Origin of the sequence: Kribbella sp. NPDC003557, from assembly GCF_040610805.1 — a bacterium.
Lineage (GTDB): Bacteria > Actinomycetota > Actinomycetes > Propionibacteriales > Kribbellaceae > Kribbella.
In genome coordinates, this window is record NZ_JBEXMY010000001.1 from 893453 (window position 1) to 1005951 (window position 112499).

General features: G+C 69.7%; 113 protein-coding genes and 1 riboswitch (2 of these 114 running past the window's edge). Of the genes, 63 read left to right on the forward strand and 50 right to left on the reverse strand.

Features of this window, described 5'->3' with window-relative positions:
- The 3 genes from ABZW60_RS04275 to ABZW60_RS04285 form a co-directional block, all read left to right on the forward strand.
- Nucleotides 1–669, forward strand: partial view of a bifunctional methylenetetrahydrofolate dehydrogenase/methenyltetrahydrofolate cyclohydrolase gene (locus tag ABZW60_RS04275; RefSeq protein ID WP_355473878.1) — the 3' portion only. It extends 189 nt beyond the left edge of the window; 669 of the gene's 858 nt are visible here — the last part of the coding sequence; the start codon falls outside the window, past its left edge; the stop codon is at nt 667–669.
- 43 nt (nt 670–712) lie between these two features.
- The gene (locus ABZW60_RS04280) at nt 713–982 is read left to right on the forward strand and encodes a DUF3017 domain-containing protein (protein ID WP_355473880.1); all 270 of its coding nucleotides are present in this window, start codon (nt 713–715) and stop codon (nt 980–982) included.
- A 191-nt stretch (nt 983–1173) separates the two neighbouring features.
- Nucleotides 1174–1668 carry a GNAT family N-acetyltransferase gene (locus ABZW60_RS04285; RefSeq protein WP_355473882.1) on the forward strand — a complete coding sequence of 165 codons (495 nt, stop codon included), beginning with the start codon at nt 1174–1176 and terminating at the stop codon, nt 1666–1668.
- On the opposite strand, the gene ABZW60_RS04290 is transcribed toward ABZW60_RS04285, so the two are convergent.
- The 4 genes from ABZW60_RS04290 to ABZW60_RS04305 form a co-directional block, all read right to left on the reverse strand.
- Nucleotides 1634–2314, reverse strand: a complete 681-nt coding sequence (locus tag ABZW60_RS04290) for a hypothetical protein (protein WP_355473883.1) — start codon at nt 2312–2314, stop codon at nt 1634–1636. The genes ABZW60_RS04285 and ABZW60_RS04290 overlap by 35 nt on opposite strands.
- Before the next feature lie 1069 nt (nt 2315–3383).
- Nucleotides 3384–4943, reverse strand: a complete 1560-nt coding sequence (purH, locus tag ABZW60_RS04295) for a bifunctional phosphoribosylaminoimidazolecarboxamide formyltransferase/IMP cyclohydrolase (RefSeq protein WP_355473884.1) — start codon at nt 4941–4943, stop codon at nt 3384–3386.
- Nucleotides 4940–5581, reverse strand: a complete 642-nt coding sequence (gene purN / locus ABZW60_RS04300) for a phosphoribosylglycinamide formyltransferase (protein WP_355473886.1) — start codon at nt 5579–5581, stop codon at nt 4940–4942. The genes purH and purN overlap by 4 nt, the downstream gene beginning before the upstream one ends.
- Nucleotides 5582–5591: 10 nt before the next feature.
- Complete coding sequence (locus ABZW60_RS04305) at nt 5592–6854, reverse strand: DUF6350 family protein (RefSeq protein ID WP_355473888.1); 1263 nt, start codon at nt 6852–6854, stop codon at nt 5592–5594.
- 175 nt (nt 6855–7029) lie between these two features.
- Between ABZW60_RS04305 and ABZW60_RS04310 the strand changes: the two genes are divergently transcribed.
- Nucleotides 7030–8361, forward strand: a complete 1332-nt coding sequence (locus ABZW60_RS04310; protein ID WP_355473890.1) for a hypothetical protein — start codon at nt 7030–7032, stop codon at nt 8359–8361.
- A gap of 48 nt (nt 8362–8409) precedes the next feature.
- Here ABZW60_RS04310 and sucD read toward each other — a convergent pair whose 3' ends face one another.
- Nucleotides 8410–9300, reverse strand: a complete 891-nt coding sequence (sucD, locus tag ABZW60_RS04315) for a succinate--CoA ligase subunit alpha (protein ID WP_355473892.1) — start codon at nt 9298–9300, stop codon at nt 8410–8412.
- A 14-nt stretch (nt 9301–9314) separates the two neighbouring features.
- Nucleotides 9315–10487 (reverse strand): ADP-forming succinate--CoA ligase subunit beta, encoded by a 1173-nt coding sequence (gene sucC / locus ABZW60_RS04320; protein ID WP_355473894.1) that lies wholly within the window; start codon nt 10485–10487, stop codon nt 9315–9317.
- Nucleotides 10488–10614: 127 nt separating this feature from the next.
- On the opposite strand from sucC, the gene ABZW60_RS04325 reads away from it, so the two are divergent.
- Nucleotides 10615–12258: a glycoside hydrolase family 13 protein gene (locus ABZW60_RS04325; protein ID WP_355473896.1), complete on the forward strand. Its 1644-nt coding sequence runs from the start codon at nt 10615–10617 to the stop codon at nt 12256–12258.
- Between the two features lie 7 nt (nt 12259–12265).
- On the opposite strand, the gene ABZW60_RS04330 is transcribed toward ABZW60_RS04325, so the two are convergent.
- The 6 genes from ABZW60_RS04330 to ABZW60_RS04355 all read right to left on the reverse strand — a co-directional run bounded on the left by ABZW60_RS04330 (nt 12266) and on the right by ABZW60_RS04355 (nt 17790).
- On the reverse strand, nt 12266–13312 hold the full coding sequence (locus ABZW60_RS04330) for a porin PorA family protein (protein WP_355473897.1): 1047 nt from the start codon (nt 13310–13312) through the stop codon (nt 12266–12268).
- A 214-nt stretch (nt 13313–13526) separates the two neighbouring features.
- The gene (locus ABZW60_RS04335; protein ID WP_355473899.1) at nt 13527–13673 is read right to left on the reverse strand and encodes a hypothetical protein; all 147 of its coding nucleotides are present in this window, start codon (nt 13671–13673) and stop codon (nt 13527–13529) included.
- Entirely contained in the window at nt 13670–14551 is an 882-nt protein-coding gene (locus ABZW60_RS04340) for a carbohydrate ABC transporter permease (RefSeq protein WP_355473901.1), read from the reverse strand. Before ABZW60_RS04340 ends, ABZW60_RS04335 begins: the two co-directional genes overlap by 4 nt.
- Complete coding sequence (locus ABZW60_RS04345) at nt 14551–15609, reverse strand: sugar ABC transporter permease (RefSeq protein WP_355473903.1); 1059 nt, start codon at nt 15607–15609, stop codon at nt 14551–14553. The genes ABZW60_RS04340 and ABZW60_RS04345 overlap by 1 nt, the downstream gene beginning before the upstream one ends.
- Nucleotides 15610–15706: 97 nt before the next feature.
- Nucleotides 15707–17032: an ABC transporter substrate-binding protein gene (locus tag ABZW60_RS04350; RefSeq protein ID WP_355473905.1), complete on the reverse strand. Its 1326-nt coding sequence runs from the start codon at nt 17030–17032 to the stop codon at nt 15707–15709.
- 338 nt (nt 17033–17370) lie between these two features.
- On the reverse strand, nt 17371–17790 hold the full coding sequence (locus tag ABZW60_RS04355; RefSeq protein ID WP_355473907.1) for a cobalamin B12-binding domain-containing protein: 420 nt from the start codon (nt 17788–17790) through the stop codon (nt 17371–17373).
- Nucleotides 17791–17922: 132 nt separating this feature from the next.
- On the opposite strand from ABZW60_RS04355, the gene ABZW60_RS04360 reads away from it, so the two are divergent.
- The 4 genes from ABZW60_RS04360 (at nt 17923) to ABZW60_RS04375 (ending at nt 21697) form a co-directional block, all read left to right on the forward strand.
- Nucleotides 17923–18774, forward strand: coding sequence for an alpha/beta fold hydrolase (locus ABZW60_RS04360; protein WP_355473909.1), 852 nt, complete (start codon nt 17923–17925; stop codon nt 18772–18774).
- 337 nt (nt 18775–19111) lie between these two features.
- Nucleotides 19112–19873 carry a M23 family metallopeptidase gene (locus ABZW60_RS04365; protein WP_355473911.1) on the forward strand — a complete coding sequence of 254 codons (762 nt, stop codon included), beginning with the start codon at nt 19112–19114 and terminating at the stop codon, nt 19871–19873.
- A gap of 25 nt (nt 19874–19898) precedes the next feature.
- Nucleotides 19899–20417: a DUF6886 family protein gene (locus ABZW60_RS04370; protein ID WP_355473912.1), complete on the forward strand. Its 519-nt coding sequence runs from the start codon at nt 19899–19901 to the stop codon at nt 20415–20417.
- Nucleotides 20414–21697, forward strand: a complete 1284-nt coding sequence (locus ABZW60_RS04375) for a lanthionine synthetase LanC family protein (protein WP_355473914.1) — start codon at nt 20414–20416, stop codon at nt 21695–21697. The genes ABZW60_RS04370 and ABZW60_RS04375 overlap by 4 nt, the downstream gene beginning before the upstream one ends.
- Here ABZW60_RS04375 and ABZW60_RS04380 read toward each other — a convergent pair.
- The 4 genes from ABZW60_RS04380 to pcrA form a co-directional block, all read right to left on the reverse strand.
- Nucleotides 21687–22667, reverse strand: a complete 981-nt coding sequence (locus ABZW60_RS04380; protein WP_355473916.1) for an NAD(P)-dependent alcohol dehydrogenase — start codon at nt 22665–22667, stop codon at nt 21687–21689. The genes ABZW60_RS04375 and ABZW60_RS04380 overlap by 11 nt on opposite strands.
- Nucleotides 22668–22782: 115 nt before the next feature.
- Entirely contained in the window at nt 22783–23457 is a 675-nt protein-coding gene (locus ABZW60_RS04385) for a TetR/AcrR family transcriptional regulator C-terminal domain-containing protein (RefSeq protein ID WP_355473918.1), read from the reverse strand.
- A 45-nt stretch (nt 23458–23502) separates the two neighbouring features.
- A complete protein-coding gene (locus ABZW60_RS04390; RefSeq protein ID WP_355473920.1) occupies nt 23503–24063 on the reverse strand; it encodes a hypothetical protein in 561 nt (186 codons plus the stop codon).
- Nucleotides 24064–24148: 85 nt separating this feature from the next.
- On the reverse strand, nt 24149–26467 hold the full coding sequence (pcrA, locus tag ABZW60_RS04395; protein ID WP_355473922.1) for a DNA helicase PcrA: 2319 nt from the start codon (nt 26465–26467) through the stop codon (nt 24149–24151).
- Between the two features lie 82 nt (nt 26468–26549).
- Here pcrA and ABZW60_RS04400 point away from each other — a divergent pair, with 82 nt between their 5' ends.
- A complete protein-coding gene (locus ABZW60_RS04400; protein WP_355473924.1) occupies nt 26550–27515 on the forward strand; it encodes a phospholipase in 966 nt (321 codons plus the stop codon).
- Here the strand turns inward: ABZW60_RS04400 and ABZW60_RS04405 are convergent.
- Entirely contained in the window at nt 27512–27868 is a 357-nt protein-coding gene (locus ABZW60_RS04405; RefSeq protein ID WP_355473926.1) for a hypothetical protein, read from the reverse strand. The two genes, ABZW60_RS04400 and ABZW60_RS04405, sit on opposite strands and share 4 nt — an antisense overlap.
- A gap of 97 nt (nt 27869–27965) precedes the next feature.
- Here ABZW60_RS04405 and ABZW60_RS04410 point away from each other — a divergent pair, with 97 nt between their 5' ends.
- Nucleotides 27966–28562, forward strand: a complete 597-nt coding sequence (locus tag ABZW60_RS04410) for an ATP-dependent Clp protease proteolytic subunit (RefSeq protein WP_355473928.1) — start codon at nt 27966–27968, stop codon at nt 28560–28562.
- Nucleotides 28559–29167 (forward strand): ATP-dependent Clp protease proteolytic subunit, encoded by a 609-nt coding sequence (locus ABZW60_RS04415; protein WP_355473930.1) that lies wholly within the window; start codon nt 28559–28561, stop codon nt 29165–29167. The genes ABZW60_RS04410 and ABZW60_RS04415 overlap by 4 nt, the downstream gene beginning before the upstream one ends.
- On the opposite strand, the gene ABZW60_RS04420 is transcribed toward ABZW60_RS04415, so the two are convergent.
- Nucleotides 29164–30237 (reverse strand): serine hydrolase domain-containing protein, encoded by a 1074-nt coding sequence (locus ABZW60_RS04420; protein ID WP_355473932.1) that lies wholly within the window; start codon nt 30235–30237, stop codon nt 29164–29166. The two genes, ABZW60_RS04415 and ABZW60_RS04420, sit on opposite strands and share 4 nt — an antisense overlap.
- 43 nt (nt 30238–30280) lie before the next feature.
- Here ABZW60_RS04420 and ABZW60_RS04425 point away from each other — a divergent pair, with 43 nt between their 5' ends.
- Both ABZW60_RS04425 and ABZW60_RS04430 read left to right on the forward strand, forming a co-directional pair.
- Nucleotides 30281–31006, forward strand: coding sequence for a PIG-L deacetylase family protein (locus ABZW60_RS04425; RefSeq protein ID WP_355473934.1), 726 nt, complete (start codon nt 30281–30283; stop codon nt 31004–31006).
- A gap of 41 nt (nt 31007–31047) precedes the next feature.
- Complete coding sequence (locus ABZW60_RS04430) at nt 31048–31776, forward strand: alpha/beta hydrolase (protein WP_355473936.1); 729 nt, start codon at nt 31048–31050, stop codon at nt 31774–31776.
- A 114-nt stretch (nt 31777–31890) separates the two neighbouring features.
- Here the strand turns inward: ABZW60_RS04430 and ABZW60_RS04435 are convergent, their stop codons facing one another.
- Nucleotides 31891–33213: a C1 family peptidase gene (locus tag ABZW60_RS04435; RefSeq protein WP_355473938.1), complete on the reverse strand. Its 1323-nt coding sequence runs from the start codon at nt 33211–33213 to the stop codon at nt 31891–31893.
- A gap of 135 nt (nt 33214–33348) precedes the next feature.
- On the opposite strand from ABZW60_RS04435, the gene rpsR reads away from it, so the two are divergent.
- Nucleotides 33349–33591 carry a 30S ribosomal protein S18 gene (gene rpsR / locus ABZW60_RS04440; protein WP_355473940.1) on the forward strand — a complete coding sequence of 81 codons (243 nt, stop codon included), beginning with the start codon at nt 33349–33351 and terminating at the stop codon, nt 33589–33591.
- Between the two features lie 435 nt (nt 33592–34026).
- On the opposite strand, the gene ABZW60_RS04445 is transcribed toward rpsR, so the two are convergent.
- From ABZW60_RS04445 to ABZW60_RS04455, 3 genes are all read right to left on the reverse strand, one after another.
- Nucleotides 34027–34467: a PH domain-containing protein gene (locus ABZW60_RS04445; RefSeq protein ID WP_355473942.1), complete on the reverse strand. Its 441-nt coding sequence runs from the start codon at nt 34465–34467 to the stop codon at nt 34027–34029.
- A gap of 288 nt (nt 34468–34755) precedes the next feature.
- A complete protein-coding gene (locus tag ABZW60_RS04450) occupies nt 34756–35397 on the reverse strand; it encodes a response regulator transcription factor (protein ID WP_355473944.1) in 642 nt (213 codons plus the stop codon).
- Nucleotides 35394–36902, reverse strand: coding sequence for a PspC domain-containing protein (locus ABZW60_RS04455; RefSeq protein ID WP_355473945.1), 1509 nt, complete (start codon nt 36900–36902; stop codon nt 35394–35396). Before ABZW60_RS04455 ends, ABZW60_RS04450 begins: the two co-directional genes overlap by 4 nt.
- 181 nt (nt 36903–37083) lie before the next feature.
- On the opposite strand from ABZW60_RS04455, the gene ABZW60_RS04460 reads away from it, so the two are divergent.
- From ABZW60_RS04460 to ABZW60_RS04505, 10 genes are all read left to right on the forward strand, one after another.
- Nucleotides 37084–38403, forward strand: a complete 1320-nt coding sequence (locus ABZW60_RS04460) for a PspC domain-containing protein (RefSeq protein WP_355473947.1) — start codon at nt 37084–37086, stop codon at nt 38401–38403.
- A complete protein-coding gene (locus tag ABZW60_RS04465; RefSeq protein WP_355473949.1) occupies nt 38400–38591 on the forward strand; it encodes a hypothetical protein in 192 nt (63 codons plus the stop codon). Before ABZW60_RS04460 ends, ABZW60_RS04465 begins: the two co-directional genes overlap by 4 nt.
- Before the next feature lie 159 nt (nt 38592–38750).
- Nucleotides 38751–39899, forward strand: coding sequence for a Cmx/CmrA family chloramphenicol efflux MFS transporter (locus ABZW60_RS04470; RefSeq protein ID WP_355473951.1), 1149 nt, complete (start codon nt 38751–38753; stop codon nt 39897–39899).
- A gap of 27 nt (nt 39900–39926) precedes the next feature.
- A complete protein-coding gene (locus ABZW60_RS04475) occupies nt 39927–40127 on the forward strand; it encodes a cold shock domain-containing protein (protein WP_350278708.1) in 201 nt (66 codons plus the stop codon).
- 57 nt (nt 40128–40184) lie between these two features.
- Nucleotides 40185–41333 (forward strand): L-histidine N(alpha)-methyltransferase, encoded by a 1149-nt coding sequence (locus ABZW60_RS04480; RefSeq protein ID WP_355473953.1) that lies wholly within the window; start codon nt 40185–40187, stop codon nt 41331–41333.
- Entirely contained in the window at nt 41330–41890 is a 561-nt protein-coding gene (locus ABZW60_RS04485) for a hypothetical protein (RefSeq protein ID WP_355473955.1), read from the forward strand. The genes ABZW60_RS04480 and ABZW60_RS04485 overlap by 4 nt, the downstream gene beginning before the upstream one ends.
- Nucleotides 41891–42016: 126 nt before the next feature.
- On the forward strand, nt 42017–44050 hold the full coding sequence (locus ABZW60_RS04490; RefSeq protein WP_355473957.1) for a hypothetical protein: 2034 nt from the start codon (nt 42017–42019) through the stop codon (nt 44048–44050).
- A gap of 111 nt (nt 44051–44161) precedes the next feature.
- The gene (locus ABZW60_RS04495; RefSeq protein ID WP_355473958.1) at nt 44162–45406 is read left to right on the forward strand and encodes an extracellular solute-binding protein; all 1245 of its coding nucleotides are present in this window, start codon (nt 44162–44164) and stop codon (nt 45404–45406) included.
- A gap of 104 nt (nt 45407–45510) precedes the next feature.
- Complete coding sequence (locus tag ABZW60_RS04500) at nt 45511–46326, forward strand: sugar ABC transporter permease (protein WP_355473960.1); 816 nt, start codon at nt 45511–45513, stop codon at nt 46324–46326.
- On the forward strand, nt 46326–47201 hold the full coding sequence (locus ABZW60_RS04505) for a carbohydrate ABC transporter permease (protein ID WP_355473962.1): 876 nt from the start codon (nt 46326–46328) through the stop codon (nt 47199–47201). The genes ABZW60_RS04500 and ABZW60_RS04505 overlap by 1 nt, the downstream gene beginning before the upstream one ends.
- A gap of 148 nt (nt 47202–47349) precedes the next feature.
- On the opposite strand, the gene ABZW60_RS04510 is transcribed toward ABZW60_RS04505, so the two are convergent.
- The 3 genes from ABZW60_RS04510 to ABZW60_RS04520 form a co-directional block, all read right to left on the reverse strand.
- The gene (locus tag ABZW60_RS04510) at nt 47350–47814 is read right to left on the reverse strand and encodes a hypothetical protein (protein ID WP_355473964.1); all 465 of its coding nucleotides are present in this window, start codon (nt 47812–47814) and stop codon (nt 47350–47352) included.
- 15 nt (nt 47815–47829) lie between these two features.
- Nucleotides 47830–48912: a hypothetical protein gene (locus tag ABZW60_RS04515; RefSeq protein WP_355473966.1), complete on the reverse strand. Its 1083-nt coding sequence runs from the start codon at nt 48910–48912 to the stop codon at nt 47830–47832.
- Between the two features lie 97 nt (nt 48913–49009).
- Nucleotides 49010–49984 (reverse strand): LLM class flavin-dependent oxidoreductase, encoded by a 975-nt coding sequence (locus ABZW60_RS04520; protein WP_355473968.1) that lies wholly within the window; start codon nt 49982–49984, stop codon nt 49010–49012.
- Between the two features lie 95 nt (nt 49985–50079).
- On the opposite strand from ABZW60_RS04520, the gene ABZW60_RS04525 reads away from it, so the two are divergent.
- From ABZW60_RS04525 to ABZW60_RS04535, 3 genes are all read left to right on the forward strand, one after another.
- Entirely contained in the window at nt 50080–51192 is a 1113-nt protein-coding gene (locus ABZW60_RS04525) for an enolase C-terminal domain-like protein (protein WP_355473970.1), read from the forward strand.
- Between the two features lie 10 nt (nt 51193–51202).
- A complete protein-coding gene (locus ABZW60_RS04530) occupies nt 51203–52150 on the forward strand; it encodes a dihydrodipicolinate synthase family protein (RefSeq protein WP_355473972.1) in 948 nt (315 codons plus the stop codon).
- A gap of 226 nt (nt 52151–52376) precedes the next feature.
- On the forward strand, nt 52377–53600 hold the full coding sequence (locus ABZW60_RS04535; protein WP_355473974.1) for a hypothetical protein: 1224 nt from the start codon (nt 52377–52379) through the stop codon (nt 53598–53600).
- 301 nt (nt 53601–53901) lie between these two features.
- On the opposite strand, the gene ABZW60_RS04540 is transcribed toward ABZW60_RS04535, so the two are convergent.
- The 6 genes from ABZW60_RS04540 to ABZW60_RS04565 form a co-directional block, all read right to left on the reverse strand.
- A complete protein-coding gene (locus ABZW60_RS04540; RefSeq protein ID WP_355473976.1) occupies nt 53902–54699 on the reverse strand; it encodes a prolyl oligopeptidase family serine peptidase in 798 nt (265 codons plus the stop codon).
- Nucleotides 54700–54737: 38 nt separating this feature from the next.
- Nucleotides 54738–55889, reverse strand: coding sequence for a zinc-dependent alcohol dehydrogenase family protein (locus ABZW60_RS04545; RefSeq protein ID WP_355473978.1), 1152 nt, complete (start codon nt 55887–55889; stop codon nt 54738–54740).
- A gap of 13 nt (nt 55890–55902) precedes the next feature.
- Complete coding sequence (locus ABZW60_RS04550) at nt 55903–56178, reverse strand: ubiquitin-like small modifier protein 1 (RefSeq protein ID WP_355473980.1); 276 nt, start codon at nt 56176–56178, stop codon at nt 55903–55905.
- Entirely contained in the window at nt 56175–57437 is a 1263-nt protein-coding gene (gene thrC, locus ABZW60_RS04555) for a threonine synthase (protein WP_355473982.1), read from the reverse strand. Before thrC ends, ABZW60_RS04550 begins: the two co-directional genes overlap by 4 nt.
- A 13-nt stretch (nt 57438–57450) precedes the next feature.
- Nucleotides 57451–57593, reverse strand: a riboswitch (SAM riboswitch).
- 65 nt (nt 57594–57658) lie between these two features.
- Complete coding sequence (locus ABZW60_RS04560) at nt 57659–58885, reverse strand: cation:proton antiporter (RefSeq protein WP_355473984.1); 1227 nt, start codon at nt 58883–58885, stop codon at nt 57659–57661.
- A gap of 22 nt (nt 58886–58907) precedes the next feature.
- Nucleotides 58908–59855, reverse strand: a complete 948-nt coding sequence (locus tag ABZW60_RS04565; protein WP_355473986.1) for a DNA-3-methyladenine glycosylase 2 family protein — start codon at nt 59853–59855, stop codon at nt 58908–58910.
- A 46-nt stretch (nt 59856–59901) separates the two neighbouring features.
- Between ABZW60_RS04565 and ABZW60_RS04570 the strand changes: the two genes are divergently transcribed.
- The gene (locus tag ABZW60_RS04570) at nt 59902–60369 is read left to right on the forward strand and encodes a hypothetical protein (RefSeq protein ID WP_355473988.1); all 468 of its coding nucleotides are present in this window, start codon (nt 59902–59904) and stop codon (nt 60367–60369) included.
- On the opposite strand, the gene otsB is transcribed toward ABZW60_RS04570, so the two are convergent.
- The 3 genes from otsB to ABZW60_RS04585 are packed head-to-tail and all read right to left on the reverse strand — an operon-like array spanning nt 60335 to nt 62159.
- Nucleotides 60335–61168, reverse strand: a complete 834-nt coding sequence (gene otsB, locus ABZW60_RS04575; protein ID WP_355473990.1) for a trehalose-phosphatase — start codon at nt 61166–61168, stop codon at nt 60335–60337. The genes ABZW60_RS04570 and otsB overlap by 35 nt on opposite strands.
- Nucleotides 61165–61848, reverse strand: a complete 684-nt coding sequence (locus ABZW60_RS04580) for a LytR C-terminal domain-containing protein (protein WP_355473992.1) — start codon at nt 61846–61848, stop codon at nt 61165–61167. The genes otsB and ABZW60_RS04580 overlap by 4 nt, the downstream gene beginning before the upstream one ends.
- A gap of 2 nt (nt 61849–61850) precedes the next feature.
- Nucleotides 61851–62159, reverse strand: a complete 309-nt coding sequence (locus ABZW60_RS04585; RefSeq protein ID WP_355473994.1) for a DUF3263 domain-containing protein — start codon at nt 62157–62159, stop codon at nt 61851–61853.
- A gap of 68 nt (nt 62160–62227) precedes the next feature.
- Between ABZW60_RS04585 and ABZW60_RS04590 the strand changes: the two genes are divergently transcribed.
- The 10 genes from ABZW60_RS04590 (at nt 62228) to ABZW60_RS04635 (ending at nt 74258) form a co-directional block, all read left to right on the forward strand.
- Nucleotides 62228–63712 (forward strand): amidase, encoded by a 1485-nt coding sequence (locus ABZW60_RS04590; protein WP_355473996.1) that lies wholly within the window; start codon nt 62228–62230, stop codon nt 63710–63712.
- Nucleotides 63703–64704, forward strand: coding sequence for a Gfo/Idh/MocA family oxidoreductase (locus tag ABZW60_RS04595; protein ID WP_355473997.1), 1002 nt, complete (start codon nt 63703–63705; stop codon nt 64702–64704). Before ABZW60_RS04590 ends, ABZW60_RS04595 begins: the two co-directional genes overlap by 10 nt.
- Before the next feature lie 8 nt (nt 64705–64712).
- On the forward strand, nt 64713–66110 hold the full coding sequence (locus ABZW60_RS04600; RefSeq protein ID WP_355474485.1) for a trehalose-6-phosphate synthase: 1398 nt from the start codon (nt 64713–64715) through the stop codon (nt 66108–66110).
- Nucleotides 66097–67518, forward strand: coding sequence for an FGGY family carbohydrate kinase (locus ABZW60_RS04605; protein WP_355473999.1), 1422 nt, complete (start codon nt 66097–66099; stop codon nt 67516–67518). Before ABZW60_RS04600 ends, ABZW60_RS04605 begins: the two co-directional genes overlap by 14 nt.
- Nucleotides 67519–67698: 180 nt before the next feature.
- Nucleotides 67699–68976, forward strand: coding sequence for a sensor histidine kinase (locus tag ABZW60_RS04610; protein ID WP_355474001.1), 1278 nt, complete (start codon nt 67699–67701; stop codon nt 68974–68976).
- On the forward strand, nt 68879–69559 hold the full coding sequence (locus ABZW60_RS04615) for a response regulator transcription factor (RefSeq protein ID WP_355474003.1): 681 nt from the start codon (nt 68879–68881) through the stop codon (nt 69557–69559). The genes ABZW60_RS04610 and ABZW60_RS04615 overlap by 98 nt, the downstream gene beginning before the upstream one ends.
- Nucleotides 69560–69640: 81 nt before the next feature.
- A complete protein-coding gene (locus ABZW60_RS04620) occupies nt 69641–71824 on the forward strand; it encodes an MMPL family transporter (RefSeq protein ID WP_355474004.1) in 2184 nt (727 codons plus the stop codon).
- A gap of 58 nt (nt 71825–71882) precedes the next feature.
- On the forward strand, nt 71883–72299 hold the full coding sequence (gene panD, locus ABZW60_RS04625) for an aspartate 1-decarboxylase (protein ID WP_355474006.1): 417 nt from the start codon (nt 71883–71885) through the stop codon (nt 72297–72299).
- A gap of 58 nt (nt 72300–72357) precedes the next feature.
- Complete coding sequence (locus ABZW60_RS04630; RefSeq protein WP_355474008.1) at nt 72358–73812, forward strand: aminopeptidase P family protein; 1455 nt, start codon at nt 72358–72360, stop codon at nt 73810–73812.
- 23 nt (nt 73813–73835) lie between these two features.
- The gene (locus ABZW60_RS04635; protein ID WP_355474010.1) at nt 73836–74258 is read left to right on the forward strand and encodes a GNAT family N-acetyltransferase; all 423 of its coding nucleotides are present in this window, start codon (nt 73836–73838) and stop codon (nt 74256–74258) included.
- A 69-nt stretch (nt 74259–74327) separates the two neighbouring features.
- Here the strand turns inward: ABZW60_RS04635 and ABZW60_RS04640 are convergent, their stop codons facing one another.
- Complete coding sequence (locus tag ABZW60_RS04640) at nt 74328–76262, reverse strand: M13-type metalloendopeptidase (protein ID WP_355474011.1); 1935 nt, start codon at nt 76260–76262, stop codon at nt 74328–74330.
- A gap of 132 nt (nt 76263–76394) precedes the next feature.
- On the opposite strand from ABZW60_RS04640, the gene ABZW60_RS04645 reads away from it, so the two are divergent.
- Nucleotides 76395–77303 carry a superoxide dismutase gene (locus ABZW60_RS04645; RefSeq protein ID WP_355474013.1) on the forward strand — a complete coding sequence of 303 codons (909 nt, stop codon included), beginning with the start codon at nt 76395–76397 and terminating at the stop codon, nt 77301–77303.
- A gap of 52 nt (nt 77304–77355) precedes the next feature.
- The gene (locus tag ABZW60_RS04650) at nt 77356–78384 is read left to right on the forward strand and encodes a superoxide dismutase (protein WP_355474014.1); all 1029 of its coding nucleotides are present in this window, start codon (nt 77356–77358) and stop codon (nt 78382–78384) included.
- A gap of 3 nt (nt 78385–78387) precedes the next feature.
- Here ABZW60_RS04650 and ABZW60_RS04655 read toward each other — a convergent pair whose 3' ends face one another.
- Nucleotides 78388–78681: an HU family DNA-binding protein gene (locus tag ABZW60_RS04655; RefSeq protein WP_355474016.1), complete on the reverse strand. Its 294-nt coding sequence runs from the start codon at nt 78679–78681 to the stop codon at nt 78388–78390.
- A gap of 72 nt (nt 78682–78753) precedes the next feature.
- The gene (locus tag ABZW60_RS04660) at nt 78754–79500 is read right to left on the reverse strand and encodes a phytanoyl-CoA dioxygenase family protein (protein WP_355474018.1); all 747 of its coding nucleotides are present in this window, start codon (nt 79498–79500) and stop codon (nt 78754–78756) included.
- 111 nt (nt 79501–79611) lie between these two features.
- Here ABZW60_RS04660 and ABZW60_RS04665 point away from each other — a divergent pair, with 111 nt between their 5' ends.
- The 8 genes from ABZW60_RS04665 (at nt 79612) to ABZW60_RS04700 (ending at nt 86471) form a co-directional block, all read left to right on the forward strand.
- Nucleotides 79612–80415, forward strand: a complete 804-nt coding sequence (locus ABZW60_RS04665; RefSeq protein WP_355474020.1) for an AraC family transcriptional regulator — start codon at nt 79612–79614, stop codon at nt 80413–80415.
- Between the two features lie 84 nt (nt 80416–80499).
- Entirely contained in the window at nt 80500–81516 is a 1017-nt protein-coding gene (locus tag ABZW60_RS04670; protein ID WP_355474022.1) for an LCP family protein, read from the forward strand.
- Complete coding sequence (locus ABZW60_RS04675) at nt 81513–82292, forward strand: YndJ family protein (RefSeq protein ID WP_355474024.1); 780 nt, start codon at nt 81513–81515, stop codon at nt 82290–82292. The genes ABZW60_RS04670 and ABZW60_RS04675 overlap by 4 nt, the downstream gene beginning before the upstream one ends.
- The gene (locus ABZW60_RS04680) at nt 82289–82840 is read left to right on the forward strand and encodes a DUF1990 domain-containing protein (RefSeq protein WP_355474026.1); all 552 of its coding nucleotides are present in this window, start codon (nt 82289–82291) and stop codon (nt 82838–82840) included. Before ABZW60_RS04675 ends, ABZW60_RS04680 begins: the two co-directional genes overlap by 4 nt.
- A gap of 152 nt (nt 82841–82992) precedes the next feature.
- Nucleotides 82993–83670, forward strand: a complete 678-nt coding sequence (locus tag ABZW60_RS04685; RefSeq protein ID WP_355474027.1) for a uracil-DNA glycosylase — start codon at nt 82993–82995, stop codon at nt 83668–83670.
- Nucleotides 83671–83823: 153 nt separating this feature from the next.
- Nucleotides 83824–84528, forward strand: a complete 705-nt coding sequence (locus tag ABZW60_RS04690; RefSeq protein WP_355474029.1) for a DUF969 domain-containing protein — start codon at nt 83824–83826, stop codon at nt 84526–84528.
- Complete coding sequence (locus ABZW60_RS04695) at nt 84525–85496, forward strand: DUF979 domain-containing protein (protein WP_355474030.1); 972 nt, start codon at nt 84525–84527, stop codon at nt 85494–85496. Before ABZW60_RS04690 ends, ABZW60_RS04695 begins: the two co-directional genes overlap by 4 nt.
- Nucleotides 85497–85505: 9 nt before the next feature.
- Nucleotides 85506–86471, forward strand: a complete 966-nt coding sequence (locus ABZW60_RS04700; protein WP_355474032.1) for a DUF2891 family protein — start codon at nt 85506–85508, stop codon at nt 86469–86471.
- Here ABZW60_RS04700 and ABZW60_RS04705 read toward each other — a convergent pair.
- Both ABZW60_RS04705 and ABZW60_RS04710 read right to left on the reverse strand, forming a co-directional pair.
- Entirely contained in the window at nt 86419–88197 is a 1779-nt protein-coding gene (locus ABZW60_RS04705; RefSeq protein ID WP_355474034.1) for an ABC transporter ATP-binding protein, read from the reverse strand. The genes ABZW60_RS04700 and ABZW60_RS04705 overlap by 53 nt on opposite strands.
- Nucleotides 88194–89846, reverse strand: coding sequence for an ABC transporter ATP-binding protein (locus tag ABZW60_RS04710; RefSeq protein ID WP_355474035.1), 1653 nt, complete (start codon nt 89844–89846; stop codon nt 88194–88196). The genes ABZW60_RS04705 and ABZW60_RS04710 overlap by 4 nt, the downstream gene beginning before the upstream one ends.
- A 146-nt stretch (nt 89847–89992) precedes the next feature.
- Between ABZW60_RS04710 and ABZW60_RS04715 the strand changes: the two genes are divergently transcribed.
- From ABZW60_RS04715 to ABZW60_RS04750, 8 genes are all read left to right on the forward strand, one after another.
- Nucleotides 89993–91180 (forward strand): ROK family transcriptional regulator, encoded by a 1188-nt coding sequence (locus ABZW60_RS04715; protein WP_355474037.1) that lies wholly within the window; start codon nt 89993–89995, stop codon nt 91178–91180.
- Between the two features lie 11 nt (nt 91181–91191).
- Nucleotides 91192–92520, forward strand: coding sequence for an ABC transporter substrate-binding protein (locus tag ABZW60_RS04720; protein ID WP_355474039.1), 1329 nt, complete (start codon nt 91192–91194; stop codon nt 92518–92520).
- A complete protein-coding gene (locus ABZW60_RS04725; RefSeq protein ID WP_355474041.1) occupies nt 92517–93446 on the forward strand; it encodes a sugar ABC transporter permease in 930 nt (309 codons plus the stop codon). Before ABZW60_RS04720 ends, ABZW60_RS04725 begins: the two co-directional genes overlap by 4 nt.
- A complete protein-coding gene (locus ABZW60_RS04730; RefSeq protein WP_355474043.1) occupies nt 93443–94327 on the forward strand; it encodes a carbohydrate ABC transporter permease in 885 nt (294 codons plus the stop codon). The genes ABZW60_RS04725 and ABZW60_RS04730 overlap by 4 nt, the downstream gene beginning before the upstream one ends.
- Nucleotides 94324–95580 (forward strand): 6-phospho-beta-glucosidase, encoded by a 1257-nt coding sequence (locus tag ABZW60_RS04735; protein WP_355474044.1) that lies wholly within the window; start codon nt 94324–94326, stop codon nt 95578–95580. Before ABZW60_RS04730 ends, ABZW60_RS04735 begins: the two co-directional genes overlap by 4 nt.
- Entirely contained in the window at nt 95568–96572 is a 1005-nt protein-coding gene (locus ABZW60_RS04740; protein WP_355474046.1) for a BadF/BadG/BcrA/BcrD ATPase family protein, read from the forward strand. The genes ABZW60_RS04735 and ABZW60_RS04740 overlap by 13 nt, the downstream gene beginning before the upstream one ends.
- A gap of 90 nt (nt 96573–96662) precedes the next feature.
- Nucleotides 96663–97379: a hypothetical protein gene (locus ABZW60_RS04745; protein ID WP_355474048.1), complete on the forward strand. Its 717-nt coding sequence runs from the start codon at nt 96663–96665 to the stop codon at nt 97377–97379.
- Between the two features lie 39 nt (nt 97380–97418).
- A complete protein-coding gene (locus ABZW60_RS04750; protein WP_355474050.1) occupies nt 97419–97943 on the forward strand; it encodes a hypothetical protein in 525 nt (174 codons plus the stop codon).
- Between the two features lie 88 nt (nt 97944–98031).
- Here ABZW60_RS04750 and ABZW60_RS04755 read toward each other — a convergent pair whose 3' ends face one another.
- Entirely contained in the window at nt 98032–98931 is a 900-nt protein-coding gene (locus tag ABZW60_RS04755) for a hypothetical protein (protein WP_355474052.1), read from the reverse strand.
- A 234-nt stretch (nt 98932–99165) separates the two neighbouring features.
- Between ABZW60_RS04755 and ABZW60_RS04760 the strand changes: the two genes are divergently transcribed.
- Nucleotides 99166–99621 (forward strand): GNAT family N-acetyltransferase, encoded by a 456-nt coding sequence (locus ABZW60_RS04760; RefSeq protein ID WP_355474054.1) that lies wholly within the window; start codon nt 99166–99168, stop codon nt 99619–99621.
- A gap of 17 nt (nt 99622–99638) precedes the next feature.
- On the opposite strand, the gene ABZW60_RS04765 is transcribed toward ABZW60_RS04760, so the two are convergent.
- The 3 genes from ABZW60_RS04765 to ABZW60_RS04775 all read right to left on the reverse strand — a co-directional run bounded on the left by ABZW60_RS04765 (nt 99639) and on the right by ABZW60_RS04775 (nt 103085).
- Entirely contained in the window at nt 99639–100910 is a 1272-nt protein-coding gene (locus ABZW60_RS04765) for a neutral zinc metallopeptidase (protein ID WP_355474056.1), read from the reverse strand.
- 16 nt (nt 100911–100926) lie between these two features.
- Nucleotides 100927–102123, reverse strand: a complete 1197-nt coding sequence (locus ABZW60_RS04770) for a neutral zinc metallopeptidase (protein WP_355474058.1) — start codon at nt 102121–102123, stop codon at nt 100927–100929.
- A gap of 170 nt (nt 102124–102293) precedes the next feature.
- The gene (locus tag ABZW60_RS04775) at nt 102294–103085 is read right to left on the reverse strand and encodes a class I SAM-dependent methyltransferase (RefSeq protein ID WP_355474060.1); all 792 of its coding nucleotides are present in this window, start codon (nt 103083–103085) and stop codon (nt 102294–102296) included.
- 64 nt (nt 103086–103149) lie between these two features.
- Between ABZW60_RS04775 and ABZW60_RS04780 the strand changes: the two genes are divergently transcribed.
- From ABZW60_RS04780 to ABZW60_RS04795, 4 genes are all read left to right on the forward strand, one after another.
- Complete coding sequence (locus ABZW60_RS04780; protein ID WP_355474062.1) at nt 103150–103878, forward strand: methyltransferase domain-containing protein; 729 nt, start codon at nt 103150–103152, stop codon at nt 103876–103878.
- 21 nt (nt 103879–103899) lie between these two features.
- On the forward strand, nt 103900–104322 hold the full coding sequence (locus ABZW60_RS04785; protein WP_355474064.1) for a hypothetical protein: 423 nt from the start codon (nt 103900–103902) through the stop codon (nt 104320–104322).
- Between the two features lie 80 nt (nt 104323–104402).
- On the forward strand, nt 104403–104948 hold the full coding sequence (locus ABZW60_RS04790) for a TetR family transcriptional regulator (RefSeq protein WP_355474066.1): 546 nt from the start codon (nt 104403–104405) through the stop codon (nt 104946–104948).
- Between the two features lie 2 nt (nt 104949–104950).
- Nucleotides 104951–106123 (forward strand): FAD-dependent monooxygenase, encoded by a 1173-nt coding sequence (locus ABZW60_RS04795; protein WP_355474487.1) that lies wholly within the window; start codon nt 104951–104953, stop codon nt 106121–106123.
- A 1-nt stretch (nt 106124) separates the two neighbouring features.
- Here ABZW60_RS04795 and ABZW60_RS04800 read toward each other — a convergent pair whose 3' ends face one another.
- Nucleotides 106125–106595, reverse strand: a complete 471-nt coding sequence (locus ABZW60_RS04800; RefSeq protein WP_355474068.1) for a class E sortase — start codon at nt 106593–106595, stop codon at nt 106125–106127.
- Here ABZW60_RS04800 and ABZW60_RS04805 point away from each other — a divergent pair.
- Nucleotides 106588–106902 carry a hypothetical protein gene (locus ABZW60_RS04805; protein WP_355474070.1) on the forward strand — a complete coding sequence of 105 codons (315 nt, stop codon included), beginning with the start codon at nt 106588–106590 and terminating at the stop codon, nt 106900–106902. The genes ABZW60_RS04800 and ABZW60_RS04805 overlap by 8 nt on opposite strands.
- Nucleotides 106903–107064: 162 nt before the next feature.
- Here ABZW60_RS04805 and ABZW60_RS04810 read toward each other — a convergent pair whose 3' ends face one another.
- The 6 genes in view from ABZW60_RS04810 to ABZW60_RS04835 are tightly spaced (at most 17 nt apart) and all read right to left on the reverse strand, a layout consistent with a single transcriptional unit that may run on beyond the window.
- Nucleotides 107065–107601: an MOSC domain-containing protein gene (locus tag ABZW60_RS04810; protein WP_355474072.1), complete on the reverse strand. Its 537-nt coding sequence runs from the start codon at nt 107599–107601 to the stop codon at nt 107065–107067.
- A gap of 2 nt (nt 107602–107603) precedes the next feature.
- Complete coding sequence (locus ABZW60_RS04815) at nt 107604–108359, reverse strand: aminoglycoside 3'-phosphotransferase (protein ID WP_355474074.1); 756 nt, start codon at nt 108357–108359, stop codon at nt 107604–107606.
- On the reverse strand, nt 108340–109812 hold the full coding sequence (locus tag ABZW60_RS04820; protein ID WP_355474076.1) for an arylsulfatase: 1473 nt from the start codon (nt 109810–109812) through the stop codon (nt 108340–108342). Before ABZW60_RS04820 ends, ABZW60_RS04815 begins: the two co-directional genes overlap by 20 nt.
- Complete coding sequence (locus ABZW60_RS04825) at nt 109809–110801, reverse strand: LacI family DNA-binding transcriptional regulator (RefSeq protein WP_355474078.1); 993 nt, start codon at nt 110799–110801, stop codon at nt 109809–109811. The genes ABZW60_RS04820 and ABZW60_RS04825 overlap by 4 nt, the downstream gene beginning before the upstream one ends.
- Nucleotides 110802–110818: 17 nt before the next feature.
- On the reverse strand, nt 110819–111694 hold the full coding sequence (locus tag ABZW60_RS04830; RefSeq protein WP_355474079.1) for a carbohydrate ABC transporter permease: 876 nt from the start codon (nt 111692–111694) through the stop codon (nt 110819–110821).
- A protein-coding gene (locus tag ABZW60_RS04835; protein WP_355474081.1) for an ABC transporter permease subunit crosses the window boundary here: on the reverse strand, nt 111691–112499 show its 3' portion. Its footprint extends 151 nt past the window's final position; the window shows 809 of its 960 coding nt (coding positions 152–960); the start codon falls outside the window, past its right edge — the gene reads right to left on this strand; its stop codon occupies nt 111691–111693. The genes ABZW60_RS04830 and ABZW60_RS04835 overlap by 4 nt, the downstream gene beginning before the upstream one ends.

Sequence of the window (112499 nt, forward strand, 5' to 3'; positions counted from 1 at the left end):
TCGATCCAGGTCGAGCTGCCGGCGACCGCGACCCAGGACGAGATCGCCGCCAAGGTCCAGGAGCTCAACGAGAACCCGGACTGCACCGGCTTCATCGTCCAGCTCCCGCTCCCCAAGCACGTCGACACGAACACGATCCTCGGCCTGATCGACCCCGCCAAGGACGCCGACGGCCTGCACCCGGTCAGCCTCGGCAAGCTCGTCCTCGGCCAGGACGGCCCGCTGCCGTGCACCCCGAAGGGCTGCGTGGAGATCCTTCGCCGGTACGACGTACCGATCGCCGGCGCGCACGTGGTGGTCGTCGGCCGCGGCGTGACCGCGGGCCGGCCGATGGGGCTGCTGTTCACCCGGCGCAGCGAGAACGCGACCGTGACCCAGTGCCACACCGGCACGAAGGACCTCGCCGCCGTCGTACGCACCGGCGACATCGTGATCGCCGCCGCCGGTTCGGCCGGCCTGATCACCGCTGACATGGTGAAGCCGGGCGCGGTCCTCCTCGACGTCGGCACCAGCCGCAACGCCGAGGGCAAGATCGTCGGCGACATCGAGGACGCCGCCCGCGAGCAGGCCGCCTGGATCGCGCCGATGCCCGGCGGTATCGGCCCGATGACGCGCGCGATGCTGCTCACCAACGTCGTCGAGGCCGCCGAAGCGAGCCTCGCGCAGTGACCGCCGGCGCACGGCGGAGCGCCGAGACAGGTACGGCGTGCTGATGGCGGGCGAGGCCCAACGCCGCAGCCAGTGGCCGCTGGCGTTGACGCTCCTGGTCGCCCTCACCGGCCTGGTCGTGCTCTGGTTCTACGACTGGCGCAACGGCGTCCTCGTCTTCGCCGGCGCCGTAGCCCTGGCCGCCGTCCTCCGAGCCACCCTCACCGACACCACGGCCGGCCTCCTGCACGTCCGCAGCCGCATGTTCGACACCACCTTCCTGACCCTCACCGCCACCGCCATCGCCGTCCTCGGCCTGATCATCCCTAACTGATCAAGCCAGTGTGGTCGAGGCGCCGCTGCTTCGGTTGGGCGGAAGGCTGACCATCCCGGCGGCCCCTCGGCTGCACCAGCCACCTGTCTACGCAGCCGTCGTCCAGCCAACCTCCTTCCCCGCGACAGGCCTCCAACTCCTCACCACCGAATGAAGCCCGGCGCCGGCCACTTTGCGGCATACTCAGGCAGATGCTGACCATCCGCCCCGCCGTCCGCGACGACGGTCCCGAGGTCGCCCGGATGTACGTCGACGCGTGGAACGCGGGGTTCGGCGACCTGATGCCGACGGCGGTGCTGGACGACGGGCGGGTCGCGCGCTGGTCGGAGACTCTTGCCGGCGGCAACTGGTGGGTCGCCGAGCTCGACGGCACCATCGCCGGCTTCGTCGGCATCGGCCCGAGCCGCGACCCGATCGACCCCGAGCTCGGCGAACTCGACACGATCACGGTCGACGTCCCGTACTGGCGCCAGGGCGTCGGCACCGCCCTCATCCACAAAGCCACCGAGGAGCTCTCCGCCCAATACGACGAAGCGATCCTCTGGACCCTGGCCAACTACCCCCAGGCCCAGAACTTCTACACCAAGAACGGCTGGACCCTCACCACCACAACTCGCGACCACGGCCACCAGGTGTCTTACCGGCGGACTTTCAGATCTTCCACGCCCAGGGCGCATACACGCTGACCCGCACAGCGTCCAGCAGAGGCGAGGTGTACTTGACCGAGCACGCCTTGGCGTACGCGTTGCGCGCGGCAACGACCTTCGCGCGGGTGAGGTTGATGCGCTTGACCTCGTACGCCGTGACAAGCTCCCGCTGCGGCCACGAGTCCTCCGTGTAGGACCTCGCCATCCAGTCGTCGGACAACGGATCCGCCGGCGAACCGAGCGCGCGTCCAACCTCGCTGGCTGCGACCGCGTTCAGCTGATCTCCACGCTCGTCGCCGGCCAGATGGCGCCCCGGCGGGTTGTTGTTCGTCTGCACGTCGTACTCGTACTGCCCGCTCCACTCCTCGTACGAGCACGCGAAGATCACCTGCGCATAGCCCGGCCGAGGCGCGCGCAGCGCAACGTCAGGTGCCTGCAGCCGCGCCACACTGATCCGCTGGTACGCCGCCTTGGGCAACTCCGGCCGCTGCGGCAGAGGCGTCGTCGGGTAGGGCATGGGTCGTGTAGCTCCAGGCGTCGGCGCCGAGCCCGGCGGTGTCCTGGACGACTCAATCGCCCGCAGCCCGAGCGAGACAGACGGCGTACGCCCGCTTTCCGGCGCCGCCTCGCTCCCACAACCCCCGAGCAGCAGCACCCCGACCACCAAAGCCCCCAGCTTCCGCATGTTCACAAAGTAGCCCGCAACAAGGGCATGCACCTCAAGCGTCTGCGGCGCTGAGCCGAGGTGGGAGCGGTTAGCGACGAAGGAACCGCAGTGCAGCACGCCGCGGCTCACACCACACTCCAGCCCGCCGCCGCAGCACAGCCGACAATCACCCATGGGGCAGCCCGTAGCACAGCCGGGAGCAACTCGCGGGCGGCGGCCCGCTCACCATGGCACCAGTCGCAACGCACCGGCGGCAGCCGCAGCTGACGGGCAGCAGCCGGAAAGGATGCTCCGGCGCTCAGCCGGGGGTGGGTGGGGAGCGCGCGTAGCGACCGTGGAGCAGAGCGACGAGGGACGGCCCCGTAGCACGCCAGCGGTACGGCGTGGCCGGGGCCTCACACCACGACACGATCCCGGCCGTCGCATCCGGCCCATCTCAAGACAGGCCGCAGTCACCCGCGGGCGGCAGCCCGCAACTCCGCGGCGCCCGCCGCAGGGCGCCGGCGACAGCCCGCAACTCGGCGGCGCCCGCCGCAGAACGCCGGCGGCAGCCGGCAACTCCCCGGCGCCAGCCGGAAGCTGATGCTCCGGCGCCAAGCCGGGGGTGGGTGGGTAGCGCGCGTAGCGGCCGTGGTGAGGAGCGGAGCGACGAGTAACGGCCGCGTAGCACGCGGGGGCTTCACACCACCACACGGTCCCAGCCGGCACATCCGGCCCACCCCACGACAGCCCGCAGTCACCCGCGGGCGGCAGCCCGCAACACGGCGGCGGGAGCCGGCAACTAGAAGTACGGCGCTAAGCCGGGGGTGGGCGGGTAGCGCGCGTAGCGGCCGTGGGGACGAGCGGAGCGACGGATAACGGCCGCGTAGCACGCGGGGGCGTCACACCACCACACGGTCCCAGCCGTCGCATCCGGCCCATCTCAAGACAGCCCGCAGTCACCCGCGGGCGGCAGCCCGCAGCACGGCGGCGGGAGCCGGCAACTAGAAGTGCGGCGCTAAGTCGGGGGTGGGTGGGTAGCGCGCGTAGCGGCCGTGGGGAGGAGCGGAGTGACGGATAACGGCCGCGTAGCGCGCGGGGCTGGTTGTTAGTGGAAGAAGTGGCGGGTTCCGGTGAAGTACATGGTGATGCCGGCCTTGGTGGCGGCTTCGATGGCGGCTTCGTCTCGGATGGAGCCGCCGGGCTGGACTACTGCCTTGACGCCGCCTTCGATGAGGACCTCGAGGCCGTCGGGGAAGGGGAAGAAGGCGTCGGAGGCGGCGACGGAGCCGGTGGCGCGGTCGCCGGCGCGGGAGACGGCCAGGCGGCAGGAGTCGACGCGGTTGACCTGGCCCATGCCGACGCCGACCGAGGCGCCGTCGGCGGCGAGGAGGATGGCGTTGGACTTGACGGCGCGGCAGGCCTTCCATGCGAAGGCCAGGTCGGCCAGGACATCGGGCGAGGCCGGCGAACCGGCGGCCAGCGTCCAGGACGACGGGTCGTCGCCGGGGGCCTGGAAGCGGTCGCGGTGCTGCAGCAGCAGGCCGCCGCTGATCGCGCGCAGCTCGACGGTCTCGTCCGCGGAGACCTCCGGCGCGACGAGCAGCCGGATGTTCTTCTTGGCCTGCAGGATCTCGACGGCACCGTCCTCGAAGGCGGGCGCGACCAGTACCTCGGTGAAGATCTCCGCGACCTGCTTGGCGAGGTCGACCGAGACCGGGCGGTTCGTCGCGATCACACCGCCGTACGCCGACACCGGGTCGCATTCGTGGGCGCGCCGGTGCGCCTCCGCGATGTCCTTGCCGACGGCGATCCCGCACGGGTTCGCGTGCTTGATGATCGCGACGGCCGGCTCACTGAAGTCGTAGGCGGTACGGCGGGCCGCGTCGGCGTCGACGTAGTTGTTGTACGACATCTCCTTGCCGTGCAGCTGCTCCGCCGCGGCCAGCCCGCCCCGCCCGTTCAGGTACAGCGCGGCCGGCTGGTGCGGGTTCTCGCCGTACCGCAGGACGGCGGACTTGTCCCAGGAGGCGCCGACCCACGCCGGGAAGCCGGAGCCCTCGCTGGAGTCGGTGAGCACGTTGCCCATCCAGGACGCGACCGCGATGTCGTACTCGGCGGTGTGCACGAACGCCGCCGCCGCGAGCCGCTGCCGTTCCTCGAGCGAGAAACCGCCCTCACCCAAGGCGGCGAGCAACGACGGGTACTGCGAAGCGGACGTCACCACAGCCACGTTCGCGTGGTTCTTCGCCGCACCGCGGACCATCGACGGGCCGCCGATGTCGATCTGCTCGATGCACTCGTCGACCGAGGCGCCGGACGCGACCGTCTCGCTGAACGGGTACAGGTTGCTGACCAGCAGGTCGAACGGCTCGACGCGCATCTCCCGCAGCTGCTCGACGTGGTCGGGCTTGCGCAGGTCGGCGAGCAGCCCGGCGTGCACGAGCGGGTGCAGCGTCTTGACCCGGCCGTCCAGGCACTCCGGGAACCCGGTCAGCTCCTCGACCTTGGTCACCGGTACGCCGGCGGCCGCGATCCGGGCCGCGGTGGACCCGGTCGACACCAGCTGCACACCGGCGGCGTGCAGCGCCCCAGCGAGCTCCTCCAGGCCGGTTTTGTCATAGACGCTGATCAGCGCCCGGCGGATCGGCCTGCGGTCGGTGCTCACTTCAGTCGAACCTTTCGTCCGGTGATGGTCCAGCCGTCGCGGACCAGCCGGCCGACCCACTCCACCAGCTGGCGGCGTTCGACCTCCTTGATCCGCTCGGTCAGGGTTTCTTCGGTGTCGTCGTCCGCGACCGGGACGACGACCTGCGCGATGATCGGCCCGGTGTCGACGCCGCCGTCCACGAAGAACAGCGTCGCCCCGGCGACCTTCACGCCGTACTCCAGCGCGTCCCGGGGCCCGTGGATCCCGGGGAACGCCGGCAGCAACGCGTTGTGGGTGTTGATGTACCGGTCGCCGAACGCCTCGAGGAAGTCGTCCCCGACCAGCTTCAGGAAACCGGCCGAGACCACCAGGTCAGGCTTGTACGACGCGACCGAGGCGGTCAGCGCGCGGTCCCAGTCGACCCGCGACGGGTACTCCTTCACCTTGTGCACGAACGTCGGCACCCCGGCGGCCGCGGCGCGGTCCAGGCCGGCGATCCCGTCCCGGTCGGCGCCGACGGCGACGACCTGGGCGCCGTACGCCGGGTCGGCGGCGGCGTCCAGCAGGGCCTGCAGGTTCGACCCCGACCCCGACAGGAGCACGACGAGGCGCGCTTGCCCAGGATCAGACACACCGGGGTCCGCAGCAGAAGTCACGGCCGGAAGCCTATCGCCCGGCGTCGGTCTCCCCGTCATCCGGTCTGTCAGCCGGTCGGCGGGACGCGACCACGGCGGCCGTGATCGCGGCGCCGATCGCCATCCCCGCTGCCAGCACACCCGCTGCCGGGAGTGCGCCCGGCACCCCGACCGCGGACATCCGCCCGGGACCGGCCGACCCGCCCGACAGCGCGAGCAGCGCGAACAGGACGACCCCGGCGAGCAGCGCCGCCATGGCGCCGCGCAACGCGAACGCGTCCCAGCCCAGCGCGTACGCCTCCCGCTCCACGAGCCCACGCCGTACGACGACCAGCCCGGCCATCACGCCAGCCACCAGCGGCACCACGGCCGTCAGCACCAGCAGGTACGACGGGGTCGCGCCGTCGGCCGGCACCGCGGCCAGCAACGGGAGCGCCGGCAGGTTCCCCACGTCCACGCCGGTCGGCGCGATCGTCGTACCGGTTCCCAGCTGGAATCCGGGCCCGGCGAGGAACGCGACGGCGTACAGCACCATGTTCGGCACCAGCATCAGGCAGATCGCGAACAGCACGACCGACCCGATCACACCGGCGTCCAGCAGCTCGAGCATCCCGGTGACCCGGGAGAAGTGGATCGCGAGCAGTACGCCGTACAGCAGAGATGCCAGCGCGATCACGGTCAGCACGGCGGCCGTCGCGGCGGGTACGACGTCCCGCAGGCCGGCCGGGGTGGCGTCCGCGATGTCCTCGCCGGCTCCGGACTCGACCACGATCCCGGCCAGCCCGGCCACCAGCGCCAGCGAGAACGCGCCGAGGAAAGCCGACAAGGGCGACACCTTCAGTGAGCCCTCCGCTGTGAGCAAGGCGACAACGAGCCCGCCCAAGCCGTAGACGAGCGCGAACGCCCCGGCCAGCGAGATCAGGTCTCTGGTGCGGTCGGCGGCGCTGGAACGGGCCGCCGACTTGCCTCCGCGGTACAGACACCAGGCGAAGAACAGGGTGAGGCCGAGCGGGGCGATGCTGATGCGGCCGGCACCGATCGTGACCCCGGCCTTGTGCGCGACCAGCCAGGCCGCCGCACCGGCCCGGACCGCGCCGGACGCGCCGCCGAACGTCGCGCCCAGCCAGCCGATCACGGCGACCGCGGCGCAGGTGAGCAGACCGGTCAGGAGGCAGGCCCCGGCGGAGATCACGGCCGACACGACCAAGGGTTTGGTCCGGGCGGCGATCTCCGACGTCTGTGCAGCGCTCGTTTCGCCGTCCCGCGCGCCCGGGCGGCTCAGCATGTCGGTCATCTGACTCCCATGGTCTCCCCGCGCACGGACGGCACTCGTCCTGACACGCCGGATGTGGGAGACTTCAGCGCGCTTGCTCACGCTCGGTCCACCGGCGTTCGCCTGGTGGTAGCTGAGTGGGGCCTGCCGGGGTTCACCGGGTACTGTCGGGTGGAATCAGTCAGGAGGTCGAGCTTTGGCCGGTTCCCACCGTGCACCACGCGGCGGCGGTCGCGCCGCTGCCCGGGAAGCGCGTCGCCAGAAGGCGCGCAAGCGGAACCAGACGATCGCCGCAGGGGTCGCGGTCGTGGTGCTGGTCGGCGGCGGCGGTGTCGCCGCGCTCAACGCGTTCGGCGGCGACGACAAGGCCGGCCCGAAGGCCGGCAGCGGCCCGTCGGACGACAAGCCGTCCAATTCCGACGTCCTGACCGACGACAAGGCGCTGCTGGACGCCGCGGGCGCGAAGACGCTCGGCGCGACCGGCGCCTGGGCGGTCACCAAGACCGCGGACGGCGACTCCGCGCCGGACAACGCGTTCGCCTGCCAGTTGCAGCGCTTCGCGGATCCGTCCGGCCTGCGCACCTGGGTCCGCACCCTGCAGAACTCGGCCACCAAGGACACCGCGGTCCAGTACGTCGACGTCTCGAACGACAAGGCCACCGCGGCGAAGACCTACACGACGATCGTCCACTGGCTGAGCCAGTGCACGACACCGCAGACCCGGCTGTCGGCGGGCTACGTGACATCGGGCGTCGGTGAGCAGGGTGTGATCGCGGTCTTCGGGCAGCTGCCCGGATCGAAGACGAAGTTCCGGACCGTTGCGGTCACGCTGGCCGGCCAGGCGACGATGGTCGTCGAGCACGACACGACGGCCGCCACCCCGCCGCGGCCCGACGCGGTGCTGGCCACCGCGAGCGTGGCGGCGAAGAAGATCTGCGCGCAGACCGGCGGCTGCGGCACCGGCGCACCGCTGGCGAAGCCTGCCCTGTTGCCGAACGTCGACACCCCCGGGTTCATGGCGTCGGTCGACCTGCCGCTGCTGGACGAGATCGACAAGCCGTGGGTGAGCGCCACCGCGAGCACCGGCACCGGCACCGGCTGCGAGAAGATCGACTTCAAGAAGACCAAGCCGGTGAAGTACGGCACGGTCACGTACGTGACGCCGGAGGCTCAGGTGCCGACCGAGTTCGGCATGGACGACACGGTCGCCAAGTTCGCCACTGCGACCGCCGCGTCGAACTTCGTCAGCCAGATCAAGAAGAACGTCGACGCCTGCGAGAAGAACGTGTCGAACGCCAAGGTCGACTCGACCGGCACGGTGAAGACCAGCACGGTCACCGGCAAGAGCTGGAAGGCGACCTACGACACCGGCGACGGGAAGAAGTTCGTCTACCGGATCGGGATCGCCGGCTCCGGGAACCGGGCGGTCTACCTGCTGTTCCCGGTGCTGAAGGGTCTGGACCTCACCGACGCGGCCTTCAACGAGACGCTGGTCCGCGCGGTCGACCGCTCCGCCGCCTACAAGTAGAACGGGACCCGCCCACCTGGGCAGGTCCCGCTCCGGCAGCCTGGGAACTTACTTGCTCAGGCCCTGCATGATCTCGCGCATCAGGTTGGCGGTCTCGGTCGGCGTCTTGCCCACCTTCACGCCGACGGCCTCGAGGGCCTCCTTCTTCGCGGCGGCGGTGCCGGACGAGCCGGACACGATCGCGCCCGCGTGGCCCATCGTCTTGCCCTCCGGCGCGGTGAAGCCCGCGACGTACCCGACGACCGGCTTGGTCACGTTCTCCTTGATGAACGCGGCCGCCCGCTCCTCGGCGTCGCCGCCGATCTCACCGATCATCACGATCGCGTCGGTGTCCGGGTCGTCCTGGAACGCCTGCAACGCGTCGATGTGCGTGGTCCCGATGATCGGGTCACCGCCGATCCCGATCGCGGTCGAGAACCCGAAGTCGCGCAGCTCGTACATCATCTGGTAGGTCAGCGTGCCGGACTTCGACACCAGACCGATCCGGCCCTGGCCGGCGATGTCGGCGGGAATGATGCCCGCGTTCGACGAACCCGGGGTGATGATGCCGGGGCAGTTCGGGCCGATGATCCGGGTCTTGCCGGACGCCTGCGCGGCGGCGAAGAACGCGGCGGTGTCGTGCACCGGCACGCCCTCGGTGATCACCACGACCAGCGGCACCTCGGCCTCGACGGCCTCCAGCACGGCGTCCTTGGTGAACTTCGGCGGGACGAAGATGACCGACACGTTCGCGCCGGTCTCCTTGACCGCGTCGGCAACGGTGCCGAACACCGGCACCGCCTTGCCGTCGAAGTCCTGGCTCTGGCCCGCCTTGCGCGGGTTCACGCCGCCGACGATGTTGGTGCCCGAGGCGAGCATCCGGGTGGTGTGCTTGGTGCCCTCGGAGCCGGTCATGCCCTGGACGATGACCTTGCTGTCCTTGGTCAGGAAGATAGACATTGTTCGGCGATCCCTTACTTCGCAGCCAGCTCGGCGGCGCGCTTGGCGGCGCCGTCCATCGTGTCGACCCGCTCCAGACCGGCGAGACCCGCCTCGTCGAGGATCCGGCGGCCCTCCTCGGCGTTGTTGCCGTCCAGCCGGACGACCAGCGGCTTGGTCACCGCCTCGCCGCGCGAAGCCAGCAGCTCGAACGCCTGGACGATGCCGTTCGCGACCGCGTCGCAGGCGGTGATGCCGCCGAAGACGTTGACGAAGACGCTCTCCACCTGCGGGTCGGAGATGATGATCTCCAGGCCGTTCGCCATCACCTCGGCCGACGCGCCGCCGCCGATGTCGAGGAAGTTGGCCGGCTTCTGGCCGCCGAACTCCTCACCGGCGTACGCGACGACGTCCAGGGTCGACATGACCAGACCCGCGCCGTTGCCGATGATGCCGACGGACCCGTCGAGCTTCACGTAGTTCAGGCCCTTGGCCTTGGCCGCCGCCTCCAGCGGGTCGGCCGCCGAGACGTCCTCGAACTCCGCGTGCTCGGGGTGCCGGAAGTCCGCGTTCTCGTCCAGCGTGACCTTGCCGTCCAGCGCCTCGACGTTGCCGTCCTCGAGCTTGACCAGCGGGTTCACCTCGACCAGCGACGCGTCCTCGCTGATGAACACCTCGTACAGCTTGACGATCTCCGGGACGACGGCGTCGAGCACGTCGGCCGGGTACTTCGCGGCCTCCGCGATCTCCCGCGCCTTCGCCTCGTCGACACCGGTCGCCGGGTCGATCGAGATCTGCGCGACCGCGTCCGGGTTGGTGTGCGCGACCTCCTCGATCTCCATGCCGCCGGCGGCGGAGGCGATGCAGAGGTAGTTCCGGTTCGCCCGGTCGACCAGGAACGAGAAGTAGTACTCCTCGCCGATCGCCGCGGCCGGGACGATGTTCAGGATCTTGACGACGTGACCCTTGATGTCCAGCCCGAGGATCTCGCGGGCCTTCTCCTCGGCCTCGTCCGGGCTGGAGGCCAGCTTGACGCCGCCGGCCTTGCCGCGCCCACCGGTCTTGACCTGGGCCTTCACGACCACCCGGCCGCCGATCTTCTCGGCCGCCGCGCGCGCTTCCTCCGGAGTCGTGACGACCTCACCCACGGTCGTCCGCACCCCGTGCTTGGCGAAGACCGTCTTCGCCTGGAATTCCATCAGATCCACGAGTGTGGTCCCTCTCTCGCCTGTACGGATTCCTGACACTAGCCACCCTTGTGCCGGGAGCAATAGCCGGGGTACTGCCTGAGACGACGGTCACAGCGGCTCGCCGCAGCGTGCGACGCTAGTGCGCATGACCGATCGTGACAGCAGACCAGCTGACGACTGGTGGCGTAGCGCCGTCGTCTACCAGGTGTATCCACGCTCGTTCGCGGATGCGGACGGTGACGGGACCGGCGACGTGAACGGCATCCGCGCCCGGCTGCCGTACCTCGCCGATCTCGGCGTCGACGCGATCTGGATCAGCCCGTGGTACCCGTCCCCGCTGCTCGACGGCGGGTACGACGTCGCCGACTACCGCGACATCAACCCGGACTTCGGCACGCTCGCGGACGCCGACGCGCTGATCGCCGAGGCGCACGCCCTCGGCCTGCGGATCCTGATCGACCTGGTGCCGAACCACTGCTCCTGGGAGCACCCGTGGTTCAAGGCCGCGCTGGCGGCCGGCAAGGGCTCGCCCGAGCGCGACCTGTTCTGGTTCCGGGACGGCAAGGAAGGCGGGCTGCCGCCGACCAACTGGCCCGCCGCGTTCGGCGGCGGCGCCTGGCAGCAGATCGACGACGGGCAGTGGTACCTGCACCTGTTCGACATCTCGCAGCCGGACTGGAACTGGGACCACCCGAAGGTGATCGAGGAGTTCGACGCGATCCTGCGGTTCTGGTTCGACCGCGGCGTCGACGGGTTCCGGATCGACGTCGCCGACTCGATGGCCAAGGATCCCGCGATGCCGGACGTGGACCTGCTGCACAACGGCGAGCCGACCCACGAGAAGTACGTCGGCCACCCGTTCTACGACCAGCCGGGCGTCCACACGATCCACCAGCGCTGGCGCGCGATCGCCGACGAGTACGCCGATACGCCGCAGGGCCCCCGGGTCTTCGTGGCGGAGGCGTGGCTGTCGCCGGCCGAGCGACTGGCGCAGTACGTGCGGCCGAACGAGCTGCACTCGGCGTTCAACTTCGACGCCCTGCGCGCCGCCTGGGACGCGGCGGAGCTGCGCGAGGTCGTCGACCACACGACCGACAACCTGTGGGCGGTCGGTGCGCCCGCAACCTGGGTGCTGAGCAACCACGACACGATCCGGCACCGCACCCGGTACGGGCGTGACCACAAGGACGCTCTCGCGGGCGCCGGCGTCGTACCGACCGACCTCACGCTCGGGTTGCGCCGGGCCCGGGCCGCCGCGCTCCTGGAGTTGGCGCTGCCCGGCGGCGCGTACATCTACCAAGGTGACGAGCTCGGCCTGCCCGAGGTCGAGGACCTGCCCGAGGACGTGCTCGACGACCCCACCTGGGAGCGCTCCGGTCACACCGTCCGCGGCCGCGACGGCTGCCGGGTCCCGATCCCGTGGTCCGGTTCCGAGCCGCCGTACGGCTTCGGTCCCGGCTCGGAGCAGCCGTGGCTCCCGCAACCCGCCGACTGGGCGGGCCTGACCGCCGAGGCGCAGGCAGGCGACCCCGGCAGCCACCTCAACCTCTACAAGGAGGCGCTCCGGCTCCGGCGCGAGCACCCGGCGCTGGGCGAGGGCCGACTGGCCTGGGACGAGAGCGCCGGCGACGGCGTGCTCTCGTTCACCCGCGACCCCGGCTTCCGGTGCGTGGTGAACCTCGGCGAGTCCACGGTCCCGCTACCGCCGCACAGCAAGGTCCTGCTCAGCAGCGAGCCGCTGACCGGTGCCGGGCTTCCGCCCGACACCAGTGTCTGGCTCGCGGAGTAAGCCGCCGTCACGTGGCTGCCGGTGAGCCTGCGTCGACCCTTGCGGTCGGTGCGTCCACCGGCGGCTCCGGCGGACGCCTGCCGACCAGCAATCCGACGACGATCAGGGCCAGGCCGAGGACCAGCAGCACGATCGGACCCCACAGCTCGATCCAGTCGAGCTTGAGGGCAGCGTCGTCCGCCCTCGACGCCGCGTCCGCCACCGACGCCTGGTCCTCGGTGACGTCGACCGCCAGGACGGGGAGCAGCGGGAGCACGGTGTTGCCGAGTATCACGTTGGCGACCACGGACCGGTTGATCTTGGTGTCGAGCGGAGCGCCGAGCTTCGCGTCGGCCCACACGTCGTACGTGCTGGTCGCCGTGTAGGCCAACGGCACCTGCGGCGGCAGTGCGGCCACCAGCGGAGCGAGCTGCTGTTGCGTCTGCGTCGGCAGCAACGCGAGCAGCCTGGGCGCGAGCGTTCTCGGCAGCGAGGCCGGCAGCTGCTGCTGCAGCGCCGAGTCCGCGAGCGCGCCGGAGGCAGTCGCACGGTAGTGGTAGGTCTCGCGCCCCGCGCGGTCCTCGGTACCGATGTAGGTGACCGGAACGGCCTGCCGGGTCACGCTGTCCCAGTAGGTGTAGATGTCGGTCGTCGGCTGCGGGTCGACCGGCATGGTCACCGTCAGGCCCTGGTGCTGCTCGACCTGGACGCCGTTGATCGGTGCGGTCTCGGTCATCGTCGTCCGGTCGACGGCGTAGGTGTGATTGTTCTGCGACGACGCGGAGCCTGCCTTCAGGGTCCCGTCGTCGTGGACGATGGCGGTGTCACCGTCGGAGTCGCTGACATAGACATGGCGGTCGAGAGTGACCGGGATGTCCCGGGCGAGCGCGTTGGCCACGTCCCCCGATTGCAGGGCCGCGACGTTCAGCACGCTGCCCTTCCCGCTGTACGTCGTGGTGGTGTCGGTGTCACTCGGCAGCTTGGTCGCGGCCGGTGCGACCACGAACCTCAGCAGTGCCGCCAGAACCAGCAGCAGCACTCCGAATCCGATCAGAATCCATGCTGTTCGTCGCATGGTGACCCCCTGATTACGACGACCGCCCCCAGGCGGCCCGGTGCGTGCCGTGGCGGATTCCGCCGTCGATCCCCTGGGGCATCGTCTCAGTCCGTACCGGCCGGCACATCCGCCCGTGCGGATGAACGCGACGGGATGCGTCCTCAGGTACCGCCGTGCTGCGAACACACGAAGGGCCGGGACCTTGGTCGGCCCCGGCCCTTCGTGTCGTCAACTAGCGGTAGCGATCGCGGCGGTCCCGGTCCTCGCGGTCCCGCCGGTCCCGGTCCTCGCGATCGCGGCGGTCCCGGTCCTCCCGGTCCCGCCGGTCACGCTCTTCCCGGTCCCGGCGATCCTGGTCCCGCCGGTCCCGCCAGCTCACTTCACGCCACCTGCCGTGAGGCCGGCGACGATACGGCGCTGGAACAGCAGGACGGCGATCACGAGCGGGATCGTGACCACCACACCGGCGGCCATCTGGCTGCCGAACGGTTGGTCACGGCCCGTCGTACCGGTGAACTGCGAGACGATCACGTTCGCCGTCTGGATCGACTTCTTGTTGGTCATGCTCAGCGCGATCAGGAACTCGTTCCAGGCCGCGATGAACGTGATGATCGCGGTGGTGAACACACCGGGCGCCGCCAACGGGATGATGACCTTGCGGAACGCCTGGGCCGGCGTACAGCCGTCCACCATCGCCGCCTGCTCGAGTTCCTGCGGCATCTGCCGGAAGAACGCGGTCAGGTTCCACACCGCCAGCGGCAGTGCGAACGACAGGCTCGGCACGATCATCGCCTGGTAGGTGTTGATCCACTTGATGTCGACGAACAGCTTCAGCAGCGGCACCACCAGCGAGATGCCCGGGAACATCGACGTGGTGATGATGATCGCCAGCACGAGGTTCTTGCCCCGGAAGTCCAGCCGGGCCAGCGTGTACGCCGCGATCATGCCGATCACCAGCGTCAGGATCGTCACCGAGCCGGCCACGATCAGGCTGTTCAGCAGACCACGGGGGAACCCGTTGTTGCCGCTGAACACGTCCTTGAAGTTCTGGATCGAGAACGGCGACGGGATCGGCGCGTTCGAGAACTGGTCGGCCGGCCGGCGGAACGCCGAGACGACCATCCAGTAGAACGGCGCCAGGCAGTAGATCACGATCAGCGCGACGCCGAGCAGGGGCAGCCAGCGCTTCACCCAGCCGGACTCGGCGGCCCGGACCTGAGCCGCGTCGTCCCGGGGCTGTGCGGTTGCGGTAGCCATCAGACGTTCCCTCCTGTACCCGGACCGGCTCCCGCGGCCACGACGGCCCGCGCGGCTGCCGTATCCGAGTCGCCGTTCTTCTTCCGTCGTCCACCGCCGCCGCGCTTCTTGGCTCTGGCTTCGCCGATGACATCGGCGCCGAGGATCTTCACGAACAGATAGGCGACGACCGCGACGTAGATGAACAGCACCGTCGCATAGGCGGCCGCCGGACCGAATCTGGTATTGAAGGCCTCGTCGTAGGCCAGCATCGACAGTGTCTCGACCGAGTTCTTGTGCGCACCGACGAGCACGAACGGCAGGTCGAAGATCCGCAGCGTGTCGAGGATCCGGAACAGCACCGCCACCAGCAGCGCCGGCTTCACCAGCGGCAGCGTGATCCGGGTGAAGGTCTTCCAGGCGTTGGCTCCGTCGACCTTCGCGGCCTCGTAGACCTCGGCCGGGATGGTCTGCAGCCCGGCCAGGACCAGGAGGCCGATGAACGGTGCGGTCTTCCAGGTGTCGGCGATGACGACCGACAGCTTGGACTGCCAGCCCTCGGTCGACCACAGCACCTGGGTGCCGATCACCGCGTTGGCGACGCCGTCGGCCTGGAAGATCCACTTCCAGAGCAGCGCCGAGATCACGGTCGGGATCGCCCACGGGACCAGGATGCTGGCCCGGACGATGCCGCGGCCCTTGAAGGCCTTGTGCATGATCAGCGCCATCGCGACACCGAGGGCGGTCTCGAGGATCACGCAGACCACGGTGAAGAACGACGTGTTGTAGAACGCGTTCCAGAACCGGTCGCCGGTCTCGCCCTTGAAGATGGCGGTGTAGTTGTCGAGCCCGACGAACGTCGAGCCCTTGACGATGAACCCGTTCTCGTCGAGCCGCTGCCCGCTCTGGTAGAGCGAATCCCGCAGCGCGGCCATGATCGGGAACAACACGACGACGCCCAGGACGAGCAGCGTCGGGGAGAGCAGGGTCGCGGCCAGCCGGCCGGTGCCCTCGTCGAACCGTTGCTGGCGCTTCGGCTCCTTGACCGGCCGTTCCGCGACCGGCGTACTTGCAGTCACCTGTGCCTCCTTTGCTTCCCGGCCGGAGCCGGGGCAGGGACTGGCCGGGGCCGGTGCGTGGTCATAACCTCCCCACACACCGGCCCCGGCACGACGGTCATTGCGTGATGAGCGATTCGAGCTTGGTCTGCAGGCCGGACAATGCCTGGTCCGACGTCTGCTTGCCGTTCAGCGCGTCGTAGGCCGCCTGCTGGATCGCGGCCGTGACGTCGCCGTACTTGACCACCCGCGGGCGCGGCTGCGCACCGAGGATCGACGCCTTCAGCGGCGCCAGGTACGGGAACTGCTTGTTCAGCGCCGCGTCGTCGTACAGCGACTGCCAGGTCGGCGCCTGCGACGTCTTCTCGATGTTCGCCTTCTGGCGCTCCTCGCTCGCCATGAAGTTGATGAAGTCGATCGCGGTCGCCTTGTTCTTCGCGAACGAGCTGATCGCGTAGTCGTGACCACCCAGCGAGGAGACACCGGCGCCGGACTTGCCCGGCAGCGGCGCGACCGCGAACTTACCGGCGATCTTCGACGAGCCGTCGGTCTTGTTCGCCAGCGAGTAGACGTACGGCCAGTTGCGCAGGAAGAGCAGCTTGCCGTCCTGGAAGGCGCGGCGGCTCTCCTCTTCCTTGTAGGTGATCGCGGCCTTCGGGATGGCGCCGGTCTTGAAGCCGTTCACCAGCTCGTCGAGGCCGGCCTTGGCCTCCGGGGTGTTGACGTTCGGCTTGCCGTCCTTGCCGACGACCTCGCCGCCGGCCGAGTTGACGGCCTCGGAGAAGTTCACCGTCAGGCCCTCGTACTTCTCGAACTGGCCCGAGTAGCAGCTCATGCCCTTGCCCTCGGGCAGCGCGGCCACCTTCTGGCAGGCGGCGAGCATCTCGTCCCAGGTCTTCGGGGCCTCCGCGATACCGGCCTTGGTCAGCAGGTCCTTGCGGTAGTAGAGCAGACCACCGTCGGAGGTGACCGGCACGCCGTACAGCTTGTCGCGGTACTTCGCGGTCTCCACCGTCGCCGGGATCAGCTTGCCCAGGTCGGGCACCTTGTCCTCGGGGATCTGGGTGATCCACTGGTTCGCGGCGAACTCCGACGTCCACACGACGTCCATGTTCAGCACGCTGAACGCGTCGGACTGCGCCTGCGCGTTCTGCACCATCTGCTGGCGCTGTGCGTCGGCGTCCTCGGGCAGCTCCTTCAGCTCCACCTTCTCGTTCGGGTGCGAAGCGTTCCAGGCGTTGAGCTGGTTCTGCAGGTTTCCGGACGTGTCCTTGCCGGTGGCGAAGGTGATCGGTCCCCGGCCCTCGAGCGCTCCGGCCGAGTCGCTGCCCCCGCCGCTGCTGCTTCCGTCGTCGCCACTACCACACGCGGTGGCGAGCAGCGCGATGCTGCTTGCGACGGCGACGAAAGCCGTCCTGCGTGCGTGTGATCGTTCAAACCTCATCGTTTACCTGCCCTCTCCCGATTGGGACATCGCTTGGGTCCTGCGTCAGCAGGTCGCAGACCCCCACCGCGCTGCGATCCGCCCTGTCCGGACAGTAACCGAGAACGGGCCGATGTGTTCTGAGCCACACACAACCCGGCTTGACGGTCTCTGAAACGGACAGCCGCATGGCTGTATGCGACCGCGTTTGGGAAGCCCGCACAACCGGGTATTTCTTAACGATTCGGTATTACCGATTAGTAACCTGACTGAAGCGGGCAGGACTGTTCAGAACGACTCCGGGCAGTCGTCATCACGCTCCGGAGTGATGCGGAGTCAGGCCCAGGGTCAGAGCGAGGTCACGCCGAGGTCGCGGACGCGTCGCCGACGTTGCTGCGGACCCAGTCGACGATTTCGGTGGTCGTCGCGCCCGGAGTGAAGATCTTGTGCACCCCGAGCTCGGCCAGCGGCTGCAGGTCGGCGTCCGGGATGATGCCGCCGCCGAACACCACGATGTCCTCGGCGTCCCGCTCGGTCAGCAGCTCGCGGACGCGCTTGAACAGGGTCATGTGCGCGCCGGACAGCACCGACAGCCCGATGGCGTCGGCGTCCTCGGCGATCGCGGTCTCGACGATCTGTTCCGGCGTCTGGTGCAGACCGGTGTAGATGACCTCCATGCCGGCGTCCCGCAGGGCGCGGGCGACGACCTTGGCACCGCGGTCGTGACCGTCCAGACCGGGCTTGGCGACGACGACGCGCAACGGACTCGTAGCAGGCATGGGGGCAGGCTAACCGCTGGCGTTCCTCACGGATAAGACACGGAGGCGTGTGTTCCCCCACACGCGAGATGGGAACCGGTTACCTTGGAAGGGATCGGACCACCGGGGGGTCTGGTTTGGTGAGGAGTCGCCATGAGTTCGTGGCAGGACGACGTCCGCGGCGCGCTGGACGGACTCGCGTACGGCGCCCGCTCGGCCCTCTCGCCCAGCGTGCTGCAGGGTGCGGCGGTCGAGATCGGCTGGCTGACGACCCATCTCGCGATGTATCCGCTCGGCCTGGTCCGCGGTACGCCCGAGCTGCCGGCCCGGCTGAATCTCGCCGGACTCGGCCCGGCCCAGCGCGGCCTGCTGGTCAGCGACGTCCGCGCCGCCGGTACGCCGATCCTGCTGGCGCACGGGATCATCGACAACCACACGATCTTCGCGCTGATGCGCCGGCAGCTGGTCCGTCGCGGGTTCAGCAGCATCCACACGTTCTCGTACTCGCCGCTGACGCTGGACGTCCGCCGGACCGCCGAGCGGATGGGGCGGGAGATCGAGGCGATCTGCGAGGCGTCCGGGTCGGACCAGATCCACGTCGTCGGGCACAGCCTCGGCGGGCTGATCGCGCGGTACTACGTCCAGCGTCTGGGCGGGGACGCGCGCGTCCACACCTGCGTCACGCTCGGCACGCCGCACCAGGGCACGGTGGCGGCCAAGCTCCTGCCGTGGCCGCTGGTCAAGCAGGTCCGGCCGGACAGTGAGCTGATGGCGGAGCTGGACGAACCGGCGCCGGACTGCGACACCAGGTTCGTCGCGTTCTACAGCGACGTGGACCAGCTGATCGTGCCGCAGCGCAGGGCCCGGATCAGTCACCCGGACCTGACGGCGAGTAATGTCCGGGTGCACGGCGTGGGCCACCTGTCCTTGCCGTTCCACGGCGAGGTCGTGCACCGCATCACCGGCGTACTGGCCCACTTGGACGAAGAACCCAAAACTGCCTGATCAGGAAGCTTTCTGGGCGCTCGCGGCCGATGCACGTGCAGCGGCTCATGCAAAAGTTTCGTGAAGGAGCCGCGGAAAAGTGGGTGGCGGGGTTTGTCACCCCGTGACCCTTCCGTTATGGTCTGTGAGTCCTCCCGGGGAATAAACCCTCCGGGGGCTGCAAGAGAAGCTTCAAGCCCCTCCCCTGTGACCGAAAGGCCACGTTGTGTCCCAGCACCGTGCCGCGGGAGACCGCGTCACGCCCGGCAATGCTGCGCGCAAGTCCGGCGCAGGACGTCAGAGTGCAAAACATCGCGTTGCCAGGCGTAATACCCCCAGCAGTTCCCAGATCGTCGGATTGACCGCCGCGCTCGCCGCGGCAGCCGGAGCTGTCGGCTTCAGTCACAGCTCGCTGGCGTCGCCGACCCAGGCCAACTCCGCGGTGAACCTGGCCGCGCTCAGCCTGGACAGTGGGCAGCAGCTGTCCGGTATCACCACGGCACGCATCCAGGCGCGCCAGCTCGCCACCCGTGACTCCTCCCGGGTCCAGCTGGCCGACACGACCACCACCAAGAAGCAGTCCGCCGCAGCGAAGCTGGCGCAGGCCCGGGCGGTGAAGCTCAGCGCCACCCAGGCCCTGACCGCCAAGCGGGCGAGCGCACTGGCCGCCGCGAAGGCAAAGACCGAGGCTGCCGAGCAGAAGCTCCGCGAGTCGGCCACCCGCTGCGAGATGATGATCTCCGGCTACCACATCACCGCGACGTTCGGGCAGGGCGGCAGCCGCTGGGCCCGCAACCACACCGGCACCGACTTCGCCGCCCCGATCGGCACCCGGATCGGGTCCGTGATGAAGGGCGTGGTGATCTTCGCCGACTGGGCCGGGCCGTACGGTCGTCAGGTCCAGGTCCGGCACGAGGACGGCACCGTCACCTGGTACAACCACATGTCGAAGTTCAGCGTCGAGGTCGGCGAGACCGTGTACGCCGGCGACGAGGTCGGCCGGGTCGGCATGACCGGGAACACCACCGGCCCGCACCTGCACTTCGAGGTCCGGCCGGGCGGCGGCGAGCCGATCAACCCGATGCCGTGGCTGCGCAACCACTGCGGTCTGAACCCGTAACGACGTCCTGACTAAGCTGCGGGACATGCGTCCGGCAGTTGGTGAGGTTCTGCACTTCTCCGAAGATCCGACGATCGAGATCTTCCGGCCTTACGTCGCCAGGACCGGCGACACGATCACCCCGTTCGTCTGGGCCGTCGGCCACGACCGGGCCCCCGACTACTGGTTCCCGCGGCAATGCCCGCGTGCGATGGCCTGGGTCGGGCCGAACACCACTCCCGAGGACCGCGACCGGATCATCGGCGCCGGCTCCGGCACCCGCGTGCACGCCGTCGAGTACGGCTGGCTGGACGCGATCCGATCGGTCGAGCTGTACGCGTACCGCCTGCCCGCCGCCGACTTCGTCGAGCACGACGCCGCGGTCGTCGCCCGCGTCGACGTCCGGCCGCTCGGTCCGGCGGAGCGCGTCGGCGACCTGTTCGCGCTGCACGAGGAGGCCGGGATCCAGTTGCGGGTCCTGCGGCGGCTGCACGACTTCTGGGCCGCGGTCACCACCAGCACTCTCGAGTGGAGCGGCATCCGGCTCCGCAACGCCCAGCCATGACGTACGGCGAAGTCGCCGAGCGGGCCTGGGCCTGGGTGCTGGGCCAGGTCCGGTGGGGCGACAGCGGCCCGTGGATCCCAGAGTCCGGCGGCAGCGACAAGCCCGACAAGTACCCGGACGGGATGCACAGCGGCATCGGCGGGCTCGCCCACGCGCTGGCCGAGATCCGTCTGGTGCGCGAATGGACCGAGGCCGAGCAGCACCTGGCCGCCGCGATCGCGGACCGCATCCGTACGGCGATCCCGGCCACCACCACGACGACCTTCTTCGACGGACTCGTCAGCTCGATCGGCGTCCTCACCGCGCTGGACGAGCCTGGCACCGCTGCGGCGCTGGCGCGACTCGAGTCCTTGGCCACCGGCAACGGCTGGCGGGAGAGCTTCCTCGACGACCCGCGGTACGCGCCCGGTGCTGTCGGCAACGATGTGACCCTCGGGACCGGCTCGGTCCTGCTCGGCGCCCTGTGGGCGATCCGCCGGGGTGACGATGCCTCGGCGCTGGCGGGCCGGGCCGCGGACCTGCTGGTCGGTGAGCGGGAGGAGCTGCCGACCGGGCTCAACTGGCAGTTCGTGTCCCGCCGGTTCCGCAGCGACGAGCCGACCGAGATGCCGAACTTCTCGCACGGGCTCGCGGGGATCGCGGCGGTGCTCGCCCTGGCCGGGGCCGAGCTCGACCGGCCGGAGCTCGTGGACGCGGCGCGCCGCGGGGCCGAGCATCTGGTGACGATCGGGATCACCGACGAGCGTGGCTTCCGGGTGCCGCGGGTGATTCCGTGGGCGGAGCGGCACGGCGACGAGTTCACCTTCAACTGGTGCCACGGTGGCGCCGGGACCGCGTTGACGTTCAGCGCCCTCGAGCATGCCGGCGTACCGCGGATCGCGGGCGAGACGCCGCGGACGTGGCGGCGCCGGTGCCTGGACGGTGTGCGGTACTCCGGTATCCCCGAGCGCCTCCATCCGGGATTCTGGGACAACGACGGTCGCTGCTGCGGTACGACGGGGGTCGGCGACGCGTTCCTGGACGCGTGGCATCGCGACGGCGAGCAGCAGGACCTGGAGTTCGCCGTACGGATGGGTGACACGCTGCTCGACCACGCCTCCCCGGAGGGGTACTGGCGGTTCGTCGAGCACCGCAACGAGGATCCGCTGCTGCCGCCGGGCGTGGGCTGGCTGCAGGGCGCGGCCGGGATCGCGGCGTACCTGTTCCGGCTGCAGCGGGTGCTCGACGGCGACCAGCGGAGCGTGGAGCGGATGGAGAACTGGTGGGCCTTCAGACCGTGATCACGACCTTGCCGCGGACGTGGCCGGATTCGACGTACCGGATCGCCTCCGCGGCGGCCGAGAGCGGGTAGGTCCGGTCCACGACCGGGGTGAGCTTGCCGGCCTCGGCGTACTCCCGCAGCGTCGTCAGGTTGGCCTTGCTGGGGACGGCGTTGAACATCACGACCCGCTGCGGCACGAACGGCGCCGACAGCTGCCCGCGGATCATCAGCCCGAGCGGGCCGAACACGCTGCCGCCGCCGTACAGCCCGCCACCGGACAGGACCAGCGTGCCGCGGCGGACGAGTGCTCGCCGCAGGGCAGTGAACGACCTGTTGCCGACCAGGTCGAGGACGACGTCGTACCGCCGCTCGCGAAGGCTGAAATCCGCCGCCGTGTAGTCGACGACGTCGTCGGCACCGAGCGATCGGACCAGCTCGACGTTCCGCGTGCTGCAGACCGCTGTGACCGTGGCACCGAGGGCCTTGGCGATCTGGACCGCGAACGTGCCGACACCACCGGCCGCGCCGTTGATCAGCACCTGCTGGCCCGGCTGGACCCTCGCGGTGTCGCGGAGACCCATCAACGCGGTGTTCGCCGCGAGCGGTATCGCGGCCGCCTCCTCGAAGCCGAGGTTGACCGGCTTCACCGCGACCCGGTCCTGCGGTACGGCGACGTACTCCGCGAAGGCCCGCGGCGCCTCGCCGTACACCTCGGCTCCGATCTCCACGCCGGCCACGTCCGGGCCGACCGCTTCCACCCCGCCGGCGAAGTCCGTGCCGCGGATCGTGACGTTCGGCCGCCGCAGGCCGAGGTCGGCGGACGGGCGGGCGATGTACGGGTCGCCGCGGAGCACATGCCAGTCGCGGGCGTTGACCGACGCGGCGTGGACCCGCACCAGAACCTCGCCGGGGGCCGGCTCGGGCTTGTCGACGTCGGCGAACTCCAGGACGTCGGGTGATCCGTACTCGTGCTGAACGATGGCCTTCATCCCGCTCCCCTTACAGCGTAAGTCTCCCTTACGACGTAAGGCTGCCTTACGCCGTAAGGGAGGTCAAGGGCTCGGGCTTGGTCAAGAGCCCGGCTTGGTCAAGAGCCCGGCTTGGTCAGCGGCGCCGGGCGAGACCGTCGAGCAGCAGGTCGAGGGCGAACTCGAACTCGGCCTGGTCGTCGCACCAGCCGATCGTGCTGCCGGGATCGTCATGGGCGATCTCGGTCATCATGCCGACCAGATGCGGGACCTGATCGGCCATGTCGCGCAGCATCCGCTCCGAGTTCGCACCGGCCCCTGCCGCCGGGTCGAACAGCTCCTGGGAGAAGCCGAGCGCCCTGCTGCCCAAGGCGTGCAGCGCGTGGTGGGCGAGGTCGTACGAGAATCCGCCGGCGCGCATCAGTCCGACCAACTGGTCGTGATACCGGACCACCGCGAGGCTCATGGTGGGCCGCGTCTCGAACAGCCGCGGCGCCCACGGGTGCTTCAGCATCACGTCCCGCGCCGACAGGATCCGGCGCCGCATCGCGGGCTGCCACGCGTCGTCCGGTACGGCGGTGCGCTCCACGAGCTCGTCGATCTCGGCCATCACCAGGTCGACCAGGCCGTCGAGCAGGTCGCCCTTGTTCGCGACGTGGTGGTAGAGCGACATCGCCTCGGCGCCGACCGCCTCGCCGAGGCGGCGCATCGTGACGGCCTCGAGCCCGTCGGCGTCGGCGATCGCGACCGCGGCCCGGAGCAGCAGCTCGCGACTCAGCGGCGCCCGCGGCTCGGAGTTCGGCTGTGCCACCGTGATGTCCCTTTCGACGCTGGGCTTACAGCGTAAGGGAACGGGTCAGCGCTGCCAGACCTCGGCCGTGGTCAGGAACGCGGACGAGCCGGGCTTGTCCGGCGAGCCGTCGACCTGGACGAAACCCGGGACCGACGCGCCGCCGATGGAGACCGTGGCCGAGCGGACCGGGGCGATCACCAGGCTGAGGCTGTGGTTGCCGTCGGCGAGCTGGAAGTTGTCGGTCGCGAACAGCCGGCGGTCGAGGACGCCGCCCATCTCGATCTGGATGTCCGCGGCCTTGGCGCTCAACCCGTCGGCGAGGTTCATCGAGACCTGCACCAGGTCCCGCTCGACGGCCGGCTCGTGCCACGGCAGGCCCTGCACCTCGAGGAACGAGCGGACGAAGTACGACTCCAGCCAGGCGGCCAGGTCGGGGTCCTCGGACACCACCCGGACGATCCCGTCGAACCACAGCACCACCGCCGTACCGGAGCCGCGGATCGACCAGTCGACCATCCAGATGGACGCGTACGCCGTGACCTTGCCCTTCTCGTCGAACAGCCGGAGGCCAGGATTCGCTCCCGCCAGGATGATCCGGCGGTTGCTGGCCGACGACTTGGACATGGGGGCGCGCTTCCGGGAGTGGGCCGAAGATCCTTGATTGTCTCAATCTCCGGGTCAGATGCAACGCAACGGTGCAAGAAGTTGACTAGATCTTCTCCACCGGAGCGTAACGGAGCAGTAACCGCTTGACGCCCTCGGAGCCGAAATCGATGTCTGCCTGCGCCTGCTGGCCCTCGCCGCGGACCACCACGACGGTGCCCATGCCGAAGCTGTCGTGCACCACCCGGTCGCCCGGGTTCAGGCTGATCACCGGCTTGTCGGACGCCGTCTTGCGGGCCGGCTCGTACCGGCTCGGGATCCCGCTCCCGCGGCTCGTCCCGGTGCCGGACCAGCGGGTGATCGCGGACTCGTCGCGGCGCCAGTCGAGCAACTCGGCCGGGATCTCCTCCAGGAACCGCGACGGCGGGTTGTGCTGGGGAGCGCCGTACGCCGAGCGGACCGCGGCGCGGGAGATCGCCAGGCGCTGCCGGGCCCGGGTGATGCCGACATACGCCAGCCGGCGCTCCTCCTCGAGCTCCTTCAGGTCGGTCAGCGACCGGGAGTGCGGGAAGACGCCGTCCTCCATACCGGTCAGGAACACCACCGGGAACTCCAGGCCCTTCGCGGTGTGCAGCGTCATCAGCGTGACCACGCCGCCGTCGTCGGCCGCGTCCGGGATCTGGTCGGCGTCGGCGACCAGCGCGACCCGCTCCAGGAACGCCTGCAGGTCGGCGGCCTCGCCGGCGGCGGTCCGCTCCTCGACGAACTCGCGCGCCACCGAGATGAACTCGTCCAGGTTCTCCAGGCGGGTCTCGTCCTGCGGGTCCGGGGACTTCTGCAGCGTCTCGTAGTAGCTCGAGCGGTGCAGCGCGACGTCGAGGATGTCGTCCGGCGGGGCGCCCGAGTCGACCATCGCGGTCAGCTCGTCGAGGATGTCGACGAACGCCTGGACCGCGTTCACCGAGCGCGACGCCATCGCCGGGGCGTCCTCGGCCCGGCGCATCGCCTGCGCGAACGAGATCCGGTCCCGCTGGGCGAGCGCCTCGATCGCGGCCTCGGCCCGGTCGCCGATCCCGCGCTTCGGCTCGTTCATGATCCGGCGCAGCGAGACGGTGTCCTCCGGGTTCACCAGCACCCGCAGGTAGGCGAGGGCGTCGCGGACCTCCTTGCGCTCGTAGAACCGGACGCCGCCGACCACCTTGTACGGATGGCCGGTGCGGATGAAGACCTCTTCGAACACCCGCGACTGCGCGTTGGTCCGGTAGAACACCGCGACGTCCGACGGCTTCACCCCGTCGGCGTCGGACAGCCGGTCGATCTCGTCGGCGACGAACTGCGCCTCGTCGTGCTCGTTGTCGGCGACATACACCGCGATCTGCTCGCCCTGGCCCTGGTCGGACCACAGGTTCTTCGCCTTGCGGCCCTCGTTGCGCGCGATCACCGCGTTCGCCGCGGACAGGATGGTCTGCGTGGAGCGGTAGTTCTGCTCCAGCAGGATCGTCTCGGCGCCGGTGAAGTCTTCCTCGAAGGCGAGGATGTTGCGGATCGTGGCGCCGCGGAACGCGTAGATCGACTGGTCCGAGTCACCCACCACCATCAGCTCCGCCGGCGGCGCGGTCGGGCCGTTGTAGTTCGGGTCGTCCTCGCCGCAGAGCTCACGGATCAGCGTGTACTGCGCGTGGTTGGTGTCCTGGTACTCGTCGACGAGCACGTGGCGGAAACGGCGGCGGTAGTACTCACGGACCTCGGGGAAGGCCTGCAGCAGGTTGACCGTGGTCATCAGCAGGTCGTCGAAGTCCAGCGCGTTCGCCTGGGCGAGGCGCTCCTGGTAGATCCGGTAGCACTCGGCATACGTCTGCTCGAGATGGTTCTCCGCCTTGGACGCGGCCGTCTCGTGGTCGACCAGCTCGTTCTTCTGGGCGCTGATCCAGTTCAGCACGGCGCGCGGGTTGTAGCGCTTGACGTCCAGGTCGAGCTCGCGGCAGACCAGCGTCATCAGCCGGCGCGAGTCGGTGTCGTCGTAGATCGAGAACGTCGAGTTGATCCCGAACCGCTTGATGTCGCGGCGGAGGATCCGGACACACGAGCTGTGGAACGTCGAGACCCACATCAGCTTCGCCCGCGGCCCGACCAGGTCGACGACACGCTCGCGCATCTCGGCGGCGGCCTTGTTGGTGAAGGTGATCGCCAGGATCGAGCCGGGGTGCGCGTCGCGGGCCGCCAGCAGGTAGGCGATCCGGCGGGTCAGCACCCGGGTCTTGCCCGACCCCGCACCGGCCACCACCAGCAGCGGCTTCCCGCCGTGCACCACGGCGGCGCGCTGCTGCGGGTTCAGCCCGTCGAGCAGCGCATCCGGGTCGGTCCGAGACGTCTTCGGCTCCTCCAGCGGCACTGGGAGCTCATCGGGCGAGAACAGCGTAGTCATCACCCAACACCTTAGGCGCTCCCGCCGACAGTTACCGAAAACCGGTTCGAACCGCGCGTCCGGGGCTGTCAGGATCAGCCTCATGGACGCCTCCGAGATGCGGTACGACGAGCTGGTGGACCGGGTCGAGGTCCTGTACAACGACCGGCAGTACCGCGCTGCCGTGGAGCTCGTGGACGCGGAGAGCGACGGGCTGGAGCCGTGGGCCGCCGAACTGGCCCACGTGAAGGCCTGCCTGCTCGGTGTATCCGGCGACGCCGCCGGGGCGCTGCAGGTCCTGCTCGAGGCGAGTGCGGCGGGAGGGTGGTGGCGGCCCACGATCCTCACCGAGGACGACGACCTGGCCGCGTTGCAGGACCGCCCCGAGTTCCAGGACCTCGTCAGGCTGTCGGAGTCCCGCGTCACCGACGACCCGGTTCCCCCGTTGGTCGTCCTCCCCGGTCAGACAGCGGAAGGGCCATCGCGGGAGCCGGTGGGAGTCGTGGTGGCGTTGCACGGCGCGGGCCAGACGGCCGGCCACGCCCTGCGAGATTGGAACGGGGTCCTGGACCTCGGCTACGCCCTCATCTGCGTGCAGTCGTCCAGCCGCATGTCACCGAACTACCGCACCTGGCCCGACCGCGACCAGGCTGCCGCCGACATCGCCGCAGCCCTCGCCGAGGCAGACACGACAACAGGCTTGCAGCTCGCCGGCACGAGCTCGCCGCCTGTCGGCGGCCAAGGCCGGGGGCCCGTGGTGGATGCGGGGAGGATGCCTGTGGTTGCGGCGGGCTTCTCCGCCGGCGGGCGGGCTGCTGTTGACTGGGGGCTCACCGGGCTGCCGAGGCCTGTGGCGGGGGTGCTTGCGATGGCTCCTGCGTTGCGGGAGTTGCCGGACGGCGGGATGCCGTTGTCTCCGGCAACGATCTGGATCGGGACCGGTGACGACCTGCTCGAGGTCGTCGACCGCGCGGCTGATCAGTTGGCCGGGTTCGCGATCGAGCGGATCCCGGGGCTCGGGCACACGTTCCCGGCCGACTTCGCGGAGCGGCTGTCGGCTGTGCTCTAGGACAGCTGCCGCGTGAGGTGCAGGACGACCGGCGTGGCGCTGCCCAGCCAGTGCATCTTCGCGTTGTGGTCGTCGTACGACGTGATCCGCAGCCCCGGGACACCCTCGATGGTGCCCTCGTAGTCCTTCGCGGCCAGGTGCGCGACGACCTCGGCGAGTTCAGGGCCGTCCATCCACTCGATGCGGGCAAGATCCGGCCGCGCCTGCCACATGTCGACCCACGCGGCCGGGTCCTCGGTGAACAGCGTCGTCCGCAGGGCCATCGAGACCGCACCGAGCAACGTCGCCGCCGGGGTCGCCGTCAGTTCCAGCAGTGCCCGTTCCTGCTCGGTCAGGTCCTCAGTCAGATTCACCCGCAGGAGATTGCCACACCCCCGGCTTTGCTCTGGGCAGACTTGCCGTCAGCAGAAAAGCTGGGATGCGCGCGCCGTCGCCGACACCCTTGAACACATGGCAGAAGACATGAAACCGCCGATGTTCAACGAGGCCGCCCGGCAGCGGTTGTTCGGGCAGCGGATCGTCGTACTGGACGGCGTGCTCGACGACGACAACGGGACCCTGCTCGCCAGCCAGATCATGTCGCTGGCGGCCGAGGACCCCGACACCGACATCGCGCTGTGGATCCACTCGCCCGGCGGTTCGGTGCCGTCGATGCTGGCGATCCGGGACATCATGCGGCTGGTGCCGTGCGACGTGTCGACGCTGGCGATCGGGCTGGCCTGCAGCGCCGGACAGTTCCTGCTCTCGGCCGGTACGCCCGGCAAGCGCTTCGCACTGCGGCACGCGCGCGTCCTGATGCACCAGGGCTCGGCCGGGATCGGCGGATCCGCGGTGGAGATCGAGATCCAGGCCAACGATCTGCGGCACATCCGCGACACCTTGCTCGGGCTGATCGCCGAGGACACCGGGCAGACGTTCGAGACCGTGCACGAGGACTCGCTGCACGACCACTGGTACACCGCGGAGCAGGCCCGCGAGTACGGCTTCATCGACCACATCGTCGACTCGTTCGACCAGGTCATGCCCCGACGGAAGGCGGCCGCATGAGCACCTACACGATCCCGAACGTGATTGCCCAGCATCCCCGCGGCGAGCGCATCATGGACGTCTACTCGCACCTGCTGACCGAGCGGATCATCTACCTCGGTACGGCGATCGACGCCGGTGTCGCGAACGCGCTGATCGCGCAACTGCTGCATCTGGAGGCGGACAACGCCGAGCGGGAGATCAGCCTGTACATCAACTGCGAGGGCGGTGACATGACCGCGATGCTCGCGATCTACGACACGATGCGGGTGATCCGCTCGCCGATCCAGACGTTCTGCGTCGGTCAGGCGATCTCGGCCGGCGCGGTCCTGCTGGCCGCCGGCTCTCCCGGTCGCCGCGCCATCCTGCCGCACGCGCGCGTCGTCCTGCACCAGCCGGCCGGCGGCGGCCGGGGCACGATCCCGGACATGATCCTGCAGGCCGACGAGGTGGTGCGGGTCCGCGGCCAGGTCGAGGAGATCCTCGCGCGGCACACCGGCCAGACGATCGAGCAGCTGCGACGCGACACCGACCGCGACCACGTGCTGACCGCGGAAGCGGCGAAGGCTTACGGGCTGGTCGACGAGGTGGTCGTCGAGCGGGAGCCGGCACCTGTGCTCGGCTAGGTCCCGGCGGCCTCGAGGATCTTGTCGGCGACGGCTGCGTGGTGGAGGAGATCCGGCTGCGGGCGGCCGACCCGGTTGGTCAGGTACGCGTAGGCGATCCGGCGATCCGGGTCGGCCCAGCCGATGCAGCAGTTGCTGCCGTTGTGGCCGAACGCCCGCGGGCTGCTGAGTGAGCCCAAGGACGACACCGCCCCCTCCATCCATCGCGGGCCGCCGAGCTGGAACCCCTGCGACCAGCGCACCGGCGCCCGCGCCACCGGGTCGTACTCCCCCTCGCTGCTCGGCTCGACCGCGAGCGCGAGCGACTCCGGCCGCAGCAGCCGGCCCTCCAGCAACGCCTGGTAGAACGCGGCCAGGTCCCGCGCGGTCGTCGACATACCAGCCGCCGGTACGACGGCCTCGCGCGTACTGCGCCGGTTCACGACGGACTGGATGAACGGCCCGAGCGGACCGGTCGCGCGGATCGGCACGTGCCGGCCCCAGAGGTCGGCGGGCAGGCCGAGGTAGGTGTCCTCGACGCCGAGCGGTTCGAGCACGTTGTGTCGCACCAGCTCGTCGATCGGCGTCCCGCTGCAGCGCCGCGCGACCTCGGCGAGGACGAACCCGAATGCCAGCGGGCTGTACGCGACGGTCCCGACCGGCCACCGCGGCGCGGTCTCCTCGATCCGCCGCAGCGAGCGGTTCCAGTCGGTCATCGCGCGGACCTCACCGACGTACGAGCCCGCGTTGGACAGGCCCGACCGGTGCCGCAGCACGTCGCGGACGGTGATCTCCCGCTTGCCGTTGTGCGCGAACTCCGGCCAGTACGCCGCGACCGCGTCGTCGAGGTGCAGCCGCCGGGATTCGACCAGCTGATGGATGACGACCGCGACATACGGCTTGCTCGCGGAGAAGAGCCAGAACAACGCGTTCGGTGAACACCCGAAGGAGCGGTCGACCACCGTCCGGCCGTCCCGGACCACGCACAGCTGCGCGACCGCGCCCCGGGCCTCGATCAGCTCGACCGCCTCCGTGAGCCGGCCGGGGTCGAGGCCGGCGTCCCGCGGGTCGCACGTGCCACCGAACTCCATGAATTCCACTGTGCCCACCCGGGCAAACAGTTAGTGTCGGGGCGTGACTGTGCCTGAGGCGGACCCGCGACCGGACAACGAGATCGAGCGTGTGCTGGTCGTCGTCGCGCATCCCGACGACATCGACTTCGGCGGCGCCGGCACGGTCGCGCTGTGGACCAAGGCGGGTATCGAGGTCCAGTACTGCATCGTCACCGACGGGCAGGCCGGCGGCTTCGAACCGGATCGGGACCGCGCCGGGATCCCCGCCGTACGACGGGCTGAGCAGACCACCGCGGCGCAGCACGTCGGCGTCAGCGAGCTGCACTTCCTCGGCTACCAGGACGGTTCGGTCGAGCCGACCGCACAGCTGGTCCGCGACATCAGCCGAGTGATCCGAACGGTGCGTCCGCAGCGGCTGCTCACCCAGTCGCCGGAGCGCTCGTGGAACCGGCTGCAGGTCTCCCACCCGGACCACCTGGCCGCGGCCGAGGCGACGGTCCGCGCGTTCTACCCCGCGGCCGGGAACCCGTACGCGTACCCGGACCTGGCCGAGGAAGCCTGGGACGTCGGCGAGCTGTGGATGATGGACCACCCGGTAGCGAACCACTACGTCGACATCACCGACACGTTCGACCAGAAGATGGCCGCGCTGATGTCGCACACCAGCCAGCACCGCGACCCCGACGGCCTCCGCGCCGGCATCCAGACCAACTTCGCGGCCGTCGCGCGGGGTGCCGGCTTCGCGGCCAACCACTACGCCGAGGCCTTCACCGTCGTCCGGGTCTAATCCGTTTGCCCGGCGACGGCTGCGGCCTGGAAGGTTCAGCCATGACGATTTCTCATCACGTGACCGGGGACGGCCCGGATCTGTTGCTGGTGCATGCGGGTGTGGCCGATTCCCGGATGTGGGCCCGGCAGGTGGAAGAGCTGAAGAGCAGCCGACGAGTGATCACGCTCGACCTGCGCGGGTACGGCGAGACGCCGCCGGCTCCGAAGTATTCCGACGCGGGCGACGTGCTCGCGCTGCTCGAGGAGCTCGGCGCGAAGGACGTGACGGCGGTCGGCGCGTCGTACGGCGGGTACGTCGTCCAGCAGGTCGCGACCCGTGCGCCGGAGCTGTTCTCGCGGCTGGTGCTGCTGTGCGCGCCGACCGACAACGTGCAGCCGGACGACGAGCTGCGAGCGTTGTGGGGCGAGGAGAACACGCTGCTGGAGGCCGGCGACGTCGACGGTGCGACCGATCTCACAGTGCGCCGCTGGATCGGCCCGGAGGCGGACGACGAGGCCCGCGAACTGCTCCGGGTCATGCAGAAGCGCGCGTACGACGTACAGCTCGCGGCCGGCGACGTGGACAACGAGGAGTGGCCCGTCGAGCCGGAGAAGATCACCGCACCGGTCCGCCTGATCACCGGCGCCCACGACTTCAAGTTCTTCACCGACAGCGCCGACTACCTCGCCGAACGCCTGCCGAACCCGCACCGCCTCCACCTCCCCTGGGCCGGCCACCTCCCCACCCTCGAGCGCCCCACCGAGGCCCTCCCCCTGATCACCGAGTGAGCGACCCGGCCTACCGCGGCCAGGGTCGGCCGCACGGTCGTCGGCTTGTCTGAGGCTGGTGAAACGGCGAAGGACCCCGGCCGTTGGGCGGGGTCCTTCGGGAACGACGGGTTGTCAGTCGGCCAGGGCGCCCATCGGGTCCCAGGCGGGGAGCACGATCGGCTCGTCGTCGAGGCGGGCCTGCAGCTCGGCCGGCAGCGCGGAGCGGCGTACGGCGACCTCGAACACGTGCTCGCCGAACCACGAGTCGTTCATGGTCCAGAAGCCGTTGTCGGCCTTCTCGTCACCCCAGCTGTTCTCGACCCGCCAGCGGCGCGGCTCGCCGTCCACGACGTCGACGCCGGTGAACAGCATCGCGTGCGTCATCAGCGTCTCGTGGTGCACCAGCCGCTCGGCCTTGTCCAGCGTGAAGTCGGTGTCGTACACCGAGCCGTAGTCGTACAGCTTGGCGTCCCAGAAGCCGAGGTCGGCGTTCATCTGCTTGCCGACGTCACACCCGAACCAGACCGGCTCGCCGCCGACGATCGCGTCCTGGGTGAGCTTCTTGATCAGGTCGATGTCGACATTCAGGTACACCACCGGCGGGGCGTCGATGACGTTGCCGAGGAAGTCGACGGTGAACGTCCGGCCGACCGGGCTGCTCGGGCGCGGGTCGTGCACGAGACAGACGTACTCGTCGACCGGGAGCTGCAGGTACGCCGCGGCGAACTCGGTCGGCGTCGTCCAGCCGTCGCGGTGGAAGCCCTTGTCGCTGTCCTTCCACTGCCACAGGAACTTCTGCGGCGGCGTCCCGAGGTGGATGCTCAGCACCCGGTGAACGGCGGTCAGGATCTCCCGCTTGCGCTCGCGGCGCGCCTCGTCGCCCTCGAGCGCCCGCAGGTCGCGCGCGCCCTGGCGGAGCAGCTTACGGAGGGTGTCGTTCATCTGCGCGGTCGCGGACGAGCTCTCGGTCTCCGGCATCGCACTCTTCGGCACCAGGCCGTGCTTGCGGACCAGCGCGACGAACATGTTCCACTGGCCGCCGTCACCGATCGGGTCGGACAGCAGGTGCGCGACGGTCCGGTCGTCGGCGTCGCGGTCCGCGGTCTCGATCATCGCCTCGAGGAAGAAGTTCGAGCGCTCGAACTTGTCCCAGAACAGCAGGTAGTTCTGGGAGAACTCGAAGTCCTTGACGCCGAGCTTCTCGGCCGCACCGACGCGGAGCAGGTTCAGCCCGGCGAACAGCCAGCAGCGGCCGCTCTTCTTCTGATTGGTGACCTTCCAGTCGTCCAGCAGATGGGACACCGAGTGGTCCATCGAGGTGACGATCTGGCGATCCAGGGCGATGCTGTTGACCGGCGTCTGCGTGACGGCGTTCTGCATCACCCGGTACTGCGGGTTCGACGCGAACTCCTTCTCGAAGAGCGCGAGCTGATCGGCTGTGAGATTCCGCTCCATAAGAGTCGACGGTATAACAGCCACCAAGCCCGGACCGCCGGAACGGAGTGGCGAATCCATGCCCTGGCCGAAACGCGCCACCCACGAACCCTTGCGCTACGCTAGTTGAAAACGACATTCAACAAAGGAGGCGTCATGCCCCGACGCCCGGCCCCGACCGGCAAGCGCAAGCCGAAGCAGAACCCGCTGGACCGCGACGGCATCACCTACATCGACTACAAGGACACCGCCCTCCTCCGCAAGTTCATCTCCGACCGCGGCAAGATCCGCTCCCGCCGCGTCACCGGCCTCACCGTCCAGCAACAAAAACAAATAGCCCGAGCCATCAAGAACGCCCGAGAAATGGCCCTCCTCCCCTACACCTCCTCCGGCCGGTAAGTCAGCCGCGGAGTCAGCTGTAGGTGGTGCTGGTCCGTACGGTCAGCCCAAGCCGGTACGACGCGCAGCCAGCCCAACGCCGTACGACGCGCAGCCAGCCCAACGCGGTGCTACGCGCGGCTCCTCCGTCGCCGTGCTACGCGCCGCTCCCACCCACCCCCGCGCTCCCGCGCGGAGTGCGCGCTTGCGCGCGGTGTCCGGCTACCGCCGGGGAGCTGCGGGCTGCCGCCCGCGATCGACCCCGCACGGCGCGCGGCTGTTCAACCTGGGCGGGCCGGCGCCCCTGTGCGCCCCGTCCCGCGGACTTCGGCGCCAACTGCCCTGCAAGGTCCAACGAAAAGGATCAGTTACGTCGGAGGCCGGACACCGGTTGGCCAGCTCGTGAGATCCCAGGCCGGAAGCTGCGCTTACATCGCGCACAAGGCGAACAGCGGTTCATGCAGGCCGTCCCGATTGCCGATTCTCCCAGTAGCGCGTGAGTGCATCCGTCTGCTTCTTGACGCGATAGTTGTCCTTCCCGATCGAGTAGCCGGCCAGCCACACAATCTCGTACTCGCGTTCGGCCGTCTCTACAGTCGGCACAGCTGTCCGGCCGAGAAGTGCGGCTCCGTCCTCGACTCGGACGTCCGTCACCAATGCCCACGGCACCTTGACATCCTTCAGGACGTTGCGTAGCACAAGAGCATCGTCCGTAGCGATGACGCCAACGCGTGCGAACCTCCACACCACCGCCAGGACGACGATGACGGAGACTGCCCACCGGACGACCAGGGGTACACGCGAGAACTGGTCGAACACTGAGAGCATCACCATCGCTGCGAGAATGCCGACAACTCCAGCGAGCCCGAATGCGAGGACGCGCGCTCTAAAGGTCAAACCGCCTCCATCGAACTCTCCGTGCCGAGCAGGATTCAAAGGACGAGTACCCGATCGCGGCGGTGCAGCGCAGACGCCTGGGCAGGCCTGCGCTTGGCGGGTGCAGCTTCACCTCACTCACCACCTGCACGCGGCGCCACGCAGTCGTTCGCGGGCGGCAGCCCGCAGCACCCGGCGGTAGCCGGGCACCGCGCGCCAGCGCGCACTCCGCGCGGGAGCGCGGGGGTGGGTGGGAGCGGCGCGTAGCACGGCGACGAAGGAGCCGCGCGTAGCACCGCGTTGGGCTGACTACACCAGGCGGCGGTCGGTGGCCCAGCGGGTTAGTTCGTGGCGGTTGGAGAGTTGGAGTTTGCGGAGGACCGAGGAGACGTGGGTTTCGACGGTCTTCACGGAGATGAACAGTTCGCGGGCGACTTCCTTGTACGCGTAGCCGCGCGCGATCAGCCGCAGTACCTCCCGCTCGCGCTGGGAGAGCCGGTCGAGGTCCTCGTCGACCGAGGCGATGTCGATGGCGCCGGAGAAGGCGTCCAGGACGAAGCCGGCCAGGCGGGGGGAGAAGACCGCGTCGCCGTCGGCGACGCGGTTGATGGCGTCGACGAGTTCGGTGCCGGAGATGTTCTTGGTGACGTACCCGCGGGCGCCGGCGCGGATCACGCCGATGACGTCCTCGGCGGCGTCGGACACCGACAGCGCCAGGAACTTGATGTCCGGGTGCCGCTGGTGCACCTGCTTCATCACCTCGGTCCCGCCGCCGCCGGGCAGGTGGACGTCGAGCAGGACGACGTCCGGCTCGGTGCCGACGATCGCCTTCACGGCGGTGTCGACGTCGGACCCCTCCCCGACGATGTCGACCGAGCTGCCGATCTCGCTGCGTACCCCGGCCCGGAACATGTCGTGATCGTCGACGACGACTACCCGCCTGCTGCTCATCTGTCCATCTCCAGTCGCACTTCGGTCCCTGTCTCCGGATCGGACCGCACCGTCGCGCGGCCGCCGTGCCGTTCCATCCTGCCCATCACACTGTGCCGCAAGCCGAGCCGGTCGTCGGGGACCTCGTCGACGTCGAATCCCTTGCCGCGGTCGCGGACGAACATCTCCACCCGGTCGCCGTCCACCTCGACGAACACGTCGATCTTCGCAGCCCCGGAGTGCTTCGCGGCGTTCACCATCGACTCGCGTGCGGCGCGGACCATCGACGCGAGCGGCTCGGTCAGGTCGCAGTCGCCGACCGTCACGACCTCGATCGGTACGCCGTGCGAGTCCTCGACCTCGGCCGCGGCCTGCTTGGCGGCGCCCGCGATCGTCTGGTCGGCGTCGTGCTCCTCGTCGTACAGCCACGACCGCAGTTCGCGTTCCTGGGAGCGCGCCAGCCGGGCCACGGCCTTCGGGTCGTCGGCCTGTTTCTGGATCAGCGCGAGCGTCTGCAGTACCGAGTCGTGCAGGTGCGCGGCCATGTCGGCGCGTTCCTGCGAGCGGACCCGCTCGGCGCGCTCGGAGTTCAGGTCGCGGGTCAGCCGGTGCACCCACGGCCCGGCGATGACGCCGATGCCGACCACGGCGAGCAGCAGCGCGATCAGGACGTCGCCGACCATCGAGAGCCGGCCGTTCTGCACCAGGAACAAGGTGACCGCGGTGCCGATCAGGACCAGTCCGACGCCGATCCGGACGAGCGACTTCCAGCCGCCCTTGCCGAGCACCAGCCCGAGGATCGGGACCCGGACGTCGCGCGCCCACTTGTCCTTCTGGCTCTCGTCGGCCTGCCGCCAGATCAGTGCCAGACCGGTCGCGGCGAACACCAGCGGCCAGAAGAGCTTCCCGGCGATCCCGAGCCCGGCGACCTGCAGCAGGATCAGCAGCCCGGCGCCGATGGCCACCAGCGCGGGCAGCTGCCCGCGGCTCTTCTCCCGTTTGCGCTGCTTGGCCTCGGCGACCGGCGGTGCCGGTTCGTCGGAGCGCAGCCCGCTGCGCGTGTGCGCGGCCAGGCCGGGCGCGGCCGGTACCGTCTCGGGCGCCAGCGGCATCAGGAACCACAGCGCCGCGTAGATCAGGATGCCGAAGCCGCCGGACACCGTGGTCGCGATCAGCACCAGCCGTACGACGGTGTCCGACACGCCGAGGTGGTCAGCGATGCCGCCGGCCACACCGGCGACGACGCGTCCTTCCGTACGGCGGTACGCCCGCCGCGGCGGAGCATCCGCCGTACGCGGGGACGCCGGCTGCCCCGGAGGAAGGCTGTATCCCGGGCTCGACGCGGCGCCTGCCTGCGCACCCATCCGGGCGGCGTAGGCGGCGTACGGGCCCTGGTACTGGCCCGCGGGGCCTTGCGGTCCCCAGCCTTTGTAGCGCCACTGGTCCTGGGCCTGCCCAGGCGTAGGCTCGGGCTGGCCCTCGTTGCTGGAGGTACCGCCCGGCGGCGCGGCTGCTGGCTGGCTCATCACCACGATCGTCACATGTGGACCGGCCCGACACCAGCAGGCTTGTCCCCGGCCGCCTCCTCAGCGCGCGCCCGCGCGACTCAGGGTCGGCTAGGGGAGAACCCCCAAATCGGGCCTCTCCGGGAGCGGTCAGGGTGCATCCCCGATGCCCACGGCGAACTCTGGTGTGAGTATCGATGACATGGAGCAGAACCAGAGTGGACCCGCCGGGTTCGACCGCGACCGCCTGCAGAACCCCCAGAGCTGGCGGCGCAGCAGGTCGGACCGCTGGGTCGCGGGTGTCTGCGGCGGTATCGGCCGGGCGCTGAACATCGACCCCGTGCTGGTCCGCGTGGTGATGGCCGTGCTGATCATCAGCGGCCCGGGCGTGATCTTCTACATCGCCGCCTGGGTGCTGATGCCCGACGAGGGCAGTGACCGCTCCGCGGCGCAGGGCGTGCTCGGTGACCGGCTCCGGACCGACCACCCGTGGTTCTGGCCGGTGGCGGTCGGGGCCTGCGTGTTCATCGCGATCGCGATGATGTCGTCGTTCAACTTCGGGCGGTTCGTCCCCGGCCCGCTCATCGTGGTCGGTGTCATCTGGCTGATCGCGAAGCAGCGCAAGAGCAACAGGAGCACCAGCGACAAGCAGCCGCAGCGCCCCCAGGACACGGTGCCGCCGGCGTCCTCGGCGTCCTCGCCGTACGCCGGTCCGCAGCCGACCACGGCGTACGCGCCTCCGCAGACCGGCCCGTCAGTTCCCCCGGCGGGCCCGTCGTCCTCGGCCACACAGCGACCCCAGGACCGCACCGTCGAACCGGTCCAGGCTGTGTGGACCGAGGACGACCCTCTCGGCCTGTACGTCGACGAGCCGGCCGGCCCGTCGAACTACAGGCCGGCTACGAGCAAGCCCGCCGAGCCGCCCGCGAAGGGCATGCGCGGCGTCAAGTCGATCGTCGTCGTCCTGACCGGCCTCGCGATCGGCATCGCCGCGCTGGCGGGCGCGTCCACGGCGACCATGCTGGTCATCGGCCTGGCAACGCTCGGCGGCGGCATGCTGCTCGGCGGGTTCGTCGGCCGCACACTGGCCCTGCTGCCGCTCGGCATCCTGCTGGCCGCGGGCGCCATCGCGAGCACGGTGTTCCCGGACGTGCCGCGCAACTTCGCCGACACCAACTACGTCGCGCCGGCCAGCCAGACGATCACCGCGACCGGCACCAGCTACCAGTTCGACGCCGGGTCGGTGAAGCTGGACCTGACCCAGGCCAAATTCGGTCCGGGCGCCAAGGTCGACGTGCACGGCGGCGTCGGCGAGGTGATCGTGAGGCTGCCGGCGGACGTCGACGTGCAGGGCGCTTTGTCGACCGAGATGGGAGACGTCGCCTTCCTCGACCAGCACCAGGGCGGCCATAATGCCGAACTGAAGCTCAACGACCTCGGCGCCGACGGCAAGGCCGGCCCGTCGCAGGTCACCCTGGACCTGGACCTCAGGCTGGGCAGTATCAAGGTGGAGCGCGGATGAGCCAGCAACCCCGCAAGTCCCGGCCGGATGTGCCCGGCGTGGTGGCCGGCACGGTTCTGAGCGGCGCTGCCACGATCTGGATGCTCACCGACAACGGCGTCCTGCAGACCGACGACCTTGGCGTCACCAGCGCCCTGCTGCTGGTCACGGCCGGGCTGCTGGGCCTGGCCGCGTCGCGTCGCGCCTGACCCGGCCTAACTCGGTGGCGCGACGCGCGCAGCTTCTCTAGGCTCCACGGCGTGACCAGCCCGGAGGCGGACAGACCGTAACCGCCGGCCGTTCCGTGTGACCTACCGGAACCGCCGGAGACGACTCATGCCGTCCTCCACTGGTTACGGAGCCTCTCCATGCCTTTTGCGCTGCCTTTCGTGCTGTATCTGCTCGGTCTGGCCGTTTTCGCCCAGGCAACCTCCGAATTCATGCTGTCCGGGCTCGGCCCGGACATCGCCCGCGACCTGGGCGTCTCGATCCCGGCCACCGGCTGGCTGACGTCCGGGTTCGCGCTCGGCATGGTCGTCGGCGCCCCGGCGATCGCCGTTCTCGGCGCCCGCTGGCCGCGCCGGCGGACGCTGCTGCTGACGTTGACCGTCTTCCTCGCCGTCCACGTCGTCGGCGCGCTGACCAGCGACTTCACCGTCCTGCTCGGTACCCGGATCCTCGCGGCCCTCGCGAACGCGGGCTTCCTGGCCGTCGCCCTGGCCACCGTCGCGGGCCTCGTCCCGCCGGACGCGAAGGGCCGCGCGACCTCCGCGCTGCTCGGCGGTACGACGCTCGCGTGCATCGTCGGCGTACCGGCCGGGGCCGTGCTCGGCCGGTACCTCGGCTGGCGGTCCGCGTTCTGGGCGGTCGCGATCGTCTCGCTCCCGGCGCTGCTCGGGATCCTGCGCTCGGTCCCGGACCGTGTCGTCGGCCCTGCCGTACCGGCCCGGTTCCGGGTGCGGCCGCGGCTCGCCGTACTGCTGTTGCTCGGGGCCCTCGTCAACGGCGCGACGTTCTGCTCGTTCACGTACCTGTCGCCGGTGCTCACCGAGGTCACCGGGCTCGGGGTGGGCTGGGTGCCGCTGATGCTCGCGCTGTTCGGGCTCGGCTCCTTCGCGGGCGTGACGGTCGCGGGCCGGTACGCCGACCGCCGCGACGACCGGCTCGTACTTGTTGCCGGTGGCATCCTGCTCCTCGGCTGGTGCACGTTCGCGCTCACCGCGGCGTACGTCGTACCCACGGTGGTGCTGGTGCTGCTGCAGGGCGCGTTGTCGTTCGCGGTCGGCTCGACGCTGATCGCCTACAGCTTGTACGCCGGCAGCGGGACGCCCGTCCTGACCGGCGGGCTGGCCACCGCCGCGCTGAACGTCGGCGCCGCCGCCGGACCGCTGCTCGGCGGCGTCGCGATCGGGTCGGCGGGCTTCCGCGGACCGCTCTGGGGCAGCGTGGCACTCGTAGGTGCGGCACTGTTCGTGAGCGGCTCCATTAAGCTTGTAGATCGCGAGGGGCCCGGGTGAAGCGGGTCCCGTGGTCAAGGAGTTCCGATGGTGCGCGGCACCGTGAAGTGGTTCAACGCCGACAAGGGCTACGGCTTTCTGGCCGTCGACGGGCAGGACGACGTGTTCGTGCACTGGAGCAAGATCGTGTCCGACGGGTACAAGACGCTCGAGGACGGCCAGCACGTCGAGTTCCAGATCGTCGACGGGCCGAAGGGCCGCGAGGCCGACGCGGTCACCCCGATCTGACCGGCACGCACCGTCGGCAACCGGTAACCTGACGTCTCATCGTGTGAGGGGTGAGACGTGACTGAGCCGGTACCCGTGATCCGGAAGCTCGAGCATGCGCTGGCCGACGACGACTTCGCGTGGTCGTTGGTCCTGACCGGCGAGGACCAGACGGACAAGCTCGCGACGCTGACCGGTGACCTGCGCGGGCCGTTCTCGACGACCGGCGACGGCAAGCAGATCACCTCCGGCTTCTCGTACTGGGGTATCGGCCCGACGATCGCCTGGGCGAACGCGACCAACGACCCGTTCTACCTGGTCATGAAGGCCGGCGCGGAGTCGTTCCTGCGGCACTGGCGCAAGGTCCGGCCGCATGTCGAGAACGGCGGCTTCCACGTGGTCAGCCTCGGCGTCGGCACCGGTGTGAAGGACCGGACGATCCTCAGCGACATGCGCCGGCAGAACCGGAACATGTACTACATCCCGGTCGACATGAGCTCGGAGATGTTGCGGATGGGCACCCAGCCCGCCCGCGACGCCCGGTTCCCGGTGGCCCAGGTGCTGCCGGTCCAGCTGGACTTCTCGATCGCCGACAACATGGACGAGCTGGCACAGATGCTGGCCCGGCTGGTCGGCGACGAGCCGATCCTGTTCACGCTGACCGGCAACACCCTGGCCAACTTCGAGAGCGACGAGGAGCTCCTCGAAACCCTCACCCGCGGGCTGCGACCGCAGGACCGGCTGCTGCTCGAGGTGGCCAGTACGACGCGACTCGACCAGGAGAGCGCCGACGCGGCCGCGGACGAGTACCACCAGACCCGCGCGTTCGCGGAGTTCGTCACCAGCACCCTGCGGTACAACACCGATCTCAAGATCAACAACGAGCTGGTCAAGTTCGTCGGCGAGGTCGAGGACGACGACGCCCTGCTGGTGAAGATCTTCTGGCAGAACGACACCGGTGAGGAGATCCGGATGGAGCTGCCGGACCACACCGAGGTGGTGCTGCCGATCGGTGACACGATCCGGCTCTACACCACCCGCAAGTACTCCACGACCCGGCTCAAGCGGCTCACCGAGGCCTGCAGGCTGACGCCGGTCGAGGCGATCCAGTCGCAGTTCCGGTACGCCCGCCGCCCGAACCCGTTCGGCCTGGAGCTGCTGCTGCTCGCACCGGAGGCGGCCGGCGAGGGCGCCCGCAGCCTCGCCGACGACATCTGGGCGACATGAGGCGGACCGTCGTCAGTCTGGTGACGTACGGTCTCCTCGCACTCGCTTTCGTTCTCGGGGTCCTGTGGTTCTTCTGGCCGGAGGGCTCACGCTGGGAGCCGGCGGTCAACTCGCTCACGCTGGTGGCCGGCCTGACCGGCATCTTCGTCGAGCGGCTGACGGCCGAGGCGGAACGCCGTACCGAGGTCCTGCGGGCCGTCGCGGACGAGCTGCAGGAGAACACCCGGCTGCTGAACGACGAGCGGTTCTCGCCCGACGCCCCGACCACCCGGCAGGTGTACCCGCGGCTCGTGGTGTCCGCGGTCGATCTCGCGCTGGTGTCCGGTGCGCTCGGCCTGCGCCGCGACGCCGAGCTCGTCGGGCAGCTGCACCGGTGGCGGGACACCGTGCACCTGTTCAACCGGCGGCTCGACCTGACCGAGATCAGCACGTTCTCGAACACCATCTCACCGGCCGAGCTGGCCGCCTTCCACCGCGCGCTGCACCGCGAGAACAGCTACTTCGCGGCCACCCGCGAGAAGCTCGAGAAACTGCTCGGCGCGCTCCCCAAGCTTTAACGGCGGGGGCCGTAACCGGACCGGTTGCTGTCAGTAGTGGCAAATTCTCCCGAGCCGTTGACTTGGCCACGCCGCGAGAGCTTCACTTTCGGACAGGACCGTAAATAGGCCCCCGGAGGCAATCGCATGCGATCAGTCCGCTCCCTTCTCGCACTGGCACTCGCCGCCCTTCTCGTCACGGCCCCCTCGGCGCCACCCGCCGGCGCGGCCCCCGCCGGGCCGCCCGGGCCGCCGACCGGCACGGTCGTCTCGCTCGGTACGCCGCTGTCCGACGTCCTCCTGATCGGAGGCATCGTCGCGCCCGGCCCGAACGGCAAGACCGTGATCTGGAACGTGTCCACCAGCAGCCCGGCGTACCTGAACGCCATCGACCCGGCCAACGGCGACAGCCTGCTCTCCGTCGCACTGCCCGGCGCCGACGGCAGCTACGCGGTCGCGGCGGCGCCCGACGGCACGATCTACGTCGGCACGTACAACAACGGGCACCTGTACCGGCTGCGGCCGGGCGCGACCACCGCCGAGGACCTCGGCCGCCCGATCCCGACCGAGTCGTTCATCCTGCGGATCACCACCGACGAGCAGGGCAACGTGTACGGCGGCACCTACCCGAACGGCAAGGTGTTCCGCTTCGACCACACGACCGGCGCGATCCGCGACTACGGCAACGTGCTGGCCGGCCAGACCTACGTGCGGAGCATCGACTACTGGAACGGCAAGATCTACGCCGGCACCATGCCCGCCGCGCACATCATGGAGCTCGACGTCGCCTCCGGCGCCCTCGTCGAACTACCGTCGCCGCCCGGCCTCGGCGACCCGGCCAACAAGACGGTCTTCGACCTGAACACCCGGGCCGGCCGGGTCTACGTCCGGATCGCCACCGCCCAGCCGGGCCCGCTGTACGTGTTCGACATCGCCAGCCGGACCTGGGTCGACGAGATCCAGAACGCGCACGGCCTGGACGTCTCCCCGGTCGGCCCGGACGGCACGCTGTACCTGATCCAGAACAGCGAGCTGAAGAAGTACGACCCTGCCACCAAGACCCTGACCGGGACCGGCCTGACCTTCACCGGCCGGATCCAGAACACCCGCTCGATCGGGTACGCCGACCTGAACCTGCCCGACTACCCGGGCACCAGCGTCGTCGGCACCCTGTGGCGCGGCGAGGAGTTCCGGTACAACCCGCAGACCGGCAAGTCCGAGATCTTCCAGACCAAGGTCCGCCGCGAGCCGATCGAGATCCTCTCGGTCGCGGGCGGCAAGGACACCATCTACGCCGGTGGCTTCCTGAACGGCGGGGTGTCCGTGGTCGATCCGACGACGGGTGAGGCGAAGTTCAACCGGTTCTCGCAGGTCGAGGCGCTGATGGAGGGGTCCGACGGCACCGTCTGGGTCGGCGCCTATCCGGAGGCCCGCCTCTACTCCTACGACACCAGCCGGCCCTGGAGCAGCCCGGAGTACTCCCCCGGCCCGCCCGGTACGCCGGACAACCCGAAGCAGCTGCTCAACCTGAAGCCCGACCTGTTCCAGACCCGGGCCCGCGCGCTGACCGAGGTGAACGGCAAGATCGCGGTCGGCACCATCCCCGACGGCGACCGGCTCGGCGGGGCGCTGGTGATCTACGACCCGGCGACGAACACCGCGGAGAAGTACCGCAACGTCGTCCAGGACGAGTCCGTCTTCGGCCTCACCTCGCACTGCGGCATCGTGTACGGCGGCACGTCGATCGCCGGCGGGCTGAGCACCACACCGCCGACCCGGGAAGCGGGCACAGTATTCGCGTGGGACGTGGCCAAGAAGCAGAAACTCTGGGAGGTCGTGCCGGTCGCGGGCCGGGCGACGGTCTCCGCGGTCACCATCGGACCGGACGGGCTGCTCTGGGGCGTGGCCGGGAAGACGGTGTTCGCGCTGGCCCCGGACAGCGGCAAGCTGAAGAAGTCCTTCACGCTCGGTACGACGTCCTCCAGCGGCGACATCGTCGCGACCTCGGAGGCTGTCTACGTGAGTATCGACCTGAACAAGATCTACCGGATCGCGCCCGGGGCGAAGTCCGTCCCGACGCTGTTCGTCCAGCACGCCCACCGGCGGCTCGGCGTCCGCGGGGATCACCAACTGCTGATGACGAGCGGCTCCGAGCTGTTCCGGATTGATATCAGCCGTTGACAGCCGAAATTCACCCCAGCTACTTTCGGTCCTGACCGTTATTCGGTTTCACTACTTCCGGCCCTGACTTCCGGACACCCTGGGGGTGCGATGAGATCCACCGTCCGCCGCATGGCGGCACCATTCACGGCGCTCGTGCTCGCCGCCGCGCTCAGTTCCTGCGGCGGAGGCGACTCGGGCTCCTCGGACTCGAAGAAGAGCGTCACGCTCTGGATGTACCCGGTGATCGCCGACCAGGCGGCCAGCGACGCCTACTGGAAGAAGGTCGAGACCGACTTCGAGGCGGCCAACTCCGGTGTCGACCTGAAGCTGGAGAACCAGCCGTGGAAGGGCCGCGAGGAGAAGGTCGCGGCCGCGTTCTCCGGCGGGAAAGGCCCGGACGTCCTGCTGATGATCCCGGACCAGATCCCGCAGTACGTGAAGAGCGGATCGCTGGAGCCGGTCGACGACGTCGTCTCCCCGGAGAAGGACAAGTTCCTGCCGGCCGCGATCCCCGGCCTGACGGTCGAGGGCAAGGTGTACGGCGCCCCGATCTACCACACCGTCACCACGACGATGTACAACAAGACCGTCCTGACCAAGGCCGGGATCAGCAAGCCGCCGGAGACCTGGGACGAGATCAAGGCCGCCGCGCCGAAGCTCAAGGCCGCCGGGTTCTCCACGCTGGACTATTCGGCCTCGCCGGAGGCGACGCTGAACCTGAACTTCTACCCGCTGCTGTGGCAGGCCGGCGGGAAGGTGTTCGCCGACGACGGCAAGAGCGTCGCGTTCAACCAGGCCCCGGGGCTGGAGGCGCTGACCTTCCTGAAGAGCCTGTGGGACCAGGGCGCGATCCCGAAGACCGCGCTCACCGCGGGCAACGTGGTCGCCGACTCGCCGTTCGGCAAAGGGCAGGTCGCGATGGCGATGACCAGCGTGCCGGCCGACGTGGCCACGGTGACCCCGACCTGGGGCAAGGCGAACGTCGAGCTGGGTGCGCCGCTGACCGGCAAGAAGCAGGTCGGCTTCGGGCTCCCCGGCGGTCTGGTCGTGAACGCGGCCTCGGAGAACGTCGACGGCGCGAAGAAGTTCCTGTCGTTCATGATGCAGTCCGCGCAGCTGGACGCGCTCAGCAAGGCGTCCGGGTTCTACTCGCCGCGCAGCGACGCCAAGTCCGAGTCGACCGACCCGAACGCGGCGAAGTTCCGCGACGCCCTGCAGTACGCCGTACCGGGTGAGCCGAACCCGTCCGCGCGGCAGGTCATGTCGTTCCTGAGCACCGAGATCCAGGCCGTGCTGACCGGCAAGAAGCAGCCCCAGCAAGCCCTGGACGACGCGGCCAAGCAGGCCAACGACCTGCTCTCGAGGCAGCGTTGACCGATTCAACGGACACGGTCGCGGGTCGGGCGGGACCCGCGACCGGCCGTCGTCGCAGTAGGCCGCACCGTCGGCCGTGGGTCGGTCTGCTGTTCGTCGCGCCCATGCTGGTCTTGTTCCTGCTCTTCCGGTTCCTGCCGGCGCTCGGCGCGTTCTTCCTCTCGCTGACCGACTACCGGATCAGCGGGAAATGGGACTTCATCGCGCTCGACAACTACACCCGCCTGTTGTCGGACAAGGTGTTCCACGAGGCCCTGCTGGTGACGATCACCTACACGGTGATCTTCGTCCCGCTGACAGTCCTGCTCTCGCTCGGTACCGCCGTCCTGCTGCACCAGGTGGTCTGGCGGCGCGGCTTCTTCCGCGGCGTGTTCTTCCTGCCGTACGTGACCAGCATCGTCCTGGCCGCGGTGATCTGGAAATGGATCTACGACGCGCAGGACGGGCTGCTGAACGCCGTCCTCGGGCTGGTGTCCATCGGCCCGATCGACTTCCTCAGCCAGTCGAACACCGTGCTGCCGTCGATCGCCCTCACCTCGGCCTGGAAGGGCTTCGGGTACTCGATGCTGATCCTGCTCGCAGGCCTGCAGGCGGTACCGAAGTCGTACCTCGAGGCCGCGATGATCGACGGCGCGGGGACCTGGCAGCGGTTCCGATACGTCACGCTGCCGCAGCTACGGCCCGTGCTGTTCTTCGTGCTGGTGATCGAGACCATCGGCGCCTTCCAGGTCTTCGACGCGATGTACGTGATGACCGGCGGCGGCCCGGTGCGCTCCAGCTACTCGCTCGTGTACTTCCTGTACGACAGCGGGTTCAAATACTTCGACTTCGGCTACGCCAGCGCGATCGGCCTGGTGCTGTTCCTGATCGTGCTGATCGTCTCGCTCGTACAGCGCCGGCTCGTCGGGAGGGACGACTGATGGCTCAGGTACTCGACCGCCCGCCGGTCCGTCCGGTCGCGGAGACCCCCGCGGCGTCCCGGCGTACGACGGCCGGCCGGTTGACGTTGCCGACGCTGCTGACGCTGACCGCGATCGTCACCGTCGTGCCCTTCGCGGCGATGGTGCTGGTCGCGTTCGCGCCGCCCAGCGGGCAGACGTTCCCGGACGCGCTGAACCCGGCGAACTTCACGCTCGAGAACTTCTCCAAGGTGCTGTCCAGCTCGGACATCCCGCGGTGGACGGTCAACTCGCTGCTGTACTCGCTGGTGTCGGTGGCGCTGGTGCTGCTGTTCGCCGCGATGGCCGGGTACGCGTTCGCGAAGAAGAAGTTTCCCGGCCGGGAGATCATGTTCTGGGCGTTCCTCGCCACGCTGATGGTGCCGTTCCAGGCGACGCTGATTCCGTCGTACATCCTGGTCGCGAAGCTCGACTGGGTGGACAGCTACTGGGGTCTGATCGTGCCGACCCTGGCGAACTCGCAGGCCGTGTTCCTGATGCGGCAGTTCATCCTGCAGCTCCCTGACGAGCTGTTCGAGGCGGCCGAGATCGACGGGGCTCCCGAGTGGCGGATCTTCACGATGATCGTGCTTCCGCTGGTCCGCCCGGTGCTGGCCACGCTCGGCATCTTCGTCTTCCTCTGGCACTGGAACGACTTCCTGTGGCCCCTTGTCATCGGCCAGTCCGGCAAGATGCAAACCCTCACCGTCGGCCTCGCCACCCTCCAAGGCCAGGCTGTCCCCATCAACCAACTGATGGCAGGCGCCACCATCACAGTCGTCCCCAGCCTCCTCGTCTTCGGCCTCCTCCAGCGCTACCTGACCGACTCCATCGCGATGTCCGGCCTGAAAGCTTGAGCCCACCGCGGGTGGCCGGGCCGGGGTGGCGCGTGGTCGCCGGCGTCCGAGCTGTTCCGCTCACCGGGGGCTCAGCCGGGCGCTCTCCGGGGGCGACGAGGGCGGCACTAGCGGCCGGCCGCCAGCGGGAGCGCAAGGTCGGAGTGGCCTAGTGGACGCGGGCGTCGAGCATTTTGCGCATTTCGTCGCCGTGGACGGTGAGGGCCCAGATGACCAGGATGTCTACGGCTATCAGGATCGTGGACCAGATCGGGTACGCCGCCAGGAACGCGGCGTTCACCACGATGCTGAGCACCGACAGGATCACGCCGACGATCCGGCCCCACAGCCGGCCGTCCAGCAGGGCGATGCCGGCGAGGATCACCACGAGTCCGAGGATCAGGTGGATCAGGCCCCAGGAGTCGTAGTTGAGCTCGATCGCCAGCCGCGCGGTGCGGACCAGGAAGTAGTCGTCGTGGAAGATCGCGATGAAGCCCTGGAAGGCGTGCAGGATGCCGAGCACGATCATCATCACGCCGGCGAACAGGATCCAGCCGACCCATCGGCTCGGCCACGGGGGTACCTCGACCTCGCCCGGGCGGCGGTGCGAGCCGGGGGTGTCTCCGTCTGACATCGTGAGCTCCTCGTTCTAGGGCGTGACCTCGTTCTTCGCGGCGGCGGTGCGGTACTCGTTGACCGGGTGGTACCGGTCGTACAGCACGGTCAGGATGCTGAACAGGAAGATGAAGAAGAACGTGTCGCCGAGCGACAAACCGTCGCCGCTCCGGTTCAGCAGCAGGTTCTCCAGGAAGACGATCAGCACGTTCAGCCCGAACACCACGGCGAACGAGATCGCCGCCGAGTCCCACCCGTAGCCGCGCCGGGCGGCCCACAGGCCGATCGCGGAGTTGACCACGACGAAGAACGCGATACCGAGGAAAAGCTGGAAGTCGCTGACGTCGACCCCCGGCAGCACCCGGCCGTAGATCACGCTGATGATGCCGATCAGGAAGATCTTCTCCACCGCCGCCCAACCGAAGACCCGGCCGTGCTCGGCGCGGAACGCGGCGCGCTCGGAGGCCTGGTCGATCGCGGTCGGCAGCGGATCGGCCGTCAGCCGCAGCCGCCAATCCGGCGGGCGCAGCCGCGGCCGCACCACGAACCACAGCACCGCGGCGAGGGCCAGCAAACCGATCACCACGACCGGCCCGAACCAGGCGACATCACGGACCGTGTCGGTGAAATCCAGCTCGGCGACGTGGATCCAGTACTCCTGCGGCAGCTTGACGAAGATCCAGATCCCGGCGGCCACCAGGACCCAGAACCGCAGGCTGTAGCGCAGCGGGTTCCGCCGGGCGCGGATCCCCTCGTAGGCGATGAAGAAGTACTCGAACGTGTTCGGGAAGATCAGCAGCAGCGCCCGCACACCGGTGAGCTCGAACAGCAGCACACCGATCTGGCGGTAGAAGAACAGGAAGCGGCTGACCTTGACCGCATGCAGGTTCGACCAGTTGCGCAGGCTCGCCAGGTAGGCGATGGACAGGTAGAACACGTCCATCGCCTTGTCGTAACTCTGGTAGAACGGCGGGTCGTACCCGAAGGACTGGAAGATCGTCTGGTCGGCAGCGTCCAGCACCAGCGAGGCCAGCACCGCGGGCAACGGCCAGCGCGGGATCAGCAGCGGTACTGCGAAGCGCAGAAAGACGACTGTCCAGAAGACCACCTCGGCCATCCGCTCGCCTCCCCCTGACGGCCGGCCGTGGTCACGCCGCCACCGGCGCGACAACCTCCGTCACCAAGAGGTTACGACGTACACCCTGCGTAACGCCTCATCTGGAACCGATGAGATTTCCGAACGCCTCGATCGAGCGCAGCACGTCACGCTGCGGCATCCCCGGCGGCTGGATCCGCAGGATGATGCCGTCGGCCCCCATCTCCTCGTAGTGCGCCAGCCGCTCGGCGCACTCGGCCGGCGAGCCGATCACGCTGCGATCGGCGATCTCGTCCCAGCCCTGGGTGTAGCGGCTCGCGTCGGTCGAGGTCCGCTTCCAGCCCGTGTAGGCGTCGTACAGGTCGCGCAGCGGCTCCTCGAGCGCCTGCCGGGCGTCCTGCGAGGTCGCCCCGCAGAATCCCTCACGGCACAGGATCACGTCCGCGCCGAGCGTGCCCTCGCCGCGCGGGTACCCGAGGTACTCGGCGATCTTGGCGGGCAGGTCCGAGTCCAGTTCGTTGAACGACGTCGTCCAGCCGTCGCACATCCGGGCGGTCCGCTCCAGAACCGCGGACACCCGGCCACCGTTCCACAGTCGCGGGCGCGGGGTCTGCACCGGCCGGGGCGACAGGTACGCCTCGCTGATACTCGTGAACTTGCCGTCGTAGCTGACCTCGTCCTCGGTCCACAACCTGGTGACGATCTCCAGGCACTCCTCGAACCGCGCGACCCGCTCCGCCTGCGTCACGCCGTACAGCGCGAACTCCTCCGGCCGGTACCCGAGCACGAACCCGGCCGTCAGCCGCCCGCCCGACAGCACGTCGATGTGCGCCAGCGTCTCGGCCAGTACGACGGGGTCGTACAGCGGCGCCACGATGCCGGCCGTCGCGATCCCGATCCGCGACGTGTGCGCGGCCAGCCACGTCATCGACGTCAGGATCTCGTGGTACCCGGGCCGGTGCAGGTGCCGCTCGCCGAGCACGACCCACTCGAACCCGGCCTGCTCGGCCAGTCGCGCCTGCTCGACGGCGTCGGCCAGTTGCGGCCGCTCGTCGGGCGTGCCGTACAGGTTCAGATACAGACCCAGCCGCATCGGGGTGCCACCTTCCGTTGACAGGGAGCGCTCACGGTATTTACGGTCTTGACCGTAAATGCTTTCCGCGCAGATTGCGACCCTAGGAGCCGGAAATGAGTCTTGCAGCACTACCGGCGGGGTTGCCGGCCGGGGCGGCACCGATCAGCGCGGTGAAAACGCGCGTGGTCAGCGCGCCGTACCGCCGGCCGTTCCAGATCAGCAGCGGGGTCAGCAACGAGCTGATCAGCCTGGTCGTCGAGGTCCACACGGCCGACGGCGACGTCGGGATCGGCGAGACCTCCCCGATGACGGCGTACACCGGCGAGACCCTGGCCGGCGTCCAGGCCGCGATCGAGGAACACCTCGCCCCGGCACTGATCGGCCGCGACCCGCTCGACCGCGCGGGCGCCCACGTGGTGATGGACGGCGTACTGCGGGGCCAGCAGGTCGCCAAGTCCGGCCTCGACATCGCGCTCTTCGACCTGGCCGGCCGGATGAGCGGCTGGCCGGTGCACGCCCTGCTCGGCGGCAGCGTCCGCGACCGGGTGCAGACGACCTGGGTGGTCGGCCTCGGCACGCTCGACGAAATGGCCGCCGAGGCGGCCGAGTACGCCGATCGCGGGTTCCGGCACCTGAAGGTCAAGGGCGGCCACGACCCGGCCAAGGACCTCGAACTGATCCGGGCCGTCCGCGCCGCGATCCCCGCCGACGCCGAGCTGTGCCTGGACGCCAATGAGGGGTACGACGCCACCACGGCGCTCCCCTACCTTGCCAAGATGAGCGCGGCCGGCCTGACCCTGCTCGAGCAGCCGCTGCCGCGCTGGGACCTGACCGGCCTGGTGCGGCTGCGGGACCGCCTCGACGTGCGCGTCATGGTCGACGAGAGCATGCACTCGCTGCACGACGCGCTGGAGATCGCGCGCCGCGGCGCGGCCGACGTCCTGAACATCAAGATCCTCAAGGTCGGCGGGCTCCACCGGGCCCTGCAGATCGCCGCGGTGGCCGAGGCCGCCGGACTGGCGGTGAAGGTAGGCTCGATGCCGGAGCTGGGCGTGGCCACACTGGCCGCCGTACACCTGGCCGCCGCCGTGCCCGGAGCGACCGTCGCGGCGGACCTGGTGGGGCCGTTGATGGTCGACGAGGACCCGTTGGCCCCGAGCGTGTTCGCCGACTGCGACGGCTGGATCGACGTACCGAAACGCCCCGGTCTCGGGCACGACGTCTGAGAGGTCACTGATGCATCCACTCGTCGAGAGGCTCCGCGGGACACTGCTTCCCGCGGTCGTCACCCCGATGGACCAGGACGGCGTCGTCGCGTACGACGCCTTGTCCGCGTACGCCGTGACACTGACCAGGCACGCCATCGGCGGCGTCGCCGTCTGGGCACACACCGGCCGCGGGCTGTACCTGTCCGAGGGCGACCGCGCGAAGGTGCTCGACACCTGGCGGGCCGCGACCGACGTACCGATCGTCGCCGGTGTCGGCGTACCGAAGTCCACCACGGCCGGATCGCTGGAAGAGGCCGCCGATGCGACGGTCGAGATGGCGCGGGCCGCCGCGGCCGGTGGGGCCGATGCGGTGATGGTCTATCCGCTAGCAGCGCTAGGAGAACGGCCGGACGGTCACGCGCAGGCGGTCGCTTTGCACGAGCGGGTCGCGGCCGAGAGCGGACTGCCGCTGGTCGGGTTCTACCTGCACGGCGAGGCGGGCGGGTACCCGTACGCACCCGAGCTGATCCGCGATCTGCTGTCGCTGGACGCGATGCTCGGCGTGAAGACGGCGACGCTGGACCGGGCGATCGGCTGCCAGGACGCGATCTGGGCCGGGCGCGGCACCGGCAAGCTGCTGATCACCGGCGAGGACCGGATGTACGGGCCGTCGTTCATGTGGGGCGCGGACACGGCGCTCGTCGGTATCGCGTCGGCGCAGGTCGAGCTGTCGGCCGCCGTACTACGGGCCTGGACGGCCGGTGATCACGCCGGGTTCCTGACCGCGTCGGATCGGCTGGACCGGTTCGCGGCGGCGACGTTCTACGCGCCGATCGAGGGCTACGTGCAGCGGATGCTGTGGGCGGCCGAGTGGGAGGGCCTGGTGCCGGCCGCGGCCGCATACGACCCGTACGGGCCCGAGTTGCCGCCGGGCGAGCGCGACCTGGTGATCCGCTGCCTCGAGGACCTGCACTAGCCAGGGGCAGTGAGGTGGCGCGCTCCCTCCTTCGCTCCACCACACCGACGCTCCCTGGGCCCACCGTAGGGGTGGCGGCAATTGTGGTATTGACCGAAACTAGGAGAGCAAGGCCTGAACGTCAAGATCTCGGAGCCCGCTGCGCTATTCTGCGACTTGAGGGCCAGACCAGAAGTCGTCGGAGGATCGCCGTGAGGATCTGCTCAGCTCCAGGCTCGGTGGACTGATGGCGCTGGCGGTCGGGGTGGTCGGGCCCGAGGACCTGGTCCAGCGGGTGACCGTGGTCGGAGCCCCGAGCGGGACCACGCTGCTGCCGCTGCCGTACCGGCACGAGACAGAGGCTGTCGAACTCGTCGAGCAGGCGCACAGCGACGTCGACGCGTTCCTGTTCACCGGCGTCGTCCCGTACACGATCGCCACCGAGGCCGGGGTGATCGACCGGCCCGCGATGTACGTCTCGTACGACGGGGCGACCCTGCTGCGTGCCCTCGTCGAGCTGCTGCGGCTCGGGCACAACGTCACCCAGTTCTCCATCGACACGCTGCGGCGGGCCGAAGTACTCGAGACCCTGATCGAGGCGAAGCTGCCGACGGACCAGATCCAGGTGCTGCCGTACCGGCCCGGCCTCACGTCGGACGACATCGTCGCGTTCCACCGCACCGCGCGCGAGAAGCACGACACGAAAGTCGCGATCAGCTGTCTGGGGTCCGCGTTCCACCTGATCGAGAACGAGATGCCGTCGGTGCGGCTCGCGCCGTCGCGGTACTCGATCCGCTCGACCCTGCAGGCGCTGATCCTGACCACGACCGGCCAGCACGTCGGCGACGCCCAGGTCGCGCTCGGCGTCATCGACCTCCCCGAGCCGGACGACGCGCTGGCCGCCGACCTCATCACCCTCGGCGGCAGCCTCGCCGCCCTGCCCGACGGCCGGCACCTCGTCGTCACCACCCGCGGGCTGCTCGAGCAGGCCACCGAACAGTTCTCCCGGATGCCGCTGCTGGACAGTTTGGCGGCCCGGCACGGTACGGCGTACGTCGGTTTCGGCGTCGGTCGGACAGCAGCCGAAGCCGAGGCTCTCGCCCGCCGCGCAGTCGGCCGGGCCGCCTCGATCGGCACCGTCGCCGGCGTCGTCTCGATGTCCGACGACGTCGAGATCGTCATCGAGCCGTCGGGCGAACAGCCACCCGGCGCCCGCGGCACCGAAAGCCTCCCGCTCCTCGCCCGCCGGGTAGGCCTCAACACCCAAACCCTGGCCCGCATGCGAGAACTCACCGCCACCCTTCCCGACGGCCTCACCACCCAGGACGTAGCCGACCACCTAGCCGTCCAACTCCGCACCGCCCGCCGAGTCCTCAAACGCCTGGAACGAGCAGGCCTAGCAGCCCCCACCGGCACCCAACAACACGGCCGCACCGGCCGCCCACCCACGGTCTACCTGATCCGCCTGTAGAACCTGAGGTTACGAGCCCACGCGTGCTACGCAGCCGTTACTCGTCGCTCCGCTCCTCGCCACAGCTGCTACGCGCGCTCCCACCCACCCCCGGCTTAGCGCCGGACCTCTCAACTGCCGGCTGCCGCCGGCGAGTTGCGGGCTGCCGCCCGCGCTGCGAATGCTCCCTCATTGCGCTAAAGCGAATACCTCAGCGACAGTCCGTCGGCACACGGACCGCTCTGCGCAGGTCGCAGAGGCCAGGCCCCGCTCGGCGGCAAAGACGTCGTGCCCCGTGGGCTGATGCTGATTGCCCGACGCGTCAGCCGACGTCCGTGCCCGGGGCCAGATGGCGGCGGAAGAAGCGTGCGGCTTCTGTCGCCACGGCGTACCAGACCGTCCCGTCGTAGCGGGCCTGTGGATCAGCCTGGAGGTTGTGGCGGCCGCCAACGATCGGGAGCAGTCGGCTGTCCGCGCCGGCGATAACGAGTGCTTGGTGGAGGCGTTCGGCTTGTTCGTAGGGGACCGTTTCGTCGCGGGTGCCGTGGACGATCAGGAACGGTGGCGCTGTCGCGGTGACATGCGTGACGGGGCTAGCAGCCCGGAGCTGTTCGTGGTGGGAGGTCACGTCGCCACCGACCAAAGCGGTGACCGGCGACGGGCGGTCGATCCGCATGGCGCCGCCCGGGCGCAGCAGGTCCGCTGGGGCGCTGATGGTGACGTCTGCCCGCACGTCGGTGCAGTGAAGGGCGGCCAGAGCTGCCAGGTGACCGCCGGCGGACTGTCCCCAGATGCCGACGCGGTCGGGGTCGATCGGAAGGCCGAGCGGGTTGCGCCGCACCCAGTGGAGCGCGGACTGCACGTCGTGCAACTGAGCCGGGAAGGTCGCCTGGCCGCTGTGGCGGACGGAGATGGCGACGGTCAGGAAGCCTGCTCGAGCAAGAGCTGGATTCGCGAACGGCAGCAGGGCGGACGAGCGATCACCTGGTCCCCAGCCGGGGCAGCCGTCGATCCGTACGACTACCGGCAGCGGAGTCGAAGGTCGCGGCGCCGGGCCGAGGACATCCAGGTGCAGGTCGACCCCGGCGGGACTTGCGTAGAGCAGGTCGGGCAGATGCACGAAGCAACCGTGGCATCGACGCGGGCGGACGACCAGAGCTATGGGGTGATGACGGTGACGCCTGGTGGGGTGCCGTTGGAGAGGTCGGCGAGGGCGGCGGGGGTTTCGTCCAGGATGATGGTGCGGGTGACGAGTTGGGTGGGGTTGAGGTTGCCGTTGGCAACTAGGGCGAGCATTTCGGGGTAGGCGTGGGCGGGCATGCCGTGGCTGCCGAGCCAGGACAGTTCCTGGCCGATGAGGCGGCCGACGTCCAGTTGTACGCCGCCGGGGAGGAGGCCGATCTGGACGTGGCGGCCTCGGGGGCGCAGGGATTGCAGGGCTTGCTGGACGATGCCGCTGGAGCCCAGCGCGTCGATCGTCACGTGAGCACCACCCAGGTCGAGAATCCTTGCGACAGCCGACGCGGACGGCAAGTCGCCAGCCCCGGCCGCGGGGGCCGCGGAGCTGGCCGCGGGGGCCGCGGAGCCGGGCGCGTCGGCGGCACCGGGCGCGGGAGCGGGAGCGGGACCGGCCGCGGGAGCGGCGCCGGGCGTGGTCGGGCTGGTTTGGATGGTGTGGGTTGCGCCGTGGGTGCGGGCCAGTTGCAGGGCGGCCGGGTTGGTGTCGATGGCTATGACTTCTGCGCCTAGAGCGGCAGCGATCATGACGGCGGAGAGGCCTACGCCGCCGCAGCCGAAGATCGCGACGCGTTCGCCGGCGGTCACCCGGCCTACCTGGTGGACGGCGCGGAACGACGTGGCGAAGCGGCAGCCCAGGCCCGCGGCGGTTGCGAAGTCCATGTCGTCGGGGAGCCGCACCAGGTTCACCTCGGCGTACGGCACGGCGACGTACTCGGCGAACGAGCCCCAATAGTTGAACCCCGGCTGGAGCTGATTCGGACACACCTGCTGATCACCGGCAAGACACTGCTCACAGGAGCCGCACGCACAGATGAACGGCGTCGTCACCCGATCCCCGACCGCCCACCCGGACACCCCGTCCCCGACCGCGGCGATCGTCCCGGCAAGCTCATGCCCGGGCACATGCGGCAACACGATGTCGGAGTCATGCCCCATCCACCCGTGCCAGTCGCTGCGGCACAGCCCGGTGGCCTCGACGCGAAGGACCACCGAGCCGTCCGCCACGGCAGGCTCCGGCACCTCCCGGACCTCGGGCACAACTCCGTACTGCGAAACGACTACGGCGCGCACCGCAGCAGCTTAATCAGCCGCCGGCGACCGCGGGGATGATGGAGACCTGGCCGCCGTCCTTGATGGTGGTCTGGAGGCCTTCGGCGAAGCGGACGTCGTCGTCGTCGACGTAGACGTTGACGAAGCGGCGGAGTTCGCCCGCGTCGTCCAGGACGCGGCCCTTGATGCCGGGGTACGACGCGTCGAGCGAGTCGAGGACCTCGGTCAGGGTCGTGCCCTCGGCGGAGACCTCGGACACGCCCTGGGTGTAGGGCCGCAGGATGGTCGGGACGCGAACGCTCACACTCACTGCAGGCCTGCCTTCACGAAGGCGTCGTACGACGCGGGGATGGTCACCTTGGGGCCGACCCGGTCGGCCACGGCGTCGAGCGTCTTCAGCCCGTCGCCGGAGTTGATGATCACCGTCTCGGCCTCGGGGTCGAGCTGGCCGGTCGCGATCAGCTTCTTCAGCGTCGCGACGGTCACCCCGCCCGCGGTCTCGGCGAAGATGCCCTCGGTGCGGGCCAGCAGCTGGATGCCCTCGACGACCTCGTCGTCGCTGACGTCCTCGATCGCGCCACCGGTACGGCGGGCCACGTCCAGCACGTACGGGCCGTCGGCCGGGTTCCCGATCGCCAGCGACTTCGCGATCGTGTCCGGGCGCACCGGCTTGACCACGTCGTGGCCGTCACGGAAAGCCTGCGCGACGGGCGAGCAGCCGGTCGCCTGCGCGCCGTACACCTTGTAGTCGGTGGCGTCGACGAGACCCAGCTTGCCGAGCTCGGTGAAGCCCTTGTCGATCTTGGTCAGCTGGGACCCGGACGCGACCGGGACGACGATCTGCTGCGGCAGCCGCCAGCCGAGCTGCTCGGCGATCTCGAAGGCCAGCGTCTTGGAGCCCTCGGAGTAGTACGGGCGGACGTTCACGTTCACGAACGCCCAGCCCTCCTCCTCGCCGGCGATCTCGGAGGCGAGCTTGTTGACGTCGTCGTAGTTGCCGTCGACGGCGACCAGCGTCCCGCCGTACACGGCGGTGGTGATGATCTTGGGGCGCTCGAGGTCCTTGGGGATGAACACGACCGAGCGGATACCGGCCCGGGCGGCGGCCGCGGCGACCGCGTTGGCCAGGTTGCCGGTGGACGGGCAGGCGAAGACCTTCATGCCGAGCTCGCGGGTGGCGCTCAGGGCGGAGGCGACGACACGGTCCTTGAACGAGTGCGTCGGGTTGCCCGAGTCGTCCTTCACCCACAGCTTGCGCAGGCCGAGCTCACGGGCGAGGTTCTGCGCGTCGACGAGCCGGGTGTAGCCGGGCTCGGTGTTCGGGAAGCCGGCCACGTCCACGGGGACCGGCAGCAGCGGCTGGTACCGCCAGATGTTCTTCGGGCCGGCCTCGATCTGCTCGCGGGTGATCGTCGGGTACTCGTATCCGACCTCGAGCGGACCGAAGCACTCCATACAGGCGTAGAACGGGCCGAGCGGCGACTTCGCCCCACAGGCGCGACAGCTCAGGTGCGTACCGTTGCCGAAGGCACCTTCACGGATCGTGTGGGTGGCGGCGGTCAGGCTCATGAGTGAGGTTCCCCTCTCATCTTCCCCGGGAGCCGGATCTCGGCGCGGGACGGATTTGGCACCGTTCCCTCGCCGAGCTGGCCCCGGACGGGGTCTCGACGGGGAGGGTTGCCGGGACGTCAACGGGCCGTTTCCCTCAGTCCCTCTGGATGAGCTCCCCCGAGATTACCCAATCGGGTCCATATTGTGTCTTGTGATCCCATCATCCGAGACGCGAGATCTCAGCTCCGGCGCTCCAGGAACCGCATCACCGGCGTCGCCGCGATGCCGTGCAGGACCACGCTCAGGATCACGGTGAACCCCAGTGTCGCCCACAGCCACGGCAGCTCGTCCCGGAAGTGCACCCCGACCGCCGCGAGGTAGTACACCGACGACACGCCCCGCACCCCGAACGCCGCCGTCGCCCAGCGCTCCGACCGGCGCAGCCCCGACCGTGCGAGCGACAACCACCCGAACACGGGCCGAACCACGAGCACCAGCAGTACGCCGAGCGCGGCGCCGGTGAGCGTCAACGGCTCCAGCAGCCCGGCGGTGACCGCGGCGCCGAGCAGGAGCAGGACACCCCACGTGAGGATGTGTTCGAGCTCACCGATGAAGTTGTGCAGCTCCCCGTGGAACTCGTGCTTGCTCTCCACCGACCGGAGCGTGAGCGCCGCGACGAACACCGCGATGAAGCCGTACCCGTGCAGCACCTGGGTGAGCCCGTACACACCAACAGTCATCGCCAGCGCGAGCACCGGCTCCCGCGACTCCGACAACCGCAGGCTCCGGGACGGCGCCGAGAACGTCATCCGCCCGAGCAACCAGCCGGCGCCGAACCCGACCGCGACCCCGATCACGGACTTCCCGACCACGTCCCAGGCGATCCACTGCCACGGCGAGAGGCTCTTGGTCGCGACGAACACCGCCAGGTAGACGAACGGTGCGGCGAGCCCGTCGTTCAGCCCGGCCTCGGACGTGAGCGCGAACCGCACCTCGTCCTCCTCGTCGAGCTCGGCGTCCTCGCCGGTCGTCGGCCCCTCCACCTGGACGTCGGACGCCAGCACCGGATCCGTCGGCGCCAGGACGGCCGCGATCAGGAGCGCGGTGGCCGGGGCGATGCCGAGCAGCCACCCGACGCCCGTCAGCGCGGCGATCCCGGCCGGCATCGCAACGAACAGCAGCCGCCAGGTGACCGCCCAGGTGAGCAGGCTGAGCGGCCGGTCGATCGCCAGGCCGACGCCCATCAACGCGACGATCACGGTCAGCGCCGCCAGGTGTTTCGTCAGCGTGGGTTGGGCGATCGGGCTGAGGTGGGCGCGGTCGACCGCGAGCCCGAGGAGCAGGCCCGCGCCGAGGAACGCGATCGGCGCGGAAACGGCGTACCGGGCCAGCAATCGCGGCAGCACGGCCCCGAGCAGCAGTGCCAGGCCTGCCACGAGATACAGGCCGTCCCCGTCGATGATCATCGTCAGGCACCTGTGCCCAGCGCTACCTCAGGCGATGCGTGGCCCCCGGCGTGTGGGTGGGCAGGGACTTGCGCGGCCCGAACCGCGGATGACCGATACCCGCCAGTTCGATCAGGCGCTGCACCCGGAAACGGTGACCGCGGTACGGCTCGATCAGTTCGGCGCAGCCGTCGTCGTCGAGCTCCTCGCCGATCAAGGCGTACGACACGTTCCGCGAGACGTGATAGTCCGCGAACGAGAACGCGTCGGCGTCGCCATGCGCCCGCTGCCGCACCTCGGCCGCCGTCCACACGCCGACTCCCGGCAACGACCGCAGCCGCCGCTCGATCTCCTCGGAGTCGCTCAGCTCGAGCGTCCGCTCCAGCGCCTTCGCGCGCGTCGCGGCCGTGATGACGACCCGCGATCGCCGGCCCTCGACGCCCGCGCGCAGCCACTGCCACGACGGGATCTGCCGCCACTCCTCCGGCGCGGGCGGCACCATCATCACCCGGCTGCCCTGCTGATGAGGCCCCGGCGCGGGCTCCCCGTACTCCCGCAGCAGCAGCCGCCACGCCCGGAACGCCTCCTTGCCGGTCACCACCTGCTCGATCCCGGCGGCCGCCATCGCCTCGAACACCGCCCGCGTCCGCGGCACCCGCAGATGCGGGAACCGGCGCGCCGCGTCCACCAGCACCCGGTGCTCGGGCAGCGGCTCGAACCCGTCCCAGCTGTCCCCGTCACCCAGCAGCTCCGGCACCCCGTCGAGCGCCCACTGCGCGCCCGGCCCCCAGGCCTCCGCCTCGACGGATCCGGCAGACGGCGTCAGTCGGAGCAGCACCGGCCCCTCCGGGGTCCGCGTCGCCCGCCACACGGTCCGCCGCGCCGGATCGAACACGTACGCCGGATCGCCGGGCCCCTTGCGCAACCCGCCGATCACCGACTGCGGATCCACCACCCGCCCAGGCCGCCAGACCCGCACCACCGAACTCACCCGCCAAGTCTTACCCACCGCTCCGACAGAATTCATACTGATCCCCATGAGCGCCTGGCAGTGGGTGAAGGTGGTGGGCAACTTCCTCAATCTGTCCACCGTGGCCGGCGCGTTCGTCGGTGTGCTCGGGCGGGCCAAGTTCACCCGCGGACCGCGGGGGTTGTTCTTCGCCAACGAGTACAAGCTGGGCTTCCCGATCGCCGGCGCGTTCACGATCGGCAACGTGATCCTCAGCAAGCACGACCGCTCGTACTTCGACGACGCGGCGCTGGTCCGGCACGAGGAGCGGCACTCGTGGCAGTACTTCTGCCTGATCGGCCTGCTGATGCTCCCGCTGTACGTCGTGGGTGTGGTCGTCTCGTTCCTGCTCACCGGCGACCCGGCGTCGCGGAACCCGTTCGAGCGGCTCGCGGGGCTCAAGGACGGCGGCTACGTCGAGCGGCCGATCCAGCCGATCGGCAAGACCGTGACGCAGGCGTTCAGCGTGCTGAGATCGCGTCCGAAAGAGCCGTGAGCACGGTCACCACACCGCTCGGGTCGTCGACGACGACGTCCGCGGCCTCGATCAGCTCGGTGGCGTTCGAGGACCGCGTGGCCAGCAGTACGGCCCGCAGCCCGGTCTCCCGCTCCGCCTGGATCGCCTGGTACGCCGCGAGGTCGCCCAGGTCGTCCCCGGCGTACAGGATGGACCGCGCGCCGGTCGACTCGATCAGACCGCGCAGCGCGACACCCTTGTCGATGCCGGGCGGCCGCAGCTCGAGCACGAGATTGCCCGGCTCCAGCCTCAGCTCGGTCTCCTCGGCCAGCGCGGCCAGCGGCGCGCGCAGCAGTTCGAAGGCGCCGGCCGGATCGTCCAGCCGACGGGTGTGCACCGCCAGCGAGCTTTCCTTGTCCTCCACGAACGCGTCCGGTACGCCGGCCTCGCGCAGCAGCTCCGGCAACCTGTCCCGGGCGGTCATGACACCGGGCGGCACCGGCTCGCTCGTCACCTTGCCGGTGGCGGCCTCCCAGCGCTCCAGCCCGTAGTGGCCGAGGACGACGAGATTCCCGAGACCCGGGTGTCCACTGACCCCGGACAGCTCGGTGGCGACCAGCGCGGGCCGGCCGGTGACGATCGCGACCTGGTTCACGGTCCGGGCGAGCCGGGCCAGCGCGTCCAGGGCGCCCTCGACCGGGCGGGACAGTGCCGGGTCCTCGACGAGCGGCGAGAGGACACCGTCGAAGTCGGTCGAGATCACGGCACTCGCCGGGTCCGAGACGATGGCCTCCCAGCCTTCCCGTCCCGCGTCGGTCTGGATGACCGGAGTGCTCATCCTGAGTAGTCCGAAGTCAGGATGACAGTCAGGCGATCCTTCTTCATGTTGTCCAGCGCGCCCTTGGTCCGGCCGACGCCGAGGTCGCGGGCGAGCTGGTTCGCGGCGTCGAGCATGCCCGGCGGGTAGTACACCGTGCTCTCGGCGATCTTGCCGTGCCAGTTGTCCGGTGAGCCCGCCACGGTCCAGCCGGCCTGCCGCGCCCGGCTCGCGACCGAGTCGGCGAGGCCCTTCTGCGAGGTGTTGTTGTACACCTCGATCGCCGGGCGCTCCTCGGCCGGGATCGTCACCGGCTGGGTCGGCTTCGGCGGCTGCGTGGACTGGCTCGGTTGCGTGGTCTGTGTCGGCTCGCTCGTCTGGCTCGGCTCGGTCGACGGCGGCTCGCTGCTGGGAGCCGTGGTCGGCTCGGGGGTCGGCTCGGTGGTGGGCTTGGTCGACGGCTTCGGCACGCTGGCCCCGACCGTCGACGGTCCGGCGGACGGCTTCTCCGAGGCCTTCGGCGTACTCGCACCGGCCGGCTTCTCGTCGGCCTTGCTGTCGTTGCCCCGGGTCCCGAACAGCACGAGCAGCCCGGCCACGATCGCGACCACGGCAGCCACGGCGACGAGGGACGACAGGACCTGCCCTTGGTCGCCCCGCGAGCGCGGAGCAGCAAGGCACGCCCTGAGGCGGCGGGACATGGTCAGACCTCGATGCCCAGGCGGCGTGCGGAGCGGGCGCGCTGACGTGCGGCGCGGAGGCGGCGCAGGCGCTTGACCAGCAGCGGGTCGTGCGCGAGGGCCTCGGGGCGGTCGATGAGCGCGTTCAGGACCTGGTAGTAGCGGGTCGCCGACATCTGGAACTGGTCCCGGATCGCCTGCTCCTTCGCCCCGGCGTACTTCCACCAGTGCCGCTCGAAGGCAAGGATCTGGCCGTCACGCTCCGAGAGTCCGGCGATGACCGGCGGCGCAGCTTCGGCGGGGCCGGGAGAGCTGGCGTTGGCGCTGTCCATCTGCTGCTGACTCCTGTGCGGTCGGTGATCGTCCGTCCGCCTGCCACTCTACGTGCAGAACAACAGCGATGTCATTCACCGCTCGACCGACACGAAGCGTGTCGCTGACGAGACAACCGGACCCGGTCAACTCTGGCAGGATCGTTCGAGTGAGCTCAACTCCCTCCAGCGTGGCGCTCGTGGAGGAGTTGCAGGGGCGGATTCGTGAGGTCGACCAACTGGTCAACGCCGTCTGCACTCCGAACCCCGCGGCGCTCACCGATGCCGCCCGTCTCGACACAGAGCGTGACGAAGGCCGGGTCCGCGGCCCGCTGCACGGCGTTCCCGTGCTGGTCAAGGACAACATCGACACGGCCGACCTGCCGACCACGGCCGGCTCGCTGGCGCTGGCCGACCAGCCACCGCCGCCCCGCGACGCAGCGCTGGTCCGGCGGCTGCGCGAGGCGGGCTGCGTGATCCTGGGCAAGACCAACCTGAGCGAGTGGGCGAACTTCCGCGGCTCGGCCTCCTCGTCCGGCTGGAGCGCGTACGGCGGCCTCACCCGCAACCCGTACGCGTTGAACCGGTCGGCGGGCGGCTCGTCGTCCGGGTCCGGCGCGGCCGTCGCGGCCGGGCTCGCCGAGTACGCCATCGGCACCGAGACGAACGGCTCGATCGTCTGCCCGGCCGCATTGAACGGCGTGGTCGGCCTGAAGCCCACCGTCGGGCTGATCCCCCAGCAGGGCATCGTCCCGATCTCCCACTCGCAGGACACCGCCGGACCGATGACGAGGACGGTCACCCAGACGGCCGCCCTGCTCTCGGTCCTCACCGGCGGCCACACCGACTACACCGACTACTGCCGTGGCACGGACCTGAGCAACGTGCGCATCGGCGTACCGCGCGGGCCGCTGTGGGGCTACTCGACGGGCCTGGACCAGGTCACCGAGCGAGCGCTGGAGCTCCTCAGCCGGTGCGGAGCGACGCTGGTCGACCACCTGTCGTTGCCGACGCCAGGCGGCGACGAGGACCAGCTGCACGTCCTCTCCCACGAGCTGAAGGTCGACCTGACGGCGTACCTCGCCACCCGGGCGCCCGGCGGGCCACGGACCCTGGACGACCTGATCGCGTTCAACAAGGACCATGCGGACCAGGAGCTGCGGTGGTTCGGTCAGGAGCTGTTCGAGCGGGCCGCGGCCACCGAGGGGCTGGACGCCCCGGTGTACGTCGCCGCGCGCCTGACCGCGCTCCGCGCCGGGCGGGACGGGATCGACAACCTGCTCCGCGACAACCAGCTCGACGCGCTGGTCTGTCCGTCGTACTCACCGGCCTGGGCGATCGACCTGGTGAACGGCGACCACGTCCTCGGCAGCTCCTCGTCGCATGCCGCTTTGGCGGGCTATCCGCTGCTGTCGGTGCCGTCGGGAACGGTCGCCGGGCTGCCGGTCGGGATCACGATCAGCGGGACGGCGCGAAGTGAGGTCACGCTCATTCGCTTGGCTCACGCCTTCGAAACCGCGAGAATCGTTGCAGACGGACCGTTCCCGACCCCGGAGTTCACACAGTGGGTATAGATCGCGTCAGGTGGGGAATCGTTGCAACCGGCAACATTTCGACCCAGTTCACGCACGATCTGGCGCTGCTCCCGGACGACGCCGTCGCGACCGCGGTGGCGTCCCGCTCCCAGGAGAGCGCGCGGAAGTTCGCGGCCGAGTTCGGCATCCCGCACGCGTACGACGACTACCGCCGGCTGATCGACTCCGGCGAGGTCGACGTCATCTACATCGGCACGCCGCACCCGCAGCACTACGCGATCGCCCGGACGGCGTTGCAGGCCGGCGTCGCGGTCCTGTGCGAGAAGCCGGTCACGCTGACCGCCGCGCAGGCCCGGGACCTGATCGCGGTCGCCACCGAGCACAAGACGCTGTTCGCCGAGGCGATGTGGATGCGCACCAACCCGGTGATCCAGGCAATGTTCGCGGACCTCGGGCGCGGGGTGATCGGCGAACCGCAGCAGGTGGTCGCGGACTTCGCGTTCCACAAACCTTCACTGCCGGTTCGCCTGCTCGACCCGGCGCTCGGGGGAGGCTCGCTGATGGACGGCGGGATCTACCCGATGACGTTCGCCTACCTGGCGCTCGGCCGCCCCGCGGAGGTGAAGGCCGTCGGTTCGCTCAACCAGGACGGGATCGACCTGAACGTCGCGATGGCCTGGCGCTACGACTCCGGCGCGGTCGCCGCGCTGACCTGCGGCCTGCGCTCGCAGAACCCCTGGGTCGCGTCGATCAGCGGCCCGGACGGCAACCTGCAGCTCCCGCACCGCTTCCACCACCCCGAGTACTACGTGCGCACGACCGCCTCCGGAGCGGAGCGGATCGACGTCCCGACGCATGGTCGTGGGTACCACTATGAGGCGGCAGAAGTGATGCGTGCGCTGTGCCAGGGACTGATCGAGGTTCCGGCTCTCCCCCACGCCGGCACGCTCGAGATCCTCGAACTGCTCGACGAGACCCGGAGCCAGATCGGGGTGCGCTACCCCGGTGACGACGACGACCTGAGTGGATGACGCTGAAGATGCCGAACGGTAGGAGTTCCTTCGTAGTGGTGGCCAACCGGCTGCCGGTCGACCGGATCGAGATGCCCGACGGCAGTACCGCGTGGCGCCGAAGTCCCGGCGGCCTGGTGACCGCGCTGGCGCCGGTGATGCAGGGCCACCACGGCGCCTGGATCGGCTGGACCGGCAGCCCCGACGAGAAGCTGGACCCGTTCGACAACGACGGCATGCATCTGGTGCCGGTGATGCTGTCCGCCGAGGACGTGCAGCTGTACTACGAGGGTTTCTCGAACGCGACGCTCTGGCCGCTCTACCACGACGTGATCGTGGCGCCGGAGTTCCACCGCGAGTGGTGGGAGTCGTACGTCGCGGTGAACCGGCGGTTCGCGGAGGCCGCCGCTGACGCCGCCGACGACAACGCCGACGTCTGGGTGCACGACTACCAGCTGCAGCTGGTCCCGGCGATGCTGCGCCGACTGCGTCCCGACGTCCGGATCGGCTTCTTCCTGCACATCCCGTTCCCGCCGACCGAGCTGTTCGCGCAGATGCCATGGCGGCGGCAGATCCTGGACGGACTGATGGGCGCGGACCTGGTCGGTTTCCAGCGCCCCGGCGCGGCGTCGAACTTCGCCCGGCTGGCCCGCAACCGGATGGGCCTGCGGACCCGCGGCGACCGCATCCACCTGCCGGACGACCGGATCGTCCGGGCCAAGGCGTTCCCGATCTCGATCGACGTCAACGAGCTGGAGAACCTCGCCCGGCAGCCGGAGACCAACGCCCGGGCGGCCGAGATGCGCGAGGAGGTCGGCAACCCGACGCACATCCTGCTCGGCGTCGACCGGCTCGACTACACCAAGGGCATCCGGCAACGGCTGCGGGCGTTCGGCGAGTTGCTGGACGAGAAGCGGATCTCGGTCGACGACGCGGTGTTCATCCAGGTCGCGACGCCGTCGCGGGAGCGCGTCGAGCAGTACCGGGTGCTGCGCGACGAGATCGAGCTGCTGGTCGGGCGGATCAACGGCGAGCACGGCCGGATCGGGACGCCGGCGATCAACTACCTGCACACGTCGTACTCGCGGACCGAGATGGCCGCGCTGTTCCGGGCCGCGGACGTCGCGGTCGTGACACCGTTGCGGGACGGTATGAACCTGGTCGCCAAGGAGTACGTGTCGACGCGGTACGACGACACCGGGGCGCTCGTGCTGAGCGAGTTCGCCGGGGCGGCGGACGAGTTCCGGCAGGCCTTCCTGGTGAACCCGCACGACATCAACGGGATGAAGGACACGATCGTCGACGCGATGAACACCGACGACCGGCAGCTCGGCCGCCGGATGAAGGCGATGCGCAAGCACCTGGCCGCCCACGACGTGAACGTCTGGGCGCAGTCCTTCCTGAAGGCCCTGCATGACGAGGACTGACGGGAGGGTCCTGGCGCTCGACCTCGGTACGTCGTCCGCCCGGGCCCTCGTGCTGTCCGCCGACGACGCGGCACCGATTCCCGGCGCGCTCGCACGGCACAAGATCTCCCCGGCCTACGGCCACGACGGCTCGGCCACGCTCGACCTGCACGAGTACGTCGAAGGCCTGCTCGGCTGTCTCGACGAGCTCGAGCAGAACGGCCACCTGGACGGTATCGGCGCGATCGTGCTGTCCTCGCAGTGGCACTCCATCGTTGCCCTCGACAACAAGGGCGTGGCGCTGACGCCGGTGATCACCTGGGCCGACACCCGCTCGGTCGACCTCGGCCTCGGCACGTCGTTCGACGAGCACGCCTTCCACGCCCGCACCGGCGCCTGGCTGCACCGGCTGTACTGGACCCGCCGGATCCCCTGGCTGCTGTCCACCGGCTCGGCTGACCAGTTCGCCGGCCTGCCCGACCTGGTGCTGGAGCGGCTGACGGGCGAGCGCGTCACCTCGGTCTCGGTCGCGTCCGGGACCGGCACGCTCGACCTCGCCACGGGCGCGTACGACGACGAGGCGCTCGAGATCGCCGGTGTGACCGCCGACCGGCTGCCGCAGATCGTGCCGACCGGGTGGACGGGCACGCTGTCGGCCGAGTACGCGCGCCGCTGGCCCGGCCTGGTCGGCGTACCGGTGCATCCGCCGACCGGTGACGGAGCCGCGTCGAACGTCGGCACCGGCGGGTATGACGCCGGCACCGCCGCGGTGACCGTGGGGACCTCGGCCGCCGTCCGGGTCGTGCACCCGATCGAGAACGCGCCGGACCTGCCGTGGGAGCTGTGGCGGTACCGGGTCGACGACAAGCGCGCCGTGACCGGTATGGCGTTCTCCGCGGCGGGAAACCTGCACGCGTGGCTGACCGGCGTACTGCGGCTGGAATCCGACGAGCCCACCGGCGTCGAGATCGGGGCGACGCACGCGATCGCCATCCCGTTCATGGCCGGCACCAGGCCGCCGGCGGTGGTGCCGGGCGGGTCCGGGGTGTACTTCGGCCTGTCGTTCGACGACACCCCGGCGGATCTGCTCGCCGCGGCCCTGCAAGGTGCCTCGCTGGAGATCGACCGCGGGCTGCGGACCCTCGACTCGCTGTTCGGGCAGCAACTGGACGTCGTACTGGGCGGCGGCGGGATCGACGCCTCGGAGTGGTGGCGCCGCTGCCTGACCGCGACGTTCGCCCGGCCGACCACGGTCTGCGCCGAGCCCGAGGTCGGCGCCCGCGGCGCGGCCGCCGTGGCGCTCGGCCTCTCCCCCGAGCCGGGCGGCGAACACCTCACCCCGGTCGAGGCCGAGGTCACCCGCCTCGCCGACCTGCGGGCGCGCTACGAGGCCCTGCGCGAGCTGGCTGTTCAGGCTTCGGCTCTCTGAATCGGCAGCTCGACAGGATGTGTCCGGTCGGTCCGGCCGCGCTCACGCTCAGCGGAGCGGCCGATCCCGCCAGGTGGGCGTATACGTACTGTCGAGCTGCAGCTCTACTGCGTCTGCGGTAGGGCGGGGATACCGCCGCAGGACGAGGCGGTCCGGAGAGCGGACCCGTACTGTGAAGGGATGGAGCGGCTCATCCGGTTCTGCCGTGCCTCGGCGCGGCATCCGCTGGCGCTGGACCTTGCTCTTGCCCTGACGATCCTGCTGATCAACCTGCTGGTTCCCGGCGGCAAGCACGTCGGCGAGCGGATCGAGCTGAACGCGACGGTCGTCGTCCTGGCCGTGGTGGGTGCCGTTGCGCTCACGTTCCGGCGACGGGCGCCGATCACTGTGCTGGTGGTGACGACGGGGGTTGCGATCGCCTTCGTCATCGCCGAGCAGGCCAAGAGCCCGATCGTGCTCTTCATGGGCGTCGCGGTCTACACCGTCGTCCTGTCGACGGACGACCGTCTGACCCGCTGCGTGGTGGTCATCGGCACGGCCCTGGCGACGCTGGTCGCCGAGGCCTTGTTCGTCAGCGGGGACGTCCTGGACAACCTCGGTCTGGTCTTCTTCGTGCTGTTCTCGGGCGCGATCGGCGAGGCGGTGCGGAACCGGCGCGCCTGGCTGGTGGAGCTCGAGGAGCGGGCGCTGCGGGCCGAACGGTCGCGGGACGAGGAGGCGCAGCGGCGGGTGATCGAGGAGCGGTTGCGGATCGCGCACGAGCTGCACGACGTCATCGCTCATCACATCGCTTTGATGAACGTGCAGTCCGGGGTCGCGGCCCACGTCCTGCGAACCCAGCCCGACGAGGCCGAGCGCGCGCTGGCCCTGGTCCGGTCCGGCGGCCGCACGGTGCTCCAGGAACTGACCGTTCTCCTCGGCGTACTCCGCCGCTCCGGCTCCCCACTCCCCACCGCGCCGGCCCCTTCACTGAACGAGCTGGACGCCCTCATCCACTCCTTCACCGCGGCAGGCGTGGAGGTCAACTGGACCCAACCGCCGGCGCTCGGCGAACTCCCGGACGTCATAGAGCTCACGGCCTACCGAATCGTCCAGGAGTCCCTGACCAACGTCCTGAAACACGCCCCCGGTGCAACAGCCGACGTCCGCATCACCCGCACCCCGACCAGCCTGACGGTAGAGGTAACAGACACCGGTCCGCACCCCGCCGGTCCCGCCGTCACGCACCTGGGGGCCGGGCATGGGCTGATCGGGATGCGTGAGCGGGTTGCCGCCGTGTGCGGCGAGCTGGTGGCTGGGCATGAGCAGGCGGGCGGTTTCGCAGTACGTGCTGTGCTTCCTCTGGAGACTGGAGTTGAAGGTGACGATCAGGGTGTTGCTGGCCGACGACCAGACGCTGATCCGGAGCGGGTTCCGGGTGCTGGTGAGCTCGGCACCAGATCTGGAGGTCGTTGCTGAGGCGTCGAACGGCCGGGACGCCGTCGAGCTCGCGCGGTCCGAGCGGGCCGACGTGGTGCTGATGGACATCCGGATGCCCGAGGTCGACGGCCTCGCCGCGACCCGGATGATCACCGCCGACGAGGCGCTCGCGGGCGTGAAGGTGCTGATCCTGACCACCTTCGAGGTCGACGAGTACGTGTTCGACGCGATCCGCGCCGGCGCCAGCGGCTTCCTCGGCAAGAGTGTCGAGCCGGCCGAGCTGATCGACGCCATCCGGGTGGTTGCCCGCGGCGACGCCCTGCTGTCCCCGAAGGCGGTCCGCGGCCTGATGAACCGCTTCCTGGCCGAACCCACCGCCGGTCACGCGGTCGGCGCGGGCCTGCTCGACGTGCTCACCGACCGCGAGCGCGAGATCGTCGGCCTGGTCGCCCTCGGCCTGTCCAACGACGAGATCGCCGAGCGCCTCGTGCTCTCCCCCTCGACGGCGAAGACTCACGTGAACCGGGCGATGGTGAAACTCGACTGCCGCGACCGCGCCCAGCTCGTCGTCCTCGCGTACCAGACCGGCCTCGTGCGTCCCGGCGTACCGCAGACGCGGTAGCCGGTACGGCGAACGCGGTACGCCGAGAAGCCCGCGGCCGGCCGACGCGGGCGACGACCGCCCACCGGAAGCATCGGCGGTATGGCTACGTATCTCTACCGCCTCGGCCGTTTCGCCTTCCGCCGGCGACGATTCGTCGTCCTGATCTGGCTCGGGCTGCTCGCCGCGGGGATCGCTGGCGCGGCGACGCTCTCTGGCCAGACCGCCAACGGCTTCTCGATTCCCGGCACCGAGTCGCAGCGTGCCGCGGACCTGCTGAACGAGCGCTTCCCGCAGGCCGGCGCCGACGCCGCGACCGCCCGGATCGTGTTCCAGGCCCCCGCCGGCCAGAAACTCACCGACACGCCGCCGGTCCGGCAGACCCTGGACCGGCTCGCCGCCGCGCCACAGGTCGCCCGCGTCGTGGATCCCTTCACCGCCAAGGCGATCTCACCCGACGGCCGCACCGGCTACGCGCAGGTCACCTACAAGGTCACCGCGCAGGAGATCACCCCGGAAGCGCAGCAGGCGGTCGCCGATGCGGTCGAACCAGCCCGCGCGGCCGGTCTCACGGTCGAGTACGGCGGGGACGCACTGCAGGCGCAGGGCGAGCAGCCGCTCACCGAGGTGATCGGCATCGGCGTCGCCGCCGTCGTGCTGCTGATCACGTTCGGCTCGCTGATCGCCGCCGGCCTGCCGTTGCTCTCAGCAATCATCGGGGTCGGCATCGGGGTGACGGCGATCTCCGTCGTCAGCGGGTTCGTCGACATCGGGTCCGGTACGCCGATCCTCGCGCTGATGATCGGGCTCGCCGTGTCGATCGACTACGCGCTGTTCATCATGTCGCGGTACCGGCACGAGCTCAGCACCGGGCTCGAGCCGGAGGAGGCGGTCGGCCGGGCGGTCGGCACGGCCGGATCGGCCGTGGTCTTCGCGGGTCTGACCGTCGTGATCGCGCTGGCCGGGCTGTTCGTGGTCGACATCCCGTTCCTCACCCAGATGGGTCTGGCCGCCGCGTTCACCGTGGTCATCGCGGTCGCGATCGCGCTCACGTTGCTGCCGGCGCTGCTCGGATTCGCCGGGCGGCGCGTTCTCGGCGGCCGGATTCCCGGTCTACGTGGCGGCGATCCGGAAGCGGCCGGACGGTCGACGGCCGGACGCCGCTGGGCGGGCTTCGTCACCCGCCGCCCGCTGGCCGTGCTGCTGGTGACCGTCATCGGTCTCGGCACGCTCGCGATCCCGGCGACCGATCTCGAGCTCGGCCTGCCCGACGACAGTACGGCGGCGCCGGACTCGACGCAGCGCAAGGCGTACGAGCTGCTCTCGGAGGGCTTCGGGCCCGGGTTCAACGGCCCGCTGATGGTCGTGGTGGACGCCGGCGCGTCGGCCGATCCGCGCGCCGCCGCCACGGCGACCGCGGCCGCCGTCCGCGGGCTGCCGGACGTCACGATGGTGACGCCGCCGGTCTTCAACCCGGCCGGGAACACGGCGCTGCTCACGGTGATCCCGTCGAGCGGGCCGAGTACGCAGGAGACCAAGGACCTGGTGGGGGCGATCCGGTCGCTGCCTGACCAGGACCGCGCCGAGGTGGCGGTCACCGGGGCGACCGCGGTCAGCATCGACATCTCGGACAAGCTCGGCGGTGCGCTGCTGCCGTACCTGTCGCTGATCGTCGGGCTCGCGTTCCTGCTGCTGATGCTGGTGTTCCGCTCGATCCTGGTGCCGCTGAAGGCGACGCTCGGGTTCCTGCTCACCGTGGTGGCGACGTTCGGCGCCCTGGTCGCGGTGTTCCAGTGGGGCTGGCTGGCCGGGCTGTTCGGGATCGAGGGGCAGACCGGGCCGGTGATCAGCATGCTGCCGATCTTCCTGATCGGTGTCGTGTTCGGGCTCGCGATGGACTACCAGATCTTCCTGGTGACCCGGATGCGCGAGGAACACGTCCACGGCGCGGCACCGCGCGCCTCCGTCGTCGACGGGTTCTCCCACGGCGCCCGCGTCGTCACCGCGGCGGCCGTGATCATGACCGCGGTCTTCTCCGGCTTCATCCTGTCCGGCGAGACCCTGATCCGCGAGATGGGCTTCGGCCTGGCCCTCGCGGTCGCGATCGACGCGTTCGTGGTCCGGATGACCGTCGTACCGGCGGTGATGGCACTCCTCGGCCGGCGCGCCTGGTACCTCCCCCGCTGGCTCGACCGCCTGCTCCCGAACGTCGACGTCGAAGGCGAGACCCTGCGCCGGAACCTCCCGCCCGTCCCGGCGCCGAAGGAGCCCGAGCCGGCGCACTGAACCGGTTGGGTGATGGCGGCCACTGACAGAAGCCCGGATGGGCCGGATCATGGCCGCCATGTGGCGCGAACTGATGAAGTCGAAGGTGCACCGGGCGACGGTGACGCAGGCGGACCTGGACTACGTCGGGTCGTGCACGCTGGATGCCGAGCTGATGGCGGCGGCCGACCTGCTGCCGGGCGAGAAGGTGGACATCGTCGACATCACCAACGGCGCGCGGCTGTCGACGTACCTGATCGAGGGGCCGCGCGGGTCCGGGATCGTCGGTATCAACGGGGCGGCGGCGCACCTGATCCACCCGGGCGACCTGGTGATCCTGATCGCGTACGGGATGTTCGACACCGCCGAGGCGAAGGTCTTCGAACCGAGCGTAGTCTTCGTGGACGAGCACAATGCGATCACCCGCATCGGCTCCGACCCCGCCGAGGCGCTGCCCGACACCGGCACCCTGCGCGGGGACGAACTGCATCCGTAGCCACGAGTAGCCACGACCGGCGCCACCACCGCCGCGCCGAGATGAGGACTGGTCGACGATGACCGAGACGACCGAGGCCGCTGAGGCCACTGAGACCACAGCGCCGAAGACGGCCTCGCACGACAACGAGCCGAGCCCGAAGCTGCGCGCGTTCATGAACTCCGGCTGGGCCGACTCCGAGCGGCACGATCTGTCACTGGCCGATGCCGGCGTGTGGGCGGCGAAGCGCCGGGACGCGCTGTCCCAGGCGTTCCCGGGCGAGCGCCTGGTGATCCCGGCCGGCACCTACAAGGTCCGCTCGAACGACACCGACTACGTCTTCCGCCCGCACACCGACTACGTCTGGCTGACCGGCAACCAGACCTCCGACGCGGTGCTCGTCCTGGAGCCGAACGGCACCACCGGCCACGACGCGGTGCTGTACTTCCGCCCGCGCGCCGACCGCTCGCAGGGCGAGGAGTTCTGGCGCGACCGGATGTACGGCGAGCTGTGGGCCGGCCGGCGGCCGTCGCTGACCGAGACCGCGAAGGAGTTCGGGATCGAGACGCGGCACGTCGACCAACTGGCCGACGCGCTGAAGAGCGACGTACCGACGCGGGTGCGGCGCGACGAGGACCAGTCGCTCGCGGCGCTGCTGACCGGCGCCCGCACGGACGACCTGAAGGACAACGAGCTGGCGGCGACGCTGTCGGAGCTGCGGCTGGTCAAGGACGCGTACGAGCTCGAGCAGTTGCGGGACGCGGTCGCGATCACGCACCGCGGCTTCTCCGACGTCCTCGCCGAGATGGACAAGGTCCGGCAGTACGGCGAGCGCTGGATCGAGGGCACGTTCTGGCGCCGGGCGCGCGCCGAGGGGAACGACGTCGGCTACACGTCGATCGCCGCGGCCGGCCCGCACGCGACCACGCTGCACTGGATCGAGAACGACGGCCCGGTGAACGACGGCACGCTGATGCTGCTCGACATGGGCGTGGAGAACCGGCAGCTGTACACCGCCGACATCACCCGAACGCTCCCGGTGAACGGCGAGTTCACGCCGCGCCAGCGGGACCTGTACCAGCTCGTCCTCGACGCGCAGAACGCCGGCATCGCGGCGCTCACTCCGGGAGCCGCGTTCCGCGCCGGGCACGAGGCGGCGATGGAGGTCATCGTCCGCGGCCTCGACGCGATGGAGCTGCTGCCGGTGTCGGCCGAGGAGGCACTCGACCCGGAGAGCCGCCTCTACCAGCGGTACACGCTGCACGGCGTCAGCCACATGCTCGGCCTCGACGTCCACGACTGCGCCGCGGCCCGCGACGAGAACTACCGCAAGGGCACCGTCCAGCCCGGCTACGTCCTCACCGTCGAGCCCGGCCTCTACTTCCAGTCCGACGACCTGACCGTCCCCGAGGACCTCCGCGGCATCGGCATCCGGATCGAGGACGACATCCTCATCACCGACAACGGCCCGGAGAACCTCTCCGAGGCCATGCCCCGCACTGTCGACGGCATCCAGAACTGGATGGCCTCCTAGCCCGAGTCTGGTAGGAAGAGCCGGTGCACATCATCGGGAGCGAGCTGACGGCAGCGCAGTTGTACGACGTGCTCCGGTTGCGCGTCGACGTGTTCGTCGTCGAGCAGGAGTGTGCGTACCCGGAGCTCGACGGGCGCGACCTGCTCGCCGGTACGCATCACCTGTGGATCGAGGAGCAGGGCGCGATCCAGTCGTACCTGCGGTTGCTGACCGAGCCCGGCCGGATGCGGATCGGCCGGGTGGCGACCGCCGCGCAGGCCCGCGGCCGGGGGCTGGCGGCGCAGCTCATGAAGGACGCCCTGGAGATCGTCGGCGACACCGACAGCGTCCTCGACGCGCAGACGTACGCCCAGGGCTTCTACGAGAAGTTCGGATACGTTGCCGAGGGCCCCGAGTTCGTCGAGGACGGCATCCCGCACCGGACCATGTGGCGACGGGTGCGCTGATCCCGCCACCTGATCCAGCCACCTGATCCAGCGCCCGGCGTCGGGCGCCGGATCAGGTGACGGGTCGTGCTACCAGATCCGGACGCGGTCCTCCGGCGCTAGCCACATGCCGTCGGAGTCGGCGGTCTGGTAGGTGGCGTGGAACGCGTCGATGTTCTTCACCACCGCGTTGCAGCGGAACTCCGGCGGGGAGTGCGGGTCGATGGTGAGGCGGCGCGCGGCTTCCTCGGGACGGGTCTTGGTGGCCCAGGCGTGCGCCCAGGCGGCGAAGAACCGCTCGCTGCCGGCCTCGTCGGCGTCGGCGCCGTCCAGCGAGAGCTGGTAGGCGACATACGCGATCGACAGACCGCCGAGGTCGCCGATGTTCTCGCCGAGGGTGAGTTTGCCGTTGACCTTCTGGCCGGGGGTCTCGGCCGGCTCGAGCGCGTCGTACTGCGCGACGAGCTTGTCGGTGCGCTGCTCGAAGGCGGCGCGGTCCTCGTCGGTCCACCAGTCGTTCAGGTTGCCGTCGGCGTCGTAGCGCGAGCCCTGGTCGTCGAAGCCGTGGCCGATCTCGTGACCGATCACCGCGCCGATCGCGCCGTAGTTGGTGGCATCGTCGGCGACCAGGTCGAAGAACGGCGGCTGCAGGATGCCGGCCGGGAAGACGATCTCGTTCATCCGCGGGTTGTAGTAGGCGTTGACCGTCTGCGGCGTCATCCGCCACTCGTTGCGGTCGACCGGCTTGCCGAGCTTGGCCAGGTCGCGTGCGGTCTCCACCGCGACCGACCGGCGGACGTTGCCGAACAGGTCGGCCGGGTCGATCTCGAGGGCCGAGTAGTCCTTCCACTCGTCCGGATAGCCGATCTTGGGCACGAAGGTGCCGAGCTTCTCGAGCGCGCGCTGCTTGGTGTCCGGACCCATCCAGTCCAGCGCCTCGATCCGCTGCCGGTAGGCGGCGACCAGGTTCTGCACGAGGTCGACCATGCGGGCCTTGGCGTCCGGCGGGAAGTGCTCCGCGACATACAGCTTGCCGAGTGCCTCACCCAGCGCCGACTCGACCGCGCCGACGCCGCGCTTCCAGCGCTCACGCAGCTCGGGCGCACCGGTCAGGGTCTTGCCGTAGAAGGCGAAGTTCTCGTTGACGAAGGCCTGGCTCAGCAGCGGCGCGGCGCTGTGCACGATCCGCCAGGCGAGCCACTCCTTCCACCGGTCGAGCTCGACCTCCTGCAGCGCGGCCGCGGCCGCGGTCAGGTAGTCCGGCTCACGGACCACGACCTGCGCGAACGCACTGTCCGGCACGCCGGCACCGGTCAGCCAGGTCGCCCAGTCGAAGCCGGGCGTCAGCTCCTCGAGCCCGGCCCGGTCGAGCTTGTTGTAGGTCAGCTGCACGTCCCGGTCCTTCACCCGGTCCCAGTGCGAGCCGGCCAGCCGGGTCTCCAGCTCGAGGATCCGCTCGGCGGCGGCCGTCGCGTCGGACAGGCCGGCGAGCTCCAGCATCGTCGCCACGTGCGCGACATACGCCGTCCGGATCTCCGCGAAGGTGTCCTCGCGATAGTACGACTCGTCGGGCAGGCTGAGGCCGCCCTGGGTGAGGTGGACGATGTTCTCGTCGGACTTCTTGGCGTCGGCGTCGACCCAGTAGTGGAAGACACCCGGCACGCCCTGCAACTCGAGCTGCCCGAGGACCGACACCAGTCCGGCCGCGTCGGTCACCCCCTGGACGAGGGCGAGCTGGTCCGCGATCGGCTCGGCGCCGAGGCGCTCGATCGTCTCGGTGTCCATGAAGCTGCTGTAAAGGTCGGCGATCTTGCGGGGCTCGCTGCCCTCGGCGTGCCCGGCGGCGACGGTCTTCTCGACGATCGCGCGGACGTCCTGCTCGGCGGTGTCCCAGAGCGCGTGGAACGCGCCGTGGATCGCCTTGTCCGCGGGAATCTCGTGCTCCGCGAGCCACGTCCCGTTCACGAACCGGTACAGATCGTCCTGCGGGCGAACCGCCGCCGAGTCGTCGATTCCTGCTGTCATCCCTGACCCCTTGTCCCAAGTCGAGTTGCTGCCAGCGAACATACCCGGTTCGCGAATCCGCCGGTTTGAACTATCCACAGGAGCGTCCCGTTCTTCCGGGTAAAGGACCACGGATCAGGGAGGACCCCGCCCATGTCACACCTCGTCCGTCGGCGCACCGCGCTCGCCGGCGTCCCCGCCGTACTGCTGGGCCTCGCGAGCGCACAGGCAGCCGGCGCCGCGCCGGCCCCCTACCCCACCAGGATCGAGCTGCCGGACGGATTCCAGCCGGAAGGCATCGCGATCGCCCGCGGTACGGCGTACTTCGGCTCCCGCGCCGACGGCGACATCTACGCCGCCGACCTGCGGACCGGCCGCGGCCGGGTGATCAGCCAGGGTCCGGGCACCGGATCGCTCGGGATGAAGGTCGACCCGTTCGGCCGCCTCTTCGTCGCGGGCGCCGCCGGCGGCAACGGGCGGGTGATCGACACCCGCACCGGCACGGTCCTGGCGAGCTACACGTTCACCACCGCGACGCCGACCTTCGTGAACGACGTGATCCTCGCCGGGCACACGGCGTACTTCACCGACTCGCAGCAGCCGGTCTTCTACAAGGTCTCCGACGGCAAGCCCGAGACGATCCCGCTGAGCGGCGACTACCAGCACCTGCCCGGCAACAACGCGAACGGCATCTCCCGGACCCCGGACGGCCGGGCGCTGATCATGGTGCAGTCGTCGACCGGGTTCCTGCTCCGGGTCGACCCGCGCACCGGGGTGGCGCGGCGGATCGACATCGGCGACGCGCTGATGACGAACGGCGACGGCCTGCTGCTGCTCGGCCGCACGCTGTACGTCGTCCAGAACCGCCTGAACAAGATCGCGGTGCTCACGCTGAACTCCACCGGCACCAAGGGCACGGTGGCCGCCGAGCTGACCAGCCCGGACTTCGACGTACCGACGACCGCCGCGGCGTTCGGTGACCGGCTCTACTTGCCGAACGCCCGCTTCACGACGTCACCGACCCCCACCACTGAGTACTGGGTCACGGCAGTCGGCCGCTGAGCCGTTCCGCACTGCCGCCGACCGTCCTACGGTGTGCCGAAGGGGAGGAATCATGAATATCCGGCATGTCCGTCATGTGATGGCCGCTCTCGGCCTGCCCGTCCTGGTGATGGGCCTCGTCTCCACGTCGGCGGCCGCCTCCGGTGAACCCGCACCGGGTCCGGCCGTCGTCAAGCAATCGGTCTACGACTCACCGTGCGACCGGGTCCGCTTCGGCACCACCGAGACGTCGCGGCAGTCGAAGGTGTTCCCGACGCGCATCGCGCTGCCGAACGGCTTCCAGCCGGAAGGCATCGCGATCAGCCGCAGTACGGCGTACTTCGGTTCGCTGGTCGACGGCGACATCTACGCTGCCTCGCTGCGGACCGGCCGCGGGAAGGTGATCAGCCAGGGACCCGGGACGCCGTCGGTCGGACTGAAGGCGGACAGCCGCGGGCGGCTGTGGATCGCCGGTGGTCCGAGCGGAACCGCTCGCGTCGTCGACATCCGGACCGGCAAGATCCTGAAGAGCTACCCGCTGACCACCGCGACGGCGACGTTCGTGAACGACGTCGTCCTGAGCCGGACCAGCGCGTGGTTCACCGACTCCAGCCGTCCCGTCGTGTACCAGGTGCCGATCGGCCGCCGCGGTCAACTGCTGAACAAGGTGCGGACCGTGCCGCTGAGCGGCGACTACGTGCACGATCCGACCGGGTTCAACGGCAACGGCATCACGCTGACGCCGGACGGCCGCGCGCTGATCATCGTGCAGTCGTCGACCGGGTTCCTGTTCCGGGTCGATCCGCGGACCGGTGTCACGAAGCGCGTCGACCTCGGCGGCACACTGATGACGAACGGCGACGGGATGCTTCTGCTCGGCCGCACCCTCTACGTCGTGCAGAACTTCTCCAACCGGGTCGCGGTGGTGAAGCTGAACCGGACCGGGACGTCGGGCCGGCAGGTCCGGATCATCACCGATCCGGGCTTCGACATCCCGACGACCGCGGCCGCGTTCGGCAACCGGCTCTACCTGGCGAACGCCCGGTTCAGCACCCCGCCGACGCCGACCACGCAGTACTGGGCCACGGCGGTCCGCCGCTGACGGTCAGCGCATGGTGCGGAGGTCGCCTCGAGCTGCGGCCTTGAGGCGGCTTCCGCACGACAGGCGCACGGAGTAGCCCGCCGGGATGCTCAGCGGCTCACCGGTCTGCGGGTTGCGGCCGGTGCGCGGCGCGCGCATCACCCGCTCGATGCTGAGCAGGCCGGTCAGCGACACCTTGTCGCCGCGCTGCACGGCCTCGGTGACGACGTCGTCCAGCGCGTCGATGACCTTCTCGGCCTGGTTCCGCGGGATACCCGCCTTCTGTGCCACGCCGGCGATCAGTTCGTTGCGGTTCACGGCTCTCCTCGGACTCGGTTGCTCGCTTCCGGAGACACCTTAATCGAAATGATTGTCATTCGCGACTAGTGCTCAGAGGCCGTCGTGGTCGTGCCAGTGGTGCTGCCAGCGGGCGTCGACGGCGTCGTCTGCGCGCTGGTAGCGGATGTCGGTCGACAGGCGCATGTCCGTCGACACGTTGTCGAGAGCCGCGTGGACGGTGTGTGCGGTGTGGACGACGACGTCTCCGGCCGCGTAGTCGGTGACCAGCCAGTTGGCGTCGTACTGCGTCGCCAGTGCGGGCAGGTCCGCAGTGATGGACGCGGCCGGGCGTTTCAGCCGGCCCGCTGCCTCCTCCTCGAGCACTCTGTGGTGGCTGCCTTCCAGATAGGTCAGTCCGCCGCGGCTGACCGGGCAGTCTCCCAGCGGGATCCAGGCGGACAACACCTGGTCGCTGCCGCCGCGCAGGTACACCAGGTCGTAGTGCGCCTGCGTCGCCGTACCGATGCCGTTCTCACCGGGCGCCGTCTGGCGGATGATCTTCCGCCGGTGCAGGAACGGCTCACCGCCGAGGAACCACTCGAACCAGCCCTTCAACGCCGGCTGTGTGCAGAACGCCGCGTACTCCACGCCCGGCACGATCTCCTCGAACAACACCTTCCGGTACGACGCTCTGTCCGCGGCGGCGCCCGTCAACCCGAAGTAGTACTCGCGGAACGCCCACACCGCCGCAGGGTCTAGCAGCCCGGTCAGAAACAGGTACCCGTCCCGCTGCAGCCTGGCGCGCAGCGCGGTCCGATCACCCCGCTCCTCGTCCGGCACCGCAACCAGTTGACCCAACCGCCGCTCATCGAGCACGTATCCGTTAGACGTCAGCACCCCTCCATTCCACCGGCGGTCGGCCATCAGCGGAATGGACACCCGGTGCTGGCTTCTTGGACTCTTGTAGCCGTGCAGAACTGGTCGACCTACTTGACCCCGGGGGCTATCGAGCATCAGCTTGGACTCTTCTGTCTCGGCGCCGGGGAGCAGACACACGGCCCGGGCGCTGCTCCGGAGCGCGCTCTCGGCTGCCATGCGCTCGTCTGGCTCAGAGAAGGACGCGGCGAGCTCCTGCACGGCCCCGACCGCGAGTTGTACGAGGTGCGCGCGCCCGCCCTGCTGACGCTGTTCCCCGGCGTACTGCACGGCTACCGGCCCAGCACTCGCTGGCGGCAAGCTTGGACGCTGTTCAGCGGGCCCGCGACCGTAGCGCTCAGCTCACTCGGGCACCTCGATCCCAGCCAGCCCGTCCGGCGGTACAGAGACCCGCGGCCGATCGACCGCGCGTTCACTCGACTGCTCCGCGTCAGCACGCAGCACAACGCCGTGCAGCTCACCGGCGCGCTCTACGACCTGATCGGTCACGCTGGAACGACCGCGGGTGACGGCGTCGCCGCGCGACTCGCCGAGCTGGCGTGTACCCCGATGAGCATTCAGGACTACGCCAGTGAGCTAGGTCTCACGGTCACCGAGCTGCGCGACGCCGTACGTCGTACGACGGGCTCAACTCCGCATGAACTCGTCCTGAACACCAGGCTGAGCTCTGCAAAGGTTTTGCTCGCCGAGGAGGACCTGCCGGTGGCGGCGGTCGCGCGGCGGGTCGGGTACGACGATCCGGCGTACTTCAGCCGCCTGTTCGCCGCCAGGGTGGGGATGTCGCCGGTCGCGTTCCGGCGCTCCGGTTCGATCTCCGGGCGGATTTCCTCCCTTTGACGGAGGCGCCGTCGACTTTCCGACGTGTAAAACCATTCAGTGGGGTGACGTGTTCCGGGGCCCGGCACCGATACGGTCATGGCTATGAGTGAAACGCAGCCCATCGACCCGCGATACGCGAACCCGTCGCGACGCCCGAAGAAGCGCCGCAACTGGTTCCTCCGGACCGTCGGACTGATCGTCCTGCTGTTCGTCCTCATGCTGATCGCGGTCCCGCTCTACGCCTGGAGCCGGATCGACAAGATCGAGGCGATGCCGACCGGTCAGCGGCCGGCCGAGACGCCCGGTACGACGTACCTGATGGTCGGGTCGGACGCCCGCGAGGACCTCAGCCGGGCCGAGCGTGCGCGGCTGCACACCGGCGGTGACGCCGGGCCGCCGCGGACCGACTCGATCATGCTGATGCACGTCCCGAAGTCCGGGCCGACGGTGCTGATCAGCATCCCGCGCGACAGCGCGGTCAACATCCCCGGCGTCGAGGGCAAGCAGAAGATCAACGCTGCGTTCAACCAGGGCCCGGCGCGGCTGATCCAGACCATCGAGAACAACACCGGGCTGCGCATCGACCACTACGTCGAGGTCGGCTTCGGCGGCTTCGCCTCGGTGATCGACAGCGTCGGCGGGATCAACATGTGCTTGCCGAAGGCAATGAAGGACAAGGACGCGCACATCGACCTGCCGGCCGGCTGCCAGGAACTGGACGGCGTCAACGCGCTCGGCTACGTGCGGTCCCGCAAGGCCGACGGGAAGAACGACTTCGGCCGCACCGAGCGGCAGCGGCAGATGGTCGGCGCGGTCGCGAAGAAGGCCGCCTCGCCGTCGACGTTCCTGAACCCGGTCCGGTACTTCAACGTCGCCACCAAGGGCGTCGACGCGCTCACCGTGGACAAGGACATGAGCCTGTTCGACTTCGTCCGGTTCGCGCGCGGCATGCAGGCGATCTCCGGCAGCGGCGGCGTCGCGCTGAGTGTGCCGACGAGCGACGACAACTACGGCCTGTGCTGCAACCGGGGTTCCGCGGTGAAGTGGGACACAGCCAAGGCGAAGGCCCTCTTCGACGCCATCAAGAACGACAACACCACCGGCCTGAAGAGCAGTTGACCCACCTGGTCCACGCGGTGGTGAGCCTGGGGATGCTCATCGTCGTCCCCCTCGGCCTCACCCTCCTCCCGACGCGAACCACCAGCACCCGCTGGTGGTTCGCGTTCGCCGTTCCCGGAGTGATCGCGCTCTGGCTGCCGCGCGGCGCTCTGTCGATCACGCTGGCATCCGTCTACTTCGCCGGCACGCTCGTCCTGGCCGGACTGGCCGCGCGGCACTTCCTCCGGCACAGGACACTCAGTCCGCGACAGGTGGCTCTCTACACCGCCCTGGTCACCCCTGCCATTGCAGCGCTCGCGCTGGTCGCGGAGCGTGCGTCGTACGAGTTGTTCGGCTTCAACCTGACGGTGCTGTCGCTGACAGTCGCCCACTTCCACTTCGCCGGCTTCGCGGCCGCGCTGATGGCCTACCTGGCTGCGGACGGTGTGGCGGCTGTGAGCGTTCCGCTGGGTACTGCGATCGTTCTGCTCGGGTTCTTCCTCGGTGACCTTGTGGAGCTCGCAGGGGCCGTCGTCCTGACCGCGGGCATGTGGCTGGTCGGCTGGAACCTGTGGCGGCGGTCGCGGCGGGCGGACCGGACCACGGCGGTCCTGCTGATCGTGTCGGGCTCGGTGCTCGTACTGACGATGCTGCTGGCTGTCAGCTGGGCACTAGGACATGTGGTGAATACGCCGTACCTGCCGTTGGAGTGGATGGTTGCTACACACGGTGTGGCGAATGCGGTGGGGTTCGGGTTGTGCGGTGTGCTGGCGATGCGACGGGAAGGAGTTCGATGAGGCTGGAAGATCTGGCGAGGTTGCGGTTCACGTACGACGAGGTGGGCTGCACGGAGTACGACGAGGTGCCCGAGGGGTATCACCGGCTGGAGTACCGGGAGCGGATCGGCGCCGGGGACGAGGTGTTCCGGCGGGCCGCCGACGCGTTGCTGACGTGGCGCATGCACCGCGCGGCCGGCATCCCGGTGACGGCAACGTCGACGCCACCAGAGGTCGGCACCGACTCGCTGGGGCGTCTCGGCCCGGGAATGCTCATTCCGCCGCTCCGGACGCGCACCCAGCTCGGCCTGCCGGTCCCCTGCCGCGTCGTCCGGGTCGTCGACGAGCCGGACCGCATCGGCTTCGCCTACGGCACGCTGGTAGGCCACCCCGAAGCGGGTGAGGAGTCTTTCCTCGTCACCCGGGACGCTGACGGCGTCCATGCCACCATCCGCGCCTACAGCCGACCCGCGACCTGGTACACCCGCATAGCCGGCCCGCTCACCCGCAAGGCCCAGCACTACGCCGCCACCCGCTACGCCGCAGCCCTGCGCCACCTGGCCAACTAAGGCCCGGCACAGCAAAGGCCCCGCAAGCTCATACCTTTGCGGGGCCGCGACCTTTGTACCCTCTCGGGCAAGACCGGCGTTCGAGCGACACGCGAACAGCAGGCGACAACCCGGGGTGCAACGTGTGCCGCAGTGCTGCGAGACTGTGGCGGGTGAGTCCTAAGACGTTGTCGGATCTGGTGGCGCCGGACTGGGCGGAAGCGTTGGCTCCGGTCGAAGGCACTGTGGCGCAGATGGGTGAGTTCCTGCGCGGAGAGATCACTGCGGGCAGGGCCTACCTGCCGGCCGGGGAGAACGTGCTGCGGGCGTTCCACCGGCCGCTGGCCGAGGTGAAGGTGCTCGTGGTCGGGCAGGACCCGTACCCGACGCCCGGACACCCGGTAGGGCTCAGCTTCTCGGTGGCCCCGGACGTACGGCCGATTCCGCGGAGTCTCGCGAACATCTACCGCGAGCTGATGGCGGACGTCGACGTACCGGCACCCTCCAACGGCGACCTGACCCCTTGGGCGGACCAGGGGGTGCTGATGCTGAACAGAGTGCTGACCGTGCAGCCCGGCAAGTCCGGCGCGCACCGCGGCAAGGGCTGGGAGAGCGTCACCGAGCAGGCCATCCACGCACTGGTGGCCCGCGGCGGCCCGCTGGTCGCGATCCTCTGGGGCCGCGACGCCCAGACCCTCAAGCCGATGCTGGGCAGCACACCGTACGTCGAGAGCGCCCACCCGAGCCCCATGTCCGCGGACCGCGGCTTCTTCGGCTCCCGCCCGTTCAGCCGCGTCAACGCCCTCCTCGTCGAGCAGGGCGCCGAGCCGGTCGACTGGCGCCTCCCCTAACCCTTCTTCGCACGCCGTACGACAACGCGCCGGACCCACGCGGTCACGGCGCGTTGTTGTGTGTCCGAAAGATTTGTTCGAATGATCCATTGCAGGATCGTTCAACAATCTCCTATGGTGAGCGGAATCGCCCTGTCCCTCCCGGGAGGAACCATGTGGGTTCTGCTCGCCATCGCGGTGGTGGTCGTCGGGTTCGCCCTCCGGATCAACTCGATGCTGGTCGTCACCGCGGCCGGTATCGTCGCCGGCCTGATCGGCGGACTGTCGCCGGTCAAGATCCTGAACGCGTTCGGCGACGGCTTCGCCGGCAGCCGGTCCGTCACCGTCTTCATCGTCACGCTGCCCGTCATCGGGCTGATCGAGCGCTACGGGCTGCAGCAGCAGGCCCGCAAGCTGATCGGCAAGCTGAAGGTCGTCACCACCGGCCGCCTGCTGGCGGTCTATCTGCTGATCCGGCAAGGGACCGCAGCCCTCGGCCTGACCAGCATCGGCGGTCCCGCGCAGGCGGTCCGGCCGCTCATCCACCCGATGGCCGCCGGCGCCGCGGAACGCCGGTACGGCGGCAAGCTCCCGGACAAGATCCAGGAGAAGATCAAGGGCTTCGCGGCCAGCGCCGACACGGTCGGGCTGTTCTTCGGTGAGGACATCTTCGTCGCGATCGGCTCGATCCTGCTGATCACCGGCTTCGTCGACGCGACGTACGGCCTGCACCTGGAGGCGATCGACATCGCGCTCTGGGCGATCCCGACCGGTATCTGCGCGTTGCTGATCCACGGCGCCCGGCTGCTGCTGCTCGACCGGAAGCTGGACAAGCTCGCGGCGGAGATCAAGGCGGCGGACAAGGAGGCGGCGCGATGATCAAGGTGGAGTGGTTCTACTGGCTCTGCGGGATCTTCTTCGTGCTGATCGCGCTGCAGGTGCTCAACGACCGCAGCAACCCGAAGCGGATCGGCAGCGCTGCGTTCTGGGGCATCCTCGGCCTGTCGTTCGGCTACGGCACGTTCGTCGTGAACAAGCAGGCCCCGGCCTGGCTGCTCGGCATCGCGGTGATCGGCCTGGCGGTGCTGGCCGGCTCGGGCTTCCCGGGCAAGGGCGAGGAGCGTACGACGACGCCGGCCGAGCGCGTGCGCCTGGCCGACCGGTTCGGCAACAAGCTCTTCCTGCCGGCGCTGGTGATCCCGGTGGTCGCGGCGATCTTCGGGGCCTGGCTGGCCAAGGTGAAGCTCGGCGACGGCTCGCTGCTGCTGCAGACCGGGTCCGCCACCATCATCGGCCTCGGTGTCGCGTCGATCCTCGCGCTGATCGTCGGCATGGCACTGCTCCGGCCCAAAAACCCGGGCGTGCCGCTGCACGAAGGGCGGCGACTGCTCGAGCACATCGGCTGGGCCGCGATCCTGCCGCAGATGCTGGCCACGCTGGGCCTGCTGTTCAACGCCTCCGGCGTCGGCAAGGCGGTCGGCCGGGTGACCGATCACCTGATCCCGAAGGGCTCGCTGATCGCGGCGGTCGCGCTGTACTGCCTCGGGATGGCGGTCTTCACGATCATCATGGGCAACGCGTTCGCGGCGTTCCCGGTGATGACGGCCGCGGTCGGCTGGCCGTTGCTGGTGCAGCAGTTCGACGGCACGCCGGCGGTCGTGTTCGCGGTCGGCATGCTGGCCGGCTTCTGCGGCACGCTGTGCACGCCGATGGCCGCCAACTTCAACCTGGTGCCTGCCGCACTGCTCGAGATGAAGGATCAGTACGGACCGATCAAGGCACAGATCCCCACCGCGGTCCCGCTGCTGGCCTGCAACATCCTGATCATGTACGTCTTCGCCTTCTAGAGGAGTCCCATGAAGTACGCCGCTGCCTGGGCGAACATCGCCTGCGAGGTGCTCGAAACGCCGTACCCGTACGGCGCGGCCCACGCGTCGCACGGCCCGGACGACGTCGACGTGACCCCGGATCGCCTGCACCCGGCCTTCCACGGGTCCTACGACTGGCACTCCAGCGCGCACATGCAGTGGTCCCTGGTCCGGTTGCTGACGCTGGCGCCGGACCAGGTCGGCCGTCGTCCGCTCGAGGTGCTCGACCGGCGCCTGACGCCCGACGCGATCGCCACCGAGGCCGCGTACCTGCGCGAGCGCCCGTCGTACGAACGGCCGTACGGCTGGGCCTGGGCGGCGATGCTGGTCGCCGCCGCCCGCAAGACGCAGTGGGCGGACGCGGTCGCTCCGCTGGGCGACGTCATCGCGGAGCTCGTGCTCGCCTGGCTGCCGAAGCAGGCGTATCCGGTGCGCCACGGCGTACATCTCAACTCGGCGTTCGCGCTCGCGCTGTTGCTGGAGGCGTACGACGAGCTGGGTCGCGCCGACGTGGTGGCTGCGATCCGGGCTCGCGCGCTGGAGTGGTTCGGGGAGGACACGGCGTACGACACCCGGTTCGAGCCGTCGGGCACTGACTTCTTGTCGCCGGCGTTGTCGGAGGCCGAGCTGATGCGCCGGGTACTGCCGGACGGCGAGTTCGCGGGCTGGTTGTCCGCGTTCCTTCCGGGGCTGGGGACGAGCGCCCATGCGCATCTGCTCGAGGTACCCGTGACCGACAACTCCGGCGACGGGCAGTTGGCACACCTGTCCGGGCTGGCGTTGTCACGGGCCTGGCAGCTACGGACGATCGCACCTGCGGTGCCGGACGTTGCCGACGTACTACGGGCAGGCGCGGACCGTCAGGTCGAAGCCGTGCTCCCGACGGTGACCGACGGAGACTTCATGTCGACGCACTGGCTGGTGTCGTTCGCTCTGCTGGCCGACCAGGCGTAGCCGTACCGGTCCAGCTCTGCCACAGCTGTGCATAGCGACCACCGGCCGCCAGCAACGCGTCGTGCGTCCCTGACTCGACCACCCGCCCATGGTCGAGCACGACGATCCGGTCCGCCTGCTCAGCCTGCGTCAGCCGGTGCGCGACAACCAGCGTGGTGCGTCCCTGCGTTGCTGCCAGACTAGCTCGCTCCAGCTCACGCGCGCCGGCACTCCCAGCCTCCGCGGTCGCCTCGTCGAGCACAGCGATCGGCGGATCAGCCAAGACCAGGCGGGCGAAGGCGAGCTGCTGGGCCTGTGCGCCCGTCAGCTGGTGCCCGTTCTCTCCGACGACCGTCTCCAGACCGTCCGGCAACGCACGAACCCAGCCCAGCGCACCGACTCGATCCAGCGCCGCCTCGACCTCGGCGGCTGTCGAGTGAGGCCGTGCGAGCTGTACGTCCTCCAGCAGCGTGCCAGAGAAGACGTGCACCTCTTGGCTCAGCAGCGCGACCTGTGCGCGCGTGCGATCCTCGCCGAGGTCCCGGAGGCCGACGCCGCCTAACTGCACTGTCCCTGCCGACGGCGCCAGCACACCTGCTGCGATCGCCGCCAGGGTCGTCTTTCCGGCACCGCTCGCTCCGACCAGTGCGACCCGTTCGCCAGGATGGAGGCGCAGTGAGACCTCTGCCAGGACGTCCGGACCGTCGTACGCGTGGGTGATCCGGTGCAGCTCAAGTGACGCGTCCGACGGGTCGTGGGCGCCAGATGGTTCGGGCGCGGGCTCGATCTCCAGTACGCCGGCCAGTCGCGCCAGCCCGGCGGCCGCGGTCTGGATCTGGTCGAACTCCATCAGGACCACGTTGACCGGGTTGAACAGGCGGTGGAAGTACAGGGCCGCCGCCGTCACCGCACCGACGCTCACCGCATCGTCCCGGACCAGGAAGAACCCGGTGACCAGGATCGCCGTCAGGCCGGTGAACTCGGCGTGGTTGATCCGCGCCGAGAAGAAGCTGAACAACCGGAACACCGTGATCGAGATGTCCCGCGCCGCCCCGGAGGTGTCGTCGATCTTCGCGAGCTGCCGGTCCTCGAGCCGGTACGCGCGGACCGTCGCGCTGCCCCGCAGCGACGCGATGATCGCCTCGGACCGCTCGCCCATCGCGACGCGTTCCTGCTTGTAGTACGGCGCCGACCGGCGCAGGTACCACCGCAGCGCGAGGTAGTACATCGGTACGGCGAGCAGGCCTGCCAGGCCGAGTCGCCAGTCGAGCGCGAACATGCCGCCCACCGTCAGCACGATCGTCAGCGTCGCCCCGAGCACCGACGGACCCACTTCCGTCAGGGCGGACGCGACCGACGCCACGTCGTCACCGACACGCGAGAGCAGATCGCCCGTCCGCACCTTCTCCAGCACGGGCGCGGGCAACTGCAGCACCCGGTCAAGCACCTGTTCACGGATACGAGCGAGTACGGTCTCACCGACCCGTGCCACCAGCGTGACGCCAAGAGCCGTGAGGACCCCGGCCAGTACTGCCGCCAGCCCGATCAGCACCACCACCCGCACGATGGCCGACTTGTCGCCGATGTTGTCGATCAGCACACCGAGAGCCCAAGGCGCGACCAGACCGGCCGCACTGGCCCCGGTGATCACCACAGCCGCAGCAGCCGACAGCCCCGGCAGCCGCCGAATCTCTTGCCACAGCACGCCCCAGGTCGCCCGGGGCCCCGCAACTGGCAGCAGCTTCACCGCAGCACCGCCTCGCGGTAGCCGGAGTCCGCCGCAGCCAAGTCAGCATGGGGGCCCTCAGCAACCACCACGCCGCCGTCGATGACGACGACGCGATCCATCTTCCCCAAGAGGGCCGGGCTACTCGTCAACACCAGCGTTGTGCGGCCCAGGCGTTCCTCAGCAAGCCCTTCCGCGAGCAACTCCTCAGTCACCGCGTCCACCGCCGTACTCGGATCATGCAGCACCAGCAACGGCGGGTCGGCCAGCAGTGCCCGCGCCAGACCGAGCCGTTGCCGCTGCCCACCGGACAGCGACTGGCCGCGGTCCGCCAACGGGCGATCCAGCTCCTCGATCAGGTCAGCAGCACCAGCAGCCGTCATCACACGCTCCAGCCCTGTCTCCACCAGAAGGTTGCTGCGCAACGTTCCTTCGAACAGGTCCGTCTCATGCCGCTCCAGCAGCACGGTCCGCCTGACTGCATCGACGTCCAGTTCTTCGAGCGCGGTACCGCCGACCAAGACGGTGCCGGTGTGATCCGGAGCGCGGCCGGCGATCACCGCCAGCAGAGCGTCTGCGTCGCGGGGGTCGTAGCAGAGCACGCCGACGGACTCGCCTGGCTCGAGGACGAGTGTCAGCGATGCGAGCGTCCCGTGCGAAACGCCTTGCAGCGTGAGCAAAGGCTGGTCCACGTCGATGGCGGTTGAGGTGCCGGTGGTTGCCAGCGGAGGTGCGGACAGGACCGACGCCAGGCGCTCGGCGGAGGCCCGTGACATGGCGATCACCTGGCTTGCGTAGCCGAGGGTTCCCACCGGCTCGGCCACGAACTGGGCCAGGCCGACAACGGTGATCAGTTCGCCGATCGTGATCCGTCCGGTCAACGCGAACCAGCCAGAGACACCAGCCACCGCAGCAAGCAGCAGGCCGCTCAAAGCGGTCGTCACGCCGTCCTGCAGGCCGTTGGTCGACGCAGCACGCAGCGTGGCTCGTAGCGTTGTCTGACTCGATCGCCGGAACCGCTCGGCTGCGTTGTGCTGCGCTCCGATCCCCCGCAACGTCCGCAGCCCACTGACCAGGTCCGTTGCCAGCGCGGTCGTCTGCGCCACCGCCTCCTGCTGGCTCGACGTACGACGCGTCAGCAACGGCGACAGCGCCTGGATCCCCAGCACCAGCAGCGGTACGCCGATCAGCACCCCGAGCCCCAGCGGCACGTCGACCAGCAGCAAGGACACCGACGACACGATCAACGCCGTACACGCGGCCGCCCCGATCGAGACGCCGCGCATCACGAGCGCGGCACGCTCGGCGTCGGAGGTGGCGATCGACAACAGCTCTCCCGACCGCAGCCCGGTCCGGTGCCCTCGGGGGTCGAGCACGCGCCGCGCGATCTCCAGCCGGAGCAGGTGCGTCTCGTACTCGATCGCGCGCACCACCTGTCGCGCACCGGTCTTCCAGGCGTTCGACAGGACGGCGAACAGCACGACCATCATCAGCACGCACCACAGCAGCGGCTGGACGTTCCCCGTCGCCACCGCCCGGTCGACGAAGATCCCGATCGCCACCGGCACCGCCGCCTCGGTCGCCTGGTGCAACGACAGCACCAGCACCCCCGCGACCATCCGGCCCCGATGCCGCCGGATCGCCCGCCTCAACAGCTCCCCAGTCGCCATAGTTAGGTAACCCTAACTCACCACCACCGATTGACACCCGCGCCGAGTCCGCCGTACGGTCTCGGGCTAATAGGAAACTTTCCTAACAGTTCCGATCATCAGCGCGGCGAGTACCCGCGGGCGGCGAAGGGAGGCAGGGTTGGCTCATGGCAACGACACCCGGAACGCCGCGCCTGCTGCGCGCGATGAACGACCGCGCCGCCCTGGACCTGCTGCTCAGCCAGGGCCCGCTCTCCCGCACCACGCTGGGCAACCTGACCGGGCTGTCCAAGCCGACCGCGTCGCAGCTGCTCGCGCGGCTGGAGGCGGCCCGGCTGGTCCGCCCGAGCGGTACCACCGCGGGTCGTCCCGGCCCGAACGCGCAGCTGTACGAGATCAACGGCGACATCGCGTACGTCGGCGGTCTGGACGTCACGCCGACCCGGATCCGGGCCGCGGTGGCCGACCTGACCGGCAACGTGGTCGGCCACTACGAGCTGGCCACGCCGGGCCGCAGCGCCAAGGGCACGGTCGACCGGGTCGTCAAGGCGATCGAGGGCGCGGCCGGCGAGGCGGGCCTGAGCCGTGAGCGTCTGCACCGGGTCTCGATCGGCACGCCGGGCGGTTTCGACCCGACCACGGGCCGGCTGCGGTACGCGACCCACCTGCCCGGCTGGCACGCCCCGCATCTGCTGGACGAGCTGGCCGCCGCGATCGCCGTACCGCTGGAGGTCGAGAACGACGTCAACCTGGCCGCGGTCGCGGAGCAGCGGATCGGCCACGCCCGGCAGCACGACAACTTCGTGCTGCTGTGGGGCGAGGAAGGCATCGGCGCCGCGATCGTCATCAACGGCCGGCTGCACCGCGGGGCGACCGGCGGCGCGGGTGAGGTCGCGTTCCTGCCGCTGCCGGGGACGCCGCTGGTCCGCAACGTCGGCCGCAACAACGCCGGCGGCTTCCAGGAACTCGCCGGCGGCGAACCGGTCCTGGAACTCGCCCGCTCGCACGGCCTGAAGGCCCGGACGCCGGAGGCCGCGATCGCGCTCGCCCTGCAGACCGAGGGCGCCGGCGACGACGTACTGACCGAGTTCGCGCACCGGCTCGCGGTCGGTCTGGCCGCGATCGTCGCGGTCGTCGACCCGGAGCTGATCGTGCTGGCCGGAGGTGTCATCACCGCGGGCGGCGAACGCCTGCGCGGCCTGGTCCAGGACGAGCTCGCCGATCTCGCCGTACCGCGGCCGCAGCTGTTGATGACCGCGATCAGCACCGACCCCGTGCTCTCCGGAGCACTCCAGTCCGCACTGAGCACCACCCGCGACGAAGTCTTCGACACCGCGGGGCCACCCATCACCTAGTAGGAGACCGGATGCACAGCTTCCCCCGTGCCGTCATCGGCACCGCCGCCGTCGCGCTACTCGCGACCGCCTGCACAGGGACATCGAACGCACCGCAGGCCGACGACGATGCCACGAAGGACGTCAGCATCACCTTCTGGCACGGATGGAGCGCCCCCAGCGAGGCGGCCGCGATCGCCGCCAACGTCAAGGCGTTCGAGGCGAAGCATCCGAACATCCACGTGAAGGTCGTCGGCAACATCAACGACGACAAGATCAAGCAGGCGCTGCGGGCCGGCGGCGCGAACGCGCCGGACATGGTGTCCTCGTTCACCACCGACAACGTCGGCACGTTCTGCGCGTCCAACGTCTTCGCCGATCTGAAGCCGTTCCTGGACAAGTCCGGCGTCGACCTGGACACGACGTTTCCGAAACCGCTGCAGGACTACACGCAGTTCCAGGGAAAACGCTGCACTCTGCCGCTCCTGAACGACGCCTACGGCCTGTACTACAACAAGACCGCGTTCAAGGCCGCCGGGATCACCGCGCCGCCGAAAACGCTGTCCGAGTTCGACGCGGTCGCGAAGAAGCTCACCAAGGTCAAGGGCGACAGCTACAGCCAGCTCGGCTTCATGCCGAACTTCCACGGCTACGAGTCGACCGCCACCCACTTCGCCGCGCTCTGGAACCCGACGTACTTCACGCCGGGCGGAAAGTCGAACCTGGCAGCGGATCCGGCGTTCTTCAGCATGCTGAAGTGGCAGCAGCGCCTGGTCGACCAGCTCGGCGGCTTCTCGAAGCTGGAGAAGTACCGCGCGACGTTCGGCGACGAGTTCGGCGCGAAGAACCCGTTCCACACCGGCCAGGTCGCGATGACGATGGACGGCGAGTGGCGGCTCGGCATGGCCCGCGAGGCCGGCGTGACGTTCGACATCGGCGTCGCCCCGTTCCCCGTACCCGACGAGCAGGCCGACAGCTACGGCAAGGGATACCTGTCCGGCACCGTGATCGGCATCGCCGGCACCAGCCAGAAGCAGAACGCGGCCTGGGAGCTGGTGAAGTTCATGACCACCGACACCGACGCCGTGGTCAGCTTCGCCAACGCGATCCACAACGTACCGTCCACGCTGGCCGCGATCAGCTCGCCGAAGCTCACCGCGGACGAGAACTTCAAGGTCTTCCTCGGCATCGCCCAGCACGCGAAGAGCAACACCACCCCGGCCAGCCCGAACGGCGGCGCGTACCAGCTCACGCTGCAGGACTTCGGCTACGCCCACGAAGCGGGCAAGGTACCCGACCTGGCCGCCGGCCTGGCGAAGACCGACGCACAGATCGACAAAGACCTGGCCCAGGCGAAATGACGTCGCTGAGGCAGAAACACCGCACCGAGACGCTGCGTACCCTCGCCTTCCTGTCCCCCTGGCTGATCGGGGTCAGCGTCTTCTTCCTGTACCCGCTCGTGTCGACCGTCTACTTCAGCTTCATGAAATACGACGGGTTCACGCCGCCGACCTGGACCGGCCTGAAGAACTGGCAGTACGTGTTCACCGACTACCCGTTCTTCTGGCCCGCGCTGCGCAACACCCTGTGGCTGGTCATCGTGATGGTCACACTGCGCGTGGTCTTCGGGCTCGGCATCGGCCTGCTGATCACCAAGGTGAAGACCGGCGCCGGCTTCTTCCGTACGGCGTTCTACCTGCCGTACCTGGCCCCTCCGGTCGCGGCGACGATGGCCTTCGCGTTCCTGCTCAACCCCGGCACCGGACCGGTGAACAGCATCCTCGGCAGCCTCGGACTGCCCCAGCCGGGCTGGTTCAACGACCCCACCTGGTCGAAGCCCGCGCTGACGATGCTGGCGTTGTGGGGCATCGGCGACCTGATGGTCATCTTCATGGCGTCCCTGCTCGACGTCCCGCAGGAGCAGTACGAGGCCGCGTCGCTGGACGGAGCGGGCGCGTGGCAGCGGTTCAGGTACGTGACGCTCCCGAACATCTCGCCGATCGTCCTGTTCGCGGTCGTCACCGGCGTTATCCAGACGATGCAGTACTACACCCAGCCGCTCGTCGCCGGGAAGGTCGCCAGCGGCGTGATCGGCGGAGCCGGCCAGCAGTTCGAACCCGGATACCCGGAGAAGTCCACGCTGACGTTGCCGCAACTCGTGTACCACCTGGGCTTCCAGCGCTTCGACACCGGCGGCGCGTCCGTGATCGCGCTCGTGCTGTTCGCCCTGGCGATGGTGTTCACCGCGTTCCTGATGCGGTCGATGAGTGAGAGGAGCGCGGCATGACCGCCACCGCGATCACGTCCCCGGTCACACTGACACCGGCCGCGCGCACAGCACGCCGTATCCGGTTCCTGCACTGGATCGGTGTCCATTCACTCGCCATCGCCGCCGCACTGTTCTTCGTGCTGCCGTTCGTGTTCATCTTCCTCACCGCGCTCATGAGCGACCAGCAGGCCCTCACCCGCGACCTGTGGCCGGACAGCTGGCACTGGGAGAACCTGCGGACCGTCTGGGAGACACCCGGCTTCCTGACCTGGTGGAAGAACACCCTGCTGTACGCCGGACTCGGTACGGCGCTCACGCTGCTGTCGAGCATCCCGGTCGCCTACGCGCTGGCCCGCTTCACCTTCCGCGGCCGCAACGTCGTGCTGATGCTGGTGATCGCCACGATGATGCTGCCGCCACAGGTGGTGATCGTGCCGATGTACCTGTTCTGGGCCAAGCAACTGCACCTGTCCGGGACGCTGTGGCCGCTGATCATCCCGATGGCGTTCACCGACGCGTTCTCGGTGTTCCTGCTGCGGCAGTTCCTGCTGACGATCCCCAAGGACTACGTCGACGCCGCCAAGGTCGATGGCTGCGGCGAGTTCAAGGCCCTGGTCCGGATCGTGCTGCCGATGGCCAAGCCCGCGATCGCCGCCGTGGCCCTGTTCCAGTTCTTCTACTGCTGGAACGACTACTTCGGCCCACAGATCTACGCCAGCGAGAACCCCGCCGCCTGGACGCTCAGCTACGGCTTGGAGTCCTTCAAAGGCGCACACCACACGAACTGGAACCTCACCATGTCAGCCACGCTCCTGGTGCTGGCCCCGGTCATCGTCTTGTTCTTCTTCGCCCAAAAGGCCTTCATCGAAGGCGTCACACTCACAGGGGTCAAGGGATGAAACTCACGGTCGTCGGTGGCGGATCCACCTACACACCTGAACTCGTCGACGGATTCGCCCGGTTGCGGGACACGTTGCCGGTGTCGGAGCTCGTACTTGTCGATCCGGTGGCCGACCGGCTGGAGCTGGTCGGCGGCCTGGCGCGGCGCATCTTCGCGAAACAAGGCCATGGGGGGCGGGTGATCACCACCTCCGACCTGGACGCGGGCATCGACGGTGCGGACGCCGTACTGCTGCAGCTGCGCGTCGGCGGGCAGGCGGCACGCAACGAGGACGAGACCTGGCCGCTGGAGTGCGGTTGTGTCGGCCAGGAGACAACGGGCGCCGGCGGTCTCGCCAAGGCGCTGCGGACCGTGCCCGTCGTGCTGGACATCGCCGAGCGGGTACGGCGTACCAACCCGGACGCCTGGATCATCGACTTCACCAACCCCGTCGGCATCGTCACCCGGGCCCTGCTGTCGCACGGGCACAAGGCCGTCGGACTGTGCAACGTGGCGATCGGGTTCCAGCGCCGGTTCGCAGCGATGCTGGGCGTCACGCCGGAGGAGGTGGCGCTCGACCACGTCGGGCTGAACCACCTGACCTGGGAGCGAGCGGTTCGCGTCAACGGCGAGGACGTGCTGCCCACGCTGCTCGCTGATCACCTCAACGAGATCTCTGATGACCTGCATCTCCCGTCGCACGTCGTGCAGCAGCTGGGCGTCGTACCGTCCTACTACCTGCGCTACTACTACGCGCACGACGAAGTGGTGCAGGAGCTGCTGACCAAGCCGTCCCGGGCCGCCGAGGTCGCTGCGCTCGAGAAAGAGCTGCTGGACATGTACGCCGACCCGCAGCTCGACGAGAAGCCCGCCCTGCTCGAGAAGCGCGGCGGTGCGTACTACTCAGAGGCTGCCGTCGCACTGGCGTCGTCGCTGCTCAACAACACCGGCGACGTCCAAGTGGTCAACACCCTCAACAACGGCACGTTCCCGTTCCTGGCCGACGACGCTGTCATCGAAGTGCCGGCCAAGGTGAACGCGCAGGGCGCCAAGCCGCAGCCGGTGTCGCCGCTGGAGCCCCTGTACGCCGGACTGGTCGCTCACGTCACGGCCTACGAGGACTTGGCACTGGAGGCCGCTGTGAAGGGTGGAGCCGACCGGGTGTTCCAGGCCTTGCTGGCACACCCGCTGGTCGGACAGATCGCCGTCGCACAGGAGCTGACGGACAAGCTGCTCGCGCACAACAGGGATTACCTGCCGTGGGCGCGCTAGTTCCGGGCGGGGTCCTCGCGTTCGACGCCGGCAACAGCAAGACCGATGTCGTACTGGTCGCTGGCGACGGGACCGTGCTCGGTACGGCGCGTGGCGCCGGGTTCGAGCCGCAGCGGATCGGTGCGACGGCAGCTGTCGCAGGGCTGGAGCCCCTGGTCCGCGCTGCCGCCGCTGAGGCCGGTCTGCGCGTCGGCGACGTACCGCTGGTGCAACACATCTCGGCCTGCCTGGCCAACGCCGACCTGCCGGTTGAGGTCGAGCAGCTGACTGCTGCGTTCGAGGAGCGCGGCTGGGCCGAGTCGGTGTACGTCGCCAACGACACGTTCGCCCTGCTCCGGTCCGGGGTCGACGAGCCGCGGGGGGTCGCGGTGGTGTGCGGAGCGGGCATCAACTGCTCGGGCATGCTGCCGGACGGTCGGACCGCGCGATTCCCGGCGCTGGGGAAGCTGACCGGCGACTGGGGCGGCGGCGCGCAACTGGCCGAGGAGGCGTTCTGGTCCGCCTCGCGGGCCGAGGACGGTCGCGGTCCGGCGACCGCACTGCTCACCGCGTTGCCGATGCACTTCGGGCTGCCGTCCCTGACCGCGGTGATCGAAGCCTTCCATCTCGGCGACCTGCCGTCCGAGCGGCAACTGGAAGCAGCGCCGGTGCTGTTCCAGGTCGCGGCCGCCGGCGACGTCGTTGCCCTAGGCATCGTTCAGCAGCAGGCCGAGGAGATCGTCGCGATGGCCTCGAGCGCGCTGCGGCGGCTCGAGCTGCTCGGCGAACCGGTCACGGTGGTGCTCGGCGGCGGCGTCCTGACCGCGGGACACCCGGTCCTGCTCGACCGGGTGACGCGCTTGCTCGCCGAGGTCGCCCCGAAAGCGGTTCCGCGCGTCGTCGACGTACCGCCGGTGGTCGGCGCGGCGCTGCTCGGTCTTGACCACACCGCCGCCGGAGCGAGCGCGCAGGAACGGCTGCGTACGGCGTTCGCGCCACCGCCCGCGGCCTGATATTGCAGCCGTGTTTCATTGGTGATCGATGCAAACTCCCGGGTGCGGTGTGGCGTCCCACCAGTAGGACCACATCCACTCGGGAGGTCGATGATGATTCGAAGGATCATGGGTCTTGGCGCCACCACGGCACTCGCGGTGACCGCACCGCTGGTTCTCACCGGCGCCGCGCCGGCCAACGCCGGCACCACAACCACAACCACCAGTTGCCGCGGTTCCGTGGCCGGTGTTTCCGCGGTGACGTACGCCGACCGGCTCGTCCGCGCGTGGGGCCGCGGGGACACCGCGACCGCCAACTGTTATGCCTCGACGACCACCTCACGCACACTCTTCGGGCAGGCGTCGCCGGGCGGCATCCACTGGCGGCGAGTCTCCACCGAGGGCGCCGCGGGGACGATCTACGTGACGTACCACGACGACGCGCGCGGCGGGAACCTGACGATCGGCGTCCAGAACGTCGGCCTGCGCGCGGCGAACGGCTGGCACGCGGCGTACACCGCCAAGTTCGCCGGCGAACCGAAGGCGTGGAACGCGGTCCAGTGGGCCGACAACCTGGTCCGCGCCTGGGGCCGCGGCGACACGAAGTGGACGGCGTACTACGCGACGCCTCGCGCGGCGCAGCAGCTGCACGCGGTCGCAGCGAAGGGCGGGGCGCACTGGACGCGGATCGCCACCGAGGGGGCTGCCGGTACGACGTACGTGACGTACCGGAACGATGTCACCCGGCACACGCTGGCGATCGGCGTGTCGAACGTCGGGCTGTCGCAGGGCGACGCGCACGCCGCGTACACCGTGCAGTACCGCTAGTTCCTTGAGCTCGGCCTGTTTCGGTGTAATTATGATTACATGAGTACGCAGACGGAGCAGGAGAAGGTGCGGGGCTGGCTGACCGGACGGTTGCCCGGCGACTGGTTCGAGGGTGAGACCGAGCTGGAGATCGACCGGGACGAGATCCTGATCGTCGGCCGGATCCCCGCACCGGAGCAGACCAAGGACGTGAGCGCCGCCGAGCGCTCCGCCGCGGAGAACGGGCGGATCAAGCAGTTCCGCGAGGACACCCGGGACCGCCGCATCGAGATCGCCCGCGAGTTGGAGCACGCCACCCGGCGCAAGGTCGCGTGGGGCGTCCGCTGCGGTGAGACCAGGACCGTCTTCACCTCGCTGTCCGCGCCGGTGATGACCAGGCTCCGCCAGCCCGAACGCCAGGTCCTCGACACCCTCGTCGACGCCGGCGTGGCCCGCTCCCGCAGCGACGCCCTGAGCTGGTGCGTCAAGCTGGTCGCCCAGCACAGCGAAACCTGGCTGGCCGACCTCCGCGAAGCCATGACCAAGGTCGAGGAAGTCCGCAAGGCCGGGCCCGACAACAGCTGACAGCTTCCGACGGCGTATGCGGGCTGAGGAACGGGCGGCAACCCGGTGGGGTTGCCGCCCGCTTGAGGAGAAGTGCTAGCTGACCCGGTTACTGCCCCTGCTGCCAGTTGCCCTGCGGCGCGGTGCCGTTGGACCAGTTGCCGGCGCTGTGCGTGGCCGGGTGCTGCTCCTGCTGCGTCGGCATCGGCTGCGTGGGCTGGGCAGGCTGGGTGGGCTGCTGGTAGCCGCCCTCGTAGTTGCCGTCGTAGTCGCCCTGGTAGCTGCCCTGGTAGCCGCCCTGCGCCGGGTAGGACGCCGTGCCGTTGTCCATGCCGTTCTGGTCGGCGGGCTTGACCATCTTGTCCTTGTCGAACAGGTTGCCCAGTGCACGGCCGGCCATCTCGCGGCCCCCGAGGCCGAAAGCGAGGCCGAGAGCGAGCGCGGCGCCCGCGAGGACGATCAGCAGCGTGTTGCCGGTGAGCTGGACCGCGACACCGAGCTGGGTGAGCGCGGCGAAGGCGGCGTACACCAGGACCGCGTACCGGGCCACCTTGGCCAGGGTCTCGTTCCCGGTCGCGCCACGGATGATCGCGGCCAGGAAGTTGGCGAACAGCGCCGCCAGGCAGACGATCACGATCGCGGCGAAGATCCGCGGGATGTAGCCGAGCATGTCGCTCATGAAGTTCGAGATCTCCGGCACGCCGAGCGCCGAGGCGAACATCGTGAAGCTGATCAGGAACACGAACCAGAACACGACCTTGCCGAGCATCGCCGAAGCGGTCAGCCCCGTGCCCGACCGTTGCAGCACACCGGAGACGCCGGCCCGTTCCATCCAGCCGTCGAAGCCGACGCGGCCGAGCAGCCGGCCGACGAGATTGCCGAGGATCTTGGCCACGAAGTAGCCGACGACCAGGATGACCAGACCGCCCAGCAGGTTCGGGATGAACGACAGCAATTTGCTGAAGGCATCTTCGAACGGCTGGGTGAAGTCGATAGCTAATGCTGACATCGGATGAACCCTTTCGGACTGGCCCGCATCCGCTGTCGGCACAGGACTGCACCAACCCCGGCACGGGCGGATGCAGTGGTGTCCAGTATGACTCGTACCCTCAGATGCCTCGGGCAAACAGTGAGACCGGCGCGGCGGGCAACGAAAAGTGTTTGCGTAAGGCAATCACCATCACGGGACTTCGGTGCTTACCCTGCCGCCTGAACCGCTTCAGGCGTTTGCGATCCTGTGCGTATGAACGATGTGCTGATCCGCCGGGCCACCGCTGCCGACATCGCCGCGATCGTCGCGATGATCGCCGACGACCAGCTCGGCGCCACCCGTGAGTCGCTCGACGACCTGACGCCGTACCTGGCGGCCTTCGAGCAGATCGACGCCGACCCGAACCAGCTGCTGATGGTTGCCGATCGCAACGACGAGGTGATCGGCACCCTGCAGCTCACGATCATCCCCGGCCTGTCCCGGCGCGGCTCCACCCGCGGCCTGATCGAGGCCGTCCGCGTCGCCGCCCCGGCCCGTGGCTCAGGTCTCGGCAGCACCCTGATCCGCTGGGCCGTCGAGGAGTCCCGCACCCGCGGCTGCACCCTCGTCCAGCTCACCTCGGACAAGACCCGCACCGACGCCCACCGCTTCTACACCAACCTGGGCTTCACCAATTCCCACGAGGGCTTCAAACTCAAACTCAGCTGACACCGGCGGGCGCGCGATCAACTCACCTTGGCGGGTGCGGCTGTGAAGGTGTTGCAGAGTTTGGGGTCGGCGGCCTTGAAGGCTGGTTCGGCCCAGAGCCAGTGGTTCTTGCGGGAGCCGTGGTCGCGGATCTTCTTCGGGTTGTACTCGTCGCCGCTGTGCTGGGTCTGCCACTGCCAGATCTCCAGCTTGCGGCCGCTCAGGCCGAGGGGCTTCTTGTTCGCGCCGAGGAAGGCCGCGCCGAAACAGCCGGCCTGGAGCTCGGTGCGCCGGCTCCACTCGAGCTCCTCCGCCTTCGTCTTCGCCCAGCCCTCGCGGGATCCGGCGGCGGTGAGCATCTCGGTCAGGTTCTGGACGTGGTGGCCGTACTCGTGCGCCATCGTGTCGATCATCCACACCCGGGCCGACAGCGGATCGTCCTTGTAGTCCTTGAGATCCGCCTTCCAGCTGATGTTGATGCTCTCGTCGGCCGGACAGTAGTACGCGACGTTCTTCTCGCCGGTGCAGCTCGCGGCGGTGGTCTGGTTCGTCTGCAGCACCACCTTCGGCGACCGGAACGGGTACTTGGCCTTCTTCAGCACCGGCGCCCAGGCCGCGTTCAGGCAGGGCAGCATGGCCCGGTAGTACCGCAGGATCGCCGACTGGGAGTCCGGCTTGATCGCGGGCTCCTTGCAGCTGACGCTCGCCACCTTGCCGGCCGCGTAGATCTCGTTCTGGCGGAGCCGGACGAGGTCGGGGACGACGGAGGCCGTGACGGTGACCGTCGGGTTCGGCGGGATGGGGAGCGGGGCCTGGGACTTCTTGACCGAGGGCTGGGAGAGGGGGCGCTGGACGCCGTACGAGTTGACGAGCTGGAAGCCGCCGATCGTGGCGCCGGTGAGGAGCAGGACGACCAGGATCGACAGGCCGACGATGACCGGGCGGGAGTACTGGCGGGGAGGGGCGGCCGGCGGTGGTTCGGAGGTGAACTGGGCGCCGGAGCGGGACGGGTTCTTGTGCCAGCCCGACGGACGGGAGCCGCCGACGCGGCGGGTGCCGGTCAGCGGCGGGAGCGGGGCTCCGGTGAGCGGCGCGGCCGGCGGACCGCTGTACTCGCTCGTGGTGCCGGGCTCGGTGGGCAGCGGCCGGGCCTTGCGGCGCATCGACGACTCGTCGAACGACGTCGAGCGCGCCCGGCCCAGACCGGCGGGTTGCGCGGTCTTCAGGGTCAGCGGGCGCGAGCCGGGTCCGGGCTCGTCGCCGGACAGGAAATGCCCGGGTTTCGGCGTACCCTCCTCGGAGTCAGGCATCGATCGCTCCCATCGCTCAACTGACCTTGGCGGATGCTGCGACGAAAGTGTTGCAGGCTCCCGGGTTGGTTGTCGCGAAGCCCTGGTTCATCCACAGCGCGAGGCTCTTGCTGGAGCCGTGATCGCGGACCTTGTCCTTGGTGTGCTCGTCGCCGCGCCGCTGGATCAGGCCGCTCCACTGGCGCAGCAGCTCGCCGCGCAACGGGAAGCTCGCCTTGGCGGCGCCGAAGAACACGGCACCGAAGCAGTACGCCTGGAGCGCGGAGCGGCGCTGCATCTCGAGCTGGGCGTTCTTGTTCACCGCGGTGTCGGCCAGGTTGTCGGCGGCTTCGGCCACCCCGGTCAGGTTCTGCACGTGGACGCCGTACACGAAGCCGAAGGACTGCGCCATCTCCGCGCGCGTCTCGGCCTTGCTCTTCGGGTAGTCCTCGACGATGTTCTGCCAGGGCATCGTCACGCTGCCGCCGTGCTCGTCCTGGCAGTACAGCGCCAGGTCGTGCTGGACGCCGCACGCGGTCTCGTCGCCGTCGTCGAAGATGATCAGGTTCGGCGACCGGAACGTGAACCCGGCCTTCGTGACGATCGGCTCCCAGGCCTTGTCCAGGCAGGCGGTCAGCGACTGGTAGTACGAGCGGACGTTCTCCTTCGACGTCGGCCGGAACGCCGGCTCCGGGCAGTTCGCCACCGCCAGCCGGCCGGCGGAGTAGATCGCGTTCTTCCCGACGACGTCGGCGTCCGGCGTCCCCTTGCCGATCGGTTCCTGCGTGGGCTTCGCCCCGGCGGCCGGCTTCTCCGTCGGCGTACCCATCGGGTTCGGGAGGGCGCCGTCGTACGACGAGAGCACCTTCACCGCGAACGTCGCACCGCCGCCGAGGAGCAGCAGCGCCGCGACGACGATCAGCGCGATCAGGCCCTTGGAGCGCTGCTTCGGGACGAACGGGATCGGCTCGGGGTGGAACACCTCCCGGTACGCCGCGGCGGCCCGGTCGTCGGACGGCGGCGGGCCGAGCCGGCTGCCGGACAGCGTCGTACGGCGCGAGTCGATCCGGGACCCGGTCAACTGCGGCGGGGCCGGCGGCGCCTCGCCGCCGAGGCGCGGTGTGGGTGCCGCCAACGGCGCGGAACCACCGGTCCTCCGTGCGTCGGCCGTCCCCTGTTCACCCTCGCCACCCGGCAGGAAGTGCCCAGGCTTGGGTGCCGGCTTGTCCGCCATAAGTTTCCGCTTCTCCCCAGTCACCGGTCGTCGCCGGTCCCACCCGATTCGTCAGACAGGCCGGAACACCCCCAGTGCCGGCCGCCGGCTGATATTACGGCCTGGACCGCCATGCGGTGAACCGGATTGCACCTATTGACACCGTTCCGCGACCCGTGCACACATCGTGGTCAGCCGACTACGCGGCCGTACCCGAGGAAGTGTGGGCTGCCGGCCCGGAGCCTGGGGTCGGACTCGACCTGGCGGGCCAGGAGGGCGGCAGAGGGCAGCAGGCGGTCGATGGTGTCCGGGGCGGCGTTCTGGAGGATGTTGGCGGCCGGGCCTTCCACGCCCAGGACCTCGACGTCTTCGAGGCCGGCCGCAATGGCTTCGGCGGCGAGTTCGTCGGCGTGGTGGAAGTAGGCGACCGTGAAGCCGTGGGAGCCGTCGATACTGCCGGAACGGAAGGCGTCCACGAAGAGGGGCAGGTTGTCGTCGGTGAGCGTTCCGTTGCTACCGGCCTCGAGCAGACCGCCGAACCGGTTGATCGCCGCCGCGACCACCACCCCGCCGGACCGCGTCACCCGGACCGCCTCGGCCAGCGCCCGGGCACGGTCCGCCGGGTCGACCAGGTGGTAGAGCGGCCCGAGCAACAGCGTCACGTCGACGCTCGCGTCCGGCTGCCGGAGCGCACGCGCGTCACCGACCTCGGCCGCGAACGTGCCGATCGCCGCCGCCTGCTCCACGTGCTCCACCACCGGATCCACGAGCGTCACCCGATGCCCGTCCGCAGCCAGCCAGCGCGCGTGAACGCCGGTCGCGCCACCGACGTCCAGGACGACGGACGCGGGCGGCAGCCAGCGGCGCAGCAGCTCCTGGGTCCGCAAGTACTCGAGCCGGCCGTGCCCGGGGACGACCAGCCGGTCGTTCTCGAGGTACCGGTCCCGATAGAAGGAACGAATCGCCGGATCGAGTTCAGTCATCCCCCTACTGTGCGGGCGGAAAATGCCGGGCACACCCCGTTTTGACGCCGCTACCCTGTGCCGGGTGACGGACCTGAAGCACGACGACTACCCACGATCCAGCACGTACGACGCGGACTGGCTGCTGGCCAGGGACATGGGCCCGAATCCCTTGTGGCTGCTGGAGGACCTCGCCCGCGACCTCGACCTGCGCCCCGGCATGCGCGTGCTCGACCTGGGCTCCGGCAAGGGCGCGACCGCGGTCTTCCTCGCGAAGGAGTACGGCGTGCAGGTCTGGGCCGCCGACCTGTGGATCGACCCGACCGAGGCGGCCGCCCACATCGACTCGCCCGACGTCGTCACGCTGAGGGCCGAGGCCCACGACCTGCCGTTCGCCAAGGGCTTCTTCGACGCGATCGTCTGCATCGACGCCTACGAGTACTTCGGGACCGCGGACAACTACCTGGCCTACATCACGAGCTTCCTCAAACCCGGTGGGCAGTTCGGCGTCGCGACCCCGGCGATGCGGCAGGAGGTCCGCGACCTCGGGCACATCCCGGAGCACATCAAGAAGCTCGTCGGATGGGAGGCGCTGGCCTGGCACACGGCGGACTGGTGGCGGTTCCAGTGGGAGATCACCGAACTGGTCGACGTCACCGCCGCGCGCCTGCAGAAGAACGGCTGGGCCGACTGGGTCCGCTGGGCCCACGCGCTCTCGGAGCACCGTGGCGAACGCGACGGCGCCCTCGACATGCTCGAGGCCGACAACGGCCAAAACCTCACGTTCGCGATCCTCGCCGCCCGCAAGCGCTGACCCGCCTGGCATGCTGGGGGCATGAGCTGGGCTGTTTACGCGATGCGCGGGCCAGGAGGCATTCGACGCCTCGACGACGTACCGGTCGACTACGAGCCGCCGTCGGTCGGTACGGCGACCGACGTGGTGGCCACCGTCCGGGAAGTGGTGCCGGACGTGGACACGAGCAAGCCGTCCTGGCTGGCGCTGCGAAGTCCGGAGTACGACGTCGAGATGACGATCGGCAAGGGCGTCGAGGTCCGCGACATCACCTTCTACCTGAACGACGGCCCGCGGTCGATCCCGATCGTGATGGAGATCAGCCGGCGGCTCGGCGTCACGCCGTACGACACCGAGTCCGGCGACTTCCTCACCGAGGAGTCCCGGCCACCGGTCCCGCCGCCGATGACCGCGGACGAGATCAAGATGAACAAGCCGAAGTGGTGGAAGTTCGGCCGTAAGTAGGTCCGGCCCACCTTGTCCCGGGCTGTGGCGCGTCCTAAGATCAGGACGATCGTACAGGACGATCGCCCTGGAGGATGAGAATGGCGCCGACGGCGAAACAAGGTCAGGAAGTGCGGCAGCGGCTGCTGACCGCCGCCGCGGAGCTGATCCCCGAGCGGGGCTGGTCGGCGGTGAGCACGCGGATCCTGGCCGAGCGCGCCGGCGTCACGCCGAGCGTCGTGCACTACCACTTCGCGTCGGTCCAGGAGGTGCTGACCGAGGCCGTGATCACCACCATGCGGCAGGTGGTCGAGGCGACCGACTTCACGGCCGCGCCCACCCCGGCCGCCGCCGTGGACGCGATGCTGGCCGCGGTCGAGCAGTACGACGGAACCGACCCGATGTCGCTGCTCTTCGTCGAGGCCTATCTGGCCGCGACCCGCGACGAGCGCCTCCGCGCACAGATCGCCACGGTGGTGACGGAGTTCCGGACCCGCCTGGCTGACTGGCTCGCGATCCATCAGGTCGACGATCCGGCCGCGACCGCCGCAGTGCTCGCGGCAACCGTGGACGGGCTCCTTCTGCATCGGGCCCTCGGGCCGGAATCCCCTGCCGTGACCACCGTTCTGCGAAGGCTGGTGAGGTGAGCATGCACGTGATCATCTGTGGGGCCGGGATCGCCGGACTCGCGCTGGCGAACCGGCTGTCGGCGCTCGGCCAGGAAGTCACGCTGCTCGAGCGCAGCCCGGGGCCGCGCCCGCAGGGCTACATGATCGACTTCTTCGGCCCGGGGTACGACGCGATGAGCGCGATGGGTCTGCTGCCCGCGCTGCAGGAGGTCGCGTACCACGTCGACGAGGCGGTCCTGGTCGACGACCACGGCCGGAAGCAGGCGGGTATCGACATCCTGCGGTTCGCCGAGGGCGACCTGCTCAGCGTGATGCGGCCCGATCTGGAACAGGTTCTCCGCGAGCACCTGCCGGGCGCCGTCGACCTGCGGTACGGCGCCACGCTCACGGGCGTCACGCCGCGCGCGGACGGCGTACAGGTCGAGCTCGCGGACGGGTCGGCGCCGGCCGGGGACCTGTTGATCGGTGCCGACGGCATCCATTCGGCCGTCCGCCGGCTGGTGTTCGGGCCGGAGGCCGGTTATCTGCGGTTCCTCGGGTTCCACACCGCGGCGTACAGCTTCGACGCGCCGGAGATCCATGACGAGGTCGGCGGGCGGTTCTGTCTCACCGACACGATGGGCAGCCAGTTCGGGTTCTACTCGCTGCGGGACGGGCGGGTGGCGTCGTTCGCGGTGCACCGGACGGCCGATCCCGCGGTGCCGGCGGACGCGCGGGCGGCGATCAGGACGGCGTACGCGGATCTCGGCTGGGTGGTGCCGCGGGCGCTCTCGCTGTGCCCTGACGACGACCAGATCTACTACGACCAGGTCGCGCAGATCGTGATGCCGCGGTGGAGTTCAGGTCGCGTCGCGCTGGTCGGGGACGCGTGCGGGGCCGTGTCACTGCTCGCCGGGCAGGGTGCGTCGCTGGGCATCGCCGGGGCGTTCGTACTCGCGGAGAAACTCGTCAGCTCGTCCTCGATCGAGGCGGGGATGGCGGAGTACGAGAAGGTCTGGCGACCTGTCGTCGAGGAGAAGCAGAAGGTCGGGCGCTCGGCGGCGCGCTGGTTCCTACCGGGGTCGCGGACCGAGTTGGTCGCACGGCGCGTGATGCTGAAGGTGCTCAGGCTCCCGGGCCTGCGCAGCCTGCTGCCGGCCGCGCTTGCCGGGAAGCCCACCACACTGATCCGGGAACTCCACCCGACCCCCTGATTCACGATCGGGTGGCGACCAGGGTGCCGATCTTGTTGATGCGGTGTTCGGGGTTGCCGAGTTCGTCGTGCCAGTAGTTGCCGGCCGCGTGGTCCTCCGGGGTGGCGCAGGTGGAGATGGTGATCATCGCCCGCGTCGGAGTGGCGCCGGGGTTCCCGGGGACGGCGGCGTTCTGCTGTGCCTTCTCGGCCGGCTTGCGGAACGAGATCGTCATCGTCCGGTTGATCACGTAGTCGTAGACCGTCCCGCCGGCCGTGATCAGGACGTGGTCGCCGGTGCGGAGGTCCGGCGCGTGCTCGAGGGGGCGGTTGTGGCTCACGCGGTGCCCGGTGACGATGAAGTTCCCGATCTCGCCGGGCCCGACGCCACCGGCCTCGCCGCGGGGGCTGGCGGCGAAACCGCGGTCCTGGATCCGGGTGCCGGGGCGGTCGTCCGCGGTGCCGGTGTAGGCGACCACTCGGAGGTTGCGCACGCCGATAGCAGGAATCGACATCGTCACCGGCCCCGCCACCGTCGGCCTCGCGGACGTCGGGGTGCGGCTCGGCGAGGCAGTCGCGGACGGCGGGGTGGAACTGGACGGCGCCGGGCTCGACGGGGCCGCGGTGGACGGCGAGGCCGCGCTGGTTGACGGGTCGGCGGTGGTCGGCGGGTCGGCGGCGGTCGGTGGGGCGGAGCTGGTGGACGGCAGGGGTGATTCGCCGGACGGAGCGACGTCGCTGCATCCGGCCAGCGCCAGCACCACGACCAGAGCGCCCAGCAGCCTCACCCCTCGACAGTAAACACAAGGGCCGAAAACTGCCCGAAAGGGCAACCACTCGACCGCTCGCCAGGCCTCAGCCCGGCAGCTCGACAGGTAGTGCACCCGCGAGACGCCGTACGTGCGGACACGATCACGCTCAGGTGCACTACCCGCCCGGCCGACACCTCCTGTCGAGCGGGCCTCAGTTCAGCACGGTGAGCTCGGCCGGGCCGAGTCGCAGGACGCCCGAGGTGAGCGGCGTCGCCCGGATCCCGCCGCGGCCGCGGAGCGCCTTCATCGCGCCCGGCGCCAGCACCGTGTCCATCCAGGCGCACGGATTGGCCGGCCGGTTGGCCTGGAAGGTGACCGGCCCGTCGCCAGAATCCAGCACGAACCGGCGCCCGTCGACCCGGGTGCCGTCGGCGGTCCGGTGTGCGGCGAGTTCGTCGATCGGGAAACCGCGCAGGACGATGTTGCGCCGCGTGAGCCGCGGGTCGAGCGGCCCGGGCAGCCCGAGCTTCTCCACGACCTCGTCCAGCGCGGCACCATCGATCAGCGTGACGGCGGCGTTCTTGTGGATCGACTGGGCGTAGTACCGGTCGCCGACGATGCCCAGGCCGGCCCGGACCTCGATCGACGAACGGTCGGTCGACTCCGGGTCGGGGCGTGGTCCGTCCTGCGGGCGGCCTTCGTAGGCATGCCGGCTGGAGACCACCAGCGCGATGACGTCGACTCTCATGGTCAGCCCCAGGTGAGCGGGTCGAGGAGGCGGAAGAAGTGCAGACGGCGCGGGTCCGGATCCGGCACACCGTACGCCGCGAGGAACGGCGCCGGGTCCGCGGACCACTCGTCGTGGAGCTGGATCGTCGTGAGCGCGAGGTCGGTGTACCGGTCGGCGACGCCGAGCCGGCCGAGGTCGATCAGCCCGGTGACGGCCAGCGTGCCGGGGTCGAAGAGCACGTTCGGCAGGCACGCGTCGCCGTGGCAGAGGACCGGCTCCAGCACGCTCTCGACATACGAGCGCTCGGCAACGACCTGCTCCAGCAACTCGGCAGGATCCAGCCGCCGCCACTCGTCGGTGAGGAACTGCGGATTCACCGCACCCCGCCGGACGACGTCGGCCGCCGTCGCGATCACGTCCGCGAGCGGCCGCTCGAACGGGCAGTCGGCCAGCGAATGCAGCTCACGAAGAACCACGCCGAGGCTCCGCATGGCACGATCGTGCGCTGCCGGCGGCAGACTGTCTCCCGGAACCCCGGGCACCGCCGAAGTCACCAGACACGCCCCACCCGGCCCGTCCAGCTCGATCCAGTCGAGGACGGAGGCGCTGGGGAAGCCTGTTCCCGCGAGCCAGCTGATGCGGTCGCGTTCGGCGGTCAGGTCGGGGATGCCGGAGGGCGCGCAGCACTTGGCGAAGGTGTTGCCGCGGCGGTAGACGGACGTGTCGGACTCGCCGATGTCGATCGGCTCCCAGTCGTCAGACGGCGGCGCGTGCAACGCGTTCCCTGGTGTGTTCGAGGATCGCGGTCACCGGTCGCCCGGTCACCAGATTGCCGTCGGCAACGAACCCTTCCTCGCGCCCGGTCAGGTCCTGGATCAGCCGGCCCCGCCACAGGTCCCGCAGCTCGGGCTGGGTCTTCACCAGGTTCCGCAGCTCACCGGGATCCTCGACCAGGTCGAACAGTTGCTCCACGCCCCGCTCGGAGCCCCAGACGTATTTCGTCCTCCCGTCCGTCACCCATTGGATCGACTGCCCGAAGTGCAGGTGCTCGCCGTGCAACCACTCCCGTACCGGCGCCGATTCCCCGCGCAGGAACGGCGCCAGCGAGACGCCGTCGACCGTTGACGGGACCGGTACGCCGGCCAGGTCGAGCAGCGTCGGCATCACGTCACGCAACTCGACGACCTGGTCCACGACCCCGCCGCGGACGGCGCCACCGGCCGAAGCGCGGTCCGCGACGATGAACGGCACCCGGGCCGATCCCTCGTACGGCACCGACTTCCGGAACATCCGGTGGTCGCCCATCATCTCGCCGTGGTCGGACGTGAACGCGAAGATCGTGTCGTCGTACACCCCGAAGTCGACCAGCGCCTCGCGGATCCGGTTGATCTGCAGGTCGATCTGCGCCATCAGCCCGTAGTACCCGGCCCGCGCGCGGTGCACGACCCGGTCCGGCAGGTCCCCGATCGACGCCTGGTAGTCACCGTCCTGGCGGAACTCGTCCCAGTCGCCCTCCCAGTCGCCCAACTCCCACTCGTACGCCGGGAGCGCGTTGTACTGGTCGAACGCCCACGCCGGCGGGTCGTACGGCGGGTGCGGCCGATGGAACGACAGGTACAGGAAGAACGGCCGCGACGGATCCCGCCGGTACAGCCACTCGATCGTCTGCGTACCGATCCAGTGCGTCGGGTGCAGCTCCTCCGCCTTGTCCCACGGCCGCGCGACCACCGAGTTGCAGTTCACCCCGTGATCGAAGTACTCCGCGTCCGGCGACACCCCGGGCTGCCGCCGCAGCCAGGGCACGTAGTCGTCGAAGAACCCGAACTGCTGCCGGTGGGTACGCCGGGCGTGGTGCAGGAACCCGTCGTGCAGGACCACGTCGTCGAAACCGAGCCGCGCCCGCTCCGGGTGGACGTGCATCTTCCCGATCGCCTGCGTGTGGTACCCGGCCCGGCGGAACTCGCCCTGCACCGTCACCGGGTGCGCGACATCGAACGGTACGCCGTCGGTGTACCCGACCCGCCCGTGCCGTTCCTGCGACTGTCCGGTGAACAACGCCACCCGGGCCGGCACGCACGTCGGTGTCGCGGAGTAGCCGCGGCTGAACCGCACCCCGCTGCGCGCCAGCTCGTCCAGGTGCGGCGTCTCGACGTACGGGTGGCCGGCGCACGACATCGCGTCCCCACGCCACTCGTCGACACAGATGAGGACGACGTTGGGTTGACTCAAGAAGACTCCCGAACGATGAGTTGCCAGGGGAAATCGAACACCTCGCCGGGCGCACCCTCCCGGTCCGTCAGCCGGCCGACGATGATCTTCGCCAGCGCCTCGTTGAAGTCGACCGGTCCGACCGTCGACAGCGACGGGTCGAGATGCTCGCCCTCGGGCGTGTTGCCGACGCCGACGATCGCCAGCTCCCGCGGTACGTCGATCCGCAGCCGGTGCGCCGCCCGGACCGCGGCGATCGCGGCGAAGTCCGTCGTGCAGTAGATCGCCGTCGGCCGGTCGGGCTTGGTGAGCAGCGCCATCGCGGCCCGGTACGCGCCTTCGGGGTGCTGCTCGAAGATCTCGATGTCTTCGTCGCGGATCGGCTGGCCCGCCGCGCGCAGGGTGTTCAGGTACGCGTCGAAGCGGGCGAACCCGGTGGTCCGTGAGGTGAGCGCGCCGACCCGGTCGTGGTGCTCCAGCAGATGCTCGACCGCGAGATGGCAGCGCGGCTCGGCGCCGGACCGGATCACGTCGAAGCCTTGCGGCTCGAGGGTTTCGCTGAAGACGACGATCTGCACGCCCTGCGCCGCGAACGCCGCCAGCTCCGCGACCTGGTCCGGGTCCGGCGCGACGCTGTCGATGAAGATCACGTCGGGCGTCCGGTTCGACAGCACGGTCCGCCAGTCCCCGTCGGCGACGATCAGCGCGGTCTTGCCGAGCGGGGTCACCGCCGTACTGACGGTGGCCGCGACCGCCTGCGACCACGGATCCGCGAGCACGTTCAGCGACAGCAGGACCAGGTCCGACTTGCCGGTCCGGATCGCGCGGGCCGCGTCGTTGCGCCGGTAGCCCAGCCGCGACGCGGCCTCGCGGACCCGGTCCGCGGTCGAGTCCTTGATCGTGTGGCTGCGGTGCCGTCCGGAGAGCACGTAGGACACGGTCGCGACCGAGACACCGGCCTCCTTCGCGACCATCCGCAGCGTCGGCCGCTCAGCCAAAGGTGAGGACATATGTCGATTCTTGCAGATCAGCCCTTGACCGCACCGGTGATGACGCCCTTGGTGAAGTGCCGCTGGAGGAACGGGTACACCATCGCGATCGGGACCAGCGCGACCACCACCACGGCCATCTGCAGCGACTGGGGCTGCGGCGGCGGATGCACGCCGAGCTGGTCGGCCGACAGCGACTTGCCCTGCAGGACGTAGGTCCGCAGGATCACCTGGACCGGCCATTTCGAGGTGTCGTTCAGGTACAGCAAGGCGTTGAAGAACGCGTTCCAGAACCCGACCGCGTAGAACAGCCCGACGACCGCGATCACCGCCTTCGACAGCGGCATCACGATCCGGCGCAGGATGGTGAAGTCGCTCGCGCCGTCGATCCGCGCGCTCTCCAGCAGCTCGCCCGGCACGTTCATGAAGAAGGTGCGCAGGACAACGAAGTTGAAGGCGCCCAGCGCCCCCGGCAGGATCAGCGACCACAGGCTGTCGAGCAGGCCGAGCTGCTTGACCACCAGGAACATCGGGATGATCCCCGGCGCGAACAGCAACGTGAACAGCACCATCAGCAGCACCGGCCGCCCGAACAGCACCGGCCGCGAGGTGGCGTACGCGAGCGCGATCGTGACGGCGAGCGCGATCGCCGTACCGACCAGGGTCACGAACACGCTGACCAGGATCGCCCGTCCCATCAGGCCGCCGGAGAACAGCGTCTGGTACGCCTTGAACGTCGGATGCGACGGCCACAGCACGTACCCGCCCGCGTCGATGATGTCCTTGTCGCTGGCCAGCGACGTCGAGATCACGACCAGGATCGGGATCACGATGACGAGCGCGAAGCCGCCCAGCACGACGGCCTTGATCGCCTGGTACGCCGGAGAAGGGTTCTCCTTCCACACCGGTCTCATGAAGCGCCTCGTTTCTGGAAGATGCCGGGCTCACCCAAGCGGTGGGCCAGCGTGTTCGCGCCCCACAGCAGCAGGGCTCCGACGACACCCTTGGCCAAGCCGGCCGCGGCGCCGCTGCTCCAGTCACCGCCGACCACGCCGGCGTAGTACGTGAACGTGTCCAGTACTTCGGCGGCGCCCGGACCGACCGAGTCGCGTTGCAGGATGAACTGCTCGAACCCGACGCTGAGGATGTCGCCGATCCGCAGGATCAGCAGCAGCACGATGACGGTCCGCAGCGACGGCAGCGTGATGTGCCACAGCCGCCGCCAGCGTCCGGCGCCGTCCGCCGCGGCGGCCTCGTACAGCGACACGTCCACCGTGGTCAGCGCCGCGAGGAAGATGATCATCGCCCAGCCGGCGTCCTTCCAGATCAGCTGCGCGACGACCAGCAGCGGGAAGGTGTCCGGGTTCGTCATGAACGGGATCGGGTCCAGGCCGGCCTGCCGGAGCAGGTTGTTGACGAACCCGGCCCCGCCGAGCGACTGCTGGAACAGCGTCACGACCAGCACCCAGGACAGGAAGTGCGGCAGGTACGCGATGGTCTGGAACCAGCGCCGAAAACGGTTGCTGACCAGCGAGTCGACGATCAGCGCCAGCCCGATCGGCACCGGGAAGAACAGCAGCAGCTGGACGCCGGCCAGCAGCAGCGTGTTCCGCAGCGCGTCCCAGAAGTCCGGGTTGTCGTACAGGTTGAGGAAGTTCTGCAGGCCGTTCCACTCGCTGTGCATGATGCCGAGGTAGGGCTGGAAATCCTGGAAAGCGA

What these genes read in the sequence shown, in the direction of transcription:
- ABZW60_RS04415 (WP_355473930.1), top strand. Translation starts at nt 28,559, where the DNA reads ATGAGCACCTACACGATCCCGAACGTGATTGCCCAGCATCCCCGCGGC.
- ABZW60_RS04700 (WP_355474032.1), top strand. Translation starts at nt 85,506, where the DNA reads ATGAAGTACGCCGCTGCCTGGGCGAACATCGCCTGCGAGGTGCTCGAA.
- ABZW60_RS04645 (WP_355474013.1), top strand. Translation starts at nt 76,395, where the DNA reads ATGTCACACCTCGTCCGTCGGCGCACCGCGCTCGCCGGCGTCCCCGCC.
- ABZW60_RS04755 (WP_355474052.1), bottom strand. Translation starts at nt 98,931, where the DNA reads ATGTCAGCATTAGCTATCGACTTCACCCAGCCGTTCGAAGATGCCTTC.
- ABZW60_RS04630 (WP_355474008.1), top strand. Translation starts at nt 72,358, where the DNA reads ATGACCGAGACGACCGAGGCCGCTGAGGCCACTGAGACCACAGCGCCG.
- ABZW60_RS04520 (WP_355473968.1), bottom strand. Translation starts at nt 49,984, where the DNA reads ATGCGGCTGGGTCTGTATCTGAACCTGTACGGCACGCCCGACGAGCGG.
- panD (WP_355474006.1), top strand. Translation starts at nt 71,883, where the DNA reads ATGTGGCGCGAACTGATGAAGTCGAAGGTGCACCGGGCGACGGTGACG.
- ABZW60_RS04710 (WP_355474035.1), bottom strand. Translation starts at nt 89,846, where the DNA reads ATGGCGACTGGGGAGCTGTTGAGGCGGGCGATCCGGCGGCATCGGGGC.
- ABZW60_RS04570 (WP_355473988.1), top strand. Translation starts at nt 59,902, where the DNA reads ATGAGCGCCTGGCAGTGGGTGAAGGTGGTGGGCAACTTCCTCAATCTG.
- ABZW60_RS04530 (WP_355473972.1), top strand. Translation starts at nt 51,203, where the DNA reads ATGCATCCACTCGTCGAGAGGCTCCGCGGGACACTGCTTCCCGCGGTC.
- ABZW60_RS04470 (WP_355473951.1), top strand. Translation starts at nt 38,751, where the DNA reads ATGCCTTTTGCGCTGCCTTTCGTGCTGTATCTGCTCGGTCTGGCCGTT.
- ABZW60_RS04420 (WP_355473932.1), bottom strand. Translation starts at nt 30,237, where the DNA reads ATGGAGTTCGGTGGCACGTGCGACCCGCGGGACGCCGGCCTCGACCCC.
- ABZW60_RS04325 (WP_355473896.1), top strand. Translation starts at nt 10,615, where the DNA reads ATGACCGATCGTGACAGCAGACCAGCTGACGACTGGTGGCGTAGCGCC.
- ABZW60_RS04785 (WP_355474064.1), top strand. Translation starts at nt 103,900, where the DNA reads ATGAGCTGGGCTGTTTACGCGATGCGCGGGCCAGGAGGCATTCGACGC.
- ABZW60_RS04450 (WP_355473944.1), bottom strand. Translation starts at nt 35,397, where the DNA reads ATGAGCAGCAGGCGGGTAGTCGTCGTCGACGATCACGACATGTTCCGG.
- ABZW60_RS04330 (WP_355473897.1), bottom strand. Translation starts at nt 13,312, where the DNA reads ATGCGACGAACAGCATGGATTCTGATCGGATTCGGAGTGCTGCTGCTG.
- ABZW60_RS04735 (WP_355474044.1), top strand. Translation starts at nt 94,324, where the DNA reads ATGAAACTCACGGTCGTCGGTGGCGGATCCACCTACACACCTGAACTC.
- ABZW60_RS04605 (WP_355473999.1), top strand. Translation starts at nt 66,097, where the DNA reads ATGACGAGGACTGACGGGAGGGTCCTGGCGCTCGACCTCGGTACGTCG.
- thrC (WP_355473982.1), bottom strand. Translation starts at nt 57,437, where the DNA reads ATGAGCCTGACCGCCGCCACCCACACGATCCGTGAAGGTGCCTTCGGC.
- ABZW60_RS04505 (WP_355473962.1), top strand. Translation starts at nt 46,326, where the DNA reads ATGGCTCAGGTACTCGACCGCCCGCCGGTCCGTCCGGTCGCGGAGACC.
- ABZW60_RS04790 (WP_355474066.1), top strand. Translation starts at nt 104,403, where the DNA reads ATGGCGCCGACGGCGAAACAAGGTCAGGAAGTGCGGCAGCGGCTGCTG.
- ABZW60_RS04360 (WP_355473909.1), top strand. Translation starts at nt 17,923, where the DNA reads ATGAGTTCGTGGCAGGACGACGTCCGCGGCGCGCTGGACGGACTCGCG.
- ABZW60_RS04725 (WP_355474041.1), top strand. Translation starts at nt 92,517, where the DNA reads ATGACGTCGCTGAGGCAGAAACACCGCACCGAGACGCTGCGTACCCTC.
- ABZW60_RS04475 (WP_350278708.1), top strand. Translation starts at nt 39,927, where the DNA reads ATGGTGCGCGGCACCGTGAAGTGGTTCAACGCCGACAAGGGCTACGGC.
- ABZW60_RS04430 (WP_355473936.1), top strand. Translation starts at nt 31,048, where the DNA reads ATGACGATTTCTCATCACGTGACCGGGGACGGCCCGGATCTGTTGCTG.
- ABZW60_RS04825 (WP_355474078.1), bottom strand. Translation starts at nt 110,801, where the DNA reads ATGTCCTCACCTTTGGCTGAGCGGCCGACGCTGCGGATGGTCGCGAAG.
- ABZW60_RS04580 (WP_355473992.1), bottom strand. Translation starts at nt 61,848, where the DNA reads ATGTCCCGCCGCCTCAGGGCGTGCCTTGCTGCTCCGCGCTCGCGGGGC.
- ABZW60_RS04560 (WP_355473984.1), bottom strand. Translation starts at nt 58,885, where the DNA reads ATGATCATCGACGGGGACGGCCTGTATCTCGTGGCAGGCCTGGCACTG.
- ABZW60_RS04495 (WP_355473958.1), top strand. Translation starts at nt 44,162, where the DNA reads ATGGCGGCACCATTCACGGCGCTCGTGCTCGCCGCCGCGCTCAGTTCC.
- ABZW60_RS04535 (WP_355473974.1), top strand. Translation starts at nt 52,377, where the DNA reads ATGGCGCTGGCGGTCGGGGTGGTCGGGCCCGAGGACCTGGTCCAGCGG.
- ABZW60_RS04465 (WP_355473949.1), top strand. Translation starts at nt 38,400, where the DNA reads ATGAGCCAGCAACCCCGCAAGTCCCGGCCGGATGTGCCCGGCGTGGTG.
- ABZW60_RS04510 (WP_355473964.1), bottom strand. Translation starts at nt 47,814, where the DNA reads ATGTCAGACGGAGACACCCCCGGCTCGCACCGCCGCCCGGGCGAGGTC.
- ABZW60_RS04350 (WP_355473905.1), bottom strand. Translation starts at nt 17,032, where the DNA reads ATGAGGTTTGAACGATCACACGCACGCAGGACGGCTTTCGTCGCCGTC.
- otsB (WP_355473990.1), bottom strand. Translation starts at nt 61,168, where the DNA reads ATGAGCACTCCGGTCATCCAGACCGACGCGGGACGGGAAGGCTGGGAG.
- ABZW60_RS04370 (WP_355473912.1), top strand. Translation starts at nt 19,899, where the DNA reads ATGCGTCCGGCAGTTGGTGAGGTTCTGCACTTCTCCGAAGATCCGACG.
- ABZW60_RS04620 (WP_355474004.1), top strand. Translation starts at nt 69,641, where the DNA reads ATGGCTACGTATCTCTACCGCCTCGGCCGTTTCGCCTTCCGCCGGCGA.
- ABZW60_RS04285 (WP_355473882.1), top strand. Translation starts at nt 1,174, where the DNA reads ATGCTGACCATCCGCCCCGCCGTCCGCGACGACGGTCCCGAGGTCGCC.
- pcrA (WP_355473922.1), bottom strand. Translation starts at nt 26,467, where the DNA reads ATGACTACGCTGTTCTCGCCCGATGAGCTCCCAGTGCCGCTGGAGGAG.
- ABZW60_RS04410 (WP_355473928.1), top strand. Translation starts at nt 27,966, where the DNA reads ATGGCAGAAGACATGAAACCGCCGATGTTCAACGAGGCCGCCCGGCAG.
- ABZW60_RS04600 (WP_355474485.1), top strand. Translation starts at nt 64,713, where the DNA reads ATGCCGAACGGTAGGAGTTCCTTCGTAGTGGTGGCCAACCGGCTGCCG.
- ABZW60_RS04610 (WP_355474001.1), top strand. Translation starts at nt 67,699, where the DNA reads ATGGAGCGGCTCATCCGGTTCTGCCGTGCCTCGGCGCGGCATCCGCTG.
- ABZW60_RS04355 (WP_355473907.1), bottom strand. Translation starts at nt 17,790, where the DNA reads ATGCCTGCTACGAGTCCGTTGCGCGTCGTCGTCGCCAAGCCCGGTCTG.
- ABZW60_RS04400 (WP_355473924.1), top strand. Translation starts at nt 26,550, where the DNA reads ATGGACGCCTCCGAGATGCGGTACGACGAGCTGGTGGACCGGGTCGAG.
- ABZW60_RS04305 (WP_355473888.1), bottom strand. Translation starts at nt 6,854, where the DNA reads ATGACCGACATGCTGAGCCGCCCGGGCGCGCGGGACGGCGAAACGAGC.
- ABZW60_RS04795 (WP_355474487.1), top strand. Translation starts at nt 104,951, where the DNA reads ATGCACGTGATCATCTGTGGGGCCGGGATCGCCGGACTCGCGCTGGCG.
- ABZW60_RS04490 (WP_355473957.1), top strand. Translation starts at nt 42,017, where the DNA reads ATGCGATCAGTCCGCTCCCTTCTCGCACTGGCACTCGCCGCCCTTCTC.
- rpsR (WP_355473940.1), top strand. Translation starts at nt 33,349, where the DNA reads ATGCCCCGACGCCCGGCCCCGACCGGCAAGCGCAAGCCGAAGCAGAAC.
- ABZW60_RS04525 (WP_355473970.1), top strand. Translation starts at nt 50,080, where the DNA reads ATGAGTCTTGCAGCACTACCGGCGGGGTTGCCGGCCGGGGCGGCACCG.
- ABZW60_RS04390 (WP_355473920.1), bottom strand. Translation starts at nt 24,063, where the DNA reads ATGTCCAAGTCGTCGGCCAGCAACCGCCGGATCATCCTGGCGGGAGCG.
- ABZW60_RS04830 (WP_355474079.1), bottom strand. Translation starts at nt 111,694, where the DNA reads ATGAGACCGGTGTGGAAGGAGAACCCTTCTCCGGCGTACCAGGCGATC.
- ABZW60_RS04435 (WP_355473938.1), bottom strand. Translation starts at nt 33,213, where the DNA reads ATGGAGCGGAATCTCACAGCCGATCAGCTCGCGCTCTTCGAGAAGGAG.
- ABZW60_RS04460 (WP_355473947.1), top strand. Translation starts at nt 37,084, where the DNA reads ATGGAGCAGAACCAGAGTGGACCCGCCGGGTTCGACCGCGACCGCCTG.
- ABZW60_RS04280 (WP_355473880.1), top strand. Translation starts at nt 713, where the DNA reads ATGGCGGGCGAGGCCCAACGCCGCAGCCAGTGGCCGCTGGCGTTGACG.
- ABZW60_RS04670 (WP_355474022.1), top strand. Translation starts at nt 80,500, where the DNA reads ATGAGTGAAACGCAGCCCATCGACCCGCGATACGCGAACCCGTCGCGA.
- ABZW60_RS04745 (WP_355474048.1), top strand. Translation starts at nt 96,663, where the DNA reads ATGATGATTCGAAGGATCATGGGTCTTGGCGCCACCACGGCACTCGCG.
- ABZW60_RS04500 (WP_355473960.1), top strand. Translation starts at nt 45,511, where the DNA reads ATGCTGGTCTTGTTCCTGCTCTTCCGGTTCCTGCCGGCGCTCGGCGCG.
- ABZW60_RS04515 (WP_355473966.1), bottom strand. Translation starts at nt 48,912, where the DNA reads ATGGCCGAGGTGGTCTTCTGGACAGTCGTCTTTCTGCGCTTCGCAGTA.
- ABZW60_RS04640 (WP_355474011.1), bottom strand. Translation starts at nt 76,262, where the DNA reads ATGACAGCAGGAATCGACGACTCGGCGGCGGTTCGCCCGCAGGACGAT.
- ABZW60_RS04380 (WP_355473916.1), bottom strand. Translation starts at nt 22,667, where the DNA reads ATGAAGGCCATCGTTCAGCACGAGTACGGATCACCCGACGTCCTGGAG.
- ABZW60_RS04730 (WP_355474043.1), top strand. Translation starts at nt 93,443, where the DNA reads ATGACCGCCACCGCGATCACGTCCCCGGTCACACTGACACCGGCCGCG.
- ABZW60_RS04765 (WP_355474056.1), bottom strand. Translation starts at nt 100,910, where the DNA reads ATGCCTGACTCCGAGGAGGGTACGCCGAAACCCGGGCATTTCCTGTCC.
- ABZW60_RS04590 (WP_355473996.1), top strand. Translation starts at nt 62,228, where the DNA reads ATGTCATTCACCGCTCGACCGACACGAAGCGTGTCGCTGACGAGACAA.
- ABZW60_RS04375 (WP_355473914.1), top strand. Translation starts at nt 20,414, where the DNA reads ATGACGTACGGCGAAGTCGCCGAGCGGGCCTGGGCCTGGGTGCTGGGC.
- ABZW60_RS04680 (WP_355474026.1), top strand. Translation starts at nt 82,289, where the DNA reads ATGAGGCTGGAAGATCTGGCGAGGTTGCGGTTCACGTACGACGAGGTG.
- ABZW60_RS04775 (WP_355474060.1), bottom strand. Translation starts at nt 103,085, where the DNA reads ATGACTGAACTCGATCCGGCGATTCGTTCCTTCTATCGGGACCGGTAC.
- ABZW60_RS04650 (WP_355474014.1), top strand. Translation starts at nt 77,356, where the DNA reads ATGAATATCCGGCATGTCCGTCATGTGATGGCCGCTCTCGGCCTGCCC.
- ABZW60_RS04485 (WP_355473955.1), top strand. Translation starts at nt 41,330, where the DNA reads ATGAGGCGGACCGTCGTCAGTCTGGTGACGTACGGTCTCCTCGCACTC.
- ABZW60_RS04760 (WP_355474054.1), top strand. Translation starts at nt 99,166, where the DNA reads ATGAACGATGTGCTGATCCGCCGGGCCACCGCTGCCGACATCGCCGCG.
- ABZW60_RS04810 (WP_355474072.1), bottom strand. Translation starts at nt 107,601, where the DNA reads ATGAGAGTCGACGTCATCGCGCTGGTGGTCTCCAGCCGGCATGCCTAC.
- sucD (WP_355473892.1), bottom strand. Translation starts at nt 9,300, where the DNA reads ATGTCTATCTTCCTGACCAAGGACAGCAAGGTCATCGTCCAGGGCATG.
- ABZW60_RS04585 (WP_355473994.1), bottom strand. Translation starts at nt 62,159, where the DNA reads ATGGACAGCGCCAACGCCAGCTCTCCCGGCCCCGCCGAAGCTGCGCCG.
- ABZW60_RS04690 (WP_355474029.1), top strand. Translation starts at nt 83,824, where the DNA reads ATGTGGGTTCTGCTCGCCATCGCGGTGGTGGTCGTCGGGTTCGCCCTC.
- ABZW60_RS04750 (WP_355474050.1), top strand. Translation starts at nt 97,419, where the DNA reads ATGAGTACGCAGACGGAGCAGGAGAAGGTGCGGGGCTGGCTGACCGGA.
- ABZW60_RS04770 (WP_355474058.1), bottom strand. Translation starts at nt 102,123, where the DNA reads ATGGCGGACAAGCCGGCACCCAAGCCTGGGCACTTCCTGCCGGGTGGC.
- ABZW60_RS04695 (WP_355474030.1), top strand. Translation starts at nt 84,525, where the DNA reads ATGATCAAGGTGGAGTGGTTCTACTGGCTCTGCGGGATCTTCTTCGTG.
- ABZW60_RS04455 (WP_355473945.1), bottom strand. Translation starts at nt 36,902, where the DNA reads ATGAGCCAGCCAGCAGCCGCGCCGCCGGGCGGTACCTCCAGCAACGAG.
- ABZW60_RS04720 (WP_355474039.1), top strand. Translation starts at nt 91,192, where the DNA reads ATGCACAGCTTCCCCCGTGCCGTCATCGGCACCGCCGCCGTCGCGCTA.
- ABZW60_RS04340 (WP_355473901.1), bottom strand. Translation starts at nt 14,551, where the DNA reads ATGGCTACCGCAACCGCACAGCCCCGGGACGACGCGGCTCAGGTCCGG.
- ABZW60_RS04715 (WP_355474037.1), top strand. Translation starts at nt 89,993, where the DNA reads ATGGCAACGACACCCGGAACGCCGCGCCTGCTGCGCGCGATGAACGAC.
- ABZW60_RS04290 (WP_355473883.1), bottom strand. Translation starts at nt 2,314, where the DNA reads ATGCGGAAGCTGGGGGCTTTGGTGGTCGGGGTGCTGCTGCTCGGGGGT.